This window comes from Paenibacillus sp. CFBP 13594, assembly GCF_014842675.1.
Lineage (GTDB): Bacteria > Bacillota > Bacilli > Paenibacillales > Paenibacillaceae > Paenibacillus > Paenibacillus amylolyticus_B.
This window is the reverse complement of the sequence record NZ_JACYVQ010000001.1, coordinates 229,758-345,100: the sequence shown is the minus strand read 5'-3', so window position 1 is coordinate 345,100 and position 115,343 is coordinate 229,758. Positions and strand designations below refer to the sequence as shown.

General features: G+C 44.9%; 102 protein-coding genes (2 of these 102 cut by a window edge). 29 read left to right on the top strand and 73 right to left on the bottom strand.

Annotated features, from left to right (window positions below; all coding sequences use genetic code 11):
* Positions 1-1,273 carry the 5' portion of a glucose-6-phosphate dehydrogenase gene (gene zwf / locus IFU39_RS01795; RefSeq protein ID WP_091020609.1) on the bottom strand. The gene continues 251 nt to the left of window position 1, outside the view, so the window shows 1,273 of its 1,524 coding nt (coding positions 1-1,273); its start codon is at positions 1,271-1,273; its stop codon lies off the left edge, out of view.
* 112 nt (positions 1,274-1,385) lie between these two features.
* Between zwf and IFU39_RS01790 the strand changes: the two genes are divergently transcribed.
* Positions 1,386-2,270: a LysR family transcriptional regulator gene (locus IFU39_RS01790; RefSeq protein ID WP_036672843.1), complete on the top strand. Its 885-nt coding sequence runs from the start codon at positions 1,386-1,388 to the stop codon at positions 2,268-2,270.
* 96 nt (positions 2,271-2,366) lie between these two features.
* On the opposite strand, the gene IFU39_RS01785 is transcribed toward IFU39_RS01790, so the two are convergent.
* From IFU39_RS01785 to IFU39_RS01755, 7 genes are all read right to left on the bottom strand, one after another.
* Positions 2,367-4,382, bottom strand: coding sequence for a chemotaxis protein CheA (locus IFU39_RS01785; protein WP_105599285.1), 2,016 nt, complete (start codon positions 4,380-4,382; stop codon positions 2,367-2,369).
* 14 nt (positions 4,383-4,396) lie between these two features.
* Entirely contained in the window at positions 4,397-4,822 is a 426-nt protein-coding gene (locus IFU39_RS01780) for a chemotaxis protein CheW (RefSeq protein ID WP_105599286.1), read from the bottom strand.
* Between the two features lie 24 nt (positions 4,823-4,846).
* Positions 4,847-6,436 (bottom strand): methyl-accepting chemotaxis protein, encoded by a 1,590-nt coding sequence (locus tag IFU39_RS01775; protein ID WP_105599287.1) that lies wholly within the window; start codon positions 6,434-6,436, stop codon positions 4,847-4,849.
* Between the two features lie 547 nt (positions 6,437-6,983).
* Positions 6,984-7,664 (bottom strand): hypothetical protein, encoded by a 681-nt coding sequence (locus IFU39_RS01770; protein ID WP_105599288.1) that lies wholly within the window; start codon positions 7,662-7,664, stop codon positions 6,984-6,986.
* A gap of 207 nt (positions 7,665-7,871) precedes the next feature.
* Positions 7,872-8,468: a cupin domain-containing protein gene (locus IFU39_RS01765; RefSeq protein WP_105599289.1), complete on the bottom strand. Its 597-nt coding sequence runs from the start codon at positions 8,466-8,468 to the stop codon at positions 7,872-7,874.
* 135 nt (positions 8,469-8,603) lie between these two features.
* Positions 8,604-9,560, bottom strand: coding sequence for an aldo/keto reductase (locus tag IFU39_RS01760; protein ID WP_223199726.1), 957 nt, complete (start codon positions 9,558-9,560; stop codon positions 8,604-8,606).
* A gap of 134 nt (positions 9,561-9,694) precedes the next feature.
* Positions 9,695-10,507 carry a helix-turn-helix transcriptional regulator gene (locus tag IFU39_RS01755; RefSeq protein ID WP_105599291.1) on the bottom strand — a complete coding sequence of 271 codons (813 nt, stop codon included), beginning with the start codon at positions 10,505-10,507 and terminating at the stop codon, positions 9,695-9,697.
* Between the two features lie 156 nt (positions 10,508-10,663).
* Between IFU39_RS01755 and IFU39_RS01750 the strand changes: the two genes are divergently transcribed.
* Entirely contained in the window at positions 10,664-12,202 is a 1,539-nt protein-coding gene (locus IFU39_RS01750; RefSeq protein ID WP_105599292.1) for a hypothetical protein, read from the top strand.
* Between the two features lie 84 nt (positions 12,203-12,286).
* Here IFU39_RS01750 and IFU39_RS01745 read toward each other — a convergent pair whose 3' ends face one another.
* The 5 genes from IFU39_RS01745 to IFU39_RS01725 are packed head-to-tail and all read right to left on the bottom strand — an operon-like array spanning position 12,287 to position 16,914.
* Positions 12,287-13,009: a GntR family transcriptional regulator gene (locus IFU39_RS01745; RefSeq protein ID WP_105599293.1), complete on the bottom strand. Its 723-nt coding sequence runs from the start codon at positions 13,007-13,009 to the stop codon at positions 12,287-12,289.
* Positions 13,010-13,019: 10 nt separating this feature from the next.
* Positions 13,020-14,033 carry a sugar kinase gene (locus IFU39_RS01740; RefSeq protein WP_091017798.1) on the bottom strand — a complete coding sequence of 338 codons (1,014 nt, stop codon included), beginning with the start codon at positions 14,031-14,033 and terminating at the stop codon, positions 13,020-13,022.
* Positions 14,026-14,781 carry a 2-dehydro-3-deoxy-phosphogluconate aldolase gene (dagF, locus tag IFU39_RS01735; protein WP_105599294.1) on the bottom strand — a complete coding sequence of 252 codons (756 nt, stop codon included), beginning with the start codon at positions 14,779-14,781 and terminating at the stop codon, positions 14,026-14,028. Before dagF ends, IFU39_RS01740 begins: the two co-directional genes overlap by 8 nt.
* Positions 14,778-15,887: a DgaE family pyridoxal phosphate-dependent ammonia lyase gene (locus IFU39_RS01730; protein ID WP_105599295.1), complete on the bottom strand. Its 1,110-nt coding sequence runs from the start codon at positions 15,885-15,887 to the stop codon at positions 14,778-14,780. Before IFU39_RS01730 ends, dagF begins: the two co-directional genes overlap by 4 nt.
* The gene (locus IFU39_RS01725) at positions 15,865-16,914 is read right to left on the bottom strand and encodes an amidohydrolase/deacetylase family metallohydrolase (RefSeq protein ID WP_197997680.1); all 1,050 of its coding nucleotides are present in this window, start codon (positions 16,912-16,914) and stop codon (positions 15,865-15,867) included. The genes IFU39_RS01730 and IFU39_RS01725 overlap by 23 nt, the downstream gene beginning before the upstream one ends.
* A 261-nt stretch (positions 16,915-17,175) precedes the next feature.
* Here IFU39_RS01725 and IFU39_RS01720 point away from each other — a divergent pair, with 261 nt between their 5' ends.
* Positions 17,176-19,506 carry a helix-turn-helix domain-containing protein gene (locus IFU39_RS01720; RefSeq protein ID WP_105599296.1) on the top strand — a complete coding sequence of 777 codons (2,331 nt, stop codon included), beginning with the start codon at positions 17,176-17,178 and terminating at the stop codon, positions 19,504-19,506.
* A gap of 74 nt (positions 19,507-19,580) precedes the next feature.
* On the opposite strand, the gene IFU39_RS01715 is transcribed toward IFU39_RS01720, so the two are convergent.
* From IFU39_RS01715 to IFU39_RS01700, 4 genes are all read right to left on the bottom strand, one after another.
* Complete coding sequence (locus tag IFU39_RS01715) at positions 19,581-20,597, bottom strand: glycoside hydrolase family 130 protein (protein ID WP_105599297.1); 1,017 nt, start codon at positions 20,595-20,597, stop codon at positions 19,581-19,583.
* Between the two features lie 97 nt (positions 20,598-20,694).
* Positions 20,695-22,305: an extracellular solute-binding protein gene (locus IFU39_RS01710; RefSeq protein ID WP_105599298.1), complete on the bottom strand. Its 1,611-nt coding sequence runs from the start codon at positions 22,303-22,305 to the stop codon at positions 20,695-20,697.
* Between the two features lie 38 nt (positions 22,306-22,343).
* Positions 22,344-23,255, bottom strand: coding sequence for a carbohydrate ABC transporter permease (locus IFU39_RS01705; protein ID WP_091017811.1), 912 nt, complete (start codon positions 23,253-23,255; stop codon positions 22,344-22,346).
* A gap of 16 nt (positions 23,256-23,271) precedes the next feature.
* Complete coding sequence (locus tag IFU39_RS01700; RefSeq protein WP_105599299.1) at positions 23,272-24,249, bottom strand: ABC transporter permease; 978 nt, start codon at positions 24,247-24,249, stop codon at positions 23,272-23,274.
* Between the two features lie 372 nt (positions 24,250-24,621).
* Between IFU39_RS01700 and IFU39_RS01695 the strand changes: the two genes are divergently transcribed.
* Together IFU39_RS01695 and IFU39_RS01690 are read left to right on the top strand one after the other, a co-directional pair.
* On the top strand, positions 24,622-25,230 hold the full coding sequence (locus IFU39_RS01695) for a CPBP family intramembrane glutamic endopeptidase (protein ID WP_181155467.1): 609 nt from the start codon (positions 24,622-24,624) through the stop codon (positions 25,228-25,230).
* Positions 25,231-25,253: 23 nt separating this feature from the next.
* Positions 25,254-25,907 (top strand): MerR family transcriptional regulator, encoded by a 654-nt coding sequence (locus tag IFU39_RS01690; RefSeq protein ID WP_105599301.1) that lies wholly within the window; start codon positions 25,254-25,256, stop codon positions 25,905-25,907.
* A 323-nt stretch (positions 25,908-26,230) separates the two neighbouring features.
* Here the strand turns inward: IFU39_RS01690 and IFU39_RS01685 are convergent, their stop codons facing one another.
* Positions 26,231-27,583: a glucoamylase family protein gene (locus tag IFU39_RS01685; protein ID WP_105599302.1), complete on the bottom strand. Its 1,353-nt coding sequence runs from the start codon at positions 27,581-27,583 to the stop codon at positions 26,231-26,233.
* A 405-nt stretch (positions 27,584-27,988) separates the two neighbouring features.
* A complete protein-coding gene (locus IFU39_RS01680) occupies positions 27,989-29,056 on the bottom strand; it encodes an ankyrin repeat domain-containing protein (RefSeq protein ID WP_105599303.1) in 1,068 nt (355 codons plus the stop codon).
* Between the two features lie 180 nt (positions 29,057-29,236).
* On the opposite strand from IFU39_RS01680, the gene IFU39_RS01675 reads away from it, so the two are divergent.
* Positions 29,237-32,728, top strand: coding sequence for an SIR2 family NAD-dependent protein deacylase (locus tag IFU39_RS01675; RefSeq protein WP_105599304.1), 3,492 nt, complete (start codon positions 29,237-29,239; stop codon positions 32,726-32,728).
* A 73-nt stretch (positions 32,729-32,801) separates the two neighbouring features.
* Here the strand turns inward: IFU39_RS01675 and IFU39_RS01670 are convergent, their stop codons facing one another.
* Positions 32,802-33,065 carry a DUF6809 family protein gene (locus tag IFU39_RS01670; RefSeq protein WP_105599305.1) on the bottom strand — a complete coding sequence of 88 codons (264 nt, stop codon included), beginning with the start codon at positions 33,063-33,065 and terminating at the stop codon, positions 32,802-32,804.
* Positions 33,066-33,194: 129 nt separating this feature from the next.
* Here IFU39_RS01670 and IFU39_RS01665 point away from each other — a divergent pair, with 129 nt between their 5' ends.
* Together IFU39_RS01665 and IFU39_RS01660 are read left to right on the top strand one after the other, a co-directional pair.
* Positions 33,195-33,404, top strand: a complete 210-nt coding sequence (locus IFU39_RS01665) for a helix-turn-helix domain-containing protein (RefSeq protein WP_105599306.1) — start codon at positions 33,195-33,197, stop codon at positions 33,402-33,404.
* A gap of 81 nt (positions 33,405-33,485) precedes the next feature.
* Positions 33,486-34,466, top strand: a complete 981-nt coding sequence (locus tag IFU39_RS01660; protein ID WP_105599307.1) for a serine hydrolase domain-containing protein — start codon at positions 33,486-33,488, stop codon at positions 34,464-34,466.
* Between the two features lie 97 nt (positions 34,467-34,563).
* Here the strand turns inward: IFU39_RS01660 and IFU39_RS01655 are convergent, their stop codons facing one another.
* Together IFU39_RS01655 and IFU39_RS01650 are read right to left on the bottom strand one after the other, a co-directional pair.
* Positions 34,564-35,586: a serine hydrolase domain-containing protein gene (locus IFU39_RS01655; RefSeq protein ID WP_105599308.1), complete on the bottom strand. Its 1,023-nt coding sequence runs from the start codon at positions 35,584-35,586 to the stop codon at positions 34,564-34,566.
* Positions 35,587-35,729: 143 nt separating this feature from the next.
* Positions 35,730-36,323: a TetR/AcrR family transcriptional regulator gene (locus IFU39_RS01650; RefSeq protein WP_091017834.1), complete on the bottom strand. Its 594-nt coding sequence runs from the start codon at positions 36,321-36,323 to the stop codon at positions 35,730-35,732.
* Positions 36,324-36,428: 105 nt separating this feature from the next.
* Here IFU39_RS01650 and IFU39_RS01645 point away from each other — a divergent pair, with 105 nt between their 5' ends.
* Entirely contained in the window at positions 36,429-37,442 is a 1,014-nt protein-coding gene (locus IFU39_RS01645; protein ID WP_181155468.1) for an alpha/beta fold hydrolase, read from the top strand.
* Between the two features lie 141 nt (positions 37,443-37,583).
* Here the strand turns inward: IFU39_RS01645 and IFU39_RS01640 are convergent, their stop codons facing one another.
* Entirely contained in the window at positions 37,584-38,312 is a 729-nt protein-coding gene (locus tag IFU39_RS01640; protein ID WP_105599309.1) for a DUF1361 domain-containing protein, read from the bottom strand.
* Positions 38,313-38,342: 30 nt separating this feature from the next.
* The gene (locus tag IFU39_RS01635) at positions 38,343-38,879 is read right to left on the bottom strand and encodes a hypothetical protein (protein ID WP_192131063.1); all 537 of its coding nucleotides are present in this window, start codon (positions 38,877-38,879) and stop codon (positions 38,343-38,345) included.
* A gap of 359 nt (positions 38,880-39,238) precedes the next feature.
* Here IFU39_RS01635 and IFU39_RS01630 point away from each other — a divergent pair, with 359 nt between their 5' ends.
* Together IFU39_RS01630 and IFU39_RS01625 are read left to right on the top strand one after the other, a co-directional pair.
* On the top strand, positions 39,239-39,880 hold the full coding sequence (locus tag IFU39_RS01630; protein WP_411860584.1) for a spore coat protein: 642 nt from the start codon (positions 39,239-39,241) through the stop codon (positions 39,878-39,880).
* Positions 39,881-40,122: 242 nt separating this feature from the next.
* Complete coding sequence (locus IFU39_RS01625; RefSeq protein ID WP_192131061.1) at positions 40,123-41,076, top strand: hypothetical protein; 954 nt, start codon at positions 40,123-40,125, stop codon at positions 41,074-41,076.
* A 99-nt stretch (positions 41,077-41,175) separates the two neighbouring features.
* On the opposite strand, the gene IFU39_RS01620 is transcribed toward IFU39_RS01625, so the two are convergent.
* Both IFU39_RS01620 and IFU39_RS01615 read right to left on the bottom strand, forming a co-directional pair.
* Positions 41,176-42,111: a sigma-70 family RNA polymerase sigma factor gene (locus IFU39_RS01620; protein ID WP_192131059.1), complete on the bottom strand. Its 936-nt coding sequence runs from the start codon at positions 42,109-42,111 to the stop codon at positions 41,176-41,178.
* A 33-nt stretch (positions 42,112-42,144) separates the two neighbouring features.
* Entirely contained in the window at positions 42,145-42,591 is a 447-nt protein-coding gene (locus IFU39_RS01615; RefSeq protein ID WP_192131057.1) for a carboxymuconolactone decarboxylase family protein, read from the bottom strand.
* A 407-nt stretch (positions 42,592-42,998) separates the two neighbouring features.
* On the opposite strand from IFU39_RS01615, the gene IFU39_RS01610 reads away from it, so the two are divergent.
* Positions 42,999-44,042 (top strand): aromatic ring-hydroxylating oxygenase subunit alpha, encoded by a 1,044-nt coding sequence (locus tag IFU39_RS01610; protein WP_192131055.1) that lies wholly within the window; start codon positions 42,999-43,001, stop codon positions 44,040-44,042.
* Between the two features lie 411 nt (positions 44,043-44,453).
* On the opposite strand, the gene IFU39_RS01605 is transcribed toward IFU39_RS01610, so the two are convergent.
* Entirely contained in the window at positions 44,454-45,275 is an 822-nt protein-coding gene (locus tag IFU39_RS01605) for a cupin domain-containing protein (protein WP_192131054.1), read from the bottom strand.
* A 152-nt stretch (positions 45,276-45,427) separates the two neighbouring features.
* Positions 45,428-46,477: a leucine-rich repeat domain-containing protein gene (locus IFU39_RS01600; protein ID WP_192131052.1), complete on the bottom strand. Its 1,050-nt coding sequence runs from the start codon at positions 46,475-46,477 to the stop codon at positions 45,428-45,430.
* Positions 46,478-46,585: 108 nt separating this feature from the next.
* Between IFU39_RS01600 and IFU39_RS01595 the strand changes: the two genes are divergently transcribed.
* Positions 46,586-46,903 carry a hypothetical protein gene (locus tag IFU39_RS01595; RefSeq protein WP_105599316.1) on the top strand — a complete coding sequence of 106 codons (318 nt, stop codon included), beginning with the start codon at positions 46,586-46,588 and terminating at the stop codon, positions 46,901-46,903.
* Between the two features lie 96 nt (positions 46,904-46,999).
* Here the strand turns inward: IFU39_RS01595 and IFU39_RS01590 are convergent, their stop codons facing one another.
* Genes IFU39_RS01590 through IFU39_RS01560 form a run of 7 tightly spaced genes read right to left on the bottom strand, consistent with a single transcriptional unit; the run spans position 47,000 to position 52,051 of the window.
* On the bottom strand, positions 47,000-47,611 hold the full coding sequence (locus tag IFU39_RS01590) for an SMI1/KNR4 family protein (protein ID WP_342345609.1): 612 nt from the start codon (positions 47,609-47,611) through the stop codon (positions 47,000-47,002).
* Positions 47,611-48,054, bottom strand: a complete 444-nt coding sequence (locus IFU39_RS01585; protein ID WP_192131050.1) for a hypothetical protein — start codon at positions 48,052-48,054, stop codon at positions 47,611-47,613. The genes IFU39_RS01590 and IFU39_RS01585 overlap by 1 nt, the downstream gene beginning before the upstream one ends.
* 32 nt (positions 48,055-48,086) lie before the next feature.
* Complete coding sequence (locus tag IFU39_RS01580) at positions 48,087-49,388, bottom strand: hypothetical protein (protein WP_192131048.1); 1,302 nt, start codon at positions 49,386-49,388, stop codon at positions 48,087-48,089.
* 21 nt (positions 49,389-49,409) lie between these two features.
* A complete protein-coding gene (locus IFU39_RS01575; RefSeq protein ID WP_091017860.1) occupies positions 49,410-50,144 on the bottom strand; it encodes an SMI1/KNR4 family protein in 735 nt (244 codons plus the stop codon).
* Positions 50,145-50,187: 43 nt separating this feature from the next.
* Positions 50,188-50,745: a hypothetical protein gene (locus tag IFU39_RS01570; protein ID WP_244660845.1), complete on the bottom strand. Its 558-nt coding sequence runs from the start codon at positions 50,743-50,745 to the stop codon at positions 50,188-50,190.
* The gene (locus IFU39_RS01565) at positions 50,745-51,395 is read right to left on the bottom strand and encodes a hypothetical protein (protein WP_091017863.1); all 651 of its coding nucleotides are present in this window, start codon (positions 51,393-51,395) and stop codon (positions 50,745-50,747) included. The genes IFU39_RS01570 and IFU39_RS01565 overlap by 1 nt, the downstream gene beginning before the upstream one ends.
* A gap of 47 nt (positions 51,396-51,442) precedes the next feature.
* Positions 51,443-52,051 carry a hypothetical protein gene (locus tag IFU39_RS01560; RefSeq protein WP_192131044.1) on the bottom strand — a complete coding sequence of 203 codons (609 nt, stop codon included), beginning with the start codon at positions 52,049-52,051 and terminating at the stop codon, positions 51,443-51,445.
* A 277-nt stretch (positions 52,052-52,328) separates the two neighbouring features.
* On the opposite strand from IFU39_RS01560, the gene IFU39_RS01555 reads away from it, so the two are divergent.
* The 3 genes from IFU39_RS01555 to IFU39_RS01545 all read left to right on the top strand — a co-directional run bounded on the left by IFU39_RS01555 (position 52,329) and on the right by IFU39_RS01545 (position 54,677).
* Complete coding sequence (locus IFU39_RS01555) at positions 52,329-53,318, top strand: multicopper oxidase domain-containing protein (protein ID WP_192131043.1); 990 nt, start codon at positions 52,329-52,331, stop codon at positions 53,316-53,318.
* 56 nt (positions 53,319-53,374) lie between these two features.
* Positions 53,375-54,061 (top strand): Crp/Fnr family transcriptional regulator, encoded by a 687-nt coding sequence (locus tag IFU39_RS01550; protein WP_181155469.1) that lies wholly within the window; start codon positions 53,375-53,377, stop codon positions 54,059-54,061.
* A 190-nt stretch (positions 54,062-54,251) separates the two neighbouring features.
* Entirely contained in the window at positions 54,252-54,677 is a 426-nt protein-coding gene (locus tag IFU39_RS01545) for a YlbF family regulator (RefSeq protein WP_192131042.1), read from the top strand.
* Positions 54,678-54,778: 101 nt separating this feature from the next.
* Here IFU39_RS01545 and IFU39_RS01540 read toward each other — a convergent pair whose 3' ends face one another.
* Positions 54,779-55,501, bottom strand: coding sequence for a ZIP family metal transporter (locus IFU39_RS01540; RefSeq protein WP_091017873.1), 723 nt, complete (start codon positions 55,499-55,501; stop codon positions 54,779-54,781).
* Positions 55,502-55,639: 138 nt separating this feature from the next.
* Complete coding sequence (locus tag IFU39_RS01535) at positions 55,640-56,362, bottom strand: YwiC-like family protein (RefSeq protein ID WP_105599322.1); 723 nt, start codon at positions 56,360-56,362, stop codon at positions 55,640-55,642.
* 71 nt (positions 56,363-56,433) lie between these two features.
* Between IFU39_RS01535 and IFU39_RS01530 the strand changes: the two genes are divergently transcribed.
* The gene (locus IFU39_RS01530; protein WP_091017875.1) at positions 56,434-57,135 is read left to right on the top strand and encodes a Crp/Fnr family transcriptional regulator; all 702 of its coding nucleotides are present in this window, start codon (positions 56,434-56,436) and stop codon (positions 57,133-57,135) included.
* A 122-nt stretch (positions 57,136-57,257) separates the two neighbouring features.
* On the opposite strand, the gene IFU39_RS01525 is transcribed toward IFU39_RS01530, so the two are convergent.
* Genes IFU39_RS01525 through moaA form a run of 6 tightly spaced genes read right to left on the bottom strand, consistent with a single transcriptional unit; the run spans position 57,258 to position 66,440 of the window.
* Positions 57,258-58,769: a nitrate/nitrite transporter gene (locus IFU39_RS01525; protein WP_105599323.1), complete on the bottom strand. Its 1,512-nt coding sequence runs from the start codon at positions 58,767-58,769 to the stop codon at positions 57,258-57,260.
* Positions 58,770-59,495 carry a respiratory nitrate reductase subunit gamma gene (narI, locus tag IFU39_RS01520; RefSeq protein WP_105599324.1) on the bottom strand — a complete coding sequence of 242 codons (726 nt, stop codon included), beginning with the start codon at positions 59,493-59,495 and terminating at the stop codon, positions 58,770-58,772.
* Positions 59,492-60,184 carry a nitrate reductase molybdenum cofactor assembly chaperone gene (narJ, locus tag IFU39_RS01515; protein WP_105599325.1) on the bottom strand — a complete coding sequence of 231 codons (693 nt, stop codon included), beginning with the start codon at positions 60,182-60,184 and terminating at the stop codon, positions 59,492-59,494. The genes narI and narJ overlap by 4 nt, the downstream gene beginning before the upstream one ends.
* On the bottom strand, positions 60,169-61,638 hold the full coding sequence (gene narH, locus IFU39_RS01510; protein WP_105599326.1) for a nitrate reductase subunit beta: 1,470 nt from the start codon (positions 61,636-61,638) through the stop codon (positions 60,169-60,171). The genes narJ and narH overlap by 16 nt, the downstream gene beginning before the upstream one ends.
* Entirely contained in the window at positions 61,628-65,380 is a 3,753-nt protein-coding gene (locus IFU39_RS01505) for a nitrate reductase subunit alpha (protein WP_274599246.1), read from the bottom strand. The genes narH and IFU39_RS01505 overlap by 11 nt, the downstream gene beginning before the upstream one ends.
* 58 nt (positions 65,381-65,438) lie before the next feature.
* Positions 65,439-66,440 carry a GTP 3',8-cyclase MoaA gene (gene moaA / locus IFU39_RS01500; protein ID WP_091017887.1) on the bottom strand — a complete coding sequence of 334 codons (1,002 nt, stop codon included), beginning with the start codon at positions 66,438-66,440 and terminating at the stop codon, positions 65,439-65,441.
* Between the two features lie 320 nt (positions 66,441-66,760).
* On the opposite strand from moaA, the gene IFU39_RS01495 reads away from it, so the two are divergent.
* The 5 genes from IFU39_RS01495 to IFU39_RS01475 are packed head-to-tail and all read left to right on the top strand — an operon-like array spanning position 66,761 to position 69,561.
* The gene (locus IFU39_RS01495) at positions 66,761-66,994 is read left to right on the top strand and encodes a DUF2249 domain-containing protein (RefSeq protein ID WP_105599327.1); all 234 of its coding nucleotides are present in this window, start codon (positions 66,761-66,763) and stop codon (positions 66,992-66,994) included.
* A gap of 17 nt (positions 66,995-67,011) precedes the next feature.
* Positions 67,012-67,386, top strand: a complete 375-nt coding sequence (locus IFU39_RS01490) for a hypothetical protein (protein ID WP_091017890.1) — start codon at positions 67,012-67,014, stop codon at positions 67,384-67,386.
* Positions 67,373-67,984: a DUF2249 domain-containing protein gene (locus IFU39_RS01485; protein ID WP_105599328.1), complete on the top strand. Its 612-nt coding sequence runs from the start codon at positions 67,373-67,375 to the stop codon at positions 67,982-67,984. Before IFU39_RS01490 ends, IFU39_RS01485 begins: the two co-directional genes overlap by 14 nt.
* 13 nt (positions 67,985-67,997) lie before the next feature.
* Positions 67,998-69,230 carry a hypothetical protein gene (locus IFU39_RS01480; protein ID WP_105599329.1) on the top strand — a complete coding sequence of 411 codons (1,233 nt, stop codon included), beginning with the start codon at positions 67,998-68,000 and terminating at the stop codon, positions 69,228-69,230.
* Between the two features lie 31 nt (positions 69,231-69,261).
* The gene (locus IFU39_RS01475; RefSeq protein WP_036613395.1) at positions 69,262-69,561 is read left to right on the top strand and encodes a metal-sulfur cluster assembly factor; all 300 of its coding nucleotides are present in this window, start codon (positions 69,262-69,264) and stop codon (positions 69,559-69,561) included.
* Between the two features lie 227 nt (positions 69,562-69,788).
* On the opposite strand, the gene IFU39_RS01470 is transcribed toward IFU39_RS01475, so the two are convergent.
* The 9 genes from IFU39_RS01470 to IFU39_RS01430 all read right to left on the bottom strand — a co-directional run bounded on the left by IFU39_RS01470 (position 69,789) and on the right by IFU39_RS01430 (position 82,597).
* Complete coding sequence (locus tag IFU39_RS01470; protein ID WP_105599330.1) at positions 69,789-70,130, bottom strand: cupin domain-containing protein; 342 nt, start codon at positions 70,128-70,130, stop codon at positions 69,789-69,791.
* A gap of 143 nt (positions 70,131-70,273) precedes the next feature.
* Positions 70,274-72,232 (bottom strand): ABC transporter permease, encoded by a 1,959-nt coding sequence (locus tag IFU39_RS01465; RefSeq protein WP_105599331.1) that lies wholly within the window; start codon positions 72,230-72,232, stop codon positions 70,274-70,276.
* Positions 72,207-72,977, bottom strand: a complete 771-nt coding sequence (locus IFU39_RS01460) for an ABC transporter ATP-binding protein (protein WP_017687815.1) — start codon at positions 72,975-72,977, stop codon at positions 72,207-72,209. Before IFU39_RS01460 ends, IFU39_RS01465 begins: the two co-directional genes overlap by 26 nt.
* Positions 72,978-73,169: 192 nt before the next feature.
* A complete protein-coding gene (locus IFU39_RS01455; protein WP_342345608.1) occupies positions 73,170-74,141 on the bottom strand; it encodes a sensor histidine kinase in 972 nt (323 codons plus the stop codon).
* A gap of 23 nt (positions 74,142-74,164) precedes the next feature.
* Positions 74,165-74,878 carry a response regulator transcription factor gene (locus IFU39_RS01450; RefSeq protein WP_105599333.1) on the bottom strand — a complete coding sequence of 238 codons (714 nt, stop codon included), beginning with the start codon at positions 74,876-74,878 and terminating at the stop codon, positions 74,165-74,167.
* Between the two features lie 83 nt (positions 74,879-74,961).
* The gene (locus IFU39_RS01445) at positions 74,962-75,936 is read right to left on the bottom strand and encodes a sugar kinase (protein ID WP_192131940.1); all 975 of its coding nucleotides are present in this window, start codon (positions 75,934-75,936) and stop codon (positions 74,962-74,964) included.
* A 68-nt stretch (positions 75,937-76,004) separates the two neighbouring features.
* Positions 76,005-77,048, bottom strand: a complete 1,044-nt coding sequence (locus tag IFU39_RS01440) for an SPFH domain-containing protein (RefSeq protein ID WP_091017902.1) — start codon at positions 77,046-77,048, stop codon at positions 76,005-76,007.
* A gap of 198 nt (positions 77,049-77,246) precedes the next feature.
* On the bottom strand, positions 77,247-81,623 hold the full coding sequence (locus IFU39_RS01435) for a glycosyl hydrolase 53 family protein (RefSeq protein WP_192131038.1): 4,377 nt from the start codon (positions 81,621-81,623) through the stop codon (positions 77,247-77,249).
* A 257-nt stretch (positions 81,624-81,880) separates the two neighbouring features.
* A complete protein-coding gene (locus tag IFU39_RS01430; RefSeq protein WP_192131036.1) occupies positions 81,881-82,597 on the bottom strand; it encodes a YceI family protein in 717 nt (238 codons plus the stop codon).
* A gap of 192 nt (positions 82,598-82,789) precedes the next feature.
* On the opposite strand from IFU39_RS01430, the gene IFU39_RS01425 reads away from it, so the two are divergent.
* Together IFU39_RS01425 and IFU39_RS01420 are read left to right on the top strand one after the other, a co-directional pair.
* On the top strand, positions 82,790-83,476 hold the full coding sequence (locus tag IFU39_RS01425) for a response regulator transcription factor (RefSeq protein WP_192131034.1): 687 nt from the start codon (positions 82,790-82,792) through the stop codon (positions 83,474-83,476).
* Complete coding sequence (locus IFU39_RS01420; protein ID WP_192131032.1) at positions 83,461-84,927, top strand: HAMP domain-containing sensor histidine kinase; 1,467 nt, start codon at positions 83,461-83,463, stop codon at positions 84,925-84,927. Before IFU39_RS01425 ends, IFU39_RS01420 begins: the two co-directional genes overlap by 16 nt.
* 66 nt (positions 84,928-84,993) lie before the next feature.
* On the opposite strand, the gene IFU39_RS01415 is transcribed toward IFU39_RS01420, so the two are convergent.
* Positions 84,994-85,806 carry an AAA family ATPase gene (locus tag IFU39_RS01415; RefSeq protein ID WP_091017910.1) on the bottom strand — a complete coding sequence of 271 codons (813 nt, stop codon included), beginning with the start codon at positions 85,804-85,806 and terminating at the stop codon, positions 84,994-84,996.
* A gap of 561 nt (positions 85,807-86,367) precedes the next feature.
* Between IFU39_RS01415 and IFU39_RS01410 the strand changes: the two genes are divergently transcribed.
* Positions 86,368-86,520, top strand: coding sequence for a DUF1540 domain-containing protein (locus tag IFU39_RS01410; RefSeq protein WP_076209985.1), 153 nt, complete (start codon positions 86,368-86,370; stop codon positions 86,518-86,520).
* Between the two features lie 202 nt (positions 86,521-86,722).
* On the top strand, positions 86,723-88,180 hold the full coding sequence (locus IFU39_RS01405) for a 4-hydroxyphenylacetate 3-hydroxylase family protein (protein ID WP_192131030.1): 1,458 nt from the start codon (positions 86,723-86,725) through the stop codon (positions 88,178-88,180).
* A gap of 20 nt (positions 88,181-88,200) precedes the next feature.
* Here the strand turns inward: IFU39_RS01405 and IFU39_RS01400 are convergent, their stop codons facing one another.
* Genes IFU39_RS01400 through IFU39_RS01390 form a run of 3 tightly spaced genes read right to left on the bottom strand, consistent with a single transcriptional unit; the run spans position 88,201 to position 90,084 of the window.
* Positions 88,201-88,767, bottom strand: coding sequence for a nitroreductase family protein (locus IFU39_RS01400; protein ID WP_091017915.1), 567 nt, complete (start codon positions 88,765-88,767; stop codon positions 88,201-88,203).
* A gap of 52 nt (positions 88,768-88,819) precedes the next feature.
* Positions 88,820-89,626, bottom strand: a complete 807-nt coding sequence (locus tag IFU39_RS01395) for a hypothetical protein (RefSeq protein WP_091017917.1) — start codon at positions 89,624-89,626, stop codon at positions 88,820-88,822.
* Between the two features lie 5 nt (positions 89,627-89,631).
* Positions 89,632-90,084 (bottom strand): flavodoxin, encoded by a 453-nt coding sequence (locus IFU39_RS01390; protein ID WP_091017919.1) that lies wholly within the window; start codon positions 90,082-90,084, stop codon positions 89,632-89,634.
* Between the two features lie 295 nt (positions 90,085-90,379).
* Here IFU39_RS01390 and IFU39_RS01385 point away from each other — a divergent pair, with 295 nt between their 5' ends.
* The 3 genes from IFU39_RS01385 to IFU39_RS01375 all read left to right on the top strand — a co-directional run bounded on the left by IFU39_RS01385 (position 90,380) and on the right by IFU39_RS01375 (position 92,514).
* Positions 90,380-91,243 (top strand): class I SAM-dependent methyltransferase, encoded by an 864-nt coding sequence (locus tag IFU39_RS01385; protein ID WP_017687801.1) that lies wholly within the window; start codon positions 90,380-90,382, stop codon positions 91,241-91,243.
* Positions 91,244-91,245: 2 nt separating this feature from the next.
* Entirely contained in the window at positions 91,246-91,977 is a 732-nt protein-coding gene (locus IFU39_RS01380) for an RluA family pseudouridine synthase (protein WP_091017921.1), read from the top strand.
* Between the two features lie 192 nt (positions 91,978-92,169).
* Positions 92,170-92,514, top strand: a complete 345-nt coding sequence (locus IFU39_RS01375) for an MGMT family protein (protein ID WP_091017922.1) — start codon at positions 92,170-92,172, stop codon at positions 92,512-92,514.
* Positions 92,515-92,620: 106 nt separating this feature from the next.
* Here IFU39_RS01375 and IFU39_RS01370 read toward each other — a convergent pair whose 3' ends face one another.
* From IFU39_RS01370 to IFU39_RS01290, 17 genes are all read right to left on the bottom strand, one after another.
* Positions 92,621-94,132: a DHA2 family efflux MFS transporter permease subunit gene (locus IFU39_RS01370; RefSeq protein WP_091017924.1), complete on the bottom strand. Its 1,512-nt coding sequence runs from the start codon at positions 94,130-94,132 to the stop codon at positions 92,621-92,623.
* Entirely contained in the window at positions 94,129-94,575 is a 447-nt protein-coding gene (locus tag IFU39_RS01365; RefSeq protein ID WP_192131028.1) for a MarR family winged helix-turn-helix transcriptional regulator, read from the bottom strand. The genes IFU39_RS01370 and IFU39_RS01365 overlap by 4 nt, the downstream gene beginning before the upstream one ends.
* A 276-nt stretch (positions 94,576-94,851) precedes the next feature.
* Entirely contained in the window at positions 94,852-95,292 is a 441-nt protein-coding gene (locus IFU39_RS01360; RefSeq protein ID WP_036613306.1) for a MarR family winged helix-turn-helix transcriptional regulator, read from the bottom strand.
* A gap of 228 nt (positions 95,293-95,520) precedes the next feature.
* A complete protein-coding gene (gene gyrA, locus IFU39_RS01355) occupies positions 95,521-97,983 on the bottom strand; it encodes a DNA gyrase subunit A (protein WP_091017925.1) in 2,463 nt (820 codons plus the stop codon).
* Between the two features lie 12 nt (positions 97,984-97,995).
* Positions 97,996-99,975, bottom strand: coding sequence for a DNA topoisomerase IV subunit B (parE, locus tag IFU39_RS01350; RefSeq protein WP_091017927.1), 1,980 nt, complete (start codon positions 99,973-99,975; stop codon positions 97,996-97,998).
* 76 nt (positions 99,976-100,051) lie between these two features.
* Entirely contained in the window at positions 100,052-101,041 is a 990-nt protein-coding gene (locus IFU39_RS01345; RefSeq protein WP_036613298.1) for an ABC transporter permease, read from the bottom strand.
* The gene (locus tag IFU39_RS01340) at positions 101,034-101,999 is read right to left on the bottom strand and encodes an ABC transporter ATP-binding protein (protein ID WP_105599344.1); all 966 of its coding nucleotides are present in this window, start codon (positions 101,997-101,999) and stop codon (positions 101,034-101,036) included. Before IFU39_RS01340 ends, IFU39_RS01345 begins: the two co-directional genes overlap by 8 nt.
* On the bottom strand, positions 102,000-102,869 hold the full coding sequence (locus IFU39_RS01335) for a GDSL-type esterase/lipase family protein (RefSeq protein ID WP_192131026.1): 870 nt from the start codon (positions 102,867-102,869) through the stop codon (positions 102,000-102,002).
* A 293-nt stretch (positions 102,870-103,162) separates the two neighbouring features.
* Positions 103,163-103,945 carry a CAP domain-containing protein gene (locus tag IFU39_RS01330; RefSeq protein WP_192131024.1) on the bottom strand — a complete coding sequence of 261 codons (783 nt, stop codon included), beginning with the start codon at positions 103,943-103,945 and terminating at the stop codon, positions 103,163-103,165.
* 259 nt (positions 103,946-104,204) lie between these two features.
* Positions 104,205-104,663: a GNAT family N-acetyltransferase gene (locus tag IFU39_RS01325; protein ID WP_017687788.1), complete on the bottom strand. Its 459-nt coding sequence runs from the start codon at positions 104,661-104,663 to the stop codon at positions 104,205-104,207.
* Positions 104,653-105,840, bottom strand: coding sequence for a formate-dependent phosphoribosylglycinamide formyltransferase (gene purT / locus IFU39_RS01320; protein WP_192131022.1), 1,188 nt, complete (start codon positions 105,838-105,840; stop codon positions 104,653-104,655). The genes IFU39_RS01325 and purT overlap by 11 nt, the downstream gene beginning before the upstream one ends.
* Before the next feature lie 252 nt (positions 105,841-106,092).
* On the bottom strand, positions 106,093-107,115 hold the full coding sequence (locus tag IFU39_RS01315) for an NAD(P)/FAD-dependent oxidoreductase (protein WP_091017936.1): 1,023 nt from the start codon (positions 107,113-107,115) through the stop codon (positions 106,093-106,095).
* Positions 107,116-107,177: 62 nt separating this feature from the next.
* Positions 107,178-108,167 (bottom strand): ABC transporter substrate-binding protein, encoded by a 990-nt coding sequence (locus tag IFU39_RS01310; protein WP_091017938.1) that lies wholly within the window; start codon positions 108,165-108,167, stop codon positions 107,178-107,180.
* 131 nt (positions 108,168-108,298) lie between these two features.
* Complete coding sequence (locus tag IFU39_RS01305) at positions 108,299-109,801, bottom strand: AraC family transcriptional regulator (RefSeq protein ID WP_192131020.1); 1,503 nt, start codon at positions 109,799-109,801, stop codon at positions 108,299-108,301.
* 348 nt (positions 109,802-110,149) lie between these two features.
* Positions 110,150-112,000 carry an ABC transporter ATP-binding protein gene (locus IFU39_RS01300; RefSeq protein ID WP_105599350.1) on the bottom strand — a complete coding sequence of 617 codons (1,851 nt, stop codon included), beginning with the start codon at positions 111,998-112,000 and terminating at the stop codon, positions 110,150-110,152.
* Complete coding sequence (locus tag IFU39_RS01295) at positions 111,997-113,769, bottom strand: ABC transporter ATP-binding protein (protein WP_105599351.1); 1,773 nt, start codon at positions 113,767-113,769, stop codon at positions 111,997-111,999. The genes IFU39_RS01300 and IFU39_RS01295 overlap by 4 nt, the downstream gene beginning before the upstream one ends.
* Before the next feature lie 324 nt (positions 113,770-114,093).
* Positions 114,094-115,343: the final stretch of a dynamin family protein gene (locus IFU39_RS01290; protein ID WP_105599352.1), read on the bottom strand. Its footprint extends 2,437 nt past the window's final position; the window shows 1,250 of its 3,687 coding nt (coding positions 2,438-3,687); its start codon lies beyond the right edge, outside the window — the gene reads right to left on this strand; its stop codon occupies positions 114,094-114,096.

Genomic DNA, 115,343 nt, shown 5'->3' with positions numbered 1-115,343 from the left:
AAGCATCACGAATCAGATTCTCGTAAGCTTCCGCAAGGTCACCTTTATCCGGAGAAAGATCGATATGAACCGGTTTGAATTCACCTTTATTCTCAGGATCACTTGCATTCAGTTGCAATGTCATGCTCTGATCCGGACTCATCTCAATGACGAGCAGGTTTGGCTTGGAACCCTTGTTTTTCAGCACATTTGTCTGTCCTGAAGGTTCTTTGAATTCAATCACGATACGTGTTGATTTCTCCTTCATTCTTTTACCCGTGCGAATGTAAAACGGAACACCACGCCAGAAGAAATCATCAATTTGCAATTTGGCAGCAATGAATGTGTCATTCATCGTATTCTCGGCTACACCCGGTTCAGCAGCATAAGCATTGACCGGTTTACCTTGAATGCTGCCTTCTGCATACTGTCCACGGATGATGTTTGCGCCCACAGTTTGTTTTTGTAACGGCTGGATCGATTCCATAATGTGTTTTTTCTTCAATCCAACCTTTTCGGAAGTACTGTTGTATGGAAGCTGAATCGCCATCATCATGAGCAATTGCAACATATGATTCTGGAACATGTCTCGCACTGCACCAACATGATCATAATAGGATGCACGTTCTTCGACACCTACAGTCTCATTCGCCGTAATTTGCACATTGGAGATGTAACGGTTATTCCATAACGCCTTCATGATTGGGTTACTCTGGTGCAACGTCTCCAGACGCTGTACCATCGGTTTGCCCAAATAATGGTCAATCCGATAAATCTCTTCCTCCGTGAATGATTCGCTTAATTTGCGATTAAGGTCTCTGGCGGACTGCAGATCGTGACCAAATGGCTTCTCGATGACGAGGCGTTTCCAGCCCTCTGTGGAACCCAGCCCACTTTCTTGAATATTCTCGGCAATCGGTTCGAAAAATTCCGGACCAACCGAGAGATAAAACAAGCGATTGGACGGAATGCCAAGCTCAGCTTCTCTTTGTTCAACTAATCCCAACAACTTTATATAATCTTCCTTATGGCTTATATTCAATACACTGTAGCGGAAAGCTTTCACAAATGACTTCACAACTTCAGGATCCGCTTGGCGTCTGGAAAATTCATTTAATGATTTTTCCACTTGTGCCTGAAAGAATTCATCAGACCACTCTCTACGCCCCAGACCAATCAATGAGAAGGTTTCAGGAAGCTTCTGCTCAAGATATAAGTTATATAAGGCAGGATATATTTTTCTTTTGGCTAAATCGCCAGTAGCACCAAATAAAACAATGGTAGTTGGTTCCATCTCACCGTTCTCCTTCCAAGTAACTCTGGTTTCTTTGTTGTAGTTACACTATAATACGTTTTATAGCTATACAAGTAATTAATATATTTCACAGGAGCTATAGACCACATCTATGACTACAAATTACGAACTATATAAAGTCTTTTATTGGGCCGCCAAAACGGGAAGTTTGACACAGGCTGCGAAAGCACTGTATATCACTCAACCCAGCGTCAGTCATGCCATTAAGCAATTGGAAGAGAGCTTTGGTCTCACCTTGTTTTATCGAAATTCCAAGGGTGTAGCGTTGACACAGGAAGGTGCCAGTCTGTACTCCTATATTGAACAATCCCAGATTCTGATCTCACTTGCGGAAGAAAAAATGGCCGCACTGAAGAATCTCGACAATGGTGAATTGAGAATTGGTGGCAGTGACTCCCTGTTCAAGCATTACATGCTGGCGTATCTGGAGGAATTCCACACCTTGTACCCTAATATCAAGCTACATCTGAGTCATGGAACCACGCCGGAAGTCATTACCTTTCTGAAAGAAGGCAAGATCGATCTTGGTGTTGTTCGGATGCCCATTGTTGATCCACAGCTCGAAGTCAGGGAAAGCATTCAGTTGAAAGACTGTTTTGTAGCCGGGGAACGTTATGCTCAGTTGAAGGGTAAAGTCATGACACTTGAGATGCTTCTGGAGCATCAACTGATTCTCTTCTCCCGGAACAGCCGGGTTCGGATGGCTATAACTGAGTTGTTTAACAGCTATAATTACACGTTGAAACCTGAGATTGAGGTTGGTAGCGTTGATCTGTTGATTGAGTTTGCGCGTCGAGGACTGGGTATTTCCTATGTCACACGTGAGTTTATCTCCAAGGAGCTGGAGGAAGGTTCTCTCTTCGAAATTCAACTTGATGTCCCGCTGCCCCCTTCCCATGTGGGGATTATGACCAAACGCAATATGCCGATCTCTCTGGCTGCCAACAGGTTTATGGATCTCATTTTCAAATCCTGAGTGGTCACCATGTCAAAAGGTACAACAAAGAGCCCCACCATCCAGTATGGATGATGAGGCTCTTTGGCTTGCATAATGTATGTGTTTATCTAACGATTAAAGACTCACCAGATAGGACGCGTCCAATATAAGGGCAACCTTACCATTACCGAGGATTGTTGCTCCAGATAGATGGCTCATCGCTCCCAGATAAGTACCAAGCGTCTTAATAACGACTTCCTGATTGCCTATAATCTCATCTACAGCGTATGCTGCAATTTTGTCAACGGAACGCACGATCACCAGTGGAATGGTCTTAGATTTGCGGTCCGTTCGTGAATAGTTAAGCCTGTCGCACAGTCGGTGAAAAGGTACTATGCGTCCATGATTCAGGATCGCTTGTTGCCCCTGAATCATCTGAATATCTTCAGGTGAAATTCGAACAATCTCAGCAACATTATACATCGGCAAAATCAGCACACGACCCGATACTTTGACTAACAGACCTTTAATAATCGCCAAAGTGAGCGGTAAACGAATCGTAAACGTGGTACCAACACCCACCTCCGTATCAATATCAATGATACCGCTAAGCCGCCCGATCTGGCTGCGCACAATGTCCATTCCAACACCGCGACCTGATACTTCACTTACAGAAGAAGCTGTGGAGAAGCCGGGCTCAAATATGAGATGTACAGCCTCCTGTGTTGATAGACGTGCAGCCTGTTCCTCACTAATGATGCCTTTGCCCAAGGCGGAAGCCTTGATCTTCTCCCCATCGATACCTTTGCCATCATCCGAATACCGAATAACGACATGATTCTCTTCATGGAACGAAGTTAAGGTAATACGTCCCTTGGACGGCTTGCCTAACTCTCCACGAACCACTGCGCTTTCAATGCCATGATCAGCACTGTTGCGGATGAGATGAATTAGCGGGTCACTCAATTCTTCAATAATCATCCGGTCAAGTTCAGTCTCTCCACCTTGAATAACCAGTTCCAGATCTTTACCAAGCTTCTGCGCTAGGTCACGAACCAATCTCGGGAAGCGACTGAATAATTGATCAATAGGTAACATCCGTGTCTTCATTACACCTTCTTGCAGTTCCTTGATAACCCTGCCCATATGATCAGATACTCCACCAATACTCTGGATGAGTGAGGAAGACTCCTTACGCGCGCCCGATCCACTCAGATCTGCTAGGGATGTCTGATCAATTAACAGTTCACCGACCAAATTCATCAAATGGTCCAGACGTTCAACACTCACACGAACTGTAGGTTGAGCAGCTTTCACTTTCTCATCTGGCCCAGTTGTATTCAAGGCAGGCAAGCGCTGTTTCGTTTGCTCTGTTTCTGAGATTAATTCAAGTGGTGCAGAACCGGCTGCAACCTCATTGGATTCCAGCAGATATGGATCAATCTCCAGCATATGAATATCCGAGTCTGAAGACAGCTCTGCCTTAAGCTGCTGGGGATCCTTCGACGTTGCTACGATGATTATGAACTGACCATAATGATCATCTTCATTCTGCGCGCCCGGTTGACTCTCCATGAGCGATGTAGCGACAACCGTACCACAGATGTCCTCAATACGTTGGCGCAGAATATGATATCTGGCCGCTTTCATCATGCACTTCTGCTCCAGCACGATATGAATGGACAATAACTGCTTACCTGACACTATAGCCACCTGTGCCACAATCGATTCTGCTGATTGCAATTGAGGTACTTTAAGTTGCCCGACTACTGCCTGGGTCTGAATTAAATCCTTTATTTCTCGTACTACTGCTCGAAAATCTCCATAGGCTTCCCCACGTATGTACTGATCACGAAGTACCTTCATGGCGTCCAAAGAGCGAAACAATGTATCAATTAGCTCCGAAGTCATCTCCGGTTTTTTCTCCCGGACCCATTCAAGAGCATACTCCACTTCATGCGTGAGATCGCTTAATTCTCGGAAATCCATTGTGGATGCCGATCCCTTGATGGTATGAGCTGCCCGAAAAAGCGTCTGAACCAGTTCAACAGAAGGCGAGAGCTCCAATGCCAGTAAAGACTGATCCATACGTTCCAGTTGATCATTCAGTTCTTCGATAAAGATGTCACGGTAGGCAGACAAATCCATCATTCGTATATACCTCCCTAACCGCCCAATATTTCGTCCAGTTTCAAAATGCCCACAAGCTTGTCTTCCTGTTGACCCACACCATGGAATAAACCTTCACGGTTACGACCATATCCGCCGGTTGGCGGATGTATTTCCGAATATGTGGTTACCTTGTTCACGCGATCCACGATCAAGCCAATATATTCATCCTGATACCGAACTACGATAATTCGAGTTGCTCTGGTATCCGGTTCATCCGGTATACCCAGCAGGTTGCGCAGGCTCATCACACATACAACCTTGCCACGCAGATTAACTACCCCTTTGATCTCTGGACGGCTGAATGGGATATCTGTAATGCTGAGCATTTTAATAATTTCGTGAATTTCTTCGATTCGAATGGCGCAAGTCTCTGCACCTACCGACAGCTCAATATATTGTTCCTTCTGAAGTGAAGACATCGATTCACCCTCAATTCAATTTTATTAATTTGTTTTGAAGGCAGCTGCCGAATTCGCCAGTTCTTCCGCCAGATGTGCCAGAGACTGGCATGTTGCTGCCGTCTCTTCAGACGCTGCTGCGGATTCCTCACTGGAAGCCGAGATGGATTCAACAGAGCTCATCACCTCTGCGGCTTGGGCTGCTTCTTCTTCACATGCAGCAGCAATTTCGTTTACTTTCTGTGAAGAGTTATTGACCATATCAATAATCTGATCAAACGCCTGTCCAGTCATGGAAGACTGCTCAACACTGGCTGCTACGGCTTGCACACTTTGTCTCGTATTTTCCTGCATCGCTTTGATGATGGCTGTAATTTCTTTGGTCGCCTCGCTGCTTCGTTCTGCAAGCTTCCGGACCTCATCTGCCACTACGGCAAATCCTCGCCCTTGTTCTCCCGCTCGTGCCGCTTCAATTGCTGCATTCAGCGCAAGCAGATTGGTCTGCTCAGCGATATCGTCAATCACCTCAATGATGTCACCGATTTTACGAGAATCATCTTCAAGTTTGGTCATTTTCGTATTAACAGCTTGCATACCTTCCAATGAAGTCTGTACTACAAGTCCACCTTCACGTGCAGTCTTCACAGTGTCATTGGACAATTCAGCCGCTTCTTCGGCACTTGCAGCGACGGAGTTAATGGCAAGTGAAAGCTCCTTGAACAATTCGGAGATGTTTCCTGCCTCGCTGGATTGGCTTGTGCTGGTACTTGCGATTTCCTGTGTACTGGCCGAGATCTGTTCCGAAGAAGCAGCAACACTTTGGGAGTTCATCACGATATTGTTGATTAACTCTTTCAGGTTGTCGACCATACGATTCAGTGCTACGGCCAGTTGACCCACTTCATCTTTGCTGGAGATGTCTGATTTGAGGGTAAGATTACCATTAGCCACTTCCGTTGCCAGACCCAACATGGACATGAGTGGTTTCGAAATCGAGCGAGAGATGATATATCCAATGAGGATACTAAAGAGTACAGATGCGACCACCATAACAATCGTTACCGCAAATGCTGTGTTGTAAGCTTCTTCAGACTTGATGTTAGCTTGTTCTGCGAGGGTTACATTGAGGTTCACCAGGTCTGCGAGTGTTTGTACCACCTCATCGCCAGGAGGTTTCAATGTCGCTTTCAGAAAAGCGATAAAAGCGGCATCACCCTCTGATATCGCCATAGTCACGCCCTGATCATACAGTTTCATATAACTGTCGTACTGGGTATCTAATTTACGAAGCAGTTCCATTTCTTCCGGAGTAGTAGCAAGAGGACGGTACGTAGCAAGTCGCTCCTCCATGGATTGACGAATTGTAGCGATATTTTCAGTAATTCGGGTCTGTTCAGCTGCCACAGTTTCGTAGTTCAAATCACGCACGTTTACCCGCATCCTCTGATAATCAACCTGGGCCGAGGATAGTTCTCTGACCGAAATCAAATTGTTGTTATACATCTCTTGCATTCGTTCATTCGTACTTCTCAATGTTACTACGGAGTAGACCCCAAGCGCCGCAAGGATTATCGACACAATTAAAAATGCTGAGATAATCTTTGTTGCTGTTTTCAAGTTTCCAAACCACTTCATGTAATCTCCTCCTAGGCATCTTAGTGTCCAGTTATGTATATAACGCTATGTAAACCCTTCTCTTGGTCGCGCTCCAGACAACTTACGATCTATTTCGACATAAATATATTAAAACTGAATAGAAGATTTTTATTTATACAAATTTGCACTATTATGAATTTTTATTTTGGATATAAAGAATCTACTTTTTAATATTTTTTATACTTATTTCCTATCAAATAGTTATTACAACTTACACATATACGTATAATGAACAATTTTCATTGACATACACATACATCTCCATACAAACCTTCATGTAATATGGTATTCTTATATTTACACAAGAAACTGTATAGTTCATACGTCTAACACATATCATATTCCATCAAAAAAAATATTTTCTTTTAATGTTTTCATACCCATTTCATGACTTAAGTCTAATAAATGCACACTTATACTGAGTCCAATTTCCCATTAAAAAAAAACCAAACCTGAATCAACAAAGTTTGGTTTTGAAGCGAAAAACACACTCTTTAAATAACATAAAACCCATTTAAAACTAATTTTATGTGTTATATAACTGATCCAATTCCATTAAGCGTTCCTTAATCCTGTGCGGAATAATATCAAACAGATTATCCCATGTCATGAACATCTCCGGCTTTAATAGATATTCTTCGAACTCCATGGTAGGTACGAACGCTTTGGTCTTTAGATAACGTTCCACCTGAGCATCAATCTGTTCATTCGTTTCAAAATAACCTTGGAATAACTCATTCACAAGTAGCCCATCACATCCAGCTTCGGCACCTGCTGCACTATACAGGTTTGGCAATAACTCAAATACAACCGGAAGTGGTGAGAAAGCATGTTTGCCAGGCTGCGAGTACAGACATACATGATGTCCAACCACATTGACCCGTTCCTTCAACAATCCACGCAGAACCTTCCCATGAAAGCTCGCTTCACAGTCTACTACCTCTCCGTTATGACCCACATATATCCATACATGCTCCATTTCGTACAGATGTCCAATCTCATAATCCCACCAAATTGCATATTCAATTACATATTGTACTACCTCGGTCGGAAACTTAATGTCCCTTCTGAACGATGGTGAAGGCCCAGATTGATGTAACACAGAAATGCCAACAAAATCCGGATAAAAGGGTTCGTTTCTATCAAACATCAAGATAGGTGCATAACTCATTGCAGTTTCAAGTGTTTTCATTTCTGACATGTTCATTCATGAGTCCTCCGTTTTTGTTGGATGTTCATACTATACTAACAGAGAACGTAACACACTGACTCAGGCATTATGAATTTTTTTCTAATATAATGCCAACCCCTCCATGAACTTCATACAATAATCACATCGACACGTCAAAAAACCTGCAACTGTTATTCTCCAGTTACAGGCTCTGTACTTATATAATGAATAAGGAATTTTGAATTATGATTTCAGCTTATCGGATGGTGACACGGACGTCTTGGAAGGCGAAGTCGATTGATCAGAAACCTGCGTATCACATCCTATTGGAGGGCCCAGAATGGCATCATTTTTAATGGACGCAACGGCTTTGGCATACGCCTCTTCATCCAAACAGTACGCGCGGTGAGCCACTTCCGGCGGTGTAGCTGCCAAGAAATCCGCTCCAAACACAATATCAGGAGTTGGTTGATCAAAGATAGTTAATACATATACATCATCTGTCTCAGCAACAAACCAGTGAAACCAGCCTTTCGGAAATACCACAACCTGACCTGGTTTCAGACGATATGTCAATCGTTCACGCGTAAACGGATTGAAGACTGACGCTGTAACTTCACCGCTGATAACCACGATCATCTCCGTGACATTGGTGTGCCAGTGCGGCTGCACAATGATTCCTTTGCTTAAGTACACATTGAAGAAACCATTCGCAATGGTCGGCAGCTGTTCTCCAAACAACTGGGTTACATAGTTGCGTGAATCCCTCTGATAATTGACCACCGCATTGGAATCGGCAGCTAGCGGAACATTTGGAGCTTGCAAAATCGGATTCATCATACGATCATTTCTCCTCCTTGAGCATACATCTCATTGTTGTACTGTATGCCGGAGAGTAGAAAGATAATACCGATGACCTGTTATACATTCTTTTTCATCCGAAACTGCTGGTTTCTTGTATCTTGTCTTAAGGAGCTAGACTTGGCCAGGGAATCTGCCTCCAGCTGCAATGCCTTGGGGTGATATGCGATCAATCTGCTTCATCTCTTCATCCGTAAGCGAAACTCCTAACGCGCCTAAGTTCTCGTGAACTCTATCCAAATTACGGGTCCCCGGAATCGGAACGATATGTTCTCCCTTTCCAAGTAACCAGGCTAGAGCAAGTTGAGAAACCGTGCATCCTTTTTCCTTAGCCATCTCTTGGATCAATCCAACAACCTCCAGATTTTTCTGAAAATTCTCACCTTGAAAACGCGGATAGTGACGACGATAATCGTCTTCCGGCAAATCATCTATAGATCGGATCTGACCAGTCAGGAAGCCACGTCCCAATGGGCTGTATGGAACCAAGCCAATGTTCAATTCATGCAGGACAGGCATAATCTCATCCTCAAGTTCTCGACTCCACAAGGAATATTCCGTCTGCAACGCTGTAATCGGATGAACAGCATGTGCACGACGAATGATCTCTACCGGCGCCTCGGACAAACCAATATATCGAATCTTCCCCTGTTGAACCAGATCGGCAAGTGTACCTACCGTCTCTTCAATGGGGGTATTCGGATCAGGACGATGTTGATAATAGAGATCGATATAATCCATTCCCAGGTTGTAGAGACTCGCATCTACTGATTTTTTGATGTAGGCTGGATCTCCCTTGGGACCCTGTGTGTGCGTAATACCGAATTTGGTGGCAACAACAACGTCAGATCTTCGGCCCTGAAGCGCACGCCCAAGCAGTTTTTCATTCCCTCCAAATCGCTGTTTTTCATACTCTCCGTACAGATCCGCCGTATCAAACATAGTGACTCCTGCATCCAATGCACCCTGAATGGTATGTACCGATTCGTCATTATCCGGCATCATCATCACACCCAGGCCGAGCCCAGATATACGTAATTTGTCATTGCCTAACGTTCTTGTCTTGAGCATGAGGCTCCCTCTTTTCATATTAAAATAGAAACGATAAATAGCTACGTTGAGCTTAAGTTCATTCTATTTCACTCCCGAGACCCCAACCACACTCCGTGTATGCTAGTAAAGAAATTACTAGTCTATTCAACCTTCTACATGACAACAGGAACATAAATACAGCAATGAATGCCTGATTGGCTGTTCAGATTATTCATGGAATAGATATCGTACGCATGTACAACACCATCTGCCCGATCCGTCGTTTCAAGCAGCACACGATTGACTTGTTTTAATTCGACTTGGTGCAGGTTCCAGATCGTTCGGAAGTCCACACTTTCTTCACTCAATTGTTTCACGATTCTGGCAAATTCGGGGTCACTCGGATACTTATCATAATACGTACGGAAAACAGCTACCGAGTGCCGCGCGAATTCCTCCCAGTTGTGCATACGCTCCCTGAGCGTTGCATCTAAAAATAAAATCCGCATCATTAAACGCTCATTCATATTCATCGACGAGAAGTTAAAGAGGTTCGTATCAGCTGCTTCATTCCAGGCAAGTACCTCAGACCGTTCATTAGTTATAAAGGAAGGATGAGTTAACTGGCCAATAATGCTCTGCCAACCTGGCTCCAGCTGTGAATACGAAGCAAGGAATTCATGTTCCGTATTCGGGTCCCATAAGTCAAACAGATGACTCTTCTCTTCCGGCGTTAACCGGAGCGCGTTCGCTATACTTTGCATTACTTCTCGTGAAGCTGCTAACTCCCTACCTTGTTCAAGCCATGTGTAGTACGTTGCGCTGACACCAGCCAGTACCGCTACTTCTTCCCGCCTTAGCCCCGGTGTTCTTCGCTGTCCATATGATCCTGACAATCCAACTTGTTCCGGTTGAATGCGGCTTCTCCGTGATTTCAAAAACTCACCCAGTTTTTTGTTACGGCTCATACCTGTATCCATAGACATCGTTCCTTTTTATAAAAGTATTCAAGCCTATTCGACTCTATCCCAAAATGGTAGTCTCTGAATGACTTTGATATAATTCATCTATTATTAGTTCTGCAGAATCCTTGGTTTACAAGTAGCTTAGCATCGAATGGTGCAGAACGAAAGGAGCATAACGTGATCCCCAATATTGGAGATGTGTACTGCGTGTACGCCGAAAAATTACAACAATACACCGCCTGCCAGGTAATTAGGCTGAAAGAAATGGAAGGTAAACCTTCCGACACGCTTGCCTCTGTTCTTCAGTTGGATTGGACAGGTGATCAACTGCCTAATGAAATGCAGCTTCATCAGATGAAACCACTGATCTGTAATTTCTATTTCTGGCATGATCGACTTGCCCATAGTTTCGTGAGTGCTAATGTTCCTTCACAGTATGTGCTTGCAGGCAACATCCCTCCTCTCTACACCGAGGAAACGAATACGTATGGTGGAGGCTGGCCAATCGGAGAAAGTCTCTATCTCCAGCGCGAATGGGAACGTATCGATGCGCACCGAAGAGCACAGTTCAAACAAGCCGCGGATGATGACACACAAATCATGGTTGGCGATCGTGTAATGCGAAGCAGTACGAGTACACTCCGTGAATTCAGCCCAAAGTCTGCCGAAGAGGTAGCCGAACTTGCAAAGCTGCCTTGTCTGACACATATTGAAATGGATGGGTACTCGGAATCAATCTTTCCATTTATAGAGGAAAACCCGTTCATTAATGAACTTCATCTCTCTAATCATGGTCAAACAAAACTGGATATCAGCAGGAGTCACCTGACCAACCTTATTGTGGATGTCAGCGGGTTGAAGGAGTTAATTTTGAACTCAAAGATGAAGAGTCTGAATTTCACAGGTGAGCTGTCTCCTGGTATGCATATTGTGGCGCATGAAGACGGTAAATGCATCACTCTCAATGTTCCATCAGGCCTGCCACAGGTTACGGGTATCTCACGACTTGAAGGTCTGTATATCAGAGAGATCACGGAACTCAATCTGGAGCCACTTGTGCAGTATTATCCTGAACTTTCAGAGTTGCGATTTTGGGGTAAACCCGGCAAGGTATCCCATATAGAATCGATTCAGCACTTGGCGAATTTGCAAACATTTACTACATATGACCTGTTCGGCTTCAATGGTGAACAATTCCCTGATCCAGAGCAACTTCCAAAATTGGCTACGCTGTGGCTAACCAGCCTGCCTGCCGATGCAGCCAAATCGATCAAAACAAAATATAAAAAATCCGCTAATTCAGGCCTTGATATCGAGATCACCAAAGCACGCAAACCGGAGTGGCTTGCGGAGAACCTGAACAATCCGTTTCGGGATTGGGATGGGCGTGACCACATCAAGGCAGCTCACGCAAAAAAAGCAGCTCAATTGTACAAGCAGTGCTTAAAGGAAATCCGTCAATTAAGTCAAGTCTCCATCGATCAGGAGTCTCTACACAAACAGCTCGTCTCCATGGTTGAGAACTACACACAGACCTTCAACAAGATGGATGCCAAGGCCGGCTTTATTGAAACTGTTGAGCGGGAAGAAATTTATGTTGTTCTAACGGAGTTACTGAATCAGTTACAGGAGAATTTGGAACTGCGTCAAGATGATTTGATTAAGGTCAATCACGAGGAATTATATGAGGTATTTGATCGTTTGAGGGATTTCTAGTTTACGCAAAAAGGGTCCTGTTATGAATATTGCAGGACCCTTTTTAGTATGAATACGATTTCTTTCACGATATGTCCGCCGGCCTCAAGTGTCATAACTAACCAGATAATGATGAAGTTCCGTGTTATAACAGCCGATACTGTGCTCAATTAATCTGCCTTCTTCGTCGAAGGAGTTACGAAGGCGCTTGAGCAGATGCGTTCCCGGGGGGATTTTCAGTAGTTGGCATACCTCAGGAGCTGCCGGCTCTACAAAGAAACGGTCTTTGAAGCTCTCCAGCAAAATGTCGTTCTCCTCCAGTGAATCATACAGCGATTGGATGTCTGCATTCATTGCTTCCTTGCCTCCGCCGGGCAATGCAGCTGCTGCCAAGAAGTGTATCAGATGAATATAAGGTTGTCCGTTAAGAATATAGAGCCTTTCAATCCGCTGGCAGTACGGCCCGTAGAGACCATATTGCTCCGTTCCGGCATCATTGGTCAGTAACCGGGAATTCAGAACTTTCTTTTCAAGCTTATGGCCCTCTTCTACGAGAAGTTCCGTAAACCGTTTGCCCTTTGAGAGCTTCTGATGAGAGGTATTGCGCATCACTATCGTTCCAACACCGCTTTTCTTCTGCACGTAGCCTTCCTGGGACAGCTCTTGGACCGCACCGCGGACTGTCATTTTACTGACCCCGAATTCCTTTTCGAGCTGTGGTTCGGAGGGAATGATGCTTCCGAGAGGATATACACCATGTAGAATCCGATCTTTGAGAATTTTTTGGATTTGCTGATATAAAGGACCTTGCTTGCGCTTTAGGGACACTCACTGTTCACTACCTTTCAACATCTGAGGTATGGTCCGACAGCGCCCGAAGCACCTCATTCTCGGTAAAAAGCGCTGTATCACCTTGTGTGGTATGGGCCAGCATCGCTGCCGCCACTGCCATATTAACCGTATGTTCCTGTGGATATTGCTGCAATTCCCCATGGATGATGGCGCTGGCAAACACATCGCCGGCACCAATCCGGTCGTACACCGGGAATGTTAGCTTGCGGGAAAATACGAACGTACCTTGATGATAGATATATCCTGTCAAGGAATGCGTATGGTCCGCGTTAATCTCACGGTGGGTTCCTGCTACCGTTCCGATTCCGAAGCGCTGTGCAACTTCAGGAATCGCTTGCTTCATCTGTGTTATTCTATCATATTCTCCGGTTCCAATGCCAAGAATACCCATCGCATCCTTCTCATTCATTAGCACCAGATCTGCCAGCCCCAGCAGTTCCTCATAATGCGGGCGGGCCTTGACATAACCATCCGTTCCCCATAACGCAGGACGGTAATTACAATCAAATACAACCTTGCCCCCAGCACTCTTCATTTCCTCAGCAAGCCGTTTCATCTGCTTGCGCACGCCATCATTCATAGCCAGCGTAATGCCACACAAATGAAGAACGTCGATCCGGGAGGCAAGATCTTTCATATCATAATTGGCCGCATCCGCCGTATTGAAACTGCTGCCCAGCCGGTCTGTGTAAGTGACTCTGCCTGGACGTGCTCCAAAGCCATTCTCCAGAAAATACATCCCAAGGTGTCTACCGCCGTGTCTAATAAGAGAGGTATCCACCCCAAGCTTGCGCAGATAAGCGATAGCCGCTTCGCCCACCGGAGTTTCCGGCAAGGTCGTAATAAGAGCGCCATTATGGCCGTATCTGGCTAATGCTGCCGTTACATTCACCCCGCTGCCGGAAAAAGAATACTCCAGCCTGCTGCTCTGGACCAGCGTTTCGTAGCCCGGAACCTGCAGCCGCATCATCACTTCGCCAAAAGCAGCAACCCTAGGCATACCGATCCACCAACGATTTCATTGTTTCCAGCAGTCTGTGGACATCCTGTACGTTCGTACTCCCGGTCTGTGAATCAATAATTGAAGAATAGACATGTGGTATAACCTGAGGTACACCTGCCTGTAGTGCAATCTCTAGAATGGGTCCAAAGTTATCCAGATCAATTCCGCCAGTGGGCTCCAGAGCAAAATTCGCTTCCCCACAAGCCTTGGCAACCGCACGGTACTCCTCCTCCAAATTCAATCCCTGCATCGGATAATATTTGAGCGCGTTCCCTCCCATGTCACGAACCAGTGCAATCGCGGCATGAACCGGAACAATGGCCTGCGGAGTGGTTACTGAACTAACAGGGCCAGTCGATATATTTACATAGCCTGGCTGCCCGCACGGAGATACCAGGCAGTTAATCCAACTATCTTTAGGTCCCAGATTGGCACGGGTTGCCCCCACTGCCGGGAATACCTGATTGATATGGCTTCCCGGGTAGCTCGCGGCAATCTCGGCCACAACTGCAGCCTGACGGCTGTCTCCAGCCCCAAGTCCGATGGATACGGCTTCTTGAATAGCCTGACCATATTCAGTCATGGCAACTACGGCTTCCTCCGACGTAGCATAATTTTTGGAGAGCACACCCACAAGTACATAACCTTCCGCAGCCTCGTATACATCTCTTGCGTTCCCGATACTTCCTGCCAGTACATTAATTGCCGCCCTATTCTTATACAGACACTGCTGAATATGACTCATTCTGGTTTGCCTCCCACGATTTCATGTATTCTGCTGACGATGACCTGCAAATCATCCCCTTGCAGCGACCTTGGATCAATATCGAAATACCCCTGATTGACGCCATAGTCTCGGGTATATACCGCAATTACACCTTCACGAAGCTGGTCATTCACTTTCTTCGCATCCACCCCAGCAAGAGAGGAATCAATCTGTACACGTCCTCGGAAAATCGATCTGCCGGCTTCATCCTGCACGATGCGGACTGAAACACCAGGAAGTCCACCAAGTGGCTGAAGAGCCTCCAGCGTTTGCTTCTCTCGTTCACTATTGTCCGCTTTGTCCTGGTATTCCTCCAGAGCTTGAAGTAACCCAAAAATGGTCTCTTTGCCAACCTTCATGCTGCGGCCAATCCCGTGCAGCTGTACCTGTAACCACTCCACATATTTCTTTTTGCCGGCGACAATGCCGGAAGTAGGGCCTTCAATAGCTTTTGACCCGCTGAAAATGACCAGATCCGAAAATTGGATATATTTGCGCAGATCCTCTTCCGCTGCCGCATCCACAATCAGCGGCACCCCTCTACGCTGTGCAACCTCCCAAGCCTCTTCCACCGAAATCATGTTTTTCTGAACAGTATGATGCGATTTAACATAAAGAATGGCTGCAGTGTGTTCACCGATCGCCTGATCGATATGCTCCTTGCGGCCTTCATTCGCATATCCGACTTCCACTACCCGGCCGCCACCAAGGAATATCATGGTTTCAACTGGCGCTCCATATTGCACATTATGTCCCTTGAGCATAATAATTTCATTATTCAATATCGGCTCCTGGTGCAGACGAAGGCTTAGACGCGGATCTCCGGCGGTCACAATGGCTGCAACCGACAACGCAATACCGCTGGATGCAGAGTTCACCACAACTGCGCTTTCCGAACCAAGTAACTGTGTAATATATTCTCCGGATTTGTTCACAAGTTCCGCAATTTCCACGTACCGCTGTCCGCCCTGTTTCATCGCATCCATGACTGAATCCGTTGGTGCAGAAACGCCAAGGATGCTCATTCTTCCACTGGCATTAATAACACGCTTCAATCCATATTTAGCCTGTAATGAGTGACCCATTAGCAAAGACTCCTTTAACCTCAATATAGTGTTGCGTGACCCGGACATCTCCTTCCGAGTCCTCAAGTTGCTTTTCTCCTGCTTCCAGGGAAAACAAAGTCAGGTTTGCTGGCTGTCCCACCCTGATCTTCCCGAGCTCCGGCTTACCGAGCCACTCCGCTGGACTTCTTGTAACCGCGCGAATGACCTCTTCCAGACTGTAGCCGAGGTACAGAAATTTCGTCAGCACATTCGCCATACTGTATACCGGACCATTCATACGGTTGCCTCGGTAAATGTCCGTACTGATTGTATTTAGTGCAATGCCTGCAGCCTTGGCCTGTTCTGCAATCCGGAAGGAGAAGCTCGCTGTTCCATGCCCCACATCCAGATGAACTCCCCGAGCAGCCGCATCCAGTAATTCTTGCAGCGGTGTGCCGTCCGGATGAAACAGATTGTTGGACTTTCCGTTAAGGTAATGGGTGATTACATCGCCCGAATGTAGTAACTCCAGCACATCCGAGATCGCGGGCGGAGCAGAACCGATGTGAACCATGAGCGGTAGCTTCGTTTCTTCCGAGAGTGTGCGTGCGAGCTTGAGCGGTTGTATACCGCTGTCTTTGACAACACTTTCGCTGATGCGGGCTTTCAGACCAACAATGAAATCAGGATAAGCCGCTACCGCCTCCAGGACCTTGGCCCGGTCGATCCATTCCAGCTGCGACAGTTCATCCGTCCGTTCGAGCCCGATCCTTGAAATATTCAACAGAGCAAATACTTGTGTAGCAGCCTGTAGTCTTGCGGTATAGAAAGCTCCAATTCGGTCTGCACCGCAGCTTCCGGCATCTACAAGCGTTGTTACCCCCTGCTTCACACCAATTTCGTCGATATCATCGCCATAGGGATCAAGGTCCTGGACGGCATGTACATGCAGATCAATCCACCCACTGGACGCATATAACCCTGAACAATCCAACTCAATTTCTCCTTCAGCCTGGCCTGGCGGTGACATGGCGGTGATGATCCCGTCCTGAATGGCGATATCCATGATCCGCCCGTCAACAAGCTGCAAATTGCGCAGCACATTCTCTGTGCCCACTCATCCCATCTCCTTTTTCAACCCCGGTATACAGGCAAATTTCAAAAATGATTCATGACATGAGATCTGTATTTCCAAATCGTTAAAATAAGCCTGATGAGCTACTTCATTTCAAAGATTATAATGTTATAATGTTTATACTAGCACAAGTGTAATCCAGAAGAGAACAGTGATTTTAATCCGAATATCTTAACATTGGAGGACTGCTTCATGGCAAATTCGGCACTCAAGCCATCCTTGCTCGACAGATTCAGGCTCAGCTGGAATCATTTCAAATCAAGGCTTCTGCTGAAATATGCCTTTTCTTACATTCTCATATTTCTTATCCCTCTGACAGGTGTAACTATTTTTATATATGAAAACGCTGTCAAGGGATTGCGTGTTGAGATTGAACAAGCAAATGTCAATCAGCTTAACCAGGTGAAGAGCACGATAGATAACCGGATGAATGAACTTCAGGAAATAGCGGGGAGAATCGCCTATGACAAACACTTGACACCTTATATGGTACAACATCCCTATTACAGCTTGGAGGCGATTCAGGCGCTGGCCAATTACAAAGCCAGCAGCAGTATTGCAGAGGATCTGCTTCTCTATTTCCATAACGATTCCCACATCTATTCGCACCGCGGTTTGGCTAATCTTGATGTCACCTTTGCTAGCCTCTATCAGTTCGAGCATTGGAGTCTGGAAGATTTGCGGCAGGATTTGAATGAAACCAGGCAGCCCCTGGTCCGTCCCGCTGAGAACGTGAAGGTTAATTCCCGAATGGAGCCGATGCTCGTCATGCTTGTGCCCGTCAAACCTAACGACCCGTTTCCATATGGTACCGTTGTATATTTAATGAAAGAATCCAATCTTACCGGGGTTATGGATTCGATTTTGAGTGATTTTTCGGGAAGTAGCTATATATTCAGTCCCTCCGGAGAGGTGTTGACCGCGAACAGCCATGGCATCAGCCTTCCACAGGACGAAATTGAGAACTTAGCTACACTTGCGCCTGGTATCCATAATTTGAAGATGGACGGAGAACAATACTCCGTTGTTTCTGTTCAATCGGAAGAAAATGGCTGGACCTATGTAACCACCATGCCAAGCTTCCAGTTCTTCAGCCGTGTCGCCCATGTCCAGACTCTGATCCTGATTGTCTTCTGCATTACTGTCATTACCGGTATAGCTGCTGCGCTGCTGCTAGCCAAACGGCAGTACCATCCAATCAGAGATTTGATGGACAAGATGAGAGGCAACGGCGATGATGCTTCCAAGCTCCACAATGAATGGGAATGGATACGACAGACCCTACACAATTACAGTGCGAAAATTGATTTTCAGGAGCCCTTCGTCCGTAATCAGTGCATGCTGCTGTTACTCAAGCAAGGCAAGCCGGATGATCCGGAGATCGAACAAATGATTCTGAACGCCGGATTCCGGCATCCTCAAGGACAAGGCCTCTATTTCTCGGCTATATTGTCTTGGGATGATACTTTGCCTGGCGACAAGTGCTGGCAGGAACGCCTTCTGTTGCAGGATATACTTAGCAATGTATGTCTTCCAGGTACCGGTGCTCAGATCTTCGGCGTAGAATTCTCGGTCAAAGACCAGTTTGCTCTGATAATTTCACTTCCCGGTGATGTGGAGAAGCCGATTCAAAACCAATTGGAAGAGGTAATTGAAGCCATTCTATTGGTAATCCGCGAGCATTCGCAGCTATCTCTGAGTATCGGTGTCGGCACGGCATACGGGGACTTGGCCCGTCTTAATCAATCCTTCATTGAAGCTGCTACAGCTCTGGAGCATCGGATCATCCAACACAGCGGTCAGGTAACTTATTTCGAGCAGCTTGCAGAGCTGAACCCTTCTACTTCCGAGAGCTTCTGGATTCCACGCAAATCCATGCTGAAACTGGAGCAGAGCCTTAAGCAGGGCAACGAATCGGTAACCGTGCAACTGATTACCGAAACCATTCATACGATCAAAAATGAGCCATTACAGGTTCATCTACTGCGCTGCATCTGTTTCGATCTGCTGAACGCTTTTCTACGCACCGCCTCCGAGCTTGGTATGAACGAGGTGTTCGCCAATATGTCAGAACTGACTGCCTTTGAAACACTTGAAGATCTGGAGAGTCGTTTGCTCTGTCTTGCTGCTGACATTTGCGCGCAGGTGGAGCTGAATACGAAGACAAGCGAGTCTACATTAATGGATGATATTCTGGTTTACGTGGATCAACAGTTTGCAGACTACACACTCAGCCTAGAGCATGTGGCACTTAAGTTTGCCATTTCAACTTCTTATTTAAGCCGGAGCTTCAAAGAGAAGACCGGCCGCAATTTCTCACAATATATCTGGCAGCGGCGTGTAGATGAAGTCATGCGGCTGCTGGAGAATACTAGCGCACCGCTCAAAGAAATTATCGAACAGGTCGGTTACATGGATGCGCCAAATTTCATCCGCAAATTCAAAAAAGAAATCGGTTTAACGCCAGGGCAGTATCGCAAGGAACATGCCTCGAGAGGAGCTACTATTAAAAGACCTGTTTAAATTGGCGGAGCTTCCGCACCCTCTGTACTACATTCTTATATTTGAAGATATCGCTTCATTTATGGTTTATTTAGCTACTGCCCTTCCTGGAGGATGTGTTCTACCAACTCACCCAGCGGAACAGTTGCAAGGGCAATCGCCGTATCTGTTACCCCATAATAGATATAGAGCAGTCCATCTTTGACCACATTTCCGGTTGGGAAGATGACATTTGGAATCTGGAACCCAAATTTCTCATAATACGTCTCTGGCTCCATAATAAAATGATGTGTCCGGGCAATGATTTTCTCGGGCTGCTCCAAATCCAGCAGCATGGCCCCCACACGGTAGACAATGTCTTCATCAACGCCATGATAGAGTACCAGCCAACCCTTGTCCGTACGGATCGGGGGCGTAGAGCCCCCAATCTTACGCGATTCCCAGGAGAGGTTCTGGGCGGTAGCAAGCAGCTTGGGCTCTTCCCAGTTCACGAGATCATCGGAGTAGGTAATCCACATGGCCGCCTTATCCGTACCGTAGGCTTCCCCTACATATTCCTCAGGGCGGCGCAACAGTACGAATTTGCCACCTATTTTCTCAGGGAACAGAATGTTGTCCCGGTCATTAATCTCAAGAGGTGTCGTGTCCGCCACATACTCCCAATCCAGCAGATTATCTGATTTCAAAATGGAGGACCGGGTTAGCCAATGTCCCGCCTCGTCCCCCCACCCATCCGGATATTCCGGAATAGAGCGAAGGGGGACGCCTGCCCCGGTAGGGTAATAACTCATGGCACAGGGACGAAGGGCGTAGTTCAGATAGAAGGTTCCGTCAATTTTGACAATCCGCGGGTCCTGCACACTACCATAAGGGAATCCCAGCATGTCTGGCGTCACAATGGGTTCATCCTTCACGTGGGTAAAGTTCACCCCGTCTTCACTCTCTAGCAGACCCAAATAATTTTTGCATGGAGTTAGGGAACCAGCAGTGCGCTCAATCATATAAAATTTACCGTTATCGATGATGACCGCAGGGTTGAAAACCGTAACCTTACGCCATTCATAGTCGCCCGGGACAACAATGGGATTATTCGGATGTCTCGTGATTTGCATGTCTATTCCTCCTGCATCTGCATGAATATTCAGGGATGCGTTGCAACCTTATATCTCACCTTTTATTTTTACAGCAACTTTCTTCGCATGGACCTGATTAGTTGGATTTCCAACGATCATAGGCAGCCTGATTGATTTCAACCATACGCTCTCCGCCCATTTTTTTGACGGTCGCCACATAATTGTCCCAACCCGTAAGCGGCTCGGCTCCAGTGATGAATTTCGCCTCCATCTGATTCACATATGTCTTCAAATCAGAATTCAGGCCACTGATTTCGGTCTGCTCTTCCACCGTAAGGAACAGTGTGGGATACGGAATCCGTGCGCCTTTATCGAGAAGCTTCTGCTTGGTCTCCTGCTCTACCCAGAGGTCAAAGTCTGTCTTCAGCCCCTTATTAATATCATCCATGGACAGGGTAGGAGCGGGAATGCCGTAGTTAGGTGTCAGCGTTGCCCGATAATCTTCCATTTCCTTACCATCGGGTACCGGCAAGTAACGTTTGACCCGGTTATCTTTGTCAGTGTACTCCCAGAGAGTGCCCTCTGGACCTTTATTGAAGAACATGGCACCTTCATACGAATAGAGATAATCCACCCAGCGCATAGAGGCTTCCGGCGCAGGATTACTCTGCGTGATAGCAAAGGCGCCGCTTGTAATCCCCCTATTCTTTGCAATCGCTGGAGCAGCAACTGATTCACTGTGAACAGGTGCAAACATCGGATCCGCCGTCGAAGGTTCTCCACCTTTGCTCATGTAGGCATGCCAGTCCGAAAAGAGGGCGATTTGATTGTTCTGTGCTTTGGCCTTCTTTTGCTCCGCTGTTTGTGAGAAGCTCTCATGATCCAGCAGATCTTCAGACCACAGGCGGTTCATATAAGTCAAATACTCCTTGTAACCTTCTTCAAGTGGTGTATAATGCACCTTGTCCGCATCATCCACATAAATTTCTTCTTCATAAATGCCGAAGGCACCAAGCAGCCATGTACGGATATCGCGGAGGTTCGCAGCGGGTGTTGTCACCGAGGAAATCGGAATTTCATCGGCTATGCCATTGCCGTTGGGATCTTCCTCTTTCACACGCTTCAGATAGGTATACAACTCCTCTGTCGTTTCAGGGAGTTTATCGATATTCAGCGCCTTTAGAAAGTCCCCGTTATACCACATCGGATTGCGGTACCAGTGCTGGCTAAGTTCTACTACTGGCAAGGAATAGATATGCCCGTCCGGTGCAGTTATCGATTTGCGGACATCCGGATTCTCCTCCAACAGCGCCTTGAAATTCGGAGCATACTTTTCAATCAGACCCTCCAGTGGAATGAGGATACCCTGCTCTCCGTAATTCATCTGCTCTGCAGTTGTCAAACCGGCAGCATAGAGGATATCCGGGTAATCTCCACTGGCGAGCACCAGATTTTTCTTCGTTTCGAAGCTATCCTTCGGTGCGTTCTTGTATTCCAGCTTAATACCGGTCTTCTCTTGCATCTGCTGAAGCACAGCCATGTTCTCCCAGTTCTGAATCCCTACATCTGGCGCCATAAGCGACAAAGTAACGGGTTCGTTAACAATCGGGAAACCTTCATTGTTCACAGCGACTTTTCCGAGATTGTTGTTCGCTTCACCTTCGTTTGAACTGCTGCAGCCTGCCAGTAATGTAATAACTAGAGCCGAAGATAACAGAAGCTTCCATGACTTGCGTGTGGTTGGCATTTATAATTCCTCCCTTGATTTCATCACATTTTAGCTGTTTAACCTTTAACAGAGCCTATCATGACCCCTTGGACAAAATAACGCTGCAGGAACGGATAAATTGCCACGATAGGCAGTGTGGAGACAACAATGACTCCATATTTAATCAGGGATGCCGTTTCTGCCTTATTATTCATGGCGGTGGCCACCTCGCCGTTGATGGAAGAGCCCGTCGTTTCCGCTGTCATTTCCTGAAGAACAAGGATCTGACGCAGAACCATCTGCAGCGGATACTTCGCTTCATCATTTAAATAGATCAGGGACGGGAAGTAGCTGTTCCAGTGGCTGACCCCATAGAACAGGGCCATAACGGCTACAATCGGTGCCGACAGCGGTAGAACAATGCGAATGAACAGCTTTAGATTCGTACAGCCGTCAATATGCGCTGCTTCCTGAAGTTCTTTCGGAATGGTCGTCTGAAAAAAAGTGCGGGCCACGACGATATTCCAGACCGAAGCGGCCACCGGCAGGACCAATGCCCACATGCTGTTCATGAGTCCAAGATTTTTGACCAGCAGATATGTCGGCACGATTCCGCCGCTGAAGAACATCGTGAACAGAATGAGGCCCATGAACAACTGGCGCCCGACAAAATCAGATCTGCTGAGCGCATACGAGGCCGGCAGAGTGACGGCGAGATTGAGCAGAGTGCCCACCACTGTGTAGATAATGGTGTTCCAGTAACCACTCCATATCTTTGGGTTCTCAAACACAAGCTTGTATCCGTCCAGTGTTACATTTTTCGGGAACAACCACATCGCTCCCGAATTGACGTCCTGCGGCGAACTGATTGAAGCGCTGAGAATATAGATGAGCGGATAGAGAACAACCAGCATTGCCAGACCCAGATAAATATAAGTGCTGATCAGAAAAAGCTTGTCCCCCCGAGATTCTTTCATCGCAGTAACCAAAGACTTCAACTCCTTTCTACCAGAGGCTGTTCTCGCTGGTGCGTTTGGCGATCTGGTTGACCGTAACAAGCAAAATAACGTTGACTACCGAGTTGAACAATCCGACAGCTGTTGAGAAGCTATACTGGGCGTTCACCAAACCGGCGCGGTATACATAGGTGGAAATTACATCGGATGCTTCCATATTGAGTGAATTCTGCAGCAGCAGAATCTTCTCGAAACCAAGACCCAGTATATTACCCATATTCAAGATCAGCATGATCGTAATCGTGGGTAATATCGTCGGCAGATTGATATGCAGCACCCGTTTAATTCGGCTTGCTCCATCCATAATGGCTGCTTCATGGAGCTGGGGATCTACGCCTGACAAGGCTGCGAGATAAATAATGGTTCCCCACCCGGTGCTCTGCCAGACGCCGGAAAATACATACACCGTCTTAAACCATGCGGGATCAGTCAGAAACTGTGCTGGTTCAAGACCAATGAATTCGATGAACCGGACAATCATTCCGCTTGAGGGTGATAAAAAGGTAATGATCATACCTGCCATGACAACTACAGAAATGAAATGGGGTGCATAGGTGACCGTCTGGACCGATTTCTTGAAAGGGCCGTTGCGGACTTCATTGAAGGCCAGCGCCAATATGATAGGCAACGGAAATCCGATGGCAAGTTCATAGAAGCTGATACTGAATGTGTTCCAGAGCAGATCCCAGAAAAAATAAGAATTGAAGAACCGTTCAAAATGGTCAAAACCAACCCACTCGCTGCCTGTAATTCCTTTTGAAGGTACGAAATTCTTAAAAGCAATCTGAATGCCGTACATCGGGCCATAATGAAAAACAAGGAAGTACAACAACGCGGGAAGCATGAACAGATAAAGCTCCCAGTTTTTCCAAATTCTCTTGCCAAGGGAGTTCTTCTTCAATGAAGGATTTACGGATACTACTGTGTGACTCTCCTTCACTTTCTCACTCCTTTCTATGTCTTTCATTACCTACGGTTATGTTACTGCTTTGCATTCTTGCTGACTCCATTTTGGTAACGCTTACAATTCGAAGTATAGTGAAACGAAGATGACACGGTAAATATGTAGGTTCTGCATTGTCACGATAGGGTGTGTAAAACCGCGCTACTGCGGTACTTTTCGTTCAGCCCTGATGTGGATGGTTGCAGATGGAGCAAGGCTGTAAATATGTGAATTACGAACCTCCTCCACGTTGCAAAAGAAACATATTGTGATCACCGAGCAAGAATTCAAACGTTTGTTATGAGTAACTGATCAATACTTTGATAAAAAAAGCTGTTGCGGAGGACGTTACGTCACAATCTACAATGAAAAAAATGTGATAAAGGAGTTTTCATGATGTCTGAGACCCATACAAAGGAACATTACAAAATACTGCTGATCGCATTACTAACGCAATCAGCTTTTCTATTTATTGGATTTATTTTTATTGTTTTTTTTAAGTGGGGAGGAATATTACCATTTATAGCTTCCCTATTCATACCAAACGAGATTAGTGTATTATCCGCAATCATCATCGGTCTTATTTTTAGTTTATTTATTACTACGATTGTTCTAATTACATTTATCAAAACAAGAACAGAACTCCCTAAAACCGAAGGGTCAGATATGATTAAAAAAATAATGATTCAACCAAGTGGTATAGCTTTAACGGCGATAGGTGGTATATTTGAAGAATTCTTTTTTAGAGGGGTCCTGATCGGATTATTTATTGGATATTCTTTGTTCCTGGATTGGCTCGTCATTCTAATAAGCACTTTTCTATTTTGGATAATACATGTTCCTCAATATAGAGGAGCTACAGGTGTCCTTATCGTTGTGTTTGTGAATGGTTTGATTTTTGCACTGCTCTTTTATTTTACCGGGTCGTTAATTCCCCCAATCCTTGCGCATGTCATTTATAATATTTCTATTGGAATTATTCTGGCACGAAAATACAAGAACTGATTATTTGAAAAGAGGGACGTTAGATGCAATTAACAGTGAGTAAATTTGCAAAGCTGGCGGGCACAACAGTTCGTACGTTAAGACATTATCGACAACTTGGCATATTGGTTCCCTCACAAAAGAACGAAAATGATCATCATGTATATATAAATGAGGATTTTAAAAGGCTGCATGAAATTCAATTGTTGCAAACTCTAGGACTTTCATTAAACGAGATTAAAGCCGGTTTGGATAATCCGCAATATTCTTTTGATGAAATAATTAAAGTTCAAGAACAATCGCTTAAACATAGGAGAAAAGCTATTGATTGTTCTTTGGCATTAATTAAACGAATAAAATGGTTAAAGGAAAAAGATCAATTCAATGAATTAAACTCAGAATTACTCATGTTACTTATGAACTCGATGCGTGTTGAGGAGGACCAAAAGAAGCTACTTCAAAAGTATGTTTCTACGGATATTATTGAAAAGGTGTTCCCAGAGGATATCTCTAAGCAAACTTACTTGGATGAACAATTATTCAATTTGGTATTGCTTGTCCATCGAGCTACCCTACACGATCTTAAACCAGATCATCCTTCCATACAGCAACAGTTGAAGGATATCATTACAAATACCCAATTAAATCACCTGATTCTCAATGACGAAGAAAAGAATGAAGAACTTTATAAAACGTAAAACCCTATTAGTCGTTGATCCCTAAGCATACCATGGATTTTTTGACAGAGGCATTTGAGGTATTAAATACGAAGAAGAAATCTTCTCTATAGGATCTTGATAACTACTAATACAACTCTGGAAGTCATTGCATCATTCATGAGAAAAACCACTCCTTTCACCCAGCCTAAACATCTCAAGTTTACCGGAAGGCTCTTGGCGGTTCTCGCTACGGATAGGAGGTTTAAACCTAAGAGACGGTTCGACAAACGCAAATGGAACGAAGCAGAAAACACTCTGCTTCGTTCCGTTTAAACAATCGGTATGGCAAGTTTTCCTCCCCTTCATTGAATAGAAAAAACTTCTTTTTTCAACAATTCTTCTGGCGTCTGCCCTATCACATCACTGTGAAAATAATCGCGTATAACACCGTCTTGAAGATAGTTAGCGATCGACACCATAATCATTCCTTGATCCAGTGCCAGATAAGCTTTTGCGAGTTCTCCCGTTTCAACATTGACTGAGTCATAGAACCCATACTTGCCAAACATTTTGAATTTCTTTAAAGCTTTAATATTCTTTCGAACAGCTTCAGGGGCATAATCCAGGGCAAGGAATGTTGCGTGTGCTGTAACCGTTGCTCCATCTTTATAACCTGAGGTCCCTAACGGCGTTGCTGCAAACTCACTGTAACCTGTCGGAGTTGCAGAAGGTGAAAAGCCCCATGCTGCATACCCTTTTTCTTTGGCATATTCGATCTGCAATTCAACATGACGCTGATTGTTCAATCCCAAAGCTTGAGTACCCAGGTCTTTTTCCTTTATAACCATACCGGGCATAAGAGCTTCAAACATACTGCCTCCCCAACTTGGCACGAACTTTTTATCCTTGTATACATAACTTCCTTCAAACACATCCACTCCATCGTACTTAACGGATTTGCCTTGAGGAATCTGAGCTTGCCAATCCCATTCTTGAGGTAATGTGCGATACATCTTCCACCAATGCTCTTGGGGAACATCACCTTTCCCAATGGCAATATAGCTGCCTACACGTGGTTCCGTGTAAAACATTCCATAATGGTGATCCGTCAGTGCGCCTTTAGCCACATCATAGCCTCCACGGAATTGGCCGACTTCAGGATCATATAACGGAGTATAATTCATATTTTCGACCAACTCGCTTGTTGCCCCATGAAGTTCTTCATAGGCTTGCCCAACAACAATTAAACCAGCGGATAACCAGCCATTATCGACTTGGGATATAAATTGTCCCCAATCTTTCTTCACTGTACCGTCATCTGTGTTATACCAGTTATAAAATAAGCCGTTCCACTTTTCTAACTTTTCTAGGGAATTGATAGTCGTTTGCAGGCGATGTACTGCTTCTTTCTTCGAAATGATACCCAATTGTTGCGCTGAAACGGTGCTCATCATATACATGGCGATGTTCGTGGGCGAGGTACGTTTAGCTTCTTCTGTCCCTTTTTCAGTGAGCCGAACTTCATCGTAAGTCAAGCCAGTGTTCTGATCCGTATAGTCCTCAAAAAATGTATAGGTCTTATATGCAATCGCTTTCAATTCTGCTCGAAATCCAATTAAATTGCTTGAGTCACCTGCTGAGGCCATAGGAGTTAAAGATAAGTTAGCGAACAGACAAAAAGTTAAAATGAAGCTGAATATTTTTGCTTTTTTCATGATGTTCTCCCTTCAAATGGATTCGAAACGTTTCGTGTATATGTTATCATAAATTTCCCATTTCCGTAAACAAGAAAATAAAACGCTTACAAATTCTGATTATCATAAGAATAATATATTAATATAAATTCGAAACGTTTCATTAAGTAAGCCAATCTCAATTTCATTGAAACTGAGTTGCTCTGGTTCAGGATGGGGATGGGTGAGATAATATCAAAGCACATACATGATATTTGTTGCCACGGTTATAACATAATTTGGTATTTTACCATTAAGACTTTATCACACACTATCGTACTTTTTTTCATATGATATTTTTCCTATATTAACATGTTCGTAATAGTAAAGAACCTCTTCCGTATGATCATAGGAAAGAGGTTCATGGAATTCTCGTGCATACTCCATCTAATTCAGGATATCCTCTATAGCTGTAGCTGGATTTAACATGAACTCTTCATATGTAGCTATCGTTCCGTGCTCTTGATGTTCAATGTCTGCATATCCAATCATTTTTTTGCTCGGATTCCAGACTATCAGGATATGTGAATATTGATCGATGTCCGAAGAAATACGCAGTAACTTATGTCTGCCCATTTTCATCTCCACCGTATCGATCAGATGAAAGAATTCTATATATCGGATGCCTGATTCACAATCTTGCAAGTCTATTCTTCGGAGTCCACTAGTTAGAAAATCAATAAGTTGCTGCGGAAGTTTAAATGACTTTAATGCTTGCAATTTGTTGCTCATATCATGAAATTCTTGAGGTTCATGCCCCTTTAGATATTCAGCCATTTCTTCATTTTTCTGACTCACTGCAATTGTGTACGCTCGCTCTCCATCCTTCTCCTGAATGGTCACATCTGCTCCCTGGTCCACCAGATATCGAACCATCTTCATGTTATTAAGTCTTGCAGCTACCGTGAGAGGTGTCGCCTTATACGGGTATACCATATCCGGTTCATTGTAATTGACGTCCAATCCTTGATCCAGCAAGTACTGAATTGTCTTCATATCGTGATCAGCTACCGCTTTGCGCAACGTTTTGCCTCCATATTTACGAATATCCAACCCCAGTTCATTCAGCACGGTTATATTCTTTTTGTTACCATAGTAGGCTTCATCATATGCACTGGATTTGACCCGATTAAGGCCATTTAACTTTGCACCGTGTTGGTACAGGTATCGCACCATTTCTTCTCCACAGTATCTAACTGCCTTCAGGATCGCCGGATTATTTTTGACATTCAGATTAACTCCATGCTCGAACAACAACTTAACCACTTCCAGTTGATTGCAGATTAAGGCAAGGTCTAACGGCGTTAATGCTATGTATTTGCTGAGTGTGATCTCTTCTTCGAGACCCATGCCCTGCTTAATGAATTGTTCTACAGCACCGGTATCTCCCTCATATATTGCCCTAGCTTGATCAGGAAGCGTTTCGAACGATCCTTGATTTCCGATTTTGAACAAAGGTGCACCCTCCTACTACTAATCAATTTTATATTTAGTTGAATTTATGAATGGGATATAATATAAAATAGTATTATTATAACCTATCACTAATTTAAGAGAATTGTCGAATTCTCATATTAGAAATATAAATTTTCATTTAAATATTTTTAAAAAAATACATATTCTAGGAGAATAACTATGACCAAGGATGTTGAAGAATTCTTTCAAGAAAATCTTGATATGTATCCTCATTTCAAAAAAATAAGAGATAGATTGTGGTCAGATGATGGAAAAAGCAGAGTTACAGTAATGGTTGGTGCTGGGTTTAGCTTAAATGCTAAAAAGATTGAAGATTCTTTTAATGGCATGGCCCTCTGGCATGATATTAAAGATGAACTAACTAAAAGTTTGAGCCACAAAGGAGACCTTAGCAATGTAGATGTATTAGAGATAGGTCAGTTATATGTTAAAGAGTACGGTAGAACCAGTCTAGATGAAGCTCTTAAAAATGCTATACCAGATAACAATTACGAACCTGATAGCCTCCATTTTGATTTATTAAAACTACCTTGGAGCGATATTTATACAACTAATTACGATACTCTTTTAGAACGTGCTAAAAGCCATGTACATGAGAGAAATTATCAAACTATCTATGATATAAGTGACATTCCAAATTCAGTTCAACCTCGTATCATTAAGCTTCATGGTAGTTTCCCTGCAAATAGACCTTTTATTTTCACTAAATCGGATTATGATAATTATCCTGTAAAATTTAGTCCATTTGTAAATATGGTTCAGCAGTCAATTATGGAAACAACTTTTGTATTAATAGGTTTTTCAGGAGATGATCCTAACTTTAGTAACTGGACATCATGGGTGTCGGAGAATTTAGGCGAGCACATGCCTAAAGTATACATGCTTGGTTATGATCAAGAGCATCGTGGAGTTGAATTGGAGAAGAAGGGGATAACATTAATCGACTTTACAAGATTATACTCAAGCAGTTCAAATCCTTTTAATGATATGTATACAGATATATTCCGTTTCCTAATGAACGAATCAAAAAAGAAAAAAAATGAATGGCCACATCGTATATTAGATGGAAGTCTTAATAATTTTATTTACAATCGTAAAAATTATCCTGGCTGGGTAGTATTACCGGATAGCATACGAAGATCAAATGCCCTCAAGTTGCATAATCTCAGCAATCATTTTTTCAGTAACTTTAATGAAGACAATATTAGCCAAGAAAAAATAAATTTAATAAATGAATTTCTCTGGTATTTTAACATATTTTCAATACCTCTTGATTTTAATAAACATCGAATTCTCGAAAGTATCATAGGAAATTTTGTCTCATCTAACGATTCAGATATTAACCTAAATGAAATAAAACTTGTTCTCCTTAGAGAAGCTAGATTGGATTTTGATCAAGGTAAGTTCAATCAGTATTTTGATATCTTAAAAGACAGTAAACTGAATTCGGAGCAACGACACCTTCTTCAGTACGAAACCATTCTCAATTTGTTAGCACTAAATAAGGTCAGTGAAGTACTAATTGAATTAAACAATTGGCAGGTCACGGATAATGATTATGAATGGAATATCAAAAAAGCTGTAGTTTATTCTAATATAAAGCAATTGCAAGTTGCAGAAAATTTACTCGAACTCAGTTTATTAAAAATAAAAAAATTATTAACAATTGATAATGAAAATTATAGATTACTATCTCTTGAAAGTGTAGTGCTCCATAATTTAGAACGCATTACTAATAAACGTGGTTACTACTCAAAGAGATTACGTGAAATTAATTCTCATAGCTGCAATTCAAACAGTGAACTTGAAAGAACATGGTTATCTGTTAAAGATTATAATTATGATTTAGGTAACAAAGAGACTTTTGGATTTGATCCCAGAACTAGAAAGTCTAGTTCAAAATTTGGTGATTTTATGAGTCAAGAAATTTTAGACTCTTATGCGGCTTTAATTTTACAGGAAGAACTTGGACTCTACTATATACGTAAAAGATTTGAAATTGCACATAAAAACATTAGCATTATTCTTCCCAACTTCTCACTGACAAAGGGATTATATTATGCAAACAATAAAGATATTGGAGATATTTTCACTAGACAATTTGTTTATTACCTTAAATCTCCTCAGTTAAAAATAATCGAGTCTATACTAATTAATTCCCTTATAGAATCTTCTCCACTAGTTCCAGTTGAACATGCAATAGAGATTTTATCACGTGTATATTTTGCATTCTCTTCAGAAAAACAAATACTTTTTGATGAGATGATTTTCGAGCTAATTGAAAACAAAAAAATTTATAGTATATCTGAGGTTGAGCTTTATTCGAACTTAATTCAAAGATTAACTTTCTCGAAAACATACCATTTAAAGAAAACTTTCTTTGAAAAATTACTAGTGGCTCTTGATAATAATTTCGTTGAAAATAGCTTAAATTATTTCTTCGATCCTTTTCTTATATTTTTATCAATTAATGACTTAACACCAATTAAATTAGAAATAAAAGAGGAAATAAAATCTAATCTACTCGAAAATGCTAATGAAGAGAGCGCACTAATAAGGTTAGTTTTTCTTTATCAAACGCAAAACCTGACAACAGAACAAGAGCATCAACTAGCATTAATTATTAACTCATTGCCCTCTAATCGTTCTTTCGGTTTTAGTAATTTTGTATTTCAAAGTACTTTTGAATTTATTTTTGACTCCATTAATTTAAAACAAAGAGAACCACTTCAGATTATCCAAGATTTTATCATTAATAAAGAGATCCCGAAGTTTACAAATAATGGGGTGATAAGTGACGGTTCAGCATTTGATAATTATTTTAAAGAATTCTCATCAATTATAAATAAAACTTTAGAAAAAAATAAAGAGATCCCAATGGAAATACTCGCGGAATGGCTAAGTAAATTCTTTTATTGGTGGGACTCTCAAAAAGCAATTTTATTAGGAACAGAGAATGAAAGAAATTGGTTAATTCGTTCACCAGATTACTTAATATTATTAGTTCAATATCTCAGTTACACTATTCTGAAAACAATTCCTTTGGATTATTTAGATAGTAAGCTTAAAGAAAAATTAAGCTCCCTTATTAATGAGATATATCACTGTAAAATTTATTGTTTTGTCTACCTTCTTCCACAAGCAAAGAGGCTACATTTAGATTTGAATTTTACAACAAGTTATGCTGATTTAATTTGGAAATTTCCCGATGATTCAATTAAACATGCTCTACGTGCATTACCTAGCTATTTAGAGTTAATTATAGAAGGCCATATTGATGAAGAACCTACTACTCTCTTAAATCAATTATTTGAAATATTAAAATACGGATCACATACAATGAAACTAGCAGCTTGTGATGCTATCCTTCAAACTATAAAATCAAAACCATTGATTTTTTCTAAAGAAGATTGCGTGTTTTTGATTGAATTCTCCAACAATAACATTGATTTTATTATCGAGAACGATGATTTAATCTTGTCTCAAGATGAGTTCGAACTACATGCAAGTATTTCATCTTTAGTCACTCAATTGATTATTATGAAAAGTGAAGACGTTGGTACCGAACTGGATCATTGGAAAGAAATCATTAAAAATCATCGTTTACCGGAGATTAGAATAAACTCTGATCACTTTATTAAAACAAGTTGATCCCATAAAAGCCTACTCTATGCGAGTAGGCTTTTTATATAAGTATTGATTTCTAGCTAATTCTTACCTACTCTCATTGAAAAACTTCGTTCGTAACTAATGTCCCTATTTTAAATCCTGTCACAAATGCCTCACAAGAATTAGTGGAATTAATATTATCTATCATGTCTAATAGTTCCTCCAACTGTTTAAAGTCACCCTCCGAAAGCTTTTTCTGAAATTTTTCGATGTAACCTGTAATCTCCTTATTAATAGATCGATACTCCGAACCTTTAGGAACAATATTCTCTTCTGGTCTCAGATTACCATAATAGATTTCTTCTAATATGCTTTTCATTTCAATCCCTCCCTAATAATCTTTTCACAGTAAAAACTCATTAATTAGCTCGGTTTAATTTTATGCGAAAATTGCATAAAAATCAATATGCAGTTTCCGCATAGAGTAAGCTGATCAAGGGTGATATCTATGTATATAAGAATTCGTGATCTAAGAGAAGATAAAGATCTGACTCAACAACAAATGGCTAAGATGCTGAAAATTTCTCAAACAACATATTCTCGTTATGAAACTGGCGCTTTAGATATTCCAAGCTTTGTTCTTATCAAGCTGTCTGAATTCCATAATGTGAGTGTAGACTACATACTGGGACAAACTAACAATCCCAAACGATGTTAAGTCTACATCCTTCAAATGCTCTAGAGCGATAACGTGCTATCACAAAATCCTATTACAAATCAACCGTACAGAAAGGACACTATGAATCCTTCATCACTGTCAGCCAAATTACAACTTATCATTCCGCAGCTGGATCTGCGAAGCTGCCTCGTCAGCGTACGCGGTGAGATTATGTACGAACACTACCGCAACCAAGAGGCTGCGACCGATATTGCAAAAATCAATTCATGTACCAAGAGTGTGCTGTCCGCACTCATCTGTATAGCGATGTATGAAGGCTTGTTGCCAGAGGCATCAGCCCCAATCTCCACCTTTTTCCCACAGTTGACATCCGATCCTGACCCGCGTAAGCCAGCAATCACTCTGGAACAACTGCTCACCATGACAGCCGGATTCAACTGGGATGAGTTCGGTGGGCAAAATTCATTCCCTCGAATGACCCGCACCGATCATTGGGTGGATTTTACGTTGGAACAACGGTTAAGTCATGTACCGGGTACACATATGGAGTACAACTCAGGAGTATCACAGATCCTATCCGCCATTCTGATGCAAAATGCAGGTATGAATGTAGCCGAGTTCGCAGAACGTTATCTCTTTGACCCGCTAGGAATTAAGGATTATGAATGGGAAAGCGACCCCCAAGGTGTACACACCGGCGGATTCGGCCTTAAGATGTTACCCGTAGATCTGCTAAAATTCGGTCAGCTATTTCTACAGCAAGGGATGTGGGAGGGTAAGTCTCTCATTTCAAGTGATCTCGTATCCCGTTCGACTCAGCCATTCATTACAGTCAGCCCACCTAATTACGGCAGTTATGCTTGGCATTGGTGGGTCGATGTCTATCCGAATGAAAGGTCTGACGCGGAAGATATTGCTACTGAAGACACGCAATCCAATCTCCATTACTATTACGCGCGAGGGTTTGGTGGTCAGTATGTATATATTGTCCCTGAGCTGGAACTTGTTACGGTGTTAACCAATGACAAACGAAAGAAAGAGAAACCTCCACTGGATGTTTTCCCTCGATTAATCGCTCCTGAGCTGTGGAAAATGTTATAAATGCAGGCCGCTCTTTTATGTTGTTCGACCAATGGTTAGACCAATGAACCCCCAACCTGATGTAGGATAACCAATCCATAGGCTGAGGGTTTATTCGTTATGCCAATGCTTCTTCGATGGCAACCGTGATTGGATACGGACCAGACTCTTGATTAGAGAGCACAACCAGTTGTAGATCAAAGTCTGGATACACGGAAGACATGAACGACACCCCTGGATCAAACCCCATGACATGAAATTTAAAAATCTCCTCCCCCTTGCGGTCAATCCAGATCCCCTGCCCATAATACTCTTCATCTTCTTGATGAGCATGTGGAGTTAATAACTGCCGTGTTGTCTCAGCATTCAACAATTGGTGACCCAGTAAAGCATCCCAGAATCGAATCATATCCGGCGCGGTAACATAGGCCCCACCATCTGATCCACCTTTGACAGGAATGGAGAACATATTGGTGTTCCAGGAGCCATCTTCATGATCGATATACCCTAAAGCTGTGTTGCGCGGGAGCTGATCTGTTACGAAATAACCGGAGTCCTTCATGCCACAACTTTTGAAAATGTGCTCTTCCACATAATCTGTAAACGACAGTCCTGAATGTTGTTCCACAATAAGCCCCAGCACAATGAAACCCGCATTGTTGTAGTGAAAACGTTCACCCGGAGCAGACTTCATCGGCAGATGCTGAAACATGGGCAGAAAGTCACTTAAACGCCGCATCGCGTAGACGGGTCTGTCTTTCCATAATTCTGAAAAGTCATCCATCACTTCTTCATCGAAATAATCCGGAATGCCTGACGTATGTGTTAACAACTGCTGAATGGTAATTCCTTCGTCCCATAATGAAAACTCCACATCCAACACATCGTCCAGCTTGGAATCGGCATACAACTTACCCGCTTCAATGAGTTGGCATATACTCACTGCCGTGAAGATCTTACATCCTGATGCAATGCCGAACCGTGTGTCCACCTGATTGGCAAGCTCTTCACTGCGATTCGCATAACCACGTTTCATATTCAAAAGGGTTTTCCCGCCTTGTAGGAGTAATACAACACCCGAAAAATTCACGCGTTCCATGAATTCTTCTACTTTTGTTGTCAGCTCTAATACATTCAACATTTTGTTGTTCACCTACTTGTCTATGTATTCATTACATTCTCATTCTTAATTCTTCGTCATATCCTGCATACCTGCCATATTTTCATAAAAAGAAGGATTACTCCCTTATAAAAGGAAATACCCCTTCTTCATACAAGGTAAGACTAAGTTGAACAAAGTATGCTCAAATGCTGTTCAATCACTTGTTCTACTCGTTTTACTGTAAGTCTATCTGGCTGCATTAACATATGAATGGCGAGTCCATCCACAAGAGCATATAACTTCTCTATCTCCATCTCGGCATCCAGTTCAGGATGTGTCATCCCCTGCTTTTGCAACTCCTGAACCACCCATTGAACCGATCGATACATCCCCTGATGCATCTCATCACTTAACTTTTTTAATTCGGGGTACACCAATAATTTGGCTGTAAACGAAAACCATACCTCCATTTCCATCATTCTATCTTCATCCAACGGGAGAAATTGCAAGAGCAGATTCTTCATATCCTGCATTACAGATCCACTCATCTGTAATGCCTCCACCCTTTTCTGTACCCTTTCTGCAAAAAGATTCATGCAAAAGGTGAACAATTCGGCCTGTGTGGCAAAATAATGACGCATGGAACCTACAGATAGTCCCGCTTCCTTTGCTATATTGCGAACTGTAGCATGCTCCAGTCCATGCTCTTGAATGACCCGGATTGCTGCATCAGCAACGATTTTCCTCTGAGCTTCATGATCTACGATTTTTGGCATGACAACATTATACACCAGACTTCTATTTTAGTAATACACTGTGCTATAATATATTTTAATACATTGTACTAAATAAAAAACTGTAGGAGAGGAATTCATAAGATCATGCTTACAACTATTCCAACCAAAAAACGAAAGAGATTCAGAATTTTCATTATCATGGTGAAGCTGCTCTGCATAGTGCTACTACTAATTGGTGCAGCATTCCTCTATGAGTGGTTTGCTTCTTCGCAGGCCAAAAAGGATTTTCCACCTCCGGGTACGTTAGTTCAAATCGGCGGTTACCAACTGCACATTCACAAACAAGGCAATGGCTCGCCGACCATACTTATGGAGGCTGGAAGTGGTGAGACGAGTTTGTCGTGGAGAGACATTCCTGCGGCACTCGCCCAACATGCAACGGTGGTCACATATGATCGTGCAGGATATGCCTGGAGTGAATCTGCCCCTACAGAACGTACAGGTTCGAATATCGTCAAAGAGCTACATGCAGCTCTGGAGAAGGAGAATATTCAGGGACCTTACGTTATGGTAGGTCATTCCCTTGGTGGTATGTATGCCAGACTCTTTGCACAGACCTATACAAGTGAGGTTCAGAGCCTTGTCCTCATTGACGCGAGACCTGAAAATGATGAACAGAATACAAAGGCTTTGTTGGAACAGGCTCAGTTTCAGGGAAACCCGTCTGCCTCCTTCCTATCCTTACTGAAGTTATCCGGCGCTTTCAGATTATTTCCAGACTTTTTGCTGGATGGTCTGGTTACCAAGCAAGATCGAGATACTTTTGTTAATGTGATTGCCACGCCCTCCTTTTTTCATGCCAAAGAAGAAGAAGCCTTACTCGCCCATTTAACAGAAGATGCCATTCGTGGCCAAAATCTTGGATCAATACCTGTACGTATCATTGCACGCGGACGTCCTCAAGACTATGCTCAAGCAGGGATTTCGGTTGAAATGGGGCAGAAGCTCGAATCCATATGGCAATCGGGGCAGCATAACATGTTGAATATATCGAAGGATAGTCAGCTCATCGTGGCCACCCGCAGTGGTCATATGGTTATCCACGATGAACCCGAACTGGTTGTGAAAACAATCCTTGCGTTAATCTCTGATAAGTAGAGGTGTGTTTTTTCAGCAGATCCAGGGCTCGTTATAATGTTAAAGGGCTGTTCCAATAGCCATGTGTATGACTTGGAACAGCCCTTTAAGCAATATATTAAGATTAGTTCTATTTGGCTGCATGCCTCAAGGCAACAAAATTTAGCGCAACGCTTGCAGGTCAACCTCAGGACTTCCTGCACTTTTCTGCGTTTCACGAGGAGACCTCGTGTTAACCAGGTAATACAGTGTGGCGTAGATTGTCATGATAAACGTGCCAAAGAACAGACAAAACGCAAGTGACGGGCGGCTTACACTTTCGTGCATCAGCTCAACCAGCGTCTCGCGATTCGTCAGTGCATCCCAGCTATTCAGTCGATATACACGTCCAAGCAATACCCCGTAACTTCCCAAAGCACTACCTGCGAGTACAAAGATCCAGGATGCCCAGCGTCCAATTCGGTGATAGATCACTTCCTGAAGCTGATACATGGACAAGAAGCCAAGCAGGAGCCCCGTCCAGACAAACATTAAAACAACACTCAAGTCGTACCAATAGGTGTAGTCCACTCCATTTCCACCATAATACCGGGAACTTCTCGCTGTCAGATGAACCAAATCCGTAACAATGTAAGAAGAGTTCGGGAAAAATAACAACCACAGCAGACCACTTGCTATTGCAAGCCATGCGGCACCTTTCCATTTCGCATCACTTAGAAGATAGGCTGCATAAGAGAACACAAAGGGAATCCAGCCCAAAAACAGATTCCAGATCAGGAAGCGGAAATAACGCTGATCCAGCCAATCTGCGGCTACATAGTGCAAGCCAAGCGTTACTGCTGTGACCACACAAAGGAAAATAAATATGCGAATATAATTCAGTTTTCTCAATGATTCTGACCTCACTTGATAAAATTCAAATTAATTTCGAAAATATCGGATGATTTCTTCCTTGTTCTTTTCAACACGCAAATTCAATCCACGTTTATCCTTTAATCCATACTGCTGTAATTCATGGCCTGGATCAAGCACCAACGGTTTAGTCGCCACATCGACAAGCAAGTCCATCGTCAATTGATAGGTTTCCCGTATCTTGTCCATTGGCAGAGAGGATTCATACCGTTTAATCAGCTCAATCAGACGTTCAGCATACATGAGACGAACCATACTGTCCGCACTCTTCATTTGTCTTGAAGCAAATGCTGTAATTGCCGTAATAATACTGGGTTCTGTCCGATGTTTGGCAATCAACGCAAGCTCATCTACCGCATCCCAATTCATGATAGACAGCTCGGAACTTAATTGTTGAATTCGCTCCCCTATCCATTGTTCCTCTAACGCTTGGGGTACGTTCCATCGCTTATAGTCCGCATACACACCTTCTCGATGCATCTGTACAGCGCTCCCGTAATATTTGACAAACACATCCTTGGCTACACTCCAATCGGTCTCCTCCACTTAATCACCACCATACCTGTTCCTATTTGTGGAATATTCCTAACATATTACATAAGTTTACCACTCTCTAAGCATACTATAGATGTTGAACTATACATTTGCACGAAAACGTAGAAGACAGAATGAACCCGAAGAAACGAAGTGTTCGCTAAAAGCTTTCTACAAGAAAGCTACGTCGGAAGCATAAGCTTATCACCGGATTTTCACCTTTGTATAATAGAATTAAAAATCTGGGGATAAAAGCGATCGGAAGGTTGTTCTGTCATCGGAGTGAGAAGTGTAAATATTCTTTCGTTCAACTTATATAGAATCATACCATTTACCAAAGGAGAATCAAATTACCAATGAATCCGAATTCGATGAACCCACAGAATTTAGTACAACCTACTTTAAACGCAAATCCCAATGTTACGCCTAACATGAATCATGGCGGTCATGAGATGTTCGATGTGCATGAGATCCTGTCCTCCACCATTAATGTGCTGGATCAATATATGATCTTCCGTACATTCGTGCAGAGCCAGGAACTGATTGGCATTCTGGACCGGCAGTATAACTTCATTTTATCCCAGTACAATCTGACAGCAGAGTGTTTTGCATCCGGACAGAAGCCTCATCAAGAGACAGCTACCTATATGATCCCCAACATGGTACCACCGGTATATGGCCTTAAGCCATCAGCACCGAAAAAACCAAACCAGAGCCTTGCTGACGTAAAGGATGCCGGAATTAGCGGTCATATGCTGGGACTGATCAAGTCACATGCGAGTTTGCTCGGCATGTCCTGTAGCGAGATCACAAATGGAACGGTTCGCCGAGTCATCGCTTCTCAGATCCAGCATTTTATCGAGATGGCCTATGAAATTTTCATGTTCCAGAATAAAAACGCCTATTACCAAGTACCTCAACTCACCCCAAGTGATACACAACAGATGCTTCAGGCATACATTCCAGCAACCGGAGCACCTCAGATGCCTAACAGCAATAAACCACTTCATTAAGTTAGAAAATAAAGTCTGAACACTTAGAACAGTCTCTTCAACCCATTTGGGTTTTAGGGGCTGTTTTTTGGTTATTTACAATCATTTTCCTACTGAAGACTCTTGATTTGGTTACCAGAAACTGGTTTAATCAATGACAAACCCGTACTTAGTCCACTTACGGATCATACATATAAAATACGGTGAAATGCCGTTATACGAGAATTCAAATGGCTTTTTCTTCATTATGGGGAGGTATACGAATGAGATGGAAGCAACCTGCTAAACTTGGTTTACTGGCTATGGCTCTCGGCTGTACTGCCATCGGCTCAATACTTACAACTTCAACAACACTGGCTGCACCTGTTCCCGCTTCCAAAGCGGTGTATCATCAATTCCAAACGTATCGAACGGAAGCAGTGAAATCCACAGCGAGTGTGGCTAAAGCACGTAAATACCTGATGAATCATATCGACAAAGTCGGTCCTTGGCAGGCAACATTAATGACCCTGCAATTGGAGAATATGCAGAATATGAAGCTGGCCGATATGGATAACCAAATGTATACGGAACAGTTTCAACAAGCCCTATCTCAGGCCCATGAACAACTTGGTTACGAACAGAAGCTTACATACAGTCGTCTGCTGAAAGAAATTAAAGATCCATCCGTGAGGAAGGTTCTGCAGGAAGCATCTGATCTCGGGTTCAAACTGGAAACCAGTGAGGGCTTGTATTACCCTATCATCAATTATGAGATCTACCAAAAGTTCAAACCTTTTGTTAAGGCTGATATTGCTGCATACATCGACATTATGGCTACCGAATCCAATCAGATGACCACGTCGGATGGTGGCATTATCATCTCCTGGAACGAATTAATCCAGCGTGCATTGGAGAAAGAAGCCTTTTTGAACAACTTCCCGAATTCTAATCGTACATCAGCAGTGAAGCAAGGGTTATTTGTGGATTATCTCTTTTACGGAAGTGACAACACGCCTGCTTATGATTGGTACACGGATGAAGAAATTCGCACCATGGACCCTGAGGTGAAACAGGCTTACGAGAAAGCTTTGGCTAAGCGGGAGCCTAATACGGGGAGTGTTCTTCTCGATACCATGGAAAAGATTTTGCAGGTTCTGAATCAGAACAATGATGAGCTTACACCTGAAGTACGAGCCATCATTGAATCTGTTCAACAACAATTTGCCTGGGAATAATCCGAAGCTGAATCGCAAAATGTGAACGCCAAAAAAGCGGCAGTCCTTGAGACAGAGGTTGCCGCTTTTGAGTTTACCTTGCAACTCCTTACGTTTGGATCAAAGAGTTGAAGTGTCTATTGATGTAAGTTTGTTCGGATTAACGACGAGATAAATGCCCTCAATCCGCTCTCCAGAAGGGTCCAACCCCAAACAGAGCACCTCGGACAACTGTCCTTCTTTCATCAACGCGAGTTGAAGCTCGCCATTGATCCACATCGGTACCCATTCTCTTTCACGCAATCGCGTAAGGACTCGCCGTGAGGTCAGGAGTGCAAGCACACCTTTGTGAACATGCATCGTTCTCATCACAGTATGCACAACGCCACCGCCATCTGCTGTAAATACAGGCTGATCTGCCAGTAACTCGAGCATCGCAGCGACATCATAACGAAGGAAAGCCGTTGTAAAACGGGTAAGCAATTCACCCTTGGCTATCATATCGGCATCACTCTGCTCGATCGGTGGAAGTTTTTCAGGCAAATTCCGTCTGGCGCGGCTAAAAATTTGACGGCAGTTACTCTCCGTTTTGCCCAGCCAATCCGCTATTTCAGAATAGTCATACTGGAAAGCTTCACGAAGTACAAAAACAGCCCGTTCAACAGGCGAAAGCCGCTCCAACATGACCAGATAGGCATAAGAAATCAGCTCTTTCTTCTGCATCGTTTCCTCTGGTATGTTTCCCACTTTACTGTCTGCTATCGGTTCCGGAAGCCACTCTCCAACATAATTTTCCCTCTGGTTGCGGGCAGAATTGAGCAGATTCAAACTTCGGTTCACCACCAGTCTGGCGATATAAGACTTCGGATTACGAATATCTTGAGTAATATTGCTCTGAATCCCCGCAAAGCAATCCTGAACCATATCTTCAGCTTCTACCACACTGCCGAGCATGCGGTAAGCGATTGAAAATGCATAATTTTTATACCGAATATACAGCTCACCAACATCCAGAGAAGACACTTCTGGCTCATTGGCGTGGAGATTGGAATTCATAAGAATGGCCTCCTCTGGCATGGTGCATGTATTTTAGTTAAAGCAGCCCGGATACATTCCTGTTGTAATCGCAATCCGGTTCCAGTTATTAATCGTGTTAATGGCAAGGATCAGATCCACCAGTTCGGATTCACTGAAATGTTCACGAACCTTATCGTACAACGCAAGGGGTACACCGTGTTCCGAGATACGGGTCACCGCCTCAGCCAGCTCCAGCATAACACGTTCTTGATCCGTGAAGAAAGACACTTCACGCCACACACTCAGCAATAGAATATGATCCGCATAATCTCCCAGTTTCATCAGATCTTTGGCATGCATATCGAGACAAAAGGCGCAGCCATTGATCTGAGACACACGGATTTTTAACAACTCATACAATACTTTATTTTCAAATTGCCCGGATATATACTGCTCCATCGCCATCATCGCTTTAAAAGCGCCTGGACTCACTGCTCTGTAGTTGGTTCTTAAATTCATTTCATTCGCCTCCATCATTTGGTTTACATACTGTAGACAAACGACGGCCGGGATCTGTGACATACTTTACGAAAATCTTTTTATTCTCACAAGAATGGTTGCTCAACTAACGAATATTCACACTGAGATTCTGATGGCAGGACAACCTCCATGGAGTTAATAATCAGTAATGGAAAAACATACTGAATGGTTGTTCTCTTTTCTACAATTAACATCTAACGTAAGAAAAATCCGCTTTTTTCCGTATCCATGTACGGTTTTTGCTGTACCGTTTGTGATTTTAACCAAAAGTAGGTTGGATATATTGATGCTTTGACCAAAAGAGTAGTAACATACGGCTAATAAAGTTAACTTTTCTGACATAAGAAAGAGAAATGTTTATTCATATTGGCAAGGAGTGTTTTACTATGATAACTTCCAACGCAAACCCTAATACGTCCGAATTGCCTAGAGGTTGTACATTCACCGCTGAAGACTGGCATGTATTATCACAATATTGGTATCCGGTAGCACAAGCTACCGAAGTAACAGACAAACCACTTGCTGCTCAATTACTCGATGTGAAGCTGGTTCTCTATCGAAGTAATGATCAGGTTGTCGTAGCCAAGGATCTTTGTTTTCACCGCGGGGCCCCACTTAGCAAAGGCTGGGTAGAAAATGGTGAGATTGTCTGCCCTTATCACGGCTTCCGTTACAATTGTGAAGGTAAATGTACCGCAGTACCTGCACACCCAAGCTCCAAGATCTCGCCTAAGCTCAAACTTATCGTGTATCCGGCAGTTGAACGTTATGGTTTAATCTGGACCACTTTGGCGGGAACGGAAGAACAGATCCCCTCCTTCCCTGGATGGGATGATCCGGATTATATCAATATTTTGCCACCCAACTTTGATATTGCCGGTTCTTCTGGACGTCAAATGGAGGGATTCCTCGATGTATCCCATTTTGCCTATGTGCATACGGAAACGTTTGGTGACAAAAACAACACAGAAGTCCCTCAATACAAAGTGAAACGTGAAGGTAATGAGTTACTGGCCGAGTATTGGAGTACGGTGAGCAACTATGGCAAAGGGCAAGGTCTTGTTGCTCCAGAAGGTTTCCAATGGTTGCGTGAGTTTCGGGTATTCCCGCCTTTTGCGGCTTCTCTGACGGTATATTTCCCAGGAGACGACAAGCTGAATATTCTGAATTGTGCTTCGCCGATCTCTGCTCGTTATACGCGTCTATTCTGTCCAATCACACGAAACTTTGACAAAGACGCTCCTATTGAAGACACAATCAAGTTCAACTTGCAGGTATTCGAAGAGGACCGCGAGATGGTCGAGTCACAGAAACCGGAGGATCTGCCCCTGGATCTGCATGCCGAGGCCCATATTCCCGCTGACCGTACTTCAATTGCTTATCGTCAATTATTAACGGAAATTGGTTTGGGCCGAAATTACACATCGTAAGTAGATAGTATATAAGTTCAACTAATGAATATATTTACACTGGCATTCCGATGGAAGAATAACTTTCCGTTATCATGTAGATGTTTAGTTGAACATATATAGCCTCATTTAAAATTGTAAGGAACTCCAGACATGTTATTTCCCATAATCCCCGATATAAACACGTCAAACGGCTGTTTATTCTGATATAAGGTGTCTCAGATTCTTTAGATTTCTGGGCGCGCTTCAAATCCTTGATTAAGACGACTACGATTCGTTAGCGCCTCATGCTTAGCTCTAAACACGGCTTTCCGCAAGTATGAAGACATCCTTAATCAAAAAAAGAAGCGTTCCTTTGCGGAAGCCTCTTTTGCTTTACCTAATTCAACTAAAGTACCTATGTGTACTAGATAAACCTTGCCTAATAAACCGTCATCTTTCCTCTTGAATATTCGTATTCACAGGAAGCTCTATATAATACGGGCAACCCGGTTCGTGGATAATACGTGGATCGACCCAAGTCCCCCAGTACGGAAGACGGTTTACGTAAGGTTGCATATTGGGCTGAGTATTTGGTGGCATGTTGGGCTGTGCATTGGGTTGCATGTTTGGTTGTGTGTTTGGTTGCATGCTGGGTTGTGTGTTTGGTTGTACATTAGGCATTACGTACGGCTGATGATTCACATTCGGAGCACTGTTAGAGTTGGGGGCAGTGGAAGTCATACAATCTGCCGGCGGGCCAATAATCACTGTTTTTTGAATGGGAGCCAGCGCTTCTTGAACTTTTTTCTCATCTAGACAGTACGTATAAGCCAGAAGTTTGGTAGGTGTAAGTCGCAAGATGTCTGAGCCAAATATCGCTTCAGGCACGGGTGCATCGAAGATCGCCAATAAATGCGTTTGATCTGCAGTAGCCACTTCATAATGCCACCAGCCTTGAGGTACATTCGCCACTTGCCCCGGAGTAATTGGGAAATGAAGTAACTCATTGGTGAACGGATTGATGAGGGACACAACGGCAGAACCGCTGATGCAATATACCAGTTCGGTTGCATTCTGATGAATATGTGGTTCAACCACATTGCCTGTGTTGAGGAAAATATCCAGTAAAGAAGTATTGCCCAGTGTGTTTAACTGGTTGATGGAAAGAGAGTTTATATAGTTATCCTCATCCTTCTTGAATAACGGATTCTTGCTCAAATCGTAAGTAAATTGGGTGGTGGGTAAAGTATAATCCATGTATGAGGTTGCCAAAATAAAACGCCTGCCCTTCGCTCTCGGTTTAGGTCATAACCTATATGCCAGCTTATGCCCAGCGCCCAGATACGTGAGCCCATTTCCGCCAAGTTTTCATCGCATAACAAATATCCCTGACTCAGATACACGGGAGGAGGGATATTTGGCTATTATAATTCTGCTTCGTCGGAGATGTCCTCCCAACTGATCCCTAGTGGAGTACTGTTCAAATTTACACTCTGAAGCCAGGTCATTCGCTTGACTATGTCCGGCATTCCTTCAATTAAACTATTCGTTATACTCAGATAACGCAGTTTCTTCAACTGCTCCAGTTCGGGTGGGATTTCACGAATGCCAGAGTAACTTATATCCAGACTCACAAGTTCGCTCAATTCACCAATCTCGGCTGGAATATGTTTCAGACCAAGATCCGACTTCTCCTTTGGCTTCCACCCGGTAGGAACATGATAAGAACTACCGCAATAAATTCTAAGCTCTCGAAGTTGTTTCAATTTTCCAATGTCTCGGTGAATACCTTCCAAATCCGCTGTCATGATCTCCAATTCTTCCAATGATGTCAGTTCAAAAAGGGCTGGAGGAAGTGTATAAATATCCTGCTCAAAAATCGTCAAACGTTTCAAGTGCTTTAATTCCCGAATCCGTTCCGGAATCTCTTTTAAGTAATGTGAACTAATATTCAGCACATCGGTTTGATGCCTGATTGCATCATCCAACAGTCGATGAATATCTTTCTGACGATTTAAATCGAAAAACAAGCCTGGAATACGCTCCATTAGCTCAATTGCTTCTTCTTGTGTAATGTGCATGCCATACATATGCTCATGAGCAACCGTGTAGAAGTAATCACTCCCATCCTCTTTCAGAAAACAAAGATCGTCCGGCAATGACGGATATAACCAGTCATGAAAGCGATTGGCTTCCTCCTTAAGGACCTGCCCGGATTCAGGCGTGCAACGATATAAGTAATAGATGCCTTCTGCATACATGGCGCCACTTTGCATCATCATTTCTTCCATCGTACTGTTTTCAATTAGATACGGCTCAAGTCTCTGTAATACTTTGGCAACCCTCTCAGGTGTATCTCCCTCAACATACTTTCGGTCAACCAGCATAAAACGATCTGTCTTCTCGATCAATTCGTCAATCAACAGTTCATAGGCAGTTCCTCTTGGATCGGTGTGAAAAGCTACGGCTACCATAGGTTCCCCCTCATGACTCTATATTGATTAATCTTCAATCTGCTGTATCACCTGAAACCATTGTGGCATAGGCTGATATCATCAATCCAGTTATTGGAGGCTTGTTACATGGCATACGGCCCTGGTTCAGTATCATCCCCGCAACCTGCGGGTTATCCTTACCCTTATTATCCACCCACACCGTATCCCTACCCTTATCCGTATCCATATCCATACCCACCCATCGTTCCTTTTCCACTACCATATCCGATCGGTGGTCCTTGGTGGCACGGTGGCTATCCCGGCGGTGGTTACCCCGGTGGACACCCTGGTCATTTCCCAGGAGGTGGCTATCCCGGCGGACCTCACGGCGGTCCAGGTGGTCCAGGTGGACACGGAGGACCTCCAGGCGGAGGATTTCACGGACATCGTTTCTTTCAGTGGTAATCATGAGACTTATCCAAAGTTCAGGTTCAGATCAGATAAAGGAGCTGCTTCGGCAGCTTCTTTATTATCGAAACCTATTCTCTAATCATTCAGGACTTAATACGTAATCTCATCCATTATCTTCAGATTTCGGTTCGACATACTGAGGAGATCCGTGAAGGTAGGCGTTAAATAATAGATAAAGTCCGGATCATGCACGTACATAATAATCTGTCCATACGTCCCTTCCTCCGTTGGATCAAAATCGAGCATCAGATACAGTGAACCTCCCGCGATCGTTGCAAATGGAATCCATGGTTTGTGGAACAGGTACGGCTTAATCTCAGGGTCCAACTGGCTGATCTCTTCCGCAGAATAATACTCTTCCAGCTTCTCATCCACTTCACAGAAGTATTGTTTGGTCTCTCGAATCTCTTCCAATGACATCAGATAAAATGGCGTACAACGCCCAGCCTCAGCATCACCCGGGTACAGCACATGCAACCCATAGCCACTACCATCTTTGCCTTGGTAAAAGGTACGAAAATCGCCAGGTAGCCTAATTCCATACTCCTTTTCGAATACATCGAGACTTTCTTCGGATGCCCCTTCCCGATGTTGATACTCTTCAAACAATTGGCGAATCTCTTGATCCTGTATTTTCTCATCCAACAAGCGATTCAGCTCGTCAATAAGTACGTTTAATGTTACATTCGACTCCAGTTTCACTAGACCTCCCCTTTCTTAGCTCCGCCATTCTCTTCTTGCACATATTGATGATATTCCCAAAACGCTTCTTCCTCTCCGCCACCTTCGATCAGGATCATGACTCCGTAAGATAACAAATTAAGCCATTGTTCCATCAACACTACCTGCTCGTCCGAGATGAGATTGTTTCTGCGGAGCATGCCCTCGGGTTCAACGGCCCAGGCACGTGCCATATGAGTAATTCCCCAAAGACATGCCATGACTCCCCGATCCAGTGAAGGCTGTGCAAGTTCTGGTGCCAGAACACGTAATATCTTCATCAATTCATGAAAATTCTCCTCAATCAAATGTCCGCGAAATGGGCGCAGACTGCCAATAAAACCGTTCTCCATCTTGGGATGACTCAGATCATCATAGGAAAAAGCATGACATTTTAATAACATTACAGCCTCTTCACGTTCCATGCCTTCACCCCTAAACAGGTCATCATGCTACCTCACCAGCGCAGAGGTTCTTCTCCACGCCACAATACATACCTCTCCAACTCACGAAGACTGCCTGTACCGATCCCGTACTCGTCCATCTCGTTGGAATGAAGATCGAGCACATGCAACATACCGCCATAGGTACCTACTGCTAGCTTGGACTGCTCAGGGGATACAGCCAGAGAATAGATCGTACTGCCCACAAAATGACGCCATACTTCCTCACCCTCGCCATTCACACAATACAGGTAACCATATGCATCTCCAAGCACCATGCCCGCGTCTATTTCCACTGCCGCATACACACGTGCATTCTCATCCATGACCGGCCAATCTTCCTTCGTTTCGTTGCCTGCAATTGATTCCAGCGGGACCTGTATCGTGACCCCGTTATAGAAATGACATGCGTTAAACCAGACGGTCTGGTTATCACTGGTGAATGCTGCATAATGAGAGTAGCTCGATTCTGGATAGAGAGAGTATGTCTTGCTCAGCCGACGGTCCATAACCATATGATTGCTCCCTTGGCTGCCATAGGCAATCCATCGACCATCCCGAGATACCGCTGCATGCCCCATATCTATCTGTGTATCCTCTAGCTCATATTCATCGATCTCTGCCAGATCGGGATGAAGTAAGGTCAATTGATCTTCCGTTACAAGATATATCCCGTATCGTGAATGTATAAGTAGTGCCCTGCCTTCATCCATAGGTATAAGTCCCTCTAGTGTACGTTCGGGATGCTCACAATCAGCAAGTGATTCAATTCGAGGTGAGGACGACTGTATCCGGGATTGAATATCTACCCAACGATATGTCGCTATCTCTTGTCCTTCCAACTTGCGATCTGGCTGACGAATGACACGAATCCCATCCGGTCCTGCAAGCGCATAGTCCAATCCGTCTGATGAGCAACCTGCAAAAGTATACGAAGAAATCAACTGCCATCCGTGCTGATTCATCGTATAGATCTGACCATTCTCTGTGAAGATACCCGTGTTACATACACACGTTTCTTCGTTCAGATAACCTACAACTTTGACCGCCTGCATGGAAGCCTGAAACGCCTCATTCAGCGGCCACGTTGCTGCGGGCAGCTCACGTCGGAGCACCTCCAAGTCACCGTGGAGATTGGCTTGTCTCACCATATGGAATACTTCAGTACTTATTCCGCTTCTGGAGTCTCCCTCCAACTCGGATTCATCCGGTTGCTCTCCCTGCATACTTCTCTGGACAAATGAATTGACATCCTTTGCATAACGCTTGCCTTCATTGCGCCATTGTTCCGCAATGTCTTCCTTTAACCAACTCATAGGTGTCCCTCCACTCTGCCCCTATTCATATGCCGTACAATAATGTGCCTGCAAGAACAAACTGATTTCGTTATCCGTTGCCTCCTCCGCACCATTCTTTTCTTCATAGAACAGGGCAACTTCTCTCCCAGCAGCATAGTTAAATCGTAAATATCCTCCCATCGACACCATGAACATCTTGCACATGTACTCATTCTCCAACACAGCGTCCCACTTAAATTCTGTTTTGCATGTATCGGCGAGTTCCTTCATGGAGCTTCCCTGTTCCGTGCCTGAAAAATGGTAAAATGTATGTTTCCGCAACTCATTCCACGGCTCAAAGTAAAGTGGCGTTATTGGATTATCCTGATGGTAATACCCACAATAGATCCGATCAAGCGTTTCGCCAAATTCAGTCTCCGAGCATGTCCATAAGGTGATATTCTCATCATGACGCGGTAGCCACAACAGTCCCTCAACTTCCGGATGAACAGCAAGGAAATCTCCATCTACAGAACTGCCGATGGAGATGCACTGCTCAAGTTGATGTTGACTTATAGGCGAATCATCCGTATGTATCCAAAAATCATATTCCACAAAAGGCTTCAACACTTCTGGGTCTGGCCTCTGCACATTCATCCATCCCGTATATGTTCCTTCCCCGTAGTGTTCAATCCAGGTGCGGTATGACAAAGGTAGCGAGATGGCGTGCTGTTGTTCAAAGTGATCCAGTTCCTCCGCTGGAACCGGCTTAAGTACACGGGATACAATATACATTTGTCGACATCTCCCATCTCAATTTGGTTCATTCGTTACAGATCTAAGCCAGTTCTTCCTGTACAATGTCAGTCTGTACCCCTTTACGATTCAGAATACGAATGGCAAAGGCATCATATCCATCACGTTTGACCTGATCAAAATGCATGCGCTCTCCCGTAATCAGTTCATATGCACCATTTTCATCTACATCTTCGCCGAACTCTTCATCCCATGGCACATTGTAGTAGGCCTTCAATTCCACCTCAAAGATGTCCTCTCCTTCAACATCCAGATAAGGGCGAAGAGGTCTGTCACGTAGTGATTCTTCCGAATAGGTCTCACATAACATGGCATCATATCCGTGCTTGGCGGCATCAATGAGCAGATAGCGTTCACCTGTAACGGTATGCTCCGCATATACAAGAAGCGGTGTCGAATCATGCCAGGTAATCAGATCATCTTCCATCAAGTCACCATAATAAAAAATATGGAATTTATCATGACCATCACTCGTTTGAAGTTTGCCTTTCCACTCCACTTCCTCGGAATTAATGTCGTTGTCCTTTCTTGTCAAACCTTCCAGATAAGCAGGTCCGTGTTGCACACCATACTCATTCATCATCTCGCCTCCGATTTGTTCATTCGAATAGTAACTACTTTGTGCTCCTCATCCACCGTCAGTTTCACATCGATGTTTAGCTTGTCACGGAATAGCGCCGTAATATTGATATAAGGATCCCGGGCAGCTTCACTACTACCGCCACTGTTACGGCTCATTCCCTGATGAATTATGGACTTCACCAATTCGTTATCCGCTTTGCCAGTGTTATCGTAGGAGTAAATCACCTGCCCATCCTGATCATACAGATTCAAGACCGTTGAAAAATCATTGGCGTTCTCATACTGTTTCTCGGTCTGTACGTAGTTGTGGTCCGTATGTTGATAGTTTATAGTACCAGCCAGATATGGATTGTCCCCACCGGGCTTCACTTCATACTCCCGATAAGCCAGATTAAACAGGTATTGGATATGACTCATATCGATCCGGTAATAAAACTGACGGTTATCCTCTTGTTTATCCATCGCCGCAAAACTGTTAATCAGCGGCCAGGCTTCATAGGACTTCCCTTTAACATCAACCGCGAGAGCATAGTCAGATAGGACTGTCTGTTTTTGAAATATGCCATAAGTCTGTAAAATAAAATAAGCCGGAATCATCAACATACCCAGAATGATTGCAAAAATAGTTAATTTAAATCGTAGTTTCATGTTCTACTCTCCCTTGCAGCTTTAACGCTTCATCTTCGCTTTCAGTCTCATCCAGTCTTGTGCTGAAGCTTCGACAGTGTACGAACAACCACATCCCTGTTCTTCGCATCCTTAATATAAGCCGGGATACTATGTGAAGCCGTTCTTATAGGCATATTTGCATGTTTTACACGCAGATCTGCGGAAACATAAGCGATGAGATAACTCAGGTGCTCCCGATTCACAGCCCATATTATTTTTCCTCTGAAATCATCCATAAAGTATAATTCCAAACCGAACACTGGATCTTTCCCTGCACGAATCTCGGAAAAACACCTTCCGTATATCGGCTTGGCATGTAGCTCAACCTGATTAACAGAACCACAATGCGGACATTCCACATGCGTTGATCGGTGAGACGTCTTCTTCTCGTCTGTGACTTCCATGTTGAACCAGCGTTCACATACAGCACAATTCCCCTTGGCTTTATATTGATACACTGATTCTTCAAGAGCTTGAGCGTAACATACAAAACACTTCCATCCCAGTTGATTGTTCCGTTTTTCTATAGATGCGTGTCCACCGCATTGGGGACATTTCACAGCAATCCGCTCTCCCCGTCGAAGAACCGAATAGAAACTATACTTATACGCACCTTCATCTTCGAAACGTTTCATCCTGTATCCACCTTTCTTCTGAACTACGACATACACACCGTCATAATACTCAACATTTACCAATCCAACTCTCTAAAATTATATGAAACTCCGTTCCTCAGCACAAGAATGGAAGCCAGATTGTTGAAAATGGCTCTAATAAGACATACCCAAGTGTGTGCCCCGTCACACCAGCTCCTGCCTCAATAACGTAATCTATAACTACATAAATACTGGATTGAAAGAATACCTGCTTTTTGGATTGTGAAAAACATCACTTAGTAAAGGTTGTGCACCTATGTTTTCCTTCATAAATGTATATAAATGGTCACTCGTATTCGCCATATTCACAGCAACTCTCTCTCACTGTAGTTCCACCGATACGATTAAACCTTTTCACAACGATGAAGTCTCCTACTCTGCGGCCAGTCAACCCCCGGTGGACCCGATCATTCGCAGAGAAGGTACTATGGTATATATTGAAATGACGGCCCAGGTTACAGATGTCGAAATCTCCGAAGGAGTGATCTACAACGCTTGGACATTTAATGGTACTGTTCCGGGACCCGTCCTGCGAGTGACCGAGGGAGATACGTTGGTGTTCACGTTAAAAAATAAAGATTCCAGCCTGCCTCACTCCATGGATTTCCACGCTGTACATGCTGCTCCCAGCAGCAAATTTATTGATGTTATGCCAGGTGAGGAAGGCACGTTCACCTATCCCACCTCCTCACCCGGTGTATTCATGTATCACTGTGGAACCAAACCGGTTCTTGCCCATATCGCAAACGGGATGTACGGCATGATTATTGTGGAGCCCAAAGCTGGATACCCTTCTGATCACTTGATTGATCGTGAGTATACCCTTGTTCAGAGTGAATGGTACAAAGAGCATGATTATGAAGCTTTTTTGAACGGAGAACCGGATTATGTCGTATTTAACGGCAATGATTATGGATTAGTCAAGCATCCCCTGTTAGCCAAAGTAGGAGATACGGTGCGGATCTATGTCAGTAATGCCGGACCCAATGAAGTCTCATCCTTCCATATTGTCGGTACCATTATGGACCGTGTGTATACCGATGGGAATCCACGCAACATCCAGTATGGAATACAGACGGTTATGCTTCCCGCAAGTGGTGGAGCTGTCGTAGAGTTCACCGTGACCGAAGAAGGCGATTATGCGATTGTAACCCACCAGTTCAACCATGTAGCCAAAGGCGCTGCCGCTGTTCTGCGTGTGACCAAGGATGGTACTGATCATGGTGGACCCGCGATGTCTCACTGAGACATGACAATAGATAATGGCTATACCTATCCTGAACAATTCGAGGTGATTAAATGATGATCTGTACACACGAAGCGAAGGATGCCTGTTTCTCCAAAGTATCTCTGTTCCAGCATCTTGATCCAGCCGAAGCTGCATTGCTGACCTCCCTTCTGCATACCCGCAAATATAACAAAGGCGAAGTTGTCGTTCAGGAGGGCGAACGCTCAGATACGCTTTACGTGGTTCATCAGGGATGTGTAAAGTTATCCAAATACAATGAAAATGGCAAGGAACATATTATCCGGTTTCTGTTTCCCGGAGATTTCTTCGGACAAGATTCCCTGTTACACCAAAAACCACATGCCGCGAACGCCGAAGTTCTGGAGCCTTCGGCCATCTGCTCTATCAGCAAGCATGACTTTGACCAGTTAATGGAACATGATCCAAAGCTTGCTTATCATTTCCTGCTTGCCATTTCCAATCTTCTCCGTGAAACCGATGAATGGAACAGCTCGCTCAGTGCGATGACAACGGAACAGAAGATTGCCAAGTTGCTTTTGTATTTTCATACCCGAAATCATGCAAGGCATGAGATCCGTTTGCCTGTTTTCAAAAAAGATATGGCACTGTTGCTTGGTATCACCCCCGAAACACTTAGTCGTAAACTCGCCACGATGCAGACCCAGGGACTGCTTCAGGTTACAGGGAACTGCATCCTTATTCTTCAACTGGAGCAGCTTAGGGAAATGGTTCCGTTCTGAACTAAAGATTATTTGCACTAACACCACGAGGGCAGAATGACCTTCCCATCAATGTTAACGTGTGAATGATTAGTTCAGCTTATATAGCTTTGGGACAAGTATTATATTTCACATTGGATGTGAGTATCGTCACAGTGAAGCTTAGCGTTACAGTATACAGTTAAGAAAAGATTTACAGGAGGTTTATACGATGAATACGGTTGTTAAATTGGACAAACAGATCATTATGCACAAAATGCAGGAGCTATGTTCACTGCTATTACAAGATGAAGGCTACAAAGAGATGCGGGACATGATTGATCAGTTTGCAGCAGATGAGCAAGCCACAGCCCAGTATGAGCGTTTTATGGAAAAACACCAGGCACTGGAGGAGAAAGAACGACAGAACATTGAATTGCTTGCATCTGAAATCCAGGTGTATGAAGAGGAAGAACGTGCACTCTATAATCATCCCCTCATTCGTCGGTTTATCTATGCTCAGCGGGAATTCAGCCAGCTGCACCAGCAGATCAGTCACTACTTCACGAAATCCGTGGAATTGAACCGCCTGCCCGAAGCCAATGAACTAGGTAAGGAAGCTTGCGGGTGCGGAGGAAGCTGTTCCGGCAACCATTAATATCATCCTTTTGGTTAAATAATCAAAAAGAGTATCCGATCAGAAATCACTCTGTTCAGATACTCTTTTTATATAAAGTGATTGGAAGCTTGTTCTGTCCTCTATAGATCCAACAACAGCGATACGAGCAATCCCATGGATGCAATCAAACCCACAACAGGTCCGCCCTCTTCGAAAGCCTCCGGCATCATGGTAGAGCAAATCATAGCAATGATTCCGCCACCTGCAAATGCACCAATTGCTGCCCCCATCTCCTCTGGAAGCTGTTCCAGAAACAGATATCCACCCAAAGCCGCAAGCGCGGAGATCAATAGTACACTCAGCCACATTAATATAATTTTGCCACGACTGTACTTGCCCTGCAGTCCAACCGTACTGGAAAGACCTTCAGGAATGTTGCTGACAAAGATCGATACCACCAGCACCACACTGACACCGTTGCCAGCCAGCAAGCTGGCTCCAAGCATGATGGATTCCGGGATAGCGTCCATTACCGTGCCTGCAAAGATACCCAGGCCGCTTTGATTCGAGTCTCCTGACCTTCCCGAGCGTTTGCGCCCTGCCCCTCCCTTTGCAGAAACGAGCAAGTCAAACAGCGTATATACGACGGCACCCGCCGTAAATCCAATGGCTGTAGGGATAATCCCTCCATCATTCAGCGCATCTCCGAGTAGTTCAAAGGTAGCTGCCCCGATTAATGTACCTGTCCCAAAAGCCATAATCCAGCCAATGACTCGTTTGGGAATCTTCAGAAACAATGCTGCGAGTGCGCCTATGACAACCGCTGAGGCAGAGATGCCGCCCCACATGAATGCAGTCCACATCTGGGCCGACCCCTCTCAAGTTCAATTATGTTCTATCATTCCATTAACCTTGGCTGACGAATCAAAAACATTCCTGCGACGTTGTGACCTATATCACCTGCTGTGTTCAATAATCACGCTATGATGAAATGATGCGGATTACAACAGAATGGACCAGAGCAAGAACTGCACGGCTCCAATAATTTCGATAATTCCCACCTTCATAGGGCGCAGTGTTTTGCCTGCATATATGAAGGTGCGCCCAGCGGAATAGACATACGCCAAAGACATCCATGGATACCCGATCACCATCGGTATAATGATTAGAAGGATATGTACCAGGCGAGTTAGCATCAGCCAACCCTTATTCGTTCGCTCTCGAAAGACCGATTTCACAAAGAACGTACTTCCTGTAAAATGTAAGAAAGAAAACAGAACTACGATCGCCATGCCATAGTCCCAGTGCCCGCCTCCAATGAGATAGGCAGCTGCGCCTCCAAGAGAGAACATTAGCATGGCACACAAGTCATTGGTAAGCGAGCGTTCTACTTTGTTTCTCACATGCCAGATGTTCACAAGCAACAGTCCGCCCAGTACAGGGCCGAAGAATAACAGCGTGGACTCACCAAGAATGGGTGGAATAAGACAGATTAGAGCCACTGTACCGTAGATTGCAGCCCATTTGTACAGACGATGTTGATTGGCATTTCTTTTCAGGGACTGCAACAAGGGATACGCGGTTAGATATAGTCCAAGCCAGGCTACAAATAAGGGCACATGCAGCCAATGCGGTCCACTTGCAATCACACCTACCAGAAAAGGCACACTAACCATGGCCCAACCGCCATGTTCATGAGGGATAACGATTGTATTGGTTTTCACTTCACAGTTAACCTCCTAGGATTGAATGATGTCAAAGTTCAGAAATATGAAAACAGAGAGGAAAGATTCTCATGAGCAGGGTAAACAAAGATTCAGCAGCGGAGTTTCTACAACAGTTCCCCATCTTCCAGGACCTTAGCCCTGAGGAATTAAAGCAGGTCGAAGATATCGCCATATCTAGAAGCATTCACAAGAAAACGGTCATTTTTAGCGAAGGTAGTGAAAAAGAAGCTGTTTTTTTCATCCGTACGGGCATTGTAAAAGCTTACAAAACGGATGAGAACGGGCATGAACAGATTGTCTCTTTCCTCAAAACAGGAGATATGTTCCCGCACACCGGCTTTTTTAACGCACACCCCTATCCGGCTACCGCTGAAGCGATTACCCCTACTGAACTACTGGCCATACCTGTCCGATTGTTCGAACGATTAATGCTGGGCACTCCATCGATTGCGATCAAAATCATGCGTGTACTCGGAGACAAAATACGAGAATTACAGGATAAATTGCAAGTACTCTCTGGTCAGGATGTGCGCAACCGTGTGCTTTCTTTCCTCTTAATGCTTGCAGAGCAACACGGACAGACGGTCGGAGACCAGATTATCATCAACCTGCCCATGACACATCAGGAGTTCGCCAACTCCATCGGAACAACAAGGGAGACAGCAAACCGACTTCTAAACCAGCTTACGAAAGAGCACTTGCTCGAAGTGGATCGCAGCCGAATTATCATTCTTGATTTACAAGCATTGAAACAACAAAAGGATGCATGATCATCAAGCTCCACTAGGGTTACCCCAATTCCTTACACCAATCTCTGTGTGCAAAAAGAGACCTTAACGCCTGCAATCGATGTTAAGGTCTCTTGCTGTATGCACAATTACCGATACATGTATCAGGCGATTGTGAGCTCTGGCTTGCCCATGTCACTGAACATGCCCGCATAATATTTGACTTCGCCTGCTTCATTACGGATTGCCGTAATACTTAGCCATTCCTGATAGATGTCTCCATTTTTCTTCCGATTCCAGATCTCTCCTTGCCAATATCCTTTTTCACGTAATTCCAGCCATAATTGGTCATAGAAACGTTTATCCTGCTTACCGGATTTCAGCAGACTTGGCTTCTGTCCAACCGCCTCTTCAGCACTATAACCAGTGACCGCAGTAAAGGCCGGGTTCACGGATGTAATCACACTGTTCGTATCTGTGATCAGAATGGCCTCAATGGTACTCTCCAGAATGCTGGCAGATAACTGAAGCTTCTCCTGGTAGAACATCCAGATCACAAGTACAAGACTGACCAACGCAATCTGAGACAAAGCCATGAAACCAATGGCATAATGACCCGTCATGCTGTACAACAAAGTCAACATCAACGGAGGGAAGAATCCACCCAGTCCCCCCATAGCGGAGATCATTCCATTCGCTACACCTGGTTGTTTGACGAAATACATTGGCACTAATTTGAAAATGGTTCCGTTACCTGTCCCTGCGCATAATGCCACAGTCAGACATCCAATCGTATAGATATAGAATGATGGCGCGAAGGATAATACAATCGCTGCAATCGTTAATCCGCCGAACACAAACATTAATATTTTGAACGGATTAAATCGATCTCCAAGCCAGCCTCCAATAGGTCGCATGATGGTAGCAACGAGAATAAATCCCGCTGTACGAATACCTGCATCGACTTTGTCCATCTGGAAATGACTGACTAAGAAATTTGGCAAATATACCGTAAATGCCACGAACGAACCAAATGTCAGAAAATAGAACAAACAGAGCAACCATAGTTTATTGTTGCGTGATATGGCCTTCAGCTGCTGCATAAGTGGAACATTAACACGTGTTTCCTTTTTGTCTCCCAGAGCAAAATTCAGCGCTGCCATTCCTAGTAGCAGAATACTGTAGAGCAGAACCGTCGTAGACCATCCCATACGATCAGCGATCAGCGGGGCTCCAAATGCAGACAGTGCTGTACCCAGGTTACCAATTCCGTAGATCCCGTTAACAAACCCATGTCTCTCTTTCGGATAGTATTTGGGCAGTGAAGTTACACCGACGGAGAAGACAGCTCCACCAATACCGAGGAACAGTCCACCAATCACCAGATCACTGAACGATGTCGCACGGCTAATCCACCATACAGGAGCCAGCAACAGGACAAAGCTAATCATGAAAATATTACGTGCTCCATATCGATTCGTCCAATAACCAATTGGAATGCGGGCAATCGATCCGATCAATACGGGAATTGCTGTTGCCCATGCAAGCTGGGAAGATGTAAGCGCAATATCCTCTTTAATAAATGGCATCAGAGATGACAGGATAACCCATACCATGAAACCAAGAACCAGACTTGCGGTTTGCAAGGGCAGTTGAACCTTTCCTTTATGTTGCATTTACATCGCCCTTTCCTTTTTTTGTTCCTGATTCGGATACACAGCTCCATCTCTTCTGCGATACAACACATAACTGCGTTTCAGATAACCCAGTGGCATACTTAACATGTGAACCAGACGAGTAAATGGAAACACGCAGTACAGTACAAAGGTAAGCAGAATGTGTACTTTGAAATTCAGCGGTACCGTCTGCATCAGAACCGGATCAGGCTGGAATACGATCAGACCGCGCAACCATGGATTAATCGTTGTTCGATAGTCGAAACCTGTGTGATTCACCGCATTGGCCGAGGTCGCTAGTATCCCGGTGACAACGACAATGATCAACATGACAAGGGCCAGCCAGTCCCCGATGCTGCTTGTTGCCCGCACCCGGCGAACAACATAACGGCGAACCAGTAGAATGACTGCACCTGCAAATGCAATGATCCCCGCAGGCAGTCCTCCTGCGATAGCCATCAAGTGATATCCTTCATCACTGAGGCCGATCCAGCGATAGAACTCTACCGGAACAAGCAAACCGGCAATATGTCCACAGATTACGGCGAATATTCCGATGTGAAAGAGTAAGCTGCCCCATTTTAACATGCGTTTCTCCAACATCTCACTGGACTTGGACGTCCAACTGAAGGGATTCGTCACATATCTCCAGATCGTTGCCGTAATACAGAAAACAATGACCATATAGGGAAGAGCGCCCCATAACAACAGTTCCAGTGTACTCACCGATTCCCCCTCCTCATCTGAGCCGCGATCTGCATAAGATCTTCAGGTTGTTGGTTAACTGCTTCTTCTTGTTTGGGTACATCAGGAGCTGGGGGCTCAGGAATGACCTGTAACATCAGACTGAGCAATGGTCCATATGGGCTGTTCTGTCCGGTAATGCTCTCGGTCATCGTGACCAGAGCTTTATAGCAGCTGGAGAGCACACCCAAGGCATCTTCCTCAGGAGCCTCAGCCACAAATTCAAGCACCATAGGCAGATAATCCGGCAACTCACTTACTTCCATATAAAATCCTGCAGCTTCATATCTGCGTTTCAATTCAATCAGAGCCGGGCCCCGATCCCGCTCATCGCCATGAAGAACATACGTGAGATAGAGGTTACACTTTTTATCAAAATCGAATGTACGAACATAGGCATCCTGCCACTCAATCGAGCTTACTGCCTGTGCTTCATCTACAAATGTCAGCAAGATCTGGTTCACCGTCTCATCGGAAATGGACTGTATAGCTTCCTTCACTCCCTGCAGCCCTTCTCTCCACACTGTATCGGGATATTGCAACAGATAGGAGATCAGTTTACAGACCATTCTTCTTGTATTCGTATCGTAAACCAGAGCCTGACCTGTTCCTTCATTGAGTTCGATCGTCATCGTTGTCGTTGTCTCCTCTCCCATCAGAATACTCCGCAAGAACCTGGCCCCCCTGCAAAATCAAGTCCGCAGTTGCCCTGTTCGCTGAAGAGATCTTCCACTTCCTCACGGTGAGCTGGCGGGATGACAAAACGGTCATTGTATTTCGCAATAGCGAGCAGTCGGTACATGTCCTCCACTTCCTGAGCATCCATGCCTACTCTTTCCAGTAATTCCGATTCACTGGTCTTGCCCGTCTGCTGGTTACGCATGTGAATGCGCATAACTGCCATTTTTCGCAGTACTTCACGGATTCGATCCGTATCTCCTGCCGTAAGCAGATTGGCCAAATATTCCACTGGAATACGCATGTTATCAATCGCCGGGAAAATATCATTGGCCTCCAGCGAACTTCCCTGTCCCTCTACCCGATTGGTAATCGGGCTAAGCGGTGGAATGTACCATACCATTGGCATGGTGCGGTATTCTGGGTGAAGCGGGAGCGCAATTTTCCAGTCAATAACCATTTTATAAATAGGGGACTGTTGCGCTGCAATAATCCAATCCTCTGGAATTCCGGCCTCGCGCGCTTCGCGAATCACCTCAGGGTCATTCGGATCAAGGAAAATATCCATCTGGGATTCATAGAGATCCTGATCATTTTCAACCGAAGCAGCGGCTTCAACACGGTCTGCATCATACAGCATCAGGCCGATATAACGGATACGTCCCACACAGGTTTCGGAACAGATCGTTGGTAGACCCGCTTCAATCCGTGGGAAACAAAGAGTACATTTCTCGGCTTTGTTTGTCTGCCAGTTGAAATAGACTTTTTTGTAAGGACAGCTCGACACACAGAATCTCCATGCGCGGCATGCATTTTGGTCGACCAGTACAATGCCGTCTTCTTCCCGTTTGTACATCGCTCCGGAAGGACAGGAGGATACACAGGCCGGGTTGAGACAGTGTTCACAGATCCGTGGCAGGTACATCATAAATACCTGTTCAAAATCCATTTTGATTGAGGCTTCGACACCCTTCATATTGGGATCTTCCATCCCCGTTACATGGGCACCTGCCAGATCGTCTTCCCAGTTCGGACCCCACTCCAGATTCATATATTCACCCGTAATCTGGGATTTCGGTCTTGCTACAGGCTGATGTTTTTTCTCCGGACTGTTCGTCAGTTTCTCATACTCGTATGTCCATGGCTCGTAATAATCATCAATGGTAGGCTGATCCGGATTATGGAAAATGTTAAGCAAGCGTCTTGCCCTTGTGCCGGACTTCAATTCCAGTTTGCCATTCTTCATCTCCCAGCCACCGCGATAACGCTCCTGGTCCTCCCATTGTTTTGGATAACCGACCCCTGGCTTGGTCTCCACATTGTTCCAGTACATATATTCTGCACCTGGACGATTAGTCCAGGTGTTTTTGCACGTTACACTACATGTATGGCACCCTATGCATTTGTCCAGATTCATGACCATACTGACTTGTGCTTTAATCTTCAAGCCAATCCACCTCCTGCAGTTTTCTTATGATGACATTGAGGTCACGCTGGTTACCTGTCGGGCCATAGTAGTTGAAGCCATAACTTAACTGGGCATAACCACCGATCATATGTGTTGGCTTCACATGAATACGTGTCGGACTGTTATGTGTACCCCCACGTGTCTGTGATATTTTGGTACCCGGAACGTTAATGTGACGGTCCTGAGCATGATACATGAATGCCATGCCGCGAGGAATACGGTGTGTTACTACGGCTCTGGCAACGACTACCCCGTTACGGTTGAAACATTCGATCCAGTCGTTGTCGACCAGTCCGGCTTCTTCTGCATCTTCGTAGTTCATCCAGATTGTTGGGCCACCTCGGAACAACGTCAGCATCGGCAGCGCATCATAGTACATACTGTGGATTGACCACTTGTTATGCGGTGTCAGGTAATTCAGGACAATTTCTTTGCCACCTTCGATCGGACGTTTGCTGTTCGGATGGAACGGCGTATGCTTCAACACAGGTTTAAATGTCGCTAATGTCTCTCCGAACTCACGGAGCATCGCATGATCAATATAGAACTGCTGTCTGCCGGTCAATGTACGCCATGGAATCAGGCGCTCCACATTGGTGGTGAATGGCGAATATCGGCGTCCGCCTTTTTCAGATCCGCTGAATGCAGGCGAGGTAATGACCGTTTTCGGTTTGGAAGTGATCTCGTCAAATGTAAAACATTCCTCAGACCGTTCCTCAGCCAAATCTTTCAGATGTAATGCCGTTTTCTGTTCCAGCGCTTCCCACGCACGTACGGCCATCTTGCCATTCGTTGTACTGGACAAGGTCAGAATGGCCTCCGCAACATTGCGGTCGGTGCTCAGATCCGGACATCCTTGTCCAACGCCATCTTTACGGTGCACGCCCAGAATACCCTTGAGTTTTTCATACTCTTCACTAGCAGACCAGGATATGCCTTTGGTACCGATTGGTTTATCCTTCACCACAGGTCCTAGACTGATCATTTTGTTATATACGGCAGCATAGTCACGTTCCACGACCTGAATATGTGGCATCGTTTTACCCGGGATTGCTTCACATTCTCCCGCACTCCAGTCTTTGATCTCTCCGTACGGTTGAGCAAGCTCATCCGGTGAATCATGCAAGAGCGGTGTAGCAATGATCTCCTTCTGCGACCCATCGAATTGCTGCGCAGCCATCTCGGAGAATACACGTGCGATTTCCTTGAAGGTATCCCAGTCGGAACGGGATTCCCACTGCGCGGCTACCGCCGGATTGAATGGATGAACGAACGGATGCATATCCGTACTGCTCAGATCGCTTTTCTCATACCAGGTCGCTGCTGGCAGCACAATATCGGAATACATCGCTGTTCCTGCCATACGGAAATCCATATTGATCATCAGATCAAGCTTGCCTTCCGGTGCCTCATCCACCCACTCCACATGTTCTGGGCGCAATCCATGATCGTCATCGTTCAACAATCCGTTCGTAGCACCGAGTAGATGCTTGAGGAAATACTCATGTCCTTTGCCAGAACTTGAGATCAGATTTGCTCTCCAGACAAATAGCACACGTGGGAAGTTCGCCGGATCATCCGGTTGCTCGATCGAGAACTTCAGATTTTTGTTCTGTAACTCGGAAGCAACATAAGCACCAATCTCTTCCTTCGTCGTTGCTCCGGCCTGCAATGCATCCTGATGCAGATCAATCGAGTTGCGATTGAATTGTGGATAGGATGGAAGCCAGCCCATACGAGCAGCCATCACATTATAATCGGCTACATGCTGGAACCGGGGTTCACCTTCAAGCGCCGAAGTCAACTCTTCGACTTGGGTCTCCTCGTATCTCCATTGATCTGTTGCAAAGTAGAAGAAGGATGTTCCGTTCTGCAGACGTGCAGGTCCGGTCCAGTCACGAGCAAAGGCAATCGTTTGCCAGCCTTCAGCCGGACGCAATTTTTCTTGACCGACATAATGGGCCCAGCCTCCACCATTCACACCCTGACAGCCAGTCATCAGAATTAGGTTAATTATTGCGCGATAGATAACGTCGGAGTTGTACCAGTGATTAATACCTGCTCCCATGATGATCATGGACCGACCTTGGGTATCGATGGCATTCTGTGCAAACTCACGGGCAATCTGCGTAACCGTTTCTTGATCTACACCGGTAATTTTCTCTTGCCATGCAGGGGTAAACGGTTTTTCCTGCGGTTCATGCAAGATGTCGTCTCCACGGTTAATACGTACACTCAACTGTTCTCCATTAGTGACAACTTCTGTTGAATCCGCAGAGCGGGTCATTTCTCGTTCGACTCCGTACTTCGCAAGCACAAGATCATATACGGCTGTGACCATGATCCATCGATCCTCAAGCCATATTCGACGTACAGGAATCTGACGTTGCATGATATGTTTACCTTCGTCATCAAAGTAGGGCAGTTGAATGGTGACGAGGTCGTGGTGAACACCGAGCAAGGATAATCTTGGATCAATCGGCTCACCGTTCTCTACGTGTTCCATTTTGAGATTCCATGTGCCTTCTTCGCCCCAACGGAAGCCCAAACTTCCTTTTGGCATGGCATAGGTTCCACTGTTTTCATCATATACAAGCGTTTTCCAAGCCATATTATTGCCTGTGATGCCCAGATCTTCCCCAACGAGAAATCTGCCTGCTGTGTGTACGCCATCTTTTTCTTCTACAATCAGCAGATTTGGAAAATCAGTATACTGTTTGGCATATTGCATGAAATAGTCCGTAGGTTTTTCAATGTAAAACTCTTTTAGAATGACATGGCCCATAGCCATCGCCAGAGCGCCGTCCGTCCCTTGTTTTACCGACATCCACGTATCTGCGAATTTCACATACTCCGCATAGTCCGGGCTGATGGATACCACTTTTGTTCCCCGATAACGTGCTTCAGCCAGGAAGTGGGCATCCGGTGTCCGCGTCATTGGCAGATTCGAGCCCCATACCAGAATGTATCCCGAGTTGTACCAGTCACTGCTCTCCGGTACGTCCGTTTGATCACCCCAGATCTGAGGTGAAGCCGGTGGTAGATCCGCATACCAGTCGTAGAAACTGAGCAATGGTGATCCCATCAAGGATAAGAACCGTGATCCTGCTGCATAACTGACCATCGACATGGCAGGAATCGGTGAGAAACCAATAATTCGGTCGGGTCCGTATTCTTTGATCGTATGAATCAAAGAAGCTGCAATAATCTGTGTAACTTCTCCCCAAGACGCACGAACCAATCCACCTTTACCACGTACGGATTTATATCTTTTTACTTTTGCAGGATCATCCGCAATGCTGGACCACGCTTGGACCGGGTCACCATGTGTCTGAAGTGCATCACGCCACATATCCAGCAGCGCACCACGTACGTAGGGATGTTTGACACGCAGTGGACTGTACAAATACCATGAAAAGCTCGCTCCACGCGGGCATCCCCGTGGTTCAAATTCCGGCATATCCGGTCCAGTTGAAGGATAATCGGTTGCCTGCGTTTCCCAGGTCACAATGCCATCCTTTACATAGATCTGCCAGCTGCATGATCCGGTACAATTGACTCCGTGTGTGGAACGTACCACTTTGTCATGCTGCCAGCGGCGGCGATAGACATCTTCCCAGTCCCGATTAACCGGGGACATTTCACTCCAGCCCTCCGCACTTTTTTCACGTTTGGCAAAATATTTGAGTTTGCCCATCCAGGGCATGCTTTTGTTACTCATTGTTGTCCTCCCACAAATGTGACCTGTTAATGCAAGTCTGAATCTTGAACTGCGGTTGCTAACCTCCGATTTGCGACATATTTCGCAACGTTGGCGTGCCGTCGATCTGTTGCCCGTTTAAGGCTTTTACCATGTCATGGGTTTCGGGTTTGGCTCCGAGTGCCTTGTAAAATAAGCCCTGAACCGCCTTGTCATCACCTACGAGTGGACGAACATTGAACTCATCCGACCAGTAGAGACAAGGTTTGATATTTCCGTCTGCCGTCAGCCTGAGTCGATTGCAATTTCCGCAGAAATGACTGCTGACCGGATGGATCAGACCAAAGGTTCCAGCAGCTCCCTTTATGCGGTAACTATCTGCGGGACCATTGCCGTAAACTTCACCACAGCTTTCGTAGTTCCATGATGCTCCGCATGTTTCCAGCACATGTTCGAGTGGTAGATATCCTGATCTCCAGCCATCACCACTGTCACCTATAGGCATGTACTCGATAAAACGAATATGAATGGGTTCATCCCGGGTCATCCTCAGAAAGTCTTCCACTTCATCGTCGTTCACGCCTTTCATCAGCACCACGTTCAGCTTGATCGGATGAAATCCAGCCTTTTGACTGGCTTTAATGCCATCCAGCACACGCTGCACCTTGCCGCCCCGGGTAATGCTTGCGAATCGTTCTGGCTTCAAAGAATCCAGGCTTATGTTCACCCGTGTTAGCCCCGCAGCCTTCAGCAGATCCGCATAGGCTGCCAAATAGATGCCATTGGTTGTCAATGCGATATCTTCAATTCCTGGAATGGCGGACAACATGGCAATCAGTTGATCCAGACCCTTGCGAACAAGAGGCTCCCCTCCAGTTAAACGCAATTTCCTAATGCCTAATGGAGCAAGCGCCTTAACGATGGACGTGATTTCTTCATAGGACAGGATTCGTTCTGTCGGTTCAAACTGCATTCCTTCCTCCGGCATACAATACACACAGCGGAGATTACAGCGATCCGTAACCGAAATTCTTAAGTAATCATGTATTCTTCCAAATGGGTCCATTAATTTCGATTCCATACACGTACCTCCCTTCTCTAGGGTGCTGTCTTCACATCAGCCGAAGGAGGGAACATACTTCCTCTCATCGAGTGTCATCTTGACGCTAAATATAAGGATGTCTCGTTCGCTCAACTGTGCAAAATATCACAAGAAGTGAAACATAGCGCACAAGTGCACATCTATATATGCTCCGTAACCCTTTTCCAAACAGGATTGTGGTCCAAATAAGGCAAAATTATGGCAAAAGGAAATGTGTGAGCAGGCTCACAAAGACCCCTCTTCACATTTTCTATAATCAAATTGCAACACCACACTATCCCTATTTGGAGGAATGACACATGAACACATATGCAGCAACTATTAATGCCACGGAGTATCCACCGCATTTGAAACATAAAATTATCTTCGAAACTTTTGATCAGCTGCAACCGCAGGAATCCATGCTGCTTATTAATGATCACGATCCAAAACCGCTACGATTCCAGTTCCAATCCACACATCCTGACGGCTTCAACTGGGAGTACATTGAACAGGGGCCTACAACGTTCCAGGTCAAAATCAGCAAATTATAGATTGGAGCTGAAGCGCTATGGCGCACGTTGATATTATTGATGACACTACACTTCGCATCACGCTGCGGCTGGAAGATGCCACAACCATGATTCAAATGGCACAGCGTGAGCAAGTGGAATATGCACAAGAGATCATTACCATTTATGAAAAAATGCCTGTGTTCGAATATACTCATTTCTGTTTTTACGCCTATGATAGTGCGAGACTTTTTGAGCGTGTGCTCGGAATGGATCCCAAAGCATATCTGTCCTTCTCCCTCGATGCGCCGGAGTCATTCTTCTATGCTCTGTATGGTGGTATGGTCGCCCTGTATGAATCATCTCTACAGTTGGTACAGCAGGCGGATGTAGCTGGTGCAGGATTGGATGTGAACGCACATGTCTCCATCTGAAGTCCATATTGTTGAATTGGATGTGCGTTCTCATCTGAGTAAAAAGCTGGAGCCGTTTCAGTTGATCATGGACACGGTCAAAGGCCTTCAACATGAAGATGTATTTGTACTACACGCTCCATTCAAACCAACGCCTCTGCTCGGTATTCTCAAAATGAAAGGGTACTCCAATTCATCAGAACGCAAGAGTTCAGATCACTGGGTCACCACATTTGTGCACAAAAAAAATAAAACCAGTGCAGATACCATATCTGCAGCGGTTTTATCCGGTACGCCCCCAAAGACTGAACTGGATTCGGTTTCAGGTGATACCTCATTTTCCTGCGAGGGCCGTCCAGAAGAAATTATTGTGGAAGCTGAGTTCAATCCATCTTCTCAGGCTCCAACCGTCGTACTTGATAACCGGGGATTAGAACCACCTCAGCCGATGATGCGAACGCTTGCGGCACTGGAGCGTTGCAAGCCCGGGGATGTCGTGTTGATTCATAATGACCGTGTGCCTGTATTCTTGATTGAGGAACTTAACAATCTGGGTTGTCTCTACACAGTTGCAGATCAGGCGGATGGTACAGCCAAAGTGAGAATTGAAAAAGGGTAAGGAGGCGAAAGCCATGTCCAGGTTGCCGTTTCTTTTTATCATCACGGGCATCTTTGGATTTGTAATGTATCACGCATTCTCCCTGCTCTCGCTGACAGGCTGGCTTGGTGATGAACTCAGAGGACCCGAAGGCTGGTTTCATGCCCATCTGTTTGTGCTCGGGTGGGCAACCATGCTGGCTATGGGTGCCGTTTATCAGTTGATACATGTTATTTTGCAATCCAATATCTACAGTCTGTTTCTCGGTTATTGTCATTATTTCTTGTTCAGTATTGGAATCGTGGGTATCTTATACGGCTTCATTCATGCAGATGTCATCTGGATTGCCGTTTCTGCTACACTCGCGCTTTCTGGCATTCTGTTGTTCGGATGGAATATGGCCGTTACCCTCTTCCGTGCCTCACAGTGGAATCCGGTAACGATCAGCGCAGCTTGTTCCTGTCTTTATCTGGTTCTTACCGGGCTGTCCGGTATGCTAATGGGTCTGAATTTTGCCTTTGGTGATTGGAATAGTCTGCATGAACGCTTATTCGGCGCACATATCTGGATGGGAACACTTGGCTGGTTTGGCATGTTAATTACCGGCTTCAGTTACAAAATGCTTCCCATGTTCTACTTATCCCACGATTATTCCATTCGACTGCAAAAAGTGGTCCTGGTTCTGTGGAATGCAGCTGTAGTTACAGGTGTTGTCGCATTTCTGACAGGTATTAAGGGAAGTCTGCTCTGGCTCGCGCTCCTACTTCTAACCGCAGCCCTTCTCTTCTATGTGTATCACTTGGAGCAAATTCAGGAGAAACGGCACAAAAGTAACCCAGGTCCGGGCATCCGCTGGTCTGTGTATGTAAGCCGTGCGTTGGCTGTATATGCTGTTGCCCTACTGATCTATTCCTCGCAAGGGACTGAACTACTGCTCCACCCACGTGTTGTTCTGCTGTCTGGATGGGTATATCTCGGGGGCTGGGTGTCTCTCACCATACTTGGTTATGCCTCCAAAATCGTGCCCTTTCTATGGTGGACCCACAAATATGGCAAGCAGGCAGGCAGACCCGGAACACCGCTGATGGCAGGTATGCTAAGTGAACGGTATGTCAATTGGGGTATGCTCGCCATGGTCGCTGGAAGCCTTTTGCTTGTCAGTGGAATTCTGATTAATCTGGCAGAGGTCATGATGGTTGGAGGGACGATTTTGTCTCTTGTCTCCATCGTTTATATAACAAATATTGCTTTGGTATTCAGACGTTAATGTTAATAAAATGGACTGGAGAGTGAACATGATGGAACAAACCACGCATTTGCTGGAATGTCTCAAGGAAGTATATGACCCTGAATTAGGTGTCAATATCGTTGACTTGGGTCTGGTGTATGAAGTAAGGGAAGAGCCTGAACGGGTACATGTACGGATGACGCTGACTACACCAGGTTGCCCGCTGCACGATACAATTGTTGGTGCGGTGAAATGGGTTTTGCAGGAAAATACAAATAAGACTGATATTGATGTTCAAGTCGTGTGGGAGCCACAGTGGTCTCCACAGCTGATGTCGAATGAAGCCAAAGAAATGCTGGGGTACTTCTAGGCACTATGACTATAGACCGGATGCATGAACAAATTGCTGCCGGAATACGAAAAAGCGTACTTAAATCTGATGTTCTCAGACCCAGGTATGCTTTTTGTTTTTCGAAGGAAGCCACACTTGGTCAATGTATTCTTGAATAAAAAATAAATAAGGAAACTCCAGAATAGAGTTTCCCTTATATTAGTGCCGATCAGTGAATCATTCTATCAATTCCTTGATATTAGATCTTAGATGTCCTTTGCATACGATGCTGCTGGAACTTTATTTAATACCACGAACAAACGAACCTCCTGATCTCCTGTATTATGGAATGCGAACTCCACCTCACCGCCACAATGGATCACATCCTCTTGTTTCACCTCTTGTTCCTTTCCATCCAAAATAAGAGTGCCTGTGCCTTCGACAACCAGCAAAATAACGTCTGTGCCCGGATGTTTATGAACGGGAAGCTGCTGACCTGGCAGAAAATGAAGTACAAAGGTCACTCCATCACCCTGTTGGAATAAAATCCGTTTTGTGAAACGGTCCTCGCTGAATGTTTTGACTTCTTGCAATGACGTAATACTCATGATTAATCTTCCTCCTCGATAATATAATCTGTGAATACATTCATCTTATCGCAAGAAAACCCGCATTTCCTTGATCTGAATCAAGGAATGCAGGCAATGAACAGATCATGGTCGGTCCCTATGACCGTTTGTTTCTAAGATAGTTACACCATCATTTTGCGCAGAGAAGATACATATCTGGAACGAATAACAAAGAAATAAAACGTCTGTGCAAGTACAAAGGCACCAAATACAGTCAACAGCGGCATCGTATAATTGGTAATACCGAATTCAGTAAGAAATGGCTTAACCACGACCAAAGTTTCAATGATAGCTACTCCGATCGGTAAAAAGAACAGAATAGCAATCTGAACGGTGGATGATCGTTTCATCTCCTGGAAACTGAGACCCATTTTCGAAAGAGAATGCACCATCTTTCCATCCGCTTCAAGATCGGTATGCAGTCTGAAATACAGAAAGCTTGCGGAAGAGATCGAGAAGATTAATCCGATAAATATGCCCAAGAAGGTAAATAGTGCTGTCCCCTGTCTGAATCTTTCAAAATCACCGTACCGCGTACTCAGATATCCAGAGTGGTTATCCGTTGAAGCGTTGCTACTCCGAATGGAATCCGCGGAGAATAGAAGCTGATCGCTAACCATGGCTTCCGAGGAGTGGCGGTCAGGTACAGCATGACCCCATGCAGGAATCTGATACAGATATTTAGCAGATATCATATTCTCTTTGATCTGTTGGGCAATCTCTTCATACTTCTCATCCGGTAGGACAACTACACCTGTAGCATAGAGTAGGGTTCCAAACTGTGGATCGATATCTGTATCCGTAACCCGAGCTTCCAGTGGGCTCGCATTCAGACTCAACGTCAACTTGTCTCCCTTCGCAAAATTACGAAATCTGTTGCGCTCGATCTGACCCTGATCCTTCTCATTGCGGGTATCCACAAATAAGGCAGATCCGGCATCCAATTGGAACATCTTTTTCCCTTGTGTCAGATTGTATTGGTTGTAGTGACTAAGCGGCATAACCGAGACAGCACTCTGATCTGCAGCGGACCAGAAATATTCCAGATATATCTGTTGATAATCCAAGCCTGCAGCTTCAAGCATCGAATCAATAGCGCTCATATCCAATTGCTCTGCTGGTCTGAAAACATTGTATTGAATTGGAAAATCATTGTTTGTAAACTGCTCCCGGTTCTCTTGATCCAGTGACAAAATCACAACTGCACTCATCGAAGCAATCGCAATCACTACCGTCACCATAAAGAGCATCCGAGCATTATCCTTCATTTTGTAACTCATCTCTGAGATCCATAACAGACGAGTACCATGCCATACCGTTTTACGATTACGCTTCAATACCCGTATAATGAGCACGGAAAGTTGTGAGTAGAAAAAATACGTCCCTGCGATGCCTGTCACTGCTGCGAGCAAGATCGTACCGCCACTCAATTTACTGCGGAGTGCTACAAATCCAATTGTAAGTAATGTCAGGCCCAGAAGTGAGAAGAACCACGAAGCTTTGGGTTCTTTTTTAGGTTTGCTGGTCCCCGTCAAAAGTTCTAACGTCCGTTTGTTTCCGATAAATACCAATGTGAAAAGTGAAATGCAGAAAAATAATAACAGAAAGGCCCCGATCGTAATCAGAATCGCTTTCACCGGAAAATAAAAGGACAGATCATCCATCCCGATAAAACGAGTGGTTAACATCAGGAACAGCTTGGACAACAACATGCCTCCGCCGATACCGGCAATAATGGACAGACAGCCGATCAACATATTTTCCAATATGACCAATTTCCGAATCTGTCCAGGCTCCGCACCAAGTATGGTCAGAATGCCAAACTCCTTGTTCCGTGATTTGAGAAAAGCACTGATGGAATACATAACAAAGAAAAATGCAAACACATACACGATAATCGAAGCGATCTGCATCCCCGTAGCGGTAGTGTCACCCATTGGCAACTCTGCCACATATGGATGATAGATAAATACTGCATAAGCGAAAAATATCATGACCATAAACACACTGCTAAGAAAAAAAGCAATATACGCTCGCCCATTGCGGCGAATGTTATTAAACGCGAACTGAGGAAAGCTCATGTGAATTCCCTCCCCAGAAGGATAAAGTATCAATGATCCGCTGGAAGAACGTCTGCCGATTATCTCCGCGGTGTACCTCCGCTGCCAGTTTCCCGTCCTTGATAAATACGATTCGATTGCAATAACTTGCAGCAAGGGGATCGTGTGTCACCAGCATAATGGTCGTTTTCTCCTGCTGATTAATCTGTTCAAGCGACTCCATGACAGCCTGAGATGAAGTGGAATCCAATGCACCAGTGGGTTCATCCGCCAATACAATCGAAGGCATATTGATCATGGATCTCGCAATGGCTGTGCGCTGTCGCTGTCCACCCGAGATTTCGTACACTCGTTTATCCAGAATATGATCAATCCCAAGCTTGGCTGTAATACGATGTAGTCTACTCTCCATCTCCTTCAGTTTGACCTTGTCCAGCGTCAATGGAAGTACAATATTCTCGGCAACCGTCAGCGTGTCCAACAGATTGAAATCCTGAAAGACAAACCCGAGTTCCCGACGCCGGAACATGGCAAGTTCTTTCTTTTTCATATCAAACGGGTTCATGCCATTAATTAGCACCTTGCCTGAGCTGGGTTCATCAATGGTAGAGACCATGTTTAACAATGTGGTTTTGCCACTGCCGGACGGGCCCATAATACCCACAAACTCACCTTGTTTGATTGTCAGATGAATATCACTAAGGGCTTGAGTCTGCACTTTGCCCTGATATACTTTGTTCAGTCCCGATACTTGTAACATTTCCATACATAATTCCCTCCTGATCCATCATTCTTTATACGTTAATTCTATTCTTATCCTAACTGACCTCCCCTAACGGTGCTATCGAATTACCTTAAACTTCCCTTACAGTACGTTTAAGGTTCTGTTCCCCTGCCTCCATAACTTGTTGTATCTATAAAAAAAACACCTCACCCATGGCTGTGGGCAAAGCGCTCTTTATTGCGGATATTTCGAATGAAGCCAGCTAAATCTGACCAACGTTCCCTTATTCAGCTCCGAAAACAACTCTACCCGGTTATCCAGACGTGCACTGATCTCACGAACCAGATATAACCCCATCCCTGTGGATTCGTGGTATTGCCTGCCACGTTCACCTGTAAAATAGGGATTGAACACACGATGAATATCCTCGGACGAGATGCCGATTCCCTCATCCTGAATGTCCAGGATTGTACGCTCTTCCTGTTTATAGCCGGTAATGATCACTTTTTTGCCTGATTTGCTATCGGAATAGTTCACGGCATTGGTCAAAATCTGGGTGAACATGAACCGTAGCCACTTGGAATCACTGTATATCTGAAGGTCGCCCTCCATCCGGATATCCGGCGTAATGCCTCTGCGAATAAACAAACGCCGGTTCTCTGCAATGCTACTCCGAAGCACCTCATGCAGAGACAGCAGCTCTACACGAAAATCCCCTTCGAACTGTTCAAGCCGTGATGAATGCAAGACCATCTCAAGTCCTTTGCGCATTTTATCCAGCTCATCCTGAATACTGCCAGCCGTCTCATCGTCCACATCTTCCAAGGTCAGTTGGATGATGGACAAGGGCGTCTTCATCTGATGAACCCAGCGATTCATGAATACCACCTGCTGATCCTTGCTAGTACGTAATTGACCCATCTCGTTCTGCCGATTACGCTCCAGTTCATGTAACAATTCCTGGATGGCTTCCGCCACGACCGAATTTCCAAGCGTTTGGAAAGGCTCGTTTACCAGTTTACGTGGTTGTTCAAGTAGACGATAATACGCTCGTAGCTGGAGGTAACGTATGACCAGATAGATCAACAGCACAACAGTACTGATCAGCATGCCATAAAGGACAATCTTCATCGGACGGCCCTCACCAGAGAGCCAGTAGACACACGGAACCAGCAGCATCTGTAACACATAAATTCCGACTAACAACAGGTGGTCTTTCAGGAAAAGTCTCATTTCCCTTTTCCCTGTGCGGATGAATCCAGATCCAATACACGATAACCCGCTCCGCGAACCGTCTCCAAAATCTCTTCTGCACCCAGCTCCTTCAACTTTCGGCGAACACGTGTAATATAGACATTCAACGTATTATCATCGATAAAATGCTGATCTTCCCACATTTGCTCTAACAATTTTTCTCGGCTGACAACTCGGCCTGCCTTTGCCATTAGTGCTTCCACCAGTATCGCTTCCTTCTGTGTCAGCTCTATTGAACGTTGATCATATTCCAGTACAAATCGCTCAGGATAGAGGATCATGGGACCATTCGTAACTGTTACTTCCTGCTGAACAGCAGCGTAAGAACCATAGGCTCGGCGCAGCTGACTACGGACTTTGGCAAGAACGACTTCATATTGAAAGGGTTTTGTAATATAATCATCCGCTCCATGTTCCAACGCCATAATCTGATCCATGCCACTATCCCGAGCGGATATGAATAGAATGGGACATATGGAATGTGTACGTATCTGCCTGCACCAGTAGTACCCATCATATTGAGGCAAATTCACATCCATCAGCACAAGATCCGGTTCCATCTTCACGAATTCTTCCAATACATGACGAAAATCTTCTGTGACCTGTACCTGGAATCCATTTCGGGTCAGATAAGCCGCCAGCAATCCTGCTAGCTTGGCATCATCTTCAACCAACAATATCGACTGCATCGTTAACCCTCTTTCCGTTTCCTGACGTCAGTGTATCACATCTAGTTACCCATTCTAGTCGGAAACGGCTTGAAAATAAAGCTTTAGACCACGAGACGCCCTCTCTTCTCTGCCAAACCAATGATAGCTTCCACTCCTGAATTAAACTCAAGAAAGTCCTGCTCGACCCCATCGCTGAAAATAACACCATCCTCTGGCATCTGGGATACAATGTGCAGTGGTTGCTTCGAATGGATCTGTCCAAACACCAGATTGGCAGTTGTCGTTCGGCTCGGAAAAGGTTCACGTACTGAAAAATATAAGTACGGCGCATCCCAGTTAAAATGATTCAGCTCCTGCCTGCTTCCATGAATGGATGAGGATGCAACAGCAACCTCATCTTCAGAATTCATGTTCTGCCAAGCAGCGGACCCTACAATTCCGGTGGCTCCGGCCAGCACACTTTTGAACCAGCCTGTCGATCCCATGCCTGTGGATACAATGATGCCACTGGAAGATTGTTGTTCTGCGGATGAACCCAAACGCACTTCATAACGTGCCGATACATGCGTCTTCCGACCAATGAACAGATCATTCACACCATATAAATACTGTCCATCATTCAGTTCCACTTTGGCGAGAGTGACTTCTTTCAATGTTCGTTGCTTTCGAATGACATCAGGAACAATGAAGCTCAGATCTTCCACGGTAAAAGGTAATAACACGCCATCCCACCGCATCGGGTCCGGGTTCACACCTATTAGCGGCTGCTCGGTTACGTATTTGAGGGTATTGGCTACAAGCCCATCCTGTCCAACCACGACCACGATATCCTGCTCTCCAAAGATAAAATTAGGCACATGTTCCCGATCAACGGTCTGTACACGGCCCAATTGACCCAGTTGCTGCTGTGCCTGCTGCACAGATAACCGATAACGACGGTCTTCCTCCATATAATCACTGAAGTCTGCGCCCAGACGTTCAATATAAAACTGAGCTTGCTGCACCGTGTTATATCGAACCACCAACTCTTCCAGTCGGGTCCGACGCTTAACGAGAATGAGCTTGTATTCGCTCATTCGATCGTCCGGCGTAGCCTGATGACGTACTGATTTCCCTGCTTGCTCTGCCTCTCTTCTTCCTAATCTCATCGCCCTCTACCTCCCTGATCTCTGCCCGGCGCGGGAGACATCAATCCCTGCAACAGATCCGGCGAGATATTAAGCTGTCCGATCTTGCCTGCATTTTCGGCCAGTTCCTGGAATGCTAGTGCGATCAGCTTATCAGAATTCATGCCCATATTCGCCATTGCTTGCAGTACATTTGGTTGTACATTTTGCAATGAGTTCATCACGGCAGCAATCTCATACGCTTTGGCATCTGCCTCGGCATTGTGATTGGCAATGGTCAATTCAATCAGTTGCTGCTTGCGTTCCTCCATCGCTGTATTGAACTGAAGCTGCTCCTGCTCCATCTCGTTTTGTTTCTGTTTCACCGAGCGTTCTGCCTGCAATTGGGTCTCACGAATTTGCTGTTTCTTTGTCTCCACGGCAATTTCGGTGTTCAGTTCATTCTCCTTCACTCGTCTCTCCTGTTCAATCGATGCATTGCGACGCACATACAGCGCTTCATCTGCTTGACGTAAAATCTCTTCCCTCGCTTGTGCTTCCAATGCACGCATCGTCTCTTTATTGGGCAGAATGGCCAGGATGGATAGACTCATCAGCTCAACGCCCAGTTTCTCCAACTCTTCACTTTGCACAACTTCGCGTTTCATGCTGCTTGCCAGCCGTTCACTGGATTGAATGGCCTCCTTCAACGGCATTTTCTCCAGATATTTCTTGGTTAGTACTTTCGCTGTGGTGATTACCCGTTGGTCCAGTTTGCCGGGGTCGTCTGAAATATACCGATTCTTGCGCAAATTGTATGTGTAATTCAGGCTCTGTGTTATTTTCAAATAATCTACAATGCGATAACTTAGCTGTCCCTGCACAGTAACGGTCTGATAGTCCGCCGTAATCTCTTCGAACATAAAAGGTACATCCACCGAGGACACGGGTAGCACCACTACCGATGTGGTGGGCTCATAATAATAGAAGGACAATCCAACACCCTGACGTTTTACCTCACCATTTTTCACTTTCATTACATATTCACTGGGTTGAAACTTTGCAAATCGGAATCCAAACATGGCTCATTCCCCATTTCTTAATATTGTCGTTTTGATATTATCGAAATGATAACAAATGAATTCAATATTGTCAATACGACATTAACAAATGATTCATATGCCTATGTAGAGAAAGGGATGACTTCTGAACCTCTTTTTTTCCGCAAAACAAAGAGACCGAATCAGTTGATTCGATCTCCTTACCTGCTTTGTTATTTTCTAATACAGTTGTTCCATTAATCTGGCGATTGCAACAGCTCCCTGTGCACGGTTCGCTGTTTCTTTCGGAGCAAACGTGCCATCGGGCATGCCATTTAGCAGTCCAAGTTGTTGCATCGAGGTTACAGCCTCTTTGGCGTATGGCGCGATCTCATCGTTGTCTACAAACACCATATTTTCTGGTACAGAATGGGTTGCATCCTCACGTTGCACAACTTGAAGAGCTCTATTCAGCATAACGGCCATATCTTCTCGTGAAATCCGTTCGTTGGCCCCGAAGCTTCCATCCGCTCGGCCTTGAATAATGTTCATCTCAATTCCAAGTCTTACTGAATCGGCATACCACTGCCCTTCCTTCACATCCGTTGGTGTTGAAATAGAGGGATCCGGCTGGCGTGTATCACCAATACCTTTAATTATCATTTGCAAAAATTGTGCTCTGGTCAGTTCACCTTGTGGGGCGAAACGAGTTGCGCTCATCCCCGCAATAATTCCCTTACCGTAGAGGTTCTGCACTTCTTGGAGAGCCCAGTTGTGATTTTGCAGATCATGTAATGGCACCTCAACTTCTGTAATGACATAACTGCCGGATTCCAGCGGTTTGAACGGCATCGTTTTGGTCTTGTCATCGTACTTGGAGTACGTAACAGGTTTCATTTCCCCAGTTGGAGATATGGAATGCACAACCATCACTACATCATTCTTTTTAGGTTGCTCCACATTGGATAGAGCAATCTCAACCGCTCTGTTTGTCCATTGCAATGGCTTATTGTTCATTAACAAATTCACATCAACAATTGCATGATCATCAATCGCTGCTTTTTGTGATGTGGTCAGTGCATCTGTCGATCCTGTTGCCACTACGATGTCGAACGTTCCCTTAGTCTCCGCAATGGTTAGCGGCAGTGATTTTAGAGGAACACGAACGGTCGTCTGTCCTACGACTACATCCAGAGATTTTACTTCCTCGGAACGAACCCATGCTGCCAATTGACTTGCAGCCAATTGGAATGTGACTGTCTCGGCTGTGTCAGGTACATCTGCAAGCAGCTTCAACGTACGATTTCCTGCATCCATGGACTGCAGTGCCTGAGTTAATTGGGATGCATCCGGACGAATCGAATACTTGTCATCCCCAGTTGCTGTTCCTTTTATCGTGATCGAACCCTTAACTGGCGGATTCCCAGGTTCAACCGGTGGTGTTTCAGCCGGATTCCCCGTTGAAGGAGCTGTTCCCGGGTTGGAAGGTTGTGAAGGTACGCTTGGTTGTGATGGCTGACCAGGGCCAGGTGTACCATCTTGACGCACAAGCTTACTCACAGCATCTTGTAACGACCGATCCGCATTGCTTACATCTTGCGTTGAAGATTCAACATCCAGCATGAACGCCTTCGCTTCAGAAAGCGCCTTACTGAATACATTCCAGGTTGATGTCGTGTATTCGGTTTGTTTTAATTTCTCAGCGGTATCTACAGTAGTTTGCAGTGCAGTTTTGTCCGCCGGGAACGTACCGTAGGCTTCAAATTCCATGAATCCTACCCATGTGGGACCTGTTTTAATCGTTACGCGAATGTAACGTCCCTCCGTGCCTTCTGGAAGTACATGGCTAGGTGCGGTTGATACAACAACATCACTTGTGGTGTCCACTACTTTCACAAAATTTTGGTTGTCATTGGACACTTCAATCTTGTACTTGATACCGCCACTCCACATCGACATCTCGATCTTGCGAAGGTTAGCGACTTGTCCCAAATCCACTTGCCACCAGCTTCCGATACTCTTATCCGTTCCCCATGAAGTGTTCGGATTGTTGTCAATTGCACCTTCAGGAGAGTTGGCTTGATTACCTCCTGTCCCTGCACTACTTGAAGCCGTTGCCGTTTTGCCCGTTGTTAAAGCCTCCAGAGAGACCAGATTAGTAAAGGCTTGTTTCAACATACTCAGTGCTGAATTCACCTCAGACTGGACAACAGCTTGGTTATCTCGGACCTGGATCGCTACCTGCAAAGACTGTTCCAATACAGACCAGCTCCGGCGTGTATAGGAAGATTTAGTCTGCTGCTGCATTTGTTGAATGTACTGGTGCAATTGTGTTTTGTCCACATTGGATAGACCTTGAATCGCATCATGCAAACGTTTAACCGCTGTATTCGCATCCGTCTGTGTTGCTCTTGGATCATTCAAGACATGCTCAGCGCCTTCCAGCGCTTTGGTCAATACCGCCCAAGTGGCCGCAGACCAGTCAGTCTGCTGATACGTACGCCCTTCTGCTATTTTAGCTCTGAGCTCGTCAAGCTGCGGGGCGATAACCTGCATCTGTTGCATCACACGTTCTAGTGCTGTTGTCGCTGCATCTGTATCTGCTTGAGTTACCCCGCCCGGCGTGTATGCCTGTTGGTATACGTCATCCGCTGCCGAGATTGCCGGAGCCAGAGTCACCCAGCTTTCCGGAGTAAAATCAGTCTGTACCAATGATTTGGCTCGTGTAAGTGCCGCATCCAGTTGCTGGCGGTCTGCGGGCAGAAGCTCCAGTCCGCGTTTATACACATCAAGGGACCATAACGCTCTGCCTTCATACGAATGCCCGCCGTTGGCCGGAAATTCGTCGTAATCAAACATCGCTTGGTTCTCCCATGCATTACCTTCGGATGCAATCCAGCCTACACCCGCCGGAATCCACGCTGGCTCCCAGTAGAAGAAACCTGCGCCATGATTTCCTGGCACGTTCGCAATCATGTCCATAATGCCGGCGATGGCATCATATTGACCTTGAACGGTTGCGGGGAAGTCTGCTCCCCCAACATGAAGCGCTTCGTCCGACCCGATGATGTTCCCATGAGCGTCCCCGTTTTTGTAGGAAAACGGATAGGACGTTTCAGCGATAATGACATCTTTGCCAAACTCGACTGACACTTCATTCATCGTTTTCTGCACATCCGCAAACGTCCCATGCCAGAAAGGGTAATACGATAGTCCGATAATGTCATAGTCCAGTCCGCCTTTACTTAACTCTCCAAAGTACCATTTGAACGTATCTGCCTTGCCACCTTCAGCCAGATGGATCATGATCTTCACCTTATCCGCGTTATCGGTGATCTCTCCTTCTACTGCACGTACAGCATCAATTCCGCTTTTCAGCAATGCAACATTTTGCTTAAAATCCACGTCGCTGCTCAAGCCGTTCAGAACACCACTGTTGATCTCATTACCGATCTGCACCATATCAGGCATGGCGCCCTTAGCTTTCATTTCTCCCACAACTTCATACGTATAGTTGTATACGGCCTGCTTCAGCTCTTCGGGCGAAAGACCTTCCCAAGCTTTTGGACGAAGCTGCTGACCCGGGTGCGCCCACTCATCCGAGTAGTGGAAATCCAGCAGAATCTTCATACCTTTTTTCTTCACCCGCTCGGCCAAACGAATGACATCTTCCTTATCGTTGTATCCCCCTGATTTCTGTGGATCATTCCACAGACGAAGACGAACATAATTGACACCGCGATCCTTGAGAATATCGAGCAGATCACGCTCTGTACCGTTGCTGTCCACATATTTTCCGCCTTTGTCCTCAATGGCAGTCAACGTGGAAATATCCACTCCTCTTACGTAATCCGTCCGGTATCCTCCAACGGTTACAGTGGCCTCCGGTTGAACAGGGGCTCCATATACTGCACCCGTCACGGTAAAGCTGCCCGCATGTGCGTACTCTGAAGGGTCGATACTTTCCCATTCCACTGGAACCGAACCAGATTTGGCGTTCAGATACTTCGCTGTCACTTTTGTTGGCAGAACAGGTGCAACCCCAGCTACTGTATTGACCTGAACAGCATCGTATCCGGTAATGGTTGCTGGATCAATTTTTTCCTCTTTTCCCCAGACTTTAAGCTCGGATATCCCCGGCCACCAAGTTGCTCCCGCATAGTACGGAATCGTAACCTTCACATACTGGACAGATGTACGGGTCTGGAATTCTTCACTGGCGACAGTCTGTTTTATATCGTTAGTCGTTTGGTCCACAACAGTCGACCAGTTGTTACCATCATCAGATACTTCAATCAAATATTTTACAACTTGGTCTTTGTCCTTCCAAGTCAACTCCGCTCCGGAAAGCTCATATGGCGCACCTAGGTCTATGGTCAACCAATGAGGATTGCTTTCAGAAGAAGGTGAGCTCGCACTCCAGTGAGTATTCACATCACCATCCACCGCCTTTTCTTTTTGTCCCTCATACAATAGATCTTGCTCACTTACCGTAACCGCCTTGTTAAGTGCCACGTTCACTTTTGCATCTTCTGCAGCCGCTGGACGAACCATCAGTCCCAGATCACAGAACAGCATCAGTAATACCAGACACCCGCTTATGTACCTTTTGTTCACTCTTGATCTCCCCCTTTTTGTGTTTGATTGTGCATGGATCAATGAATGTTATGAATCCTCCTCATTGTAAGCGCTTAATAGTGATGGGTAACACGGCATAATCCAAAGGAAACAGCAGTTATTTTAACAATATGATCCTGTGATAGTTACAATTGAACAATATCGATCACACTATTTTGCAAAAGAAAGCAAAAAATCTGTCCGTCCACCCTAAGGAAGAACAGAACAGATTTTCAGGTATATGGTCTTTGTTACACTTATTTAGTAAGTTTCAATTCAAGTTGTACCTGGATATCATTTTCAGTCGAGAGCACAACCGAATGCGGATTTTCCATTCCGAAATCTTCGAACGTTACCATGGATGTTGCCGACAACAATACTGCATTATTCTCATAAGCAGCTTTTGCGTCAAAAGTTACTTCTTTTTCAATACCTTTAACCGTAATGGTACCATTCATTTTGATATCAACCGTTTGACCGACAGGCCATTCCGCAGGTACCCCTTCAAATGAAGTCGCTGTAAATGTAGCTTGTGGATATGTAGCAACGTCGAAGAAATCGGCTTGCTTCACGTGACCATCACGCTGTCCATTCCCGGAATCAATTCCATCCATCTTGATCTGTCCTTCTGCCTTCATCTGAGCAGCATCGTCTACATTAATTGTCCAATTGCCTGTTACCTGCTCGTCCACAAAGTTAACGGTCTCCTGTGATGTGGTTACGGAGAAATATACTTTGGAACCTTCGCTGATGCTCCAGTCTCCGTTCAGTTGCTCTGCTCCTGCAGTTTCATTGGCTACAGGCGTTCCTGTGCTATCTACAGCTGTTGTGGATGTCGCTGTGCTCGCAGGAAGCACCTTCTCAATCTCCACGTTGTTTCCCAAGTAACTGTTTGTGATATAGTAACCACCGCCACCGATTACGGCAACCGCCGCTACACCTGTAATAAGCCATGCTTTTGCTTTCTTGTTCATCTCTATGTTTCCTCCAGTACATGTTTGTTTAGGTTGCTTCTTGGAGTGAATCATATCAATTGAATGTGTCAGGAAGAAGTCAAGATAAGACAAGTCCCATATTTTTTTGAAATCCGTAATACAGGATTGGCTTTACGCTCTAGCTCATGTAAAATCAGTACAAGTTTACAAAGCGAAAGGAGAACGCTTTTCTTGAAATCCATACTTATCGTCGAGGATGAGCAAGCTATTGCACGAGTATTGGCTGCTTATCTGAGAAAAGCAGAATTTGAAGTTCATCATGCAGCTGATGGACCGACTGCACTTACCCTTTTTGATACCGTAACGCCTTCCCTTGTATTACTTGATGTGATGCTGCCAGGAATGGACGGATGGGATCTGCTGCGGATTATTCGTGAAAAAAGTGCTTGTCCCGTGATCATGCTAACCGCACTGGATGACATTTCAGACCGTCTCAACGGACTGAATGCTGGTGCTGACGATTATATGAGCAAACCTTTTGTACCGGAAGAAGTGGTCGCCAGAGTTAATGCGGTGTTGCGTCGTAATCCACATTGGACCTCAGGTGGCAAAGAGAAGCGTTCCTTTGGAAATCTCGTCATTGATCTTGCTGCCAAGCAGGTGTTGCTGAACGGAGCAGAGGTTGCACTCACACCTCGTGACCTGTCGTTACTGTTCTTCCTGTCCGATTATCCGAATCGGACATTTACCAGAGATCATCTTATTGAACAGGTATGGGGGATGGACTATGATGGCAGTGACCGTGCTGTAGATCTATCGATTAAACGACTACGTCAAGCCCTCTCCCACTGGTCGCCAGATACGGGAGAAATTCGGACGTTGCGAGGAATGGGGTATCAATTTTGGATCGCCAACTGAAACAGAAGAAACCCAAACGAACGATATCCATTCTGTCACACTGGACACTGCGATATTTTCTCATTTTGTGCATTGGTTTCACGATTATTGCGGCAGGGGCACTCTACTGGATTCGAACAACTTCCATTGAGAAAAGCCTCAAAACCGCAGAACTGCTTGGTCTGGAGATTGCCGATCATGTGACCAGTGAAAATAATATGCTTCGGGTTCCACCCGATCTGGACAGACTGGTAACCAAGCGAGAGAAACTATTTAATACAGATCATTATTTTTGTGTCATGATCTTGGACAACAACAATCAATTGATCTTTTCCCAGCCTAAAATGGAGCAAAAAGATGTGCATTATCGACTGTCAGACGACTATCTTGAACCTCGAAACAACAAATATGCAGGTGTAACGGTCAACATATCCGAGGGCGATCAAACCTTGGGTAAAGTGTGGGTCATGCAGTCCAAACAATCCATTACATTTGGTCCAGAGACGATAGGGCTCGTGGCTCTAATCCTCGGAGGACTAATCCTCTGTGGATGGTTTACAATCTATCTCCTGTCCAAAAAGTTATCCAGACCGATTCGTCAGGTCGCCTATGCCGCTGAACAGATTCGAGGTGGCAATTATGATGTGAGTCTTGACTTGGATACACGAGAACGTGAGATCAATGAACTTGTAAATTCATTTCGCGATATGGCTACTCGTCTCCAACAACTCGAAGAATGGCGTACACTTTCGCTGGCAGGGGTAAGTCATGAACTCAAGACACCGGTAACTTCCATCAAGGGGCTCGTTATGGCAGTACGTGACGATGTCGTGAGTCCACAGGAAGGTAAAGAATTTTTGGATATCGCTTTGAAGGAATCTGAACGCATGGAGCGAATGGTCGCAGATTTGCTTGACTATAACGCCATGGCTGCAGGAAGTGTTGCCGTTCGCAAGGAACGGACGGATCTGAAATTGTTGGTCGGTGAGATCATCTATCAGTGGAAGATTGCGTATGAGGACAAAATGCCAGAGGTTCAGCTGCACGCCCCTCCGATTAACTTCTTTACCATGGGGGATGCTCTCCGCATTCAGCAGATCATTGTCAATTTGCTCAATAACGCACTTCATGCCACAGCTCCTGAACAAAAGGCTGTCTTCGATATTTATCTAAGTACAGAAGAACAGATGCTGTACGTTGATGTTAAGGACCACGGCACAGGCATCGCAGCCGAAGAACAACCCAAAATCTTCGAACGGTTCTATCGTGGAGAACTCAAGAAACGTCGTAACCGTGGCCTGGGTCTAGGCTTAACCTATAGCCGGTTACTCGCTCAGGAACAGGGCGGTGAACTGACACTTGTCTCCAGCAGCCCGGAAGGCAGCATGTTCAGATTAAGCCTGCCACGCTGGACTGCAACACAAGAAGCTATGAATACAGAAAAAGCATACGGTGCAGCCGTTAAAGTGTAACGTCGCAGCATGCTAACATGACAAATAGCCCAGGATTCCATTCAGGAGCCTGGGCTATTTCAACACTCAACACTCTAATACACGTGGCCTATATTCATCGTAAGCATCCGAAATCAGTTGCTTACGAAGTGTACTGCTGGCAATGATCGCTTTCCGTTTTGCTTTCAGAACGATCTGCTCTATATCCGCATAACTGCACCCTGCCAAGCGTTCACATATGTAATCTTCCAGCCGGGTCTCCTGTTCAAATGCCCCCACCAACTTGCTGATATACAATCTACGACTTGAATCATCAGGCATACCGTAGGTCATCTTCGTATCAAACCGCCGCCAGATGGCGTGATCCAGTTGGGTTTCCAGGTTCGTTGCAGCCACCAGAATGCTGTCCCCATCGAATTCGTCCAGACATTGCAATAACGTATTGACGACACGAGCCATCTCTTTCACTTCATCATTGCTCTCACGTGTCCGGCCTATGGCATCAAATTCATCCAGAAATAACACACAGGGATTCATTCGTGCATATTCGAATAACTTGCGTACATTACTGCCCGTCTCCCCAAGATGGCTATGAATGATCGCATCTAATCTCACAAGAACCAATGGCAGATCAAGGCGCTCCGCCAGATGTGATGCCGTTAATGTTTTTCCCGTACCGGGTGGCCCGAACATGACCATTTTGTTGGGGATTGATACATCATGCTCTCTGAACTTCTCTTTCATGCCCAGAATGGTGACAAATTCATTAATGATGCGTTCATTTTCAGCGGAAAATACAATATGCTGGGCTTTAAGTCTACACTCTTTCGGCGTGTAAAAAGCAGCCATATCGATCCCTTTCGCGCGGGGAATCCGGTTCATATGGTTTATTTTGCTCATCTATACACATGCTCCTTCATTTATAGTTTCAGTCCGTGATTCAAGTTATATAAGTTGAACTAATAAATATTTACACTGACCACTTCGATGACAGAACAACCTTCCGATCGCTGTTATCCCCAGATTTTTTGATTATTTCCCTAGAGGGGAAATCCGGGGATAAAGGCGAAGTATATGCTTCCGATGTAGCTTTTTTCAAAAAGCTTTTAGCTCCGCTTCTTCAGGTTCTTTCTGTCCTCTCCGTTTTCATGTAAATGCTTAGTTCAAGTTATATAGAATCATTCAGACTATTAATCGTAATAATTACTATTAAATAATAACATACTACTGCCTTTTTGCAAATATAACCACAACACGTCCACTATTTTGCCACAGATGGGGGCATTTGGTTGCAAGCTTCAATAAAATTTGCTATTCTAAGTGTGCATCGTTGTGTATAACGCAAAAAAGCCCTCATAATTTCGTGAGAGCAAAAATTTTCCAGATTCGCAAGCGGCAACTTGTTATATCCGGATCTTTTATACCAACGACTGTAATCCAATTAAAGTGAGGTTAACAATCATGGCAAAAGACGTATTGTGTGAAGTTAATTCCTGTCGTCACTGGGCTCAAGAGAACAAATGTAACGCTTCTTCGATCTACATCGTGAGTCACAGTAACAAAGAAGCAAGTCAGTCTGCTGAAACAGACTGTAAGACTTTTGAAGTAAAATAAGTAATCTCATGTGATTCACTTAAAGGAGCCCTTACCGGTTCCTTTTTTCTTTGTCTATTGTAACAAGAATGATAATTATTATCAAGCCCTAATCTGTAAAAATCCTTCTCACCTCTTAAATGCACATTGGACAGATGACCTACGTACACTACGTAAGAAGTCAGTATGCCCATGAACGATTAGAACCAAGAGGTGAATAACAATGCCTGTTAAAAGTGGCACACAGTATCGCGAACGAATTGATGCCCAGTCCGTCCCTTGCTGGTACAAAGGTAACCTTATTACTGGAAAACGCTCTGAACATGTAGCATTTGCTGGTTTAATGGAGACTCAGATGTACATGTATGATCTGCAATCTGATCCTAAATTTGCAGAAACGATGACGTATGCCTCCCCGGCAGACGGCAAACCTGTGGGCATATCCTTCCTGCCTCCAACCAGTGCAGACGACCTCCGTAAACGCCGGGAAGGGATGAATATCTGGGCAAATGTGCATCATGGCTTTCTTGGTCGCTCACCCGATTACATGAATACAGCCATCATGTCCTTTTACACAGGTGCGGATCTCCTGAACGAATTATCTCCCCAATATGCAGAAAATCTCAAGAATTATTATGCCTACTGCCGTGATCATGATATTACGCTATCGCATGCCTTTATCCAGCCATATGCCAGCAAAATTTCAGGGCAATTGGATGCCACTGAGGATGCTATTGCCGCAAAGGTCGTAGATCGTACCGAGGAAGGTCTCATTATTAGCGGAGCATTCATGATGGCTACACAAGCTGCCACTTCGGATGAGATTTTTGTCTATCCGTCCCCTTCTCCTGCCCCATTTGATGACGAAAATCCATTTGCATTCTCCTTTGCTGTCCCCAATGATCTTCCGGGTATCAGTTTGGTATGCAGGGATACCTACGCAGCTGAATCTCACACCAACTATCCCCTGAGCTCCAGATATGAAGAAATGGACAATATCGTCATCTTTGACCGGGTGCTCGTTCCGCATGAACGAATATTTTTTGCAGGAAGTGAGGAAATGTCCTCGCGTCTCTTCAGTGGCAGTAACTTTCATATTCACGCAGGTCATCAGGTATTGTGCCGTTATATTGCCAAGACGGAATTTGTTCTCGGTACAATTCAGCTTCTCACGGATACTCTCGATCTGAATACGGAAGCACATGTTATTGAGAAAACTGCACGTCTGTTCGCAGGTCTTGAATCGTTAAAAGCATTGGCTTTGGCCGCAGAGGCAGGTGCCATACCAGACGGAAGAGGATTTGTATTACCTGCACCCAAACCATTGATGGCAGCCAATCTGCTTTTTCCGAAACTTTATCCTGAGATGATTGAAATTCTGCAACTTTTGGGCTCGAGCGGGGTAATTATGATCCCTCAGGAAGAAGAGTTTCAATCCGATATCGCTCCTTCACTGAATATATATCTGAAAGGGAACGATATGGCTTCTTATGAACGCAATGCTCTGTTCCGCCTGATCTGGGAGATTGGGGCTGGATCATTCGGGGGCAGACAGACCCAATTCGAACGATTCTTTTTTGGCAATGTCCTTACAGTATCCAATCGATTATACTCCGTATATAACAAAGATCAGACGAATCGTCAGCTCGTTCGTGATTTTCTATTCAACACCAGCAAATAAGAGAACTAATGAACATTTTTTTATACCAGATGGTCATAGACCGTCATCAGTTCAGAGGCTGGTCTGCTTGCATCCATATCCCGCAATGCAGGCTGGTCTCCGTAACCGATATGGAATACCCCCAGAACCTTCTCTTCACTTGTCAAACCCATCAAATTCATAAACACAGGATGTTGTTGATAATCATTAATCTTCCAGACCGCATTCAAACCCTGTTCCGCAGCCAGAATACTAAAGCGTTTGCTCCAGGCTTTGGCCGGCAGAAGATGATCCTCACGGGCATTTTTAGGCGCCACGACAACCAGATGGGTAGGGATTGCTTCCGTGTATTGATATGTAGCCCAGTCGCCGTAGCGATCAGCCAGATGCGGTGGATAGCTCTGTCTGACCGCTTCCAGATAAAGCTGTCGTCCTTCGCCTGCAAACAACATAAACCTCCAAGGTTCTGAACTCATTACATATAATGAAGGATCTGCTTCATCAAGCAACTTTCGTATAACCGACTGGGGTACTGGCAACGGACTGAATTCGCATGTTCCTGCACGTCTCTTGCCGCTGCTTATATCTTGACTTAGACCGGTAGACATGGTAACTTTCCCTCCTCTATCTACATGATATATCGTTATCCTTCAATCGCCTTCACATCAACCATGTTTTCTTCGGTTCAACGGCTTCCGTTTTCCAGCGATCTACCTCTTCGTGGATGCGCGCTTTATCACGCGTCGTAAACTGTTCTGACTCCACCACTTCTGCTTGCGGCATGCTGTCACGTATCAAGCGAATGTAGTCCATGGAACGTATCAGAGACTGGCGTCCAGGGATGTACCTAATTTTGCGTCCTTCCAACAAACAGTATATCTCGATCATACCCGGTAATTTTCCGAAGGCTTCCCAGCAGAATGCACTGACCATATGTTGAAACGCCTCAACTACGTTTGGATCATGGACAACCATATATTTTTGAATAAGCAGCGAATCCCAGCCTTCTGGTTGCCAGGCCGCCTGAAATATCATCGACAAATGCATGGATAATGAAGGTAACTCCGTTCTCCACTGTTCAAAAAGAATGGCTGGATGCTTCAGATCATCATTCATTGCAATAGCGAGTGACAATTCATCCGTAATCTTGTTCTTCACATCCCAGTAATGGAGAACAGATTCGAAACCATCCGTCTTTCTGGGCCACCACTTCTCAAGTAAATACTGCACGGGTACTTCTTTGCGAACATCGGGGTCGAGACTGTAGAAGGCATTGACCGCATGGCTCACCGCATATTGTACACGGTGCCTCCATTGCAGTGGAAGACGCTGCTCAGACACTGGTTCAGGGCGGATGAATCGGTGTGGGCTGCGCAGCATTTCTTCCAATCTGTAATCTTCAAGCAGACGTTCAGGAAGGTCATTCCTTCCGACTGGCATCGCTGCCTGAACATTATGTCTTAACATGATCTTTAGGATACCTGTAATCCGGCAGCAGCGAAGCGTTTGCCAAAGTCACGGCATGTTTCTTTCTCCTGCTCAAGCGGACTATATTCAATTTTCAACATCTCTGGAGATACCTCCGCCCCACGCTCTTGCAGCTTGGCAGCCGCGAGATCAACTGCACCGCAGAACTGCTCATATGAGGTGTCACCACTACCAAACACCGCAGCTCTCTTACCACTTAGGTCAAGCTCATCCAGCTCCTCATAGAAATCAAGGAATTCATCTGGCAACTCCCCATCTCCCCAGGTGTACACACCGATCATGAATCCGTCATAGTCCAATACATCAGATGCATTACAATCCGTTACGGATTTCAGATCTGCCTCGTGGCCTCCCTTTGTAATTCCCTCCACAATCAGTTCTGCAATTTCTTCTGTATTTCCTGTCATGCTTGCATAAGCCACTAACAATTTAGCCATCTATTTTTCCCTCACTTTAATTTGATCATGTAATATTCTCTCTATGAAGAAAGAATGAATTTTGGATTAACAAAATCATATGTGATAATGATTATCATTGTCAAATTAAATTTTAGATATCTTCGCTTTTCAGTATATGGCGCACATTGGATTTCAACACAGCTAAAACAACCTTCACCCTTTTAAGGTCAGTTGTAATACCTTCCTCCAATGATCCCGTCCCCCAACTGGCGTACAAGCCCTTTTTTGTTGTACAATAGTATCCAAATGACTTTTGAAGGATGGATAAATCATTATGTACGTAGCTAAGAATTGGAAGGACTATGAAGTAATCGATACAGGAGGCGGCGAGAAACTGGAGCGTTGGGGAGATGTGATTTTACGCAGACCCGATCCACAGATTATCTGGCCCCTCGAGCAAGAAACCAATGAATGGCGTCAGGTGCATGGTCACTATCATCGCAGCTCTTCCGGTGGCGGTAACTGGGATATGAAAAAGCCTATTCCCGAGCGATGGACGATCGGATACGAAAACTTGAAATTCCACATTAAACCTACCAGCTTTAAGCACACTGGCCTGTTCCCTGAACAAGCTGCTAACTGGAGCTGGATGATGGATAAAATCTCCAATGCAGGACGTCCTATTTCTGTCTTGAACCTGTTTGCCTATACAGGCGGAGCAACGGTAGCCGCAGCTTACGCAGGCGCTTCTGTTGTGCATGTGGATGCAGCTAAAGGCATGGTTCAATGGGCCAAGGAAAATGTTCAATTATCCGGACTGGCTGATCGCCCTGTTCGTTTTATTACAGATGATGTATTCAAATTCGTACAACGGGAACAACGTCGCGGAAATCGTTACGACGCCATTATTATGGACCCTCCTTCATATGGCCGAGGCCCTAATGGAGAGACATGGAAACTGGAAGAGAACCTATATCCTTTCTTGAAGTCATGTATGACGATTTTGTCGGATAATCCATTATTCATGCTGGTTAACTCCTACACTACGGGCATTTCCTCTACGGTTCTGCGCAACATGTTGACCATGACGATGTCTGCTCAGTACGGTGGTGACATTACTGCAGGTGAAATTGGTCTGCCGATCACACGCAGTGGTCTGGATCTGCCTTGTGGTATTCTGGGCCGTTGGGAGTCTTAATCATGTCAGAACATCGGCATGACCACGATGCAATTCCGATTCTGTTTGAAGACAACCATCTGTTAGGCATTACGAAGCCGGTCAATGTACCTACACAGGAAGATTCATCAGGTGATCCGGATTTGCTTACATTACTGAAGCAGGATCTGAAAGAACGATACAACAAACCTGGTAATGTTTATCTCGGGTTAGTACACCGACTTGATCGTCCTGTTGGAGGGGCAATGATTTTTGCCAAGACTTCTAAAGCAGCTTCGAGATTGTCCGAGACTGTGCGGGGACGTCATTTCCGTAAAATATATGCGGCTGTTGTACATGGCAAGTTGCCTGCACAGCAGGGAACGTTAAAACACACGCTCCTGAAAGATGCACGTACAAATACCGTTACTGTTGTACCTAAAGGTACGACTGGCGGTAAGGATGCCGTTCTGGATTACCGTGTTATCGGCGAGACAGACCGTTACAGCCTCGTCCATATCGAACTGCACACCGGAAGATCTCATCAGATTCGGGTGCAAATGAAAGAAATCGGCTGCCCTCTGTACGGGGATCAGAAGTACGGCGCAAGCGTGAATAAACCCGGGCAACAGATTGCTCTATGGTCTGCGATTGCAGCTTTTCCTCATCCAGTTACCAAGGAAGAAGTTATTCTGCAATCTTTACCTGCAAGAGAATTCCCCTGGGCAGAATGGCCCGCTGCCGTGTACCAAAAAGCTTTTGGACAATCTCAATAAGTACATGTTCAAAAAGACTGGTTTTCAGTACCTAGAAGATGGGATCAAAAGCGGTTTTATCGAACAACCTCTATAAGTGCACAGGATCAGGTAGATCTGTCCATACAACGTGTCGTTCAGATTCTGTATCTGAACGACACGTTTTTTCATATTTTCAGTTATATACCTAAGATACAGAGAGGAGACATCCTGATGACCCCGTTTACCAAACAAGTCATTGCGATCATCGCGGCGATTCCCGAAGGTAAAGTGATGACGTACGGTCAGATTGCAGCCCATGCTGGAAGTCCGAGAGCGGCGAGACAAGTCGTCCGTATTCTGCACTCGATGAGCCGCAAGGAACGTCTGCCCTGGCACCGTGTTGTCAACGCAAAAGGCGAAATCTCCATACCGGACGAACACTCGCGCATAATGCAGGAAACAGAACTGATTAGCGAAGGTGTGGAGTTTCAACTGAACGGAACCATTAACCTAAAACAGTTCGGTCATGAGCCCGATCCTGTATTTCTTATCGATCCAACGATCCAGCCCGAATAATAAGAGTACTCTCCTCCTATCGCGCACACCAAAAAAAGAGAACTCCGGCAGTTAGGGTTACCCCATTTCAACTGCTAGAGTTCTCTTTTTTTTTTTCTGATATTCGTTATGCTGTAGCCGTCGCTTTTTCATGTTCTACAGTAACAGGTTCAACAGCCGGTTTCGTTTTACGAATAAAGAACGCCATAATTAAAGCAACCAAAGTCATTCCGGTAGCCACGATGAATGCATAGTTAACACCATAAATCGTTGCATCTGCTGTAGCAGCTATCATCGCTGTCTTATTATTAGGATCAACCTGACCCGCAGCCACTGCATCCGCCAGATGTGTTTTGAGCTTGCTGCTCATGATGGTAACGAGAATGGCTGTACCAATCGCTCCGGCAACAGTACGCAAAGTGTTGGACATCGCTGTACCATGTGCGTTCAGACGTTGAGGCAGTTGATTCAGACCTGCTGTCTGGATTGGCATCATCAGCATCGACATACCGAACATACGAGCCGTGTAGATAAACATCATGTAGCCGTAGGTAGTATCGATTGCCAGACGACTCAGTCCAAACGTTGTAATCGCCGTAATGGCAAGACCTGCAACCGAAAGCCAGCGTGCGCCCACTTTATCAAATATGCGACCTGTAATTGGAGACATAATCCCCATCAATATCGCACCGGGCATCATCAGAAGTCCTGATTCAATAGGTGAAAATCCACGAATGTTTTGCAGGAAAATAGGGAGCAGGATCATACCTGCAAACATCGCCATTGTCACGAGCATGTTGATAATCGTTGTTAATGTATACATGTTGTATTTAAAAATACGGAACTCAAGGAGCGGATGATCTGTTGTCAGTTGACGAATAACGAACAGAATCAGGGATATCGCACCTACGACGAGACATCCAATGACAATTGCACTACCCCATCCATCGGTACCCGCATCACTGAATCCGTAGAGCAAACTACCAAAACCTAGTGTAGATAAAATAACGCCTGGATAATCCAGTTTAGGTCTGGATTGACGTGTTACGTTTTTGACAAAAGCAATACCAATTGCCGTTGCAATAATAGAGAATGGCAAGATGATGTAGAACAACAATCTCCAGGAATAATGCTCAACCACATAACCTGAAAGTGTAGGCCCAATCGCAGGGGCCAGAATCATCGCGATCCCCATGGTTCCCATGGCCTGACCGCGTTTCTCAATAGGGAAGATGGTCAGGAATACAACGGTCATCAGAGGCATCAGGATACCTGCACCTGCCGCTTGAATGACACGACCTACCATCAGAATGGTGAAGGTTGGACTAAGACCACAGACTAATGTACCTATGGTAAATAGAGTCATGGCTGTAATGAAAATTTGACGTGTTGAAAACTTGGCAATCAGATATGCCGTAACCGGAATCAGAACACCGTTGACAAGCATATAACCCGTGGTTAACCATTGGGCTTTGTTTGCATTGATCGCGAGGTCTTCCATGATTTTAGGAAGAGCTACGTTCATCAGGGTTTGGTTCAGGAATGCCACAAAGGCACCAATTAACAATGCCGCTACAATCGGGCCTTTCTTGATGTTGTCCATCGCGGAGGATGGAGCTGCAGCAGTAGTCGTACTCATATGTTGTTCATCTCTCTTCCTTCTAACTTTTCAATCATTTGACTATGAATTCTAAGTAGGTGCTCTAGGTCTTCCTTCGATATGTCCAGAATGGGTGACACTCTTTCCATCCACAAATGGTGCGTTTCCTGTTGGGCCTGTTCCCCTTTTTCCGTAATCTGAAGTTTAACGGATCGGCGGTCAGCATCCGAACGTGTCCGGACGATATACTCGCCTTTGACGAGCCGCTCCACAACAGCGCTCATGGAACTGCTGCCCATATGACATAGCTCAGCCACTTCGTTGATGCCAATGGAAGGACGCTCCCTCAGGATCGATAACACCATAAACTGAATCGAAGTTAGCTCGATCCCCTTGTTTTCATTCCAAAATGCTCGAAAGAGCATTTGATTCACCTGGCGGAACGAATTAATAATATAGAATACTTCATACGTATCAGTCATTGATTCACCCTTTTACTTTTGGAATATAATATTTCGTACACGAAATATCAGGGGAACAATTATTTATTATAACAAAAATATTTACATAGTCAACTCTTTACATATGAATTCACAAAAATAATATTAGGACATACTAACTGTGTTACATCTCATGCCTTTACTCAACTAACCTGGACACAGTGTGTAGCATATGTAATTTGTAAATAAAATAACCATAGGGCTCCTGCATGAAACGAGCAGGCACTCCTATGGTTATTCAGAAGAATCAGCATGGTATTATACCGAAGTAGATAAGGCAGGCTCTTTGGTTTTGGGTGTTGTCATTTTGCCTAACAGATATACCAGCAATTGTTGATTGTGCATCGAAATGTTACTGAGAACAGAGTTCATGAATTCATTACGGATGGTGATTCCCCGCTCTGTCTCCATTCTTCCTTTCTCTGACAGAGATACCCACACAATGCGTCGATCCTGATTATCCCGATTCCTGCGAATCAGATCATTCTTCTCCATCCGATCGAGCAGCATGGTTACAGCAGCTGGTGTAGTCGACAGATAAGGAATCAGATCCGAAGGTTTCATCTTCTGATGATCTTCGAGTACCTCCAGAACAGCCAGCTGAGCCTCCGTTAATGAGGGTGCCAGCTCTTGATCCATATGCAATTTATAATCTTTGGTCAACCTGGACCAGCACTTGGCAAAATCGGAATTATACATCTTCCATCGCTCCTCTCTGCAACCGGTTATCACTTCACCTGCTTAAGTTTTCGCGCTCCAAAGCCGCATTCCTGCTGCCTTTTTTCAATTTCCTAGCGATCGACCGTAATCGACGAAGGTTGTTAAACTTCGCACGAATGCCCTCTTCTAATCCGCCTTTGAACAACAAAAAAAGACTCCTCGCATGACAGGATTAGCTGTTCTGCGAAAAGTCTCGTTTGTTTGTTTTTATGAAGATGATGCTGGTTGATTCTCATTGAAGTCCCTTAGAAGTTCAACGATCTCGTCCTGTTTGTCCACATGAACGATCAGCTTGCCAATATGTTTGCGCTCTGTAATCGGAACACCTTCCGAAGAGATCGGGAACACTTGGCCTTCTTTGGTCATTACAGTGATCTTACGTTGCTCTTTGCAATAAAACGCTCCAACAATACGGCTACCATTCGGTTTCACACGTTTGCCTTCTTTGAACTCGAATGTGGCAAGCCCCTTGCCTCCACGGCTCTGTATAGCGTAATCCAGAAGTAATGATCGTTTACCATATCCCAGATCGGACAACACGGCAACTTCGCCTTCATCTCCTTCTACCCATAGAGCCGATACAACTTCATCTGTTTCTCTTAACTGAATACCACGAACACCACCGGATACACGTCCCATTGGATTGACTTCATCCTCTCGGAAACGAATGGCCATGGCTTCTTTTGTAATCAACATAATATCTTGACCACCTGTACTCAGATGTACAGATAACACTTCATCGTCCTTGCCCACTTTACAAGCCGCAACTGCACCGGACCGTTTGGTAACATAATCCTTCAGCTCCGTTCGTTTCACCTGTCCTCTTCGCGTAACGAAGACCAGACTGTGGTTTGGCTCTTCAAAGGATTTCACAGCAAGCACACTTGCAATACGGTCATCTTTCGCAAGGGGAATGACATTCACAATGGCTGTGCCTGGATCTTTCCACTTGAATTCAGGTACCTGATGAACAGGTAACAGGAAATACTGACCTTTCCTCGTAAAGATAAGCAGATTCTCAAGTGTATTTACTTCCAGAACCTGAGCAATATAATCGCCGTCTTTTACACCACTTCCGCTCCGTTCACCACCAGAACGTGTAAAGGACTGCATGCCTGTACGTTTCACATATCCCTCTTTGGATAACGTAACAAATACATCTTCCGCATTCACAAGTACTTCAAGATTAACCTTAAGTTCTTCCACTTCACCCTGGATCGCAGAACGACGGTCTATGCCGTATTTCTCACGAATCTCCATCAATTCCTTGCGGATGACGCCGATGAGCTTGCGGTCACTATCCAGAATGGATTGTAATTGTGCAATCTTTTTCATCAGTTCACCGAGTTCCTTCTCCAGAGAATTAATCTCCAGATTCGTCAAACGGTACAATTGCAAAGTAAGGATGGAATCTGCTTGGCGTTCCGTGAATCCAAACATCCACATCAGGTTATTTTGGGCATCTTGACGGTTCTTCGACGCTTTGATGGCCGCAATGACCTCATCAAGGATGTTAAGTGCTTTTACCAAGCCCTCGAGCACATGCGCACGGTCTTGCGCCTTCTCCAGCTCAAACCGGGTACGGAAGGTTACAACCTCCCGCTGATGGGCAATGTAAGCCTCGAGGATCGATTTCAATCCTAATTGGTGAGGTGCTTTATTCACAATCGCCACCATATTGAAATTATAGGTGACCTGTAGGTCGGTTTTCTTCAGCAAATAAGCCAAAATACCTTGTGCGTCAGCTTCTTTTTTCAACTCAACCACGATTCGCAGACCTTCACGTCCGCTCTCATCACGCACTTCAGCAATACCTTCAACCTTCTTCTCAAGTCGGATGTTCTCCATCGCTGTAACCAGACGAGATTTCACGACCTGATAAGGAATTTCGGTAATGACGATCTGCTGTTTGCCACCGCGCATGTTTTCAATCTCGGTTTTGGACCGGATATAGATCCGTCCCTTACCTGTGCGATAGGCATCCAGAATGCCGTCACCGCCCATAATCAATCCGCCTGTTGGAAAGTCAGGACCTTTCATAAACATCATGATTTCGTCCAGCTCAATCGACGGTTTCTCCATCACAGCGATCGAGGCATCAATGACTTCACGCAAATTGTGTGTAGGAATCTCCGTTGCAAATCCGGAGGAAATACCGCTGACACCATTAACCAGCAAGTTCGGATAACGGGATGGCAATACAACCGGTTCTTTGGCCGTATTATCAAAATTATCCTTAAACAGAACCGTCCGTTTCTCGATATCGCGAAGCATCTCCATCGCGATGGGCGACAAACGGGCCTCCGTATACCGCATCGCCGCTGCCGGGTCATCATCCTGTGATCCCCAGTTACCATGACCGTCCACGAGCATATGGCCCATTTTCCATGGCTGAGCCATCCGCACCATGCCCTCATAGATGGATGAGTCACCATGTGGATGATAATTACCCATTACGTCCCCAACGGTTTTGGCAGACTTGCGGTAAGTCTTGTCAGGCGTATTACCTGAATCGTACATGGCGTATAGAATACGCCGTTGTACTGGCTTCAACCCATCCCGGACATCCGGAATGGCTCGATCCTGAATAATATATTTGGAGTAGCGACCGAAACGGTCCCCAACGACCTCTTCGAGAAAGGCCGGCATAAATTGTTCTGATGGACTCATTCCAAGCACCTTCTATTCTTCGTACTCTGTAAAGTCGACGTTCTCTACAATCCAGCGTTTCCGCGGATCAACCTTATCACCCATGAGCGTAGATACACGACGTTCTGCTTTTGCTGCATCAACAATCTGTACCTTCAGCATCGCACGAGTTTCCGGATTCATTGTTGTCTCCCACAGTTGATCCGGATTCATCTCACCAAGACCTTTATAACGTTGAAGCTCAACATTATTACCGAATTCCTTCATATAATTCGCCAGTTCTTCATCCGTCCATGCATATCGAACACTCGCAAGCTTACCAGACTTACGAGTAAGTTTGTACAATGGCGGCTGAGCAATATATATTTTGCCTGCATCAATTAAAGGCTTCATATAACGATAAAAGAAGGTCAACAGCAGCACCTGAATATGTGCGCCGTCCGTATCCGCATCGGTCATAATGATAATTTTGGAATAATTGCTGTCTTCAACTGCAAATTCGGTTCCTATGCCCGCCCCGATCGCCGCTGTAATGGCACGGTATTCTTCATTTTTTAGAATGTCGGCCAGCTTTGATTTTTCCGGATTGAGCGGTTTTCCCTTGAGCGGCAGAATAGCCTGAATCTTCGAGTCACGTCCCTGTTTGGCAGAACCACCTGCGGAATCACCTTCAACAATAAACAACTCATTTCGGGTAAAATCCTTTGATTGCGCCGGCGTTAGTTTGCCGTTCAGGTTGGAACTCTCACTGCGTTTCTTGCCTGTACGCATATCATCACGTGCTTTGCGTGCTGCTTCTCTGGCTCTGGAGGCTTGAACCGCTTTGCGAATTAACGTTTGAGCTACCTGCGGGTTTTCTTCCAGAAACCTTTGAATATTTTCGGAAACGACCGAATCCACAGCACTTCGAGCGGAAGCGCTGCCGAGCTGATCCTTCGTCTGACCTACGAACTCAACATCTGACATTTTGACACTGATGACGGCCATCATACCTTCACGCAGGTCATTACCTTCGAGGTTTTTGTCTTTTTCCTTAATCATGCTGGTACGCCGTGCGTAATCATTCATTACACGGGTATATGCAGCCCTGAATCCGGTCTCATGAGTACCGCCGCCCCGAGTAGGGATCGAGTTCACGAATGAAGCCAGTGTTTCCGTATAACCCGCGTTATACTGGATTGCCACTTCGACTTCAATGTCATCCTTCTCCGCATAGAAGTGAATAACATCATGCAGCACATCTTTATTTTCGTTAAGAAAAGCAACAAACTGGCTTGCTCCGCCTTCATACATGTATTCATCCTGATTGCCCGAACGTTCGTCCTTGAGCACAATTCTCAGACCTGAATTCAGAAAAGCAATCTCCTGAAGACGTTCTGCCAATGTATCATAATTAAATTGAATACCGCTCTGGAACACCCGAATATCCGGTTTAAATGTAACTTTTGTACCTGTCCGATTGGTATTGCCCAACACTTCGAGACCGGAGACCGGTTCACCGACATGTTCAATCCCTTTTTTGTCCTTCCAATACTCGAATCGCTGACGATGAATCTTGCCATCACGGAAAATCTCGACTTCAAGCCACTCGGACAATGCGTTTGTAACTGACGCACCTACACCGTGCAAACCGCCTGATTTTTTGTATCCTGATCCACCGAACTTTCCGCCTGCGTGCAAAATCGTAAACACGACCTGGGGAGTAGGAATCCCTGTTTTATGTATACCTGTCGGAATTCCCCTTCCGTTATCCTGAACCGTAATAGAACCGTCCTTATGCAGCGTGATATCGATTTTGGAGCAGAATTTGGCGAGATGTTCGTCGACAGCGTTGTCGACAATTTCCCATACCAAATGATGTAAACCTGAAGTGCTGGTGCTGCCGATGTACATCCCCGGCCGTTTCCGTACCGCCACCAACCCTTCAAGTACTTGAATGTCGTCCGCGTCGTAGCCTGAAGACCCCTGTCCTCCGCCTGTCGAACCTGCCGACATATCGATTTGCTCGACCATTCATGCTCCCCCTTCTTAACTTGCAACTAAAAAAATGCCTAAAATGCAAACAGATGTTTTCTTATCCTTGTCCATTTTAATTCAAGATATCCCGTTTCGTAAAGACAAGGAATGACACAATGAGTGAAGCAATGCCCCAAACACTAAGCACAATAAGGGAAAAACCTAAATTCATACCCTCGATTGGAGGTAACCCGCCAGACAAATAATTCGGAAGTTCGAGGTTAACCATGAACAGATACTTCGCTGTCTGCCAAGATGCTGCCATACTGGTCAAGATTGTTCCTGCAATCAGCGCGGCCATCATGATAACGATACTTGCAGCAGTACTGCGCACAAGCACGGATACCATAAATGCAAGCATAGCCACAATTACACTCACAAACCAGATCAGTCCTGCCTGCATAAGCATATACAACCACTGGTCTACAGCATGCACTGCCGACATATCGACATCTGTTCCCACAACTTTGAATCCTGTGAAGATTGGCATGTTGAAGCCTTTATAACCAAAAACCGCACCCGATATGACATAACATATAATGTAGGCGGATACCACGATGATCGAAACAAACATAATCAGCGTAATTAATTTGCTCAAAAGCACTTTCCAGCGTCTAACCGGACGCGTTAAAAGCATTTTAATCGTCCCTGTCGTACGTTCACCAGAAACAAGATCTGAAGCAATAGCCATGATTAACAGTGGAATAAACAATCCAACCGCGTTGTTCATGAACTCCCGCGTAAAGGTAACACCACCCGGTTCTTTGGGATTGATGTCATTCTCAAGATAATACTGCATCTGCTGGATATATACTGTTCTATATTTTTTGTACTCTTCAGGTACCCGATCGCTACCGAGCGAATTTTGGTTGTCTGTGATGGCCTGTTGCAGTTCAAGACGCCAATCGCCGCCAAACTTGTCGCGATTATTCTCCGCAGATTTCATCTGGGCATACGTAAACATCGGTACGAGGACCGCAAGTACAATAAATATAATATAAAGCCGTTTTTTCTTCACCATCTTAATCGTTTCATTGCGGATCAGCGGCATGATATTACTCAATGGATTCACCTTCTGTCATTTTTAAGAATAGTTGTTCAAGCGTAGGCTGGATCCGCTGTACCCCTTCAACCTGAATACCTGCTTGAACCATCTGCTGCACCAGATCAGGAATTCGATCTTCATGCATCTCGGCAACCACAGCGTTCGGACCAAGGCCCGCAACAATGGTATCATCCATCACATCCGCAGGTCGACCTACCAAAGCAATTCCTGCATCCTGTAACATCTTTTTGCCTTGCTCCAGTGGTGAAACATGCCATATGGCCAACTTGGAATGATCTTCAATCAGTTCGCTTACACCTCCAACGGCAAGCACACGCCCAGCACTGATAATGGCTACTCTGTCACAGAGAAGCTGAATCTCACTTAACAAGTGACTGCTGACAAATACAGCCATACCTTCGCTGGCAAGTTGCTTAATAAAGACACGAAGTTCCTTAATGCCTTTTGGATCAAGACCATTTGTCGGTTCATCCAGAATGAGCAGACGCGGTCGCCCAAGCAGTGCTTGTGCAATACCGAGCCGTTGACGCATACCCAATGAGTAAGTTCTGACTTTATCGTGAATCCGCTGATCCAGACGCACAATATCCACAACTTCCTGAATTCGTTCATTGTCCACACCTGGTTGCATGCGGGCAAAATGCTCCAGGTTCTCCCACCCTGTCAGATATGTATATACCTCCGGATTTTCAACAATGGAGCCTACATACTTCAAAGCACGCTCAGGGTCTCGATTCACATCATAACCACAGACTTTAATTTTTCCTTCTGTCGGTTTGATCAGATCGACCAGCATCCGTATCGTAGTTGTTTTTCCGGCACCGTTGGGACCGAGAAATCCGAAGATTTCACCAGGTTTTACGTCAAATGTAACGTCTTTAATAATCCACTTGCGTCCGATCCGCTTTTTCAGATTCTGTACCGATAGGACGGAATCATACTGCTGCTCTGCCATTTAATTTCCGCTCCCTTCTGCCGGTGTATCTGTCTGGAATTCCTGTGCAATCCGAACTGCAATTTGCTCATAACCTTGTCCGTTGGGATGGAAATGATCTGACGAGAGATACTCCCCCAGATGATTTTCAAACAAATCGAATGTAGGGACCAGTGTCATCTTGTCCTCGTTGTTCAAAATAGCCAGTGCAGCGTCGTTCCATGCAGCAACCACTGCATTACCCGGCTTCTCCAGTTCCTTCACATCGCCAAATGGATTGTACAACCCTATGTACGCAATCTGTGCATCGGGATTGATTTCTTTTACTTTCTTCAATATCTCTTGAAGGCGTTTGGACGTTTCCGGTAAAGCCGCTGCCAGCTGCTCTGCTGTTGGCGGATCTTCCCCCTGTAGAACTTGCCCTCCCTGGAACAGATCATTCGCGCCAATCGAGAGCAAAATAAAATTGGACTTCTGTAGGACATAACGTACGCCTTGCTCATCGAGTTTTTCCAATAAAGCATCCGTTCTCAAACCGTTCACACCCAGATTGTTAAGAACCTGAACATCATATCCTTTATCTTTAAGCAGGTTCCCTGCACGTCTCACAAAACCGAGTCCCTCATCATCCCCCGTACCTCTTGCCAGGGAATCGCCAATGACGGCCATCCGAATCTTGCCATTTTCCACTACAGCGGGTTCTCCTTCCTTATCCTTGGATGGAGCAGTTGCCTCCTGGCCTGTAGTTAACGCTGAATCTCCCTCGGGGAAAATCACGTCTTTTATAGCGTATCCAAATCCAAATAACAACAACAAGGTTGCCAAGATGGATACTGTACTGACGGTTCTCCAGATCCATGGTGCTGAATCAAGGCTTTTTTTCTTTTTCATCATCACATCTCCGCTCATGTACACCAATCCGGGTGCTTAATAATTTATAATGACTTTACATTAAGGCGTGTCTAAAAATCCGCTTCCTTCGGAGTTTTCAGACACGCCCTGATGATGCTATTCCTAAATAACATAAATGTTCTGTCGTTAATTTGCAAATTTTGCCGCTACATTCGCAGAATTCATTTTCTATATGTCATTTAACGGAAAAAAGGTTATGCCATACACAGATTTCAACTGTGCTGGCATAACCTTGTGGAAAAGAAAGTTCATACTTTCTTCATTATAATTGATTATTTACCGATAAACTCTTGAGCCCAGTATCCGTTGTAGAACCCTACACCGATATGCGTAAAGTTTTTGCTCAGGATATTGGCACGGTGTCCTGCACTATTCATCCAGGCTGTTACAACTTCCTGAGGTGTTTTTTGTCCTTTGGCAATGTTCTCACCTGCATAGCTGTAAGTTACTCCGAACTGTTTCATCATATCAAACGGAGAACCATACGTAGGTGACTGGTGATCAAAATAGTTATTGTTGCTCATATCTTTTACTTTGGCGACAGCTACTTTGTCCAGAAGAGCATCTGAAGTCAGAGCGTTCAGACCTGCTTTGGCACGCTCAGCGTTCACAAGTTTTACAACTTGCGTAGCAAAGTCGGATTGTGTGCTTTCGCTACCATTATTACTTGTATTGTTACCTGTATTTCCCGTATTTGAAGGATCTTTAGCCGGTGTAGTTTCCGGTTTTTCTTGAACTGGTTGTGTTGGTTTAGTCGGTTGCTCAGGCTTAGTTGTAGGCTCAGCAGGTTTTGTTGTCGGCTCAGCAGGTTTCGTCGTTTGATCAGGCTGCGTAGCAGGCTTATCTACAATTTGCCCCTCGGATACGTTATATCCATTTTCTTTGAGCCATTTCTCAATATAAGCTTTCAAGCTGTCTGTACTTGTAATTTTGTACGTTGTGATAGTCTTATATGTTGAATCTGCAGCAGACGCGGAAGCAGGAAGCATTACCCCTACGGCCAGTACGGCTGTCAGACTACTCGTTACGACAGTTTTCATCCATTTCTTTTTCAAATTCATTCATCTCCTTAAAAATAGTTATTACAACTTTGTAATTAATACTCTAGCAGTATATCAATTCGACAGGAGATTGTGAACCTATAAAATATGGAAAAGTAACTTTTTTGTCATTTTTTAGCCATAAAAAAAAGACATTCTGACTAACAAAGTTAGTCGAATGTCGCTTCACCATCTATTTATCATTCACCACACCAGAATGTGCAGATCAGGATATCATGAGAATTTCCATGCAATAGAAGAAACTTTATTTATACTATAGAAGAACTTTACTGAACCGATAGCCTCTCTTCTGAAAACCAATGTGCTCATAAAAAGAGTACGTTGTCGAAGTCACTTCACGGTTTGCACCCGTGACAAACAGTTGTTTACCACCTTGCTGTCTGCCCCAATCTTCGGCACGAGCCATCAAACGACGGCCAATCCCACCACCACGATGTTCTTGACCTACAATCAGGGAAGTAATTTGTGCGGCAGGTTCTGGATAGGCATGACTTTGCACACATTGCAAGCCAATCACACCAATAATTTGTTCATCCACTTCGGCAACAAGCATGCATGCGTTTGGATTGGTTTCCAAACATTCAATACGTTCTTTCATGACATTGGTTGTTGTCGGATAGCTGACCTCTCGCATCAGTCCCGTTACCGCTTCAGCATCTCGTAGTTCACACTCTCGGATCATCAGTACAGGGGCCTCAACATTATTGGACATGATTTACCTCCACTTTCAGCATATTAGCGGCTTGCACCGCTGTTTTACGAGCTTCTTCCACATCTTGACCAGCACTTAAGGCTACAGCCATTCGGCGTCCTACTTTGGTCTCAGGTTTGCCAAATACACGAATCTGAGTACGAGGAAGAGCCAGTGCTTCTTCAATCCCGCCTACAGTAAAGTCAGATGTTTCATCATTAGCCTTCAGCGTTGCTGAAGCTCCCGGTGTCAACAGATGTACACCTGTGACCGGAAAACCAAGAATTGCACGTACATGCAGCGCAAACTCGGAACTGTCTTGCGTCACCATTGTAACCATACCTGTGTCATGTGGACGAGGAGATACCTCGCTGAACACAACACCATCCGAGGTCAGGAACAACTCCACTCCGAACAGTCCATAACCGCCAAGTTCATCTGTGACGGATTTGGCGATATGACAGGCCTGCTCCCATTGCTCAGGAGTCATTGCATGAGGCTGCCAGGATTCGACATAATCCCCATCCTTCTGAATATGACCAATCGGAGGACAAAATACGGTGCCTGATACAGACCTGACGGTGAGTAGTGTAATCTCACTGTCAAATTGCACAAAGCTCTCCACAATGACACGAACGGATTTGCCGCGAGCCCCCGAAAGAGCAATGTTCCAGCAATCCTCCACGTCGCCCGGTGTTCGGCATACACTCTGCCCTTTGCCGGAAGAACTCATTAATGGTTTAATGACACAAGGTGTGCCAAGCTCACGTACGGCTTCCTGAAGTTGTTCCAGGTTGTCCGCAAAAAGGTAATCAGCTGTCGGAAGTTTCAATTGTTCGGCTGCAAGCCGACGGATGCCTTCGCGATCCATCGTTAGACGTGCAGCTCGGGCAGTAGGCACTATACAAAATCCCTCTTCCTCAAGCTCCAGTAAAGCTTCTGTTGCAATAGCTTCAATCTCAGGTACGATGTAATGAGGTTTTTCTTTACGGATCAATTGTTTCAAAGCTTCGGCATCCAGCATGTCGATGCAGTAAGACCGGTGCGCGACCTGCATTGCAGGTGCGTTCTCATAACGATCAACAGCGATCGTCTCTACTCCCAGTCGTTGGGCCTCAATAACGACCTCTTTTCCCAATTCTCCACTGCCTAGTAGCAGCATTTTTTTGGCTTGAGCCGTAAAAGGAGCACCCCACATGTTCTTTCCAATCCTCCCAAAGAGAAATCTTCTATATCTGTCTCTCTATTTTCGGGGTTTTGGTTAAAGATTGCAAGAGTGCTCCCTATTTTTCTTGTGAATTTTACAAGATTTTTTGTGTTTTTTCGATCAAATTTTACAATTATCGCTTACAGATTCGTCAACCTTTCCATTCTTCCCAGAAATAAGGATATGTTGAAACAGCAGATTATAATATTCCAGTGAACATGAATAAGCAAACAAACCCCAAGTTTAGAACCTTGGGATTTGTTTGTTTTTTTCTCTGAAAATTTCATTATGGGAGGAGACGTACGCCATCATGGGAGCATCTGGAATCAAGTATTTTTTCGCACTATTTACAGCTAAAATCGCATCATTGAAGGCTCCGGCAATAAGTCTGACTTTGCTATCGTGAGTTGCACAATCCCCTGCAGCAAAAATACCCGGGAGGTTCGTCAGTGCATGGTGACTCATTAGAACCATTCCGTCATCCATTTCTAAGCCACAACTGGCAAGATCACTTAAATTGCTTTTATATCCATGACTAACTACGACTTCATCCACATCTAACAATACATTTTCCTGACTCTCCATATGCGTAATTACAACCTGATGGATACGTTCACCATGATTATGAAGCCGTGTGATGCTATATGGTGTTCTGACATCCGTTACATTGTTCATCTCGCTAACATTGCGTTCCATTGCACGAAACTCATTTTTTCGGTGGACGACCACTACGCTCCGTGCAAGTTGAGCAAGTTCAATTGCCCAATCTACTGCACTATTGCCTCCTCCTGAAATGAGCACACGCTTCCCGGAAAAATGTTCTGGATTTTGCACGGTGTAATGAAGATTCTCATGCTCATATTGAATCGGCTCCTGAAGCTCCAATTTCTGAATTTCTGCGATACCTCGGCCTACTGCGACAATGATTGTACGCGTATAGTGTATGTCGCCTTCAGCAGTATACAGAGCCAAAATCTCGTTGTCCAGCCTGGCGAACCGATCTACTTTGCAATTCAATTCAACCGTTGGATTAAAGGTATTCGCCTGCTGAACCAGATACTCAATCAACTTTGAACACTTCATTGGTGGCAGGCCGCCCACATCCCAAATAGTTTTTTCGGAATAGGTATGCAGAAAACCACCAAGTTGGTCTTTGCCGTCAATGATCTTAACTCTCATATCACGCATCCCGGCATAAAAGGCCGCATATAATCCTGCCGGTCCGCCTCCGACGATGGTCAAGTCATAGATATCTTCCTTATTCATTTTGGACACATCCTGTTATTTAGTAGTGAATTTAGAGATATGTGTAACATGAACCGTTTGCCTTATTTATTTTTCTCTTCAAAAACAGCTACAATGTCATCAATAACATACTCGTCAGCCAGTGGAGACATCCCCAGATTGAGCCATTCTTTACCACCAACCATGTACACATGATCATTTTTGACTGCTTTCAGATTTTTCCATAGTGAAGTTGCCAACATCTCTTCAAATTTCTTCTTAATTTCAGGATTCTTATCGTCATCCAGTTGAACGATCAAGTGATCTGCATCGTATTCAGGCAACACTTCCATGGATACGGACATGGCAACTTGATCTTTCGGGAAATTCGGGAGCGGATTCATACCCAGACGCTTGTGCACGAAGTTTCCACGGTCAAGGTTCTCCCCGTGAAGGACGATTTCTTTTTCCATGACTCGAATATAGAGAACTGTTTCTTCTCCGATCATCTCGTTTAATTTGTCGGCTGCAACTTTTTCCTTCGCTACCAAATCTTCAATAACCTTTTCTGCCTGTTCTTCTTTGTCCAGAATTTTGGCAATATCACGCAATTCGTCCCGCCAATCATCACGTTGTGGAAGAAGTACAGTCGGTGCAATCAGAGAAAGCTGATCATAATCCTTTTCGGACCACCAGTCAGGAGCTATAATCAAATCAGGCATTGTCTCCATAACCGCTTCAAAATTCGGCGTTCGTGCGATGCCCATTTTCATGGTATTCGCGAATGGCTCTTCCAAATAAGAAGGATGATCCTCGTGATAGTTCTGCACAGCAACAGGTACGATGCCAAGTGCATACAAAAACTCAGGATATACAAGGGACAGACCCACTACTCTTTGTGGTTCAACCGGGATTTCAATTTCTCCCATCTTTGTAGTCACTTTTTTTACCTGACTTGTTTCTGTTGGGGATGTATTGGCAGAACCAGTCTTCTGGCCTTCGCTCGTAGCCTCACCTTGCCCCGTTGCACCGCAAGCCGAAATAATGAGCACCAACATCATGGTGCATAGGACCGTTAACCATCTGAATCTCATTCTTTATGTACCCCCTATATGGCATTTAGTTATGACAACGTCTAATTAATAATAATTATCATTATCATTTGATATAGGAGTAAGTATATTAAAATATGTTCAGGTATGATATTGACTATTCAGACTTTTTGCTATGGACGATCTTGCCATAACTTTAATATTTCATCCAACATAAGCTCATGGGTAAACGCAGCGTAGTCCAGCAGGACGCTCGACAAAAGGATATCCACTCTGCCATTCTGTACCGCTAACAACGCAAGCCATTCTTCAGACTTACGCACAGCAGACCATGTCTGCCTGGATGTCTCGTCATCACCCACAATCAGTAATATTCTTTCCACGTTGAAAACAGATAGCTCCTTAATGGTCACTGTGCCCCGTTCCCAATAAGTCTCAACTCCTTCGGGACCCTCCATTTGCATATCAACGTAAAAAACGGAAGCAATGCTCCTTGGGCCTAACATCTGCAACGCTTCACCATGAACTTTGAGTACAACCAGCCTGTCTTTTCGTATGAAATCTGTAAGTTGATTCTTAATGATCTTTGCCTTCTCTTCATATCTTTGAAGCCACACCTCTGCAATATCCGACCTGTCCAAAAAGCTTGCAACATATCTCAAATGTTCTCTCCAATCGCTTTTTCCCCACGGGAGCTCACACACAGGAGCAATGGATTGAAGCTGACTTTGCGGAGTCTCAGACTCTGTCCCAATCGTAATAATATAATCAGGTTTAACTAATCGAAGCTGTTCCAGCCAGGTGGTCTCACTCTCAGCGAGTGGCATAACTTTGTCCGTTTCATATTTACGTCTATAATAGTATGTCCACGGATGACTTGCCGGCGCGGCACAGGGAATGATCTGCAATGCAAGCAGTATACCAATGCTCACAGAATGAACTGCAGCAATTTTTTGTTTGCTATTACGTATAAACGCTGCTGGTGGAATGCCAGAGATTTGCTTGAATTTACGCCGGAAATACGTCTCATCCTGATAGCCCACGTACGATGCCACATCCTTGAGTCGATAACTGTGATCATTTCTCATTAAGATCTGGGCTTGTTTAATTCGATATAGCGTTAAATAGTCCACTGGACTGTAACCATACCTTTTCTTGAATAAACGCATGAAATGTCGAGGGCTCATTCGTGCCACATTTGCTAATTCCTCAATGGTTAATCTCTTTGAATAATTCTGCTCCATGTAGCCTTTAACATGTTCTATTGGTGAAATCAGATCCGTCTTTTCGGCACAGGCCACGTCGTAAAACATGGTATACAATAGTTCCTGAAAACGAATCTGACCATAGTACCTTTGCAAACCATCCTTCTTCAATGTGTGGTGGTAAATCATCTGACAGATCACGCCAACAGCAACGGGCGAAGAGGAGCTGACCTCGCCATTCACTTCATTACGTAAAAATTGCTTCATCATTTCAAGGGCTGTCCCACCCTCCTGATCCAATGTGTACATGACATCAAAACTCATGTGATACACACCTCGTTCATCCAACGAATGCACATTTGCCTCAACCAGTTGCCCCGGGAAGCCTACATACAGTCCGCCCGCCTTTAATTCAATGAAACTGCCATCTATCTTTAACCACCCTTGTCCACTGGCTACAAATAATAACATGTATGTTTCAATGAAGTGTTTCCTCAGAAGCCACTCCGTCGCAGGATCACTCGTATAATTCACGTGAAGGAGCCTAAAATTCATATGATCCAGGTGATCCAAATGCTTTGAATTTATTTCGTTGTTGTCCATCTGCATTGATCTCCCTCCAACCATGAACGATTGTATTGATTTCATTCTTCAAAAATATAACATACCACACTAACGAATAAAAAAAACACTCCGGCTATCCTCTAACCTGTCTTCAATGCATAAGATGCACTTATTATTGAAGGATCAGGCTAAAAAACACCAGAGTGTTATAAGTTCATATGTGTTCAGACGCTTCACAGGCGTCCGAAGGTTTCATTACAAAAATCTGTATTGAGCTTCTATTAATCCATTATAGACGCCTTGTTTTTGGATCAGCTGCTCATGGTTGCCCTCTTCTTTAATTTCACCATGATCCAGGACGATAATGTTATCTGCATTCCGGATGGTTGAGAGACGGTGAGCGACCATAAAGGACGTTCTTCCCTGCAACAGCACCTTCAACGCTTCCTGGATTTTAAGCTCTGTCTCCGTATCAATACTGGCTGTAGCTTCATCCAGGATCAGTATGCGTGGATCAGCAAGCAGCGCACGGGCAAAGGATAACAGTTGTCGCTGTCCCATGGATAATACGTTCCCGCGTTCCTCAACTTCGGTATCATATCCGCCAGGCAGCTTCATGATGAACTCATGTGCATTGACTGCTTTGGCTGCGTCCTCCACCTCTTCATTCGTTGCATCCAGTCGTCCAAATCGAATATTGTCACGAATCGTCCCCGAGAAGATGAAGGTATCCTGTAATACAATGCTGATCTGGCTGCGTAAACTCTCTACCGTTACATCCCGCACATCCTGTCCGTCAATGGTGAGACGTCCGCCAGATATATCATAGAAACGACTGATCAGATTGATGATCGTACTTTTACCTGAGCCCGTATGACCAACAAGTGCAATCGATTGGCCCGCAGCCGCCGAGAAGCTGATCCCTTTCAGCGCCTGTCTGCCCTTCTCGTATTCGAAAACAACATTTTCAAATGCGATATCTCCTTTAATAGAAGGAAGTGGCTTGGCACCTGGTTTATCCGCAATACTTGGTTTTTCATCCATGAATTCGAAGATACGCTCCGATGATGCCATCGCAACCAACAACTGATTGTACATCTGTCCCAGACGGTTGATCGGGTCCCAGAAGTTGCCGACATAGTTGGCAAACGCGACAAGTAACCCCACGGTCAATTGACCATCCTGAATCAGATAGGCACCAAACCAGAAGAGGATTAATGTCCCGAATCCGCCGGTAATCTCGATCAGTGGTCCGAAGCCCTGGTTCATTGCTGATGCCCTATCCCATGACTTTTTGCTGGACAGGTTCATGTTGTCAAAATACTTCATGTTCTCTTTTTCCTGTGTATAAGCCTGAGTCACTCGAATCCCCTGAATGGATTCATTCAAGTGGGAGTTAATCCGAGAGTTCTTCATGCGCACATCCTGCCAAGCCCGACGGATCAGCACCCGAAGTTTGGTCGAGATGATAAACATGATTGGCACCGTAATGATCACGGCAAGACCCAGTTTCCAGTTAATCAACAGCAAGATCACAATGATCCCGAGCAACTGTACGCAGTCGATCATGACGTTAACTGCACCATTGGTGAACAGATCCTGAAGGGAGTTAATATCATTTGTAACACGTACCAGTACGGAACCTGCCGGTCTTTTGTCAAAAAAGTTAAAGGATAGCTTCTGGATATGCTTGAACAGATCCGAGCGAAGATCATAAATAACACGCTGTCCGATAATGTTCGTCAGTTTGATCCGGTACGTATTCGCAGCCCATTGAATCAGATACAAAACAAATATGGAGCCTGCGATAAGATAAAGCATAGTCATGCTTGGCAACCCCGTTGCCGGTGCGATGGCCCGGTCAATTGCCAGACTGATCAGAAACGGTACGGACAATTTCGTAATGGTACCCAAGATCATCATTAGAATAACAAGTGGTAACAGTTGTTTCGCATAGGGTTTCATGTATGCAAACAAACGTCCGAACTCTTTCCAGTTAAACGGTTTTTCAATAATTTCATCGTCCTGATACACAAAGCGTTCATTCAGTTTCTTCTCAGAGGCCCCTTTGGCCTCGCGCCTGTCTGCTATCGTTTCGGCACTCATGAATTCACCTGCTCCCCAGCCTCCCGCTTACCGCGGGCAATATAATCTGCATATTGAATTTTATAAACATCCTGATATGGTCCAGGCACTTCAATGAGTTCGGTATGTTTGCCACGTTGTACCACGCGACCTTCATCGAGCACCAGAATCTCATCTGCATGTCGTAGTGAAGAAATACGGTGTGCAATAATAAATGTCGTTCTGCCGCGCATAACTTCCTGGAAACCGGATTGAATCTCGTGTTCTGTCTCCATGTCCACGGCGCTTGTTGCGTCATCAAGTACCAGAATTTTCGGATTTTTCAGCAAAGCCCTTGCGATCGCAATCCGCTGTTTCTGTCCACCCGATAAACCCATACCGCGCTCACCAACCACCGTGTCATATCCGTCCGGGAACTCCATAATGAAGTCATGTGCCTTGGCCAGCTTGGCTGCACGGATGATCTCATCCATGGTGACGTTCTTAAGCCCGTAGGAAATATTATTGCGAATGCTGGATGAGAACAGGAATGTTTCCTGGAAGACAGAAGCGATCTGACTCCGCAAACTGCGGATACCTATATCTTTGATGTTTTTACCATCCAGCTTGATCGTTCCCGAGTTCACGTTATATGCACGCATCAGAAGCTGAATGATAGTCGATTTACCTGACCCTGTTCCCCCGAGGAAACCGATTACAGAACCGGGTTCAGCGTCAAAATTAATATCGGTTACTGCGGGCATTTTGTTGCCGTAGGCAAAGGTAACGGATTCAAATGTCACATGACCATTCACTTGGTCTGCTTCCACAATGACCGGATCTTGCGTTTCTTCCACGTCCACTGGCGTATTGAGCAGTTCGAGCACCCGTTCACCTGAAGCTTTGGATTGCGTATAGTTGTTGATATGGAACCCAAGGTTCCACATTGGACCGATTATGTACCAGATCAAACTGAAAAAGGCAACGAGTTCACCAAGTGTCAGCGTCTTCTGTATAACCATTCTTCCACCAATCACCAGCAACAGCACGATACTCACCGAAGCAAGAATCTCCATGATCGGAAAATAACGACTCCACAATGTTGCCGCATGAATCTGATTTGTTTTGTAACGTTCATTACGTGTAGAGAATTTCTCCACTTCATAAGGCTCACGTGCAAAGGATTTTACCGTACGTACTCCAGTGATATTCTCCTGTACCGCTGTTGTCAGTGAACTGAGCGCCAGCCGCATCTCCTGAAACGCAGGGTGAATTTTGGATTCGAATCTCAGCGCAACGAAGGCAAGTAATGGGATGCATATGAGCGTGAACAGCGTCAGCTGCCAACTCATGGTCATCATCATGATTGCGCCGAATACGACCATCAAAACCATGTTGAGAATCTGGGCGAAACCAAATCCGATAAAGTTACGGATGGCTTCCAAATCTCCCGTGAGGCGGGACATCAGATCACCTGTCTTGGCCGTATCATAATAACGGAAGGATAAAAATTGAAGCTTTTCATAACATGCGTTACGAAGTCTGTACGCCAGGAAGTTACCCAAGCGTCCTCCAAAAAAGCCATGTAAAAACTGCATTCCCGCTTTCAAAATAACTACACCTAACACTGTCAAGGCAATTATGGGAACGTCTTCAAAAGTTCGCGGAACAATGATGTCATCAATCAGTATCCTCAGCATGTAAGGATACACCAACCCAAGTGCGGTCGCTAAGGCGAGGAACAAGATTGATACAAATAAATACGTTCGCTTTTCCCAAAAAAAGATTTGCAGTTGCCTAAGAACATCCATGTTTCTCCTCCTCTTATGTCGTTCAAAAATACTATGAACATTTATGAAGTTTATCACCGTACCCCATTCGCGGCAAAGCGAATAACAGACCATATTCTGCCTGCTTTCAGCTTATTGACGCATTAACGAAGGTAAATACCCACCTTTCAATCAAATGTTTGAATATTCTCTTTATTTCAGGTTGTTCGTACCAAAAAAAGGCTCCCTATATGCCTTTTCGGCAGGGGCCTTTTTGGGTTGATTTTCGCAACATTTTCAATGTGTTGCTGTATCATTCATTTTGTTTTACAAAGACTTCCAGAGAATACGTGTTATGCCGCGATTTTAACTGCGTTCAATCTGTTCCAGTTGGTTAGACAAGCTGGTCCATTGCTCCGCCGGAATTCCGCTCTCCAGTGTATCTTGAATTCCACTCACCGCCTCGTCCAGACGTTCTTCCAACTGACGGGATTGGTGTTGCAATGATTTACAAATCTGGTTGTCATAAAACTGAATCAGTTTGTCTTGCGCAGCAGGAAGAACTTCAATGATCATCTGTTTGAGGACAGGATCAAGTGCCTCTTGTAAACGCTGACGTCCATCTCCTTCGAAGAACTGTTTCGGATTGCGGAAATAATTCAAATAGCTTTTCCATCCAGACGGTTCTTCCAGACGAACTTCTTCAAGCACAGGTGTACTCCAGCGTTCGTTCAGTGGCAGTGACACATCCACGCCCCCTGATAACTGTCTCACCTCATCTATACAATCCGTAACTTGCTTCATCAGCCAGGTCTGACCTGCCTGTTCAAGTCTAAGGGTTGTGGCGAGCAATTCCTGCTCCAGTTCAATGGCGATCATGCGTAACAGTTCACGTCCACAGGCTGCAAAAGCCATCTTCAGATTGCCTCGATCCTCCCGAAGTACGGATGGATGGAATGCTTCTGCCATGAATAGACCAAGGCGATAGGCAAGTCGTTGCCGCACATGGAAGAGTAATTCTGCTGTTTCCTGTGACATTTCTTCCTTCATGGATCTTGCTGCAAGTTGCTGTATGCGCTGGCGTGACTGTCCCTGGATGGTCTCCAGTTCATCCCGCCGCTGCTGCAAAGCTTCCTCCCCTTGAGCCGCATCCTCCGCGCGTTTCTTCAGCCGTTGAATGACACGTGCCATCTCTTCGGAAGCTCCACCTACCGCAAGGTCGGCTAATTCTCTGCCTGCAAATTGGTTGAACTCTTCCTCAAAACGGATAAAACCGGATTGTTCAAGCAGCTTCGAATCACCTGCCATCTTGCCTTCCATCGCAAGTATGCTGGATACCGGGAAAAGTCGTGGTGCCCGAATTCCATTACTGCGCAGTTGGGTGCTCACATGATCGAGCACCTGCTCCAGTTCTTCCTCAGAGGAAGAGAGGTCACTGGCATTCACAACAAAGAACATCTGATCCATGGCAGAACTATCCTTAACACGACCCAACTGATTCAGGAACTGGCGATCTCCTTGGGAGAAAGCATGGTTGTAATACGTTACAAAAATGAGTGCATCCGCATTCTTCATATAATTGAAGGTTACACCCGTATGACGAGCATTGACGGAGT

Bases quoted from the DNA above. Each gene is read 5' to 3' on its own strand.
- IFU39_RS01790 (WP_036672843.1), top strand. From the start codon at position 1,386: ATGACTACAAATTACGAACTATATAAAGTCTTTTATTGGGCCGCCAAA.
- IFU39_RS01785 (WP_105599285.1), bottom strand. From the start codon at position 4,382: ATGATGGATTTGTCTGCCTACCGTGACATCTTTATCGAAGAACTGAAT.
- IFU39_RS01780 (WP_105599286.1), bottom strand. From the start codon at position 4,822: ATGTCTTCACTTCAGAAGGAACAATATATTGAGCTGTCGGTAGGTGCA.
- IFU39_RS01775 (WP_105599287.1), bottom strand. From the start codon at position 6,436: ATGAAGTGGTTTGGAAACTTGAAAACAGCAACAAAGATTATCTCAGCA.
- IFU39_RS01770 (WP_105599288.1), bottom strand. From the start codon at position 7,664: ATGAACATGTCAGAAATGAAAACACTTGAAACTGCAATGAGTTATGCA.
- IFU39_RS01765 (WP_105599289.1), bottom strand. From the start codon at position 8,468: ATGATGAATCCGATTTTGCAAGCTCCAAATGTTCCGCTAGCTGCCGAT.
- IFU39_RS01760 (WP_223199726.1), bottom strand. From the start codon at position 9,560: ATGCTCAAGACAAGAACGTTAGGCAATGACAAATTACGTATATCTGGG.
- IFU39_RS01755 (WP_105599291.1), bottom strand. From the start codon at position 10,507: ATGTCTATGGATACAGGTATGAGCCGTAACAAAAAACTGGGTGAGTTT.
- IFU39_RS01740 (WP_091017798.1), bottom strand. From the start codon at position 14,033: ATGCCTAGGGTTGCTGCTTTTGGCGAAGTGATGATGCGGCTGCAGGTT.
- dagF (WP_105599294.1), bottom strand. From the start codon at position 14,781: ATGAGTCATATTCAGCAGTGTCTGTATAAGAATAGGGCGGCAATTAAT.
- IFU39_RS01730 (WP_105599295.1), bottom strand. From the start codon at position 15,887: ATGGGTCACTCATTACAGGCTAAATATGGATTGAAGCGTGTTATTAAT.
- IFU39_RS01725 (WP_197997680.1), bottom strand. From the start codon at position 16,914: ATGGATATCGCCATTCAGGACGGGATCATCACCGCCATGTCACCGCCA.
- IFU39_RS01720 (WP_105599296.1), top strand. From the start codon at position 17,176: ATGGCAAATTCGGCACTCAAGCCATCCTTGCTCGACAGATTCAGGCTC.
- IFU39_RS01715 (WP_105599297.1), bottom strand. From the start codon at position 20,597: ATGCAAATCACGAGACATCCGAATAATCCCATTGTTGTCCCGGGCGAC.
- IFU39_RS01710 (WP_105599298.1), bottom strand. From the start codon at position 22,305: ATGCCAACCACACGCAAGTCATGGAAGCTTCTGTTATCTTCGGCTCTA.
- IFU39_RS01700 (WP_105599299.1), bottom strand. From the start codon at position 24,249: ATGAAAGACATAGAAAGGAGTGAGAAAGTGAAGGAGAGTCACACAGTA.
- IFU39_RS01695 (WP_181155467.1), top strand. From the start codon at position 24,622: ATGTCTGAGACCCATACAAAGGAACATTACAAAATACTGCTGATCGCA.
- IFU39_RS01690 (WP_105599301.1), top strand. From the start codon at position 25,254: ATGCAATTAACAGTGAGTAAATTTGCAAAGCTGGCGGGCACAACAGTT.
- IFU39_RS01685 (WP_105599302.1), bottom strand. From the start codon at position 27,583: ATGAAAAAAGCAAAAATATTCAGCTTCATTTTAACTTTTTGTCTGTTC.
- IFU39_RS01675 (WP_105599304.1), top strand. From the start codon at position 29,237: ATGACCAAGGATGTTGAAGAATTCTTTCAAGAAAATCTTGATATGTAT.
- IFU39_RS01670 (WP_105599305.1), bottom strand. From the start codon at position 33,065: ATGAAAAGCATATTAGAAGAAATCTATTATGGTAATCTGAGACCAGAA.
- IFU39_RS01665 (WP_105599306.1), top strand. From the start codon at position 33,195: ATGTATATAAGAATTCGTGATCTAAGAGAAGATAAAGATCTGACTCAA.
- IFU39_RS01660 (WP_105599307.1), top strand. From the start codon at position 33,486: ATGAATCCTTCATCACTGTCAGCCAAATTACAACTTATCATTCCGCAG.
- IFU39_RS01655 (WP_105599308.1), bottom strand. From the start codon at position 35,586: ATGTTGAATGTATTAGAGCTGACAACAAAAGTAGAAGAATTCATGGAA.
- IFU39_RS01650 (WP_091017834.1), bottom strand. From the start codon at position 36,323: ATGCCAAAAATCGTAGATCATGAAGCTCAGAGGAAAATCGTTGCTGAT.
- IFU39_RS01645 (WP_181155468.1), top strand. From the start codon at position 36,429: ATGCTTACAACTATTCCAACCAAAAAACGAAAGAGATTCAGAATTTTC.
- IFU39_RS01630 (WP_411860584.1), top strand. From the start codon at position 39,239: ATGAACCCACAGAATTTAGTACAACCTACTTTAAACGCAAATCCCAAT.
- IFU39_RS01625 (WP_192131061.1), top strand. From the start codon at position 40,123: ATGAGATGGAAGCAACCTGCTAAACTTGGTTTACTGGCTATGGCTCTC.
- IFU39_RS01620 (WP_192131059.1), bottom strand. From the start codon at position 42,111: ATGAATTCCAATCTCCACGCCAATGAGCCAGAAGTGTCTTCTCTGGAT.
- IFU39_RS01615 (WP_192131057.1), bottom strand. From the start codon at position 42,591: ATGAATTTAAGAACCAACTACAGAGCAGTGAGTCCAGGCGCTTTTAAA.
- IFU39_RS01610 (WP_192131055.1), top strand. From the start codon at position 42,999: ATGATAACTTCCAACGCAAACCCTAATACGTCCGAATTGCCTAGAGGT.
- IFU39_RS01600 (WP_192131052.1), bottom strand. From the start codon at position 46,477: ATGGTAGCCGTAGCTTTTCACACCGATCCAAGAGGAACTGCCTATGAA.
- IFU39_RS01595 (WP_105599316.1), top strand. From the start codon at position 46,586: ATGGCATACGGCCCTGGTTCAGTATCATCCCCGCAACCTGCGGGTTAT.
- IFU39_RS01585 (WP_192131050.1), bottom strand. From the start codon at position 48,054: ATGGAACGTGAAGAGGCTGTAATGTTATTAAAATGTCATGCTTTTTCC.
- IFU39_RS01580 (WP_192131048.1), bottom strand. From the start codon at position 49,388: ATGAGTTGGTTAAAGGAAGACATTGCGGAACAATGGCGCAATGAAGGC.
- IFU39_RS01575 (WP_091017860.1), bottom strand. From the start codon at position 50,144: ATGTATATTGTATCCCGTGTACTTAAGCCGGTTCCAGCGGAGGAACTG.
- IFU39_RS01570 (WP_244660845.1), bottom strand. From the start codon at position 50,745: ATGAATGAGTATGGTGTGCAACACGGACCTGCTTATCTGGAAGGTTTG.
- IFU39_RS01565 (WP_091017863.1), bottom strand. From the start codon at position 51,395: ATGAAACTACGATTTAAATTAACTATTTTTGCAATCATTCTGGGTATG.
- IFU39_RS01560 (WP_192131044.1), bottom strand. From the start codon at position 52,051: ATGAAACGTTTCGAAGATGAAGGTGCGTATAAGTATAGTTTCTATTCG.
- IFU39_RS01555 (WP_192131043.1), top strand. From the start codon at position 52,329: ATGTTTTCCTTCATAAATGTATATAAATGGTCACTCGTATTCGCCATA.
- IFU39_RS01550 (WP_181155469.1), top strand. From the start codon at position 53,375: ATGATCTGTACACACGAAGCGAAGGATGCCTGTTTCTCCAAAGTATCT.
- IFU39_RS01545 (WP_192131042.1), top strand. From the start codon at position 54,252: ATGAATACGGTTGTTAAATTGGACAAACAGATCATTATGCACAAAATG.
- IFU39_RS01540 (WP_091017873.1), bottom strand. From the start codon at position 55,501: ATGTGGACTGCATTCATGTGGGGCGGCATCTCTGCCTCAGCGGTTGTC.
- IFU39_RS01530 (WP_091017875.1), top strand. From the start codon at position 56,434: ATGAGCAGGGTAAACAAAGATTCAGCAGCGGAGTTTCTACAACAGTTC.
- IFU39_RS01525 (WP_105599323.1), bottom strand. From the start codon at position 58,769: ATGCAACATAAAGGAAAGGTTCAACTGCCCTTGCAAACCGCAAGTCTG.
- IFU39_RS01505 (WP_274599246.1), bottom strand. From the start codon at position 65,380: ATGAGTAACAAAAGCATGCCCTGGATGGGCAAACTCAAATATTTTGCC.
- moaA (WP_091017887.1), bottom strand. From the start codon at position 66,440: ATGGAATCGAAATTAATGGACCCATTTGGAAGAATACATGATTACTTA.
- IFU39_RS01495 (WP_105599327.1), top strand. From the start codon at position 66,761: ATGAACACATATGCAGCAACTATTAATGCCACGGAGTATCCACCGCAT.
- IFU39_RS01490 (WP_091017890.1), top strand. From the start codon at position 67,012: ATGGCGCACGTTGATATTATTGATGACACTACACTTCGCATCACGCTG.
- IFU39_RS01485 (WP_105599328.1), top strand. From the start codon at position 67,373: ATGTCTCCATCTGAAGTCCATATTGTTGAATTGGATGTGCGTTCTCAT.
- IFU39_RS01480 (WP_105599329.1), top strand. From the start codon at position 67,998: ATGTCCAGGTTGCCGTTTCTTTTTATCATCACGGGCATCTTTGGATTT.
- IFU39_RS01475 (WP_036613395.1), top strand. From the start codon at position 69,262: ATGGAACAAACCACGCATTTGCTGGAATGTCTCAAGGAAGTATATGAC.
- IFU39_RS01470 (WP_105599330.1), bottom strand. From the start codon at position 70,130: ATGAGTATTACGTCATTGCAAGAAGTCAAAACATTCAGCGAGGACCGT.
- IFU39_RS01465 (WP_105599331.1), bottom strand. From the start codon at position 72,232: ATGAGCTTTCCTCAGTTCGCGTTTAATAACATTCGCCGCAATGGGCGA.
- IFU39_RS01460 (WP_017687815.1), bottom strand. From the start codon at position 72,977: ATGGAAATGTTACAAGTATCGGGACTGAACAAAGTATATCAGGGCAAA.
- IFU39_RS01450 (WP_105599333.1), bottom strand. From the start codon at position 74,878: ATGCAGTCGATATTGTTGGTTGAAGATGATGCCAAGCTAGCAGGATTG.
- IFU39_RS01445 (WP_192131940.1), bottom strand. From the start codon at position 75,936: ATGAGCGAATACAAGCTCATTCTCGTTAAGCGTCGGACCCGACTGGAA.
- IFU39_RS01440 (WP_091017902.1), bottom strand. From the start codon at position 77,048: ATGTTTGGATTCCGATTTGCAAAGTTTCAACCCAGTGAATATGTAATG.
- IFU39_RS01430 (WP_192131036.1), bottom strand. From the start codon at position 82,597: ATGAACAAGAAAGCAAAAGCATGGCTTATTACAGGTGTAGCGGCGGTT.
- IFU39_RS01415 (WP_091017910.1), bottom strand. From the start codon at position 85,806: ATGAGCAAAATAAACCATATGAACCGGATTCCCCGCGCGAAAGGGATC.
- IFU39_RS01410 (WP_076209985.1), top strand. From the start codon at position 86,368: ATGGCAAAAGACGTATTGTGTGAAGTTAATTCCTGTCGTCACTGGGCT.
- IFU39_RS01405 (WP_192131030.1), top strand. From the start codon at position 86,723: ATGCCTGTTAAAAGTGGCACACAGTATCGCGAACGAATTGATGCCCAG.
- IFU39_RS01400 (WP_091017915.1), bottom strand. From the start codon at position 88,767: ATGTCTACCGGTCTAAGTCAAGATATAAGCAGCGGCAAGAGACGTGCA.
- IFU39_RS01395 (WP_091017917.1), bottom strand. From the start codon at position 89,626: ATGTTAAGACATAATGTTCAGGCAGCGATGCCAGTCGGAAGGAATGAC.
- IFU39_RS01390 (WP_091017919.1), bottom strand. From the start codon at position 90,084: ATGGCTAAATTGTTAGTGGCTTATGCAAGCATGACAGGAAATACAGAA.
- IFU39_RS01385 (WP_017687801.1), top strand. From the start codon at position 90,380: ATGTACGTAGCTAAGAATTGGAAGGACTATGAAGTAATCGATACAGGA.
- IFU39_RS01380 (WP_091017921.1), top strand. From the start codon at position 91,246: ATGTCAGAACATCGGCATGACCACGATGCAATTCCGATTCTGTTTGAA.
- IFU39_RS01375 (WP_091017922.1), top strand. From the start codon at position 92,170: ATGACCCCGTTTACCAAACAAGTCATTGCGATCATCGCGGCGATTCCC.
- IFU39_RS01370 (WP_091017924.1), bottom strand. From the start codon at position 94,132: ATGAGTACGACTACTGCTGCAGCTCCATCCTCCGCGATGGACAACATC.
- IFU39_RS01365 (WP_192131028.1), bottom strand. From the start codon at position 94,575: ATGACTGATACGTATGAAGTATTCTATATTATTAATTCGTTCCGCCAG.
- IFU39_RS01360 (WP_036613306.1), bottom strand. From the start codon at position 95,292: ATGTATAATTCCGATTTTGCCAAGTGCTGGTCCAGGTTGACCAAAGAT.
- gyrA (WP_091017925.1), bottom strand. From the start codon at position 97,983: ATGAGTCCATCAGAACAATTTATGCCGGCCTTTCTCGAAGAGGTCGTT.
- parE (WP_091017927.1), bottom strand. From the start codon at position 99,975: ATGGTCGAGCAAATCGATATGTCGGCAGGTTCGACAGGCGGAGGACAG.
- IFU39_RS01340 (WP_105599344.1), bottom strand. From the start codon at position 101,999: ATGGCAGAGCAGCAGTATGATTCCGTCCTATCGGTACAGAATCTGAAA.
- IFU39_RS01335 (WP_192131026.1), bottom strand. From the start codon at position 102,869: ATGAAAAAGAAAAAAAGCCTTGATTCAGCACCATGGATCTGGAGAACC.
- IFU39_RS01325 (WP_017687788.1), bottom strand. From the start codon at position 104,663: ATGTCCAATAATGTTGAGGCCCCTGTACTGATGATCCGAGAGTGTGAA.
- purT (WP_192131022.1), bottom strand. From the start codon at position 105,840: ATGTGGGGTGCTCCTTTTACGGCTCAAGCCAAAAAAATGCTGCTACTA.
- IFU39_RS01315 (WP_091017936.1), bottom strand. From the start codon at position 107,115: ATGAATAAGGAAGATATCTATGACTTGACCATCGTCGGAGGCGGACCG.
- IFU39_RS01310 (WP_091017938.1), bottom strand. From the start codon at position 108,167: ATGAGATTCAGATGGTTAACGGTCCTATGCACCATGATGTTGGTGCTC.
- IFU39_RS01305 (WP_192131020.1), bottom strand. From the start codon at position 109,801: ATGTTATTATTTGTAGCCAGTGGACAAGGGTGGTTAAAGATAGATGGC.
- IFU39_RS01300 (WP_105599350.1), bottom strand. From the start codon at position 112,000: ATGAGTGCCGAAACGATAGCAGACAGGCGCGAGGCCAAAGGGGCCTCT.
- IFU39_RS01295 (WP_105599351.1), bottom strand. From the start codon at position 113,769: ATGGATGTTCTTAGGCAACTGCAAATCTTTTTTTGGGAAAAGCGAACG.